The following is a 115,343-nucleotide window of genomic DNA, read 5'->3' as shown; positions in this document are numbered from 1 at the left end:
ACAGCATACGGCTGTTGCAGTACACACAGCTGTTATAGACAGAAAGGGCAGCAGTCAGCACCACGATGTTCAGGGCATTAGCAACAAACGTGTCGCCCAGTTCGTGGAAAATAAGGACAAACGGGCTGGTATCAGCTGTAACGCGCGTCCACGGCATCAGGGAAAGCAGAACCGCCAGCGAACCCACATAGAAAATCAGGATACGGTAGATAACCTGGTTGGTTGCTTTGGGAATGCTTTGCTCCGGGTTATCCGCTTCTGCTGCGGTGATCCCAACCAGCTCCAGCCCACCGAAAGAGAACATGATAATCGCCATCATCATCACCAGACCGGTGAAGCCATGCGGCAGGAAGCCCCCCTGGTTCCACAAGTTGCTGACGCTGGCCTGCGGCCCGCCGTTGCCGCTGAACAGCAGCCAGCCGCCGAAGATGATCATCGCGACGACAGCAATGACTTTAATAATGGCGAACCAGAACTCCATCTCACCAAACACTTTCACGTTGGTCAGGTTAATGGCGTTGATAATCACGAAGAAGGCTGCAGCAGAGGCCCAGGTTGGGATCTCCGGGTACCAGAACTGGATATATTTACCGACTGCAGTCAGCTCAGCCATGGCAACCAGCACGTACAGTACCCAGTAGTTCCAGCCAGAGGCGAAACCCGCGAAACTGCCCCAGTATTTATAAGCAAAGTGGCTAAAGGAGCCTGCTACCGGCTCTTCAACCACCATTTCACCTAACTGACGCATAATCAAAAAGGCGATAAAGCCGGCAATAGCGTAACCCAGAATAATACCCGGTCCTGCAGACTGGATAACGGATGCGCTACCGAGGAATAACCCGGTACCAATCGCGCCACCCAGCGCGATTAGCTGTATATGGCGGTTCTTAAGACCGCGCTTGAGCTGATCGCCATGCTGTTGACTTTCCATCATGAAACCTCGTGTGTGGTTTTACTCTTCATATTTCGAGTACTTATTTTTTGAACTACGCAGTAATGCGTGTGTAAGTTTGCAATTCCGTTTGTTGTATTAATTTGTTTACAGATGCTTTTTATAAAATGTTGCCTTAATACTTTTGTCTTGATCAGAATAATGATATGCGAGCGCGAATGCACCTGCTTTATGCGGGGAAGATGACGAATTGAATAAAAAGAAACCATTTGTAAATGCGAGTTTATCTACCACAAAATTTCCATTTTGAATTTCTATTCATTAATAGTGATTTAAGTATCGATAAATAAGCAGGTGAATCGGTTCAGATGAGATAATTTTTCGTTTCAATTCCGTTAAAACTACCTCGAGGTGGGTAAATTTAACATTTGTGCATAGTTACATGTTTGAAACGTTATTTCTGTAATGTTGTTAAAATATGCCTCCTTTACTGATTTCAATCAAAACCTGTATGGACAGAAGGTGAATACTTTGTTACTTTAGCGTCAAGAACATGAAATTGGTAAGACCAATTGACTCCGGGCAAATGGCTTAAGACAGGAAATCATGGCCTATAGCAAAATCCGCCAACCAAAACTCTCCGATGTGATTGAGCAGCAGCTGGAGTTTTTAATTCTTGAGGGGACACTTCGCCCCGGAGAAAAACTCCCACCGGAACGCGAGCTGGCAAAACAGTTCGACGTCTCCCGCCCCTCCTTACGCGAGGCGATCCAACGCCTTGAAGCGAAGGGGTTACTGCTTCGTCGTCAGGGCGGTGGCACTTTTGTTCAGAGCAGCCTGTGGCAGAGCTTTAGCGACCCACTGGTAGAGCTGCTCTCCGACCATCCTGAATCCCAGTTTGACCTGCTTGAGACGCGCCATGCGCTGGAAGGTATTGCAGCTTATTACGCTGCACTGCGCAGCACGGATGAAGACAAAACGCGTATCCGTGAACTCCACCATGCGATCGAGCTTGCTCAACAGTCCGGCGATCTTGACGGTGAATCTGATGCAGTACTCCAGTATCAAATTGCTGTCACCGAAGCGGCACATAATGTGGTGCTGCTCCATTTGCTAAGGTGTATGGAGCCGATGCTGGCCCAGAACGTTCGGCAAAACTTCGAATTGCTGTATGCGCGTCGTGAAATGCTGCCATTGGTTAGCAGTCACCGTACCCGTATTTTTGAAGCAATTATTGCCGGGAAGCCGGAAGAGGCGCGTGAAGCGTCCCACCGTCACCTGGCGTTTATCGAAGAGATTCTGCTGGACAGAAGCCGTGAGGAAAGCCGTCGTGAACGCGCCTTACGCCGTCTGGAGCAACGAAAGAATTAGTGATTTTTCTGGCAGAACGTTAACCAGAAGATGTTGTAAATCAAGCGCCATATAAAGTGCGCGGCAACTAAACGCAGAACCTGTCTTATTACGCTCTCTGGCGAGAACGTAATGGGACAGGTTCCAGATAACTCAACGTATTAGATAGATAAGGAATACCCCCATGTCAGAACGTTTCCCAAATGACGTGGATCCGATCGAAACTCGCGACTGGCTACAGGCGATCGAATCGGTCATCCGTGAAGAAGGTGTTGAGCGTGCTCAGTATCTGATCGACCAACTGCTTTCAGAAGCCCGCAAAGGCGGCGTGAAAGTAGCGGCAGGTGCAGGGGCCAGCAATTATGTAAACACTATTGCCGTTGAAGATGAACCGGAATACCCGGGCAATCTGGAGCTGGAACGTCGTATTCGTTCTGCTATCCGTTGGAACGCCATCATGACCGTACTGCGCGCGTCTAAAAAGGACCTCGAGCTGGGTGGCCACATGGCATCCTTCCAGTCCTCCGCAACGGTATATGATGTTTGCTTCAACCACTTCTTCCGTGCACGCAACGAGCAAGATGGCGGCGATCTGGTGTACTTCCAGGGCCACATCTCTCCGGGCATCTACGCACGCGCATTCCTGGAAGGTCGTCTGACTGAAGAGCAGATGAACAACTTCCGTCAGGAAGTACATGGCAAAGGCCTGTCTTCCTACCCGCACCCGAAACTGATGCCAGAATTCTGGCAGTTCCCGACCGTATCTATGGGTCTGGGCCCAATCGGTGCTATCTACCAGGCTAAATTCCTGAAATATCTGGAACACCGTGGTCTGAAAGATACCTCTAAACAAACCGTTTACGCCTTCCTGGGCGACGGCGAGATGGATGAGCCAGAATCAAAAGGTGCGATCACCATCGCGACCCGTGAAAAACTGGACAACCTGGTCTTTGTGATCAACTGTAACCTGCAGCGTCTTGACGGCCCGGTAACCGGTAACGGCAAGATTGTTAACGAACTGGAAGGCATCTTCGCGGGCGCTGGCTGGAACGTTATCAAAGTCATGTGGGGCGGTCGTTGGGATGAGCTGCTGCGTAAAGACACCAGCGGTAAACTGATCCAGCTGATGAACGAAACCGTTGACGGCGACTACCAGACCTTCAAATCTAAAGATGGCGCATACGTACGTGAGCACTTCTTCGGTAAATACCCGGAAACCGCAGCACTGGTTGCTGACTGGACTGATGAGCAGATTTGGTCTCTGAACCGCGGTGGTCACGATCCGAAGAAAGTTTACGCTGCACTGAAAAAAGCGCAGGAAACCAAAGGCAGAGCAACTGTAATTCTGGCCCATACCATTAAAGGTTACGGCATGGGTGACACCGCTGAAGGTAAAAACATCGCTCACCAGGTTAAGAAAATGAACATGGACGGCGTGCGTTATATCCGCGACCGTTTCAACGTTCCTGTGACCGATGAGCAGGTTGAAAACCTGTCTTACATCACCTTCCCGGAAGGTTCTGAAGAGCACACTTATCTGCACGCTCAGCGTCAGAAACTGCATGGCTACCTGCCAGCTCGTCAGCCGAACTTCACTGAGAAGCTGGAACTGCCGGCTCTGGAAGACTTCGGTGCGCTGCTGGAAGAGCAGAACAAAGAAATCTCCACCACTATCGCTTTCGTTCGTGCCCTGAACGTGATGCTGAAGAACAAGTCGATCAAAGATCGTCTGGTTCCGATCATCGCTGACGAAGCACGTACTTTCGGTATGGAAGGTCTGTTCCGTCAGATCGGTATCTACAGCCCGAACGGTCAGCAGTACACCCCGCAGGACCGTGAGCAGGTTGCTTACTATAAAGAAGACGAGAAAGGCCAGATCCTGCAGGAAGGTATCAACGAACTGGGTGCTGGCGCATCCTGGCTGGCTGCTGCGACCTCTTACAGCACCAACGATCTGCCGATGATTCCGTTCTACATCTACTACTCCATGTTCGGGTTCCAGCGTATCGGTGACCTGTGCTGGCAGGCAGGCGACCAACAGGCTCGTGGCTTCCTGATTGGTGGTACTTCCGGTCGTACGACGCTGAACGGTGAAGGTCTGCAGCACGAAGATGGTCACAGCCATATTCAGTCTCTGACTATCCCGAACTGTATCTCTTACGATCCGTCTTACGCGTACGAAGTTGCGGTCATCATGCACGATGGTCTGGAGCGTATGTACGGTGAGAAACAAGAGAACGTTTACTACTACATCACCACGCTGAACGAAAACTACCACATGCCGGCAATGCCAGCAGGTGCCGAGGAAGGTATCCGTAAAGGTATCTACAAACTCGAAACCCTCGAAGGTAAGAAAGGTAAAGTTCAGCTGCTGGGCTCCGGTTCTATCCTGCGTCACGTCCGTGAAGCAGCACAAATCCTGGCGAACGACTACGGTGTAGGTTCTGACGTTTACAGCGTAACCTCCTTCACTGAACTGGCGCGTGATGGCCAGGATTGTGAGCGCTGGAACATGCTGCACCCGATGGAAACTCCGCGCGTTCCGTACATCGCTCAGGTGATGAACGACGCTCCGGCAGTAGCATCTACTGACTATATGAAACTGTTTGCCGAACAGGTTCGTACTTATGTACCGGCTGATGATTATCGCGTACTGGGTACCGACGGTTTCGGTCGCTCTGACAGCCGTGAAAACCTGCGTCACCACTTCGAAGTTGATGCTTCCTACGTGGTTGTAGCGGCCCTGGGCGAACTGGCTAAACGTGGCGAAATCGATAAGAAAGTGGTTGCAGACGCAATCACCAAATTCAACATCGATGCAGATAAAGTTAACCCGCGTCTGGCGTAAGAGGTAAAAGAATAATGGCTATCGAAATCAATGTACCGGACATCGGGGCTGATGAAGTTGAAATCACCGAGATCCTGGTCAAAGTGGGCGACAAAGTTGAAGCTGAACAGTCGCTGATCACCGTAGAAGGCGACAAAGCCTCTATGGAAGTTCCGTCTCCTCAGGCTGGTATCGTTAAAGAGATTAAAGTCTCTGTTGGCGATAAAACTGAGACCGGCAAACTGATCATGATTTTCGATTCCGCCGACGGTGCAGCAGCAGCTGCACCTGCTCCGGCAGAAGAGAAGAAAGAAGCGGCTCCGGCAGCAGCACCTGCTGCTGCGGCGGCGAAAGACGTACACGTACCGGACATCGGCGGCGACGAAGTTGAAGTTACCGAGATCATGGTTAAAGTGGGCGACACCGTTGCGGCTGAACAGTCTCTGATCACCGTTGAAGGTGACAAAGCGTCAATGGAAGTTCCGGCACCGTTCGCAGGTACCGTTAAAGAGATCAAAATCAACACTGGCGACAAAGTGTCTACCGGTTCCCTGATTATGGTCTTCGAAGTAGCGGGCGCAGCGCCTGCTGCAGCACCGGCTCAGGCGGCTGCTCCAGCAGCAGCGGCGGCTCCGGCTGCTTCCGGCTCGAAAGAAGTTAACGTACCGGATATCGGCGGTGACGAAGTCGAAGTCACTGAAGTGATGGTTAAAGTGGGCGATAAAATTGCCGCTGAGCAGTCACTGATCACCGTTGAAGGCGATAAAGCGTCAATGGAAGTTCCGGCACCGTTCGCGGGCACCGTGAAAGAAATCAAAATCAGCACCGGTGACAAAGTTAAAACCGGTTCTCTGATTATGGTCTTCGAAGTCGAAGGCGCAGCACCTGCAGCCGCTCCAGCACAAGCAGCAGCTCCGGCTCCGGCCGCAGCACCTGCGCAAGCCGCAGCTCCGGCCGCGAAAGCGGAAGGCAAATCTGAGTTTGCTGAAAACGACGCTTACGTTCATGCAACACCGCTGATTCGTCGCCTGGCGCGCGAATTCGGTGTGAACCTGGCGAAAGTGAAAGGTTCTGGCCGTAAAGGTCGTATCCTGCGTGAAGACGTTCAGGCTTACGTGAAAGACGCTATCAAGCGTGCTGAAGCGGCTCCGGCTGCAGCAGCAGGCGGCGGTATCCCGGGCATGCTGCCTTGGCCGAAAGTGGACTTCAGCAAGTTTGGTGAAATCGAAGAAGTGGAACTGGGCCGTATCCAGAAAATCTCTGGTGCTAACCTGAGCCGTAACTGGGTGATGATCCCACACGTTACTCACTTCGATAAGACCGATATCACCGATCTGGAAGCGTTCCGTAAACAGCAGAACGCCGAAGCTGAAAAACGTAAACTGGACGTGAAATTCACCCCAGTAGTCTTCATCATGAAAGCCGTTGCCGCTGCTCTGGAACAGATGCCGCGCTTCAACAGCTCCCTGTCTGAAGACGGTCAGCGCCTGACCCTGAAGAAATACATCAACATCGGTGTAGCGGTTGATACTCCGAATGGTCTGGTTGTTCCGGTCTTCAAAGACGTGAACAAGAAGAGCATTACCGAGCTGTCTCGTGAACTGACCGTGATCTCCAAGAAAGCGCGTGATGGCAAGCTGACTGCTGGCGAAATGCAGGGCGGTTGCTTCACCATCTCCAGCATCGGTGGCCTGGGTACTACCCACTTCGCGCCGATTGTGAACGCGCCGGAAGTGGCTATCCTCGGTGTCTCCAAGTCCTCTATGGAGCCAGTGTGGAACGGTAAAGAGTTTATGCCGCGTCTGATGATGCCGATTTCGCTCTCCTTCGACCACCGTGTAATTGACGGTGCGGATGGTGCGCGCTTTATCACCATCATCAACAACATGCTGTCTGACATTCGCCGCCTGGTGATGTAAGCGAAAAAGCCGGCCCGACGGCCGGCTTTTTTCTGGTAATCTCATGAAGTCAGTGAGGTTATTGTGCGAAAGACAAATCGGTTGCCGTTTGTTGTTTCAAAATTGTTAACAATTTTGTAAAATACGGGCGGATAGAACGACCCGGTGGACGACGGGTATAAATTAAGAGGTCATGATGAGCACTGAAATCAAAACTCAGGTCGTGGTACTTGGGGCAGGCCCTGCAGGTTACTCTGCTGCCTTCCGTTGCGCAGATTTAGGTCTGGAGACCGTCATCGTAGAACGTTACAGCACCCTCGGTGGTGTTTGTCTGAACGTCGGCTGTATCCCTTCTAAAGCGCTGCTGCACGTAGCAAAAGTTATCGAAGAAGCCAAAGCGCTGGCTGAACACGGTATCGTTTTTGGCGAGCCGAAAACCGATATCGACAAGATTCGTACCTGGAAAGAAAAAGTTATCACTCAACTGACTGGCGGTCTGGCTGGTATGGCCAAAGGCCGTAAAGTGAAAGTGGTTAACGGTCTGGGTAAATTTACCGGGGCGAACACCCTGGAAGTTGAAGGCGAAAACGGCAAAACCGTAATCAACTTCGACAACGCGATCATCGCGGCGGGTTCCCGTCCGATCGAACTGCCGTTCATTCCGCACGAAGATCCGCGCGTGTGGGACTCCACTGACGCGCTGGAACTGAAAACTGTTCCTAAGCGCCTGCTGGTTATGGGCGGCGGTATTATCGGTCTGGAAATGGGTACCGTGTACCATGCACTGGGTTCAGAGATCGACGTGGTTGAAATGTTCGACCAGGTTATCCCAGCTGCCGACAAAGACGTGGTTAAAGTCTTCACCAAGCGCATCAGCAAGAAATTCAACCTGATGCTGGAAACCAAAGTGACCGCCGTTGAAGCGAAAGAAGACGGTATCTACGTTTCCATGGAAGGCAAAAAAGCCCCTGCCGAAGCTCAGCGTTACGATGCTGTGCTGGTAGCTATCGGTCGTGTACCGAACGGTAAAAACCTCGACGCGGGCAAAGCTGGCGTTGAAGTTGATGACCGTGGCTTCATCCGCGTTGACAAACAGTTGCGCACCAACGTGCCGCACATCTTTGCTATCGGCGATATCGTCGGTCAGCCGATGCTGGCGCACAAAGGTGTTCACGAAGGTCACGTTGCCGCTGAAGTTATCGCCGGTAAGAAACACTACTTCGATCCGAAAGTTATTCCATCCATCGCGTACACTGAACCAGAAGTTGCATGGGTTGGCCTGACTGAGAAAGAAGCGAAAGAAAAAGGCATCAGCTACGAAACCGCCACCTTCCCGTGGGCTGCTTCTGGCCGTGCTATCGCTTCTGACTGCGCAGACGGTATGACCAAACTGATTTTCGACAAAGAATCTCACCGTGTGATCGGTGGTGCGATTGTCGGTACCAACGGCGGCGAGCTGCTGGGTGAAATTGGTCTGGCGATCGAAATGGGCTGTGACGCTGAAGACATCGCGCTGACCATCCACGCTCACCCGACTCTGCACGAGTCCGTTGGTCTGGCCGCTGAAGTGTTCGAAGGTAGCATCACCGACCTGCCGAACCCGAAAGCGAAGAAAAAGTAATCTTCCCGCTTTTGTGAAAACGCCTCTTCGGAGGCGTTTTTTTTTTCCGAAAGCTACCAGTTCTGGTAGTCATCTTATTGATATCTCCACTAAAAAAAATTGCGCAACTGCCGATACTTTTTTCGCCATTGTGTGGCTACTGGCCGCGCGGTTAAGAGGCTCTGGACTCTCTATTACACGAAAAAAGGAAAATACATGTCTTTAAAAAAAATCGCGGTTGTTGGCATGATTGTCGCGACAATGACACTGACCGGTTGTGGCGCGATGACCACCGCCGTTAAAAAACGTAACCTTGAAGTGAAAACGCAGATGAGTGAAACCATCTGGCTGGAGCCTTCCAGCGAGAAGACCGTCTACATTCAGGTAAAAAATACCTCTGACAAAGACATGAGTAACCTGCAAACTCTGCTGGCAAATGACCTGTCCGCGAAAGGTTATAAGGTGACCAGCTCACCAGACAGCGCTTATTACTGGGTACAGGCGAACGTATTGAAAGCGGACAAAATGGATCTGCGTGAAGCTCAGGGCTTCCTGAAAACGGGTTATGAAGGTGCCGCGATGGGCGCAGCGTTGGGTGCGGGGATTACCGCCTATAATAGCAACTCCTCTGGTGCGGCGCTGGGTGTTGGTATCGCGGCGGGGCTGATCGGCATGGCTGCGGATGCGATGGTGGAAGACGTAAACTACACCATGGTCACTGACCTGCAGATCTCTGAACGCAGCAAAGCGAAAGTGACAACGGATAACGTTGCGGCGTTGCGTCAAGGGACATCCGGTATCAAGTTGCAAACCAGCAGCGCGCAAGGCGATCGTGCAAAATATCAGACTCGCGTCGTGTCTAATGCTAACAAAGTGAATCTGAAGTTCGAAGAAGCGAAGCCGGTTCTGGAAGCTCAGTTGGCGAAATCTGTCGCTAACATCCTGTAATTTGCTGTGGGTTGCCGGGGGGCGGCTACGCCTTACCCGGCTAACTAATCTTTCGAATTGGTATCAGGGCGCTACGGGCTGCCAGGTTTTATCCGGATGGAATGTGGTTAACGCCTGTGCTTTTTGCTGAGAATCAACGCCGAGATCGGCCTGATAGACTTTATCATCACCGTTAATCATAAAACTCATCACGCCGGTGTGATCATAGCTAACAGGCCAGGCTACCATGGCAAAACCGCTGGTTTTGTCGGGAAGGATACGAAAATGATAGCCGTGATAGCCCGTGCCAGGTTCCTGTGGACTAAAGGCCGGGCCGAGCGGGCTTGGCGCTTCGCCGGGTGAAACAGGCCAGTACAGACCATCCTTTTTCCCTTCAGAACTGACAATCTTTTGCGCGTATTTCTGGTTCATCGCAAAATAGCTCTGCTGGGCGTCAACATAAGCGTGTAACGCCTCGATAGCCGCGAGTTCGTTACGTCCAATCTCACGGGTCAGGATCTCTTCGGCCGCTTCCTTAATATCAAATTGCCAGCCTGAAGCATTTTTGACGACCGGGATTGGCAGTTGCCAGTCGCTATCCCCGACCACCAGATGCGCGGTATTGCCGTCGACAACGGTATTATGGCGAACCTTCCAGTCGCGCAGGAAACGATCAACCGCATCAGGATCGACGCCTTCTGGCGGTAGAAAATCACGCCAGTTTTCCCCGAGCAGGTTGCTCATTGCACTTTCATTTTGCTCACTAATCGCGTTTGCCAGCGCATCGGTCGCCTGTTCTGGTGTGCTGAAGGATTGTTGTGCCATCGCGGCAGCCGAGACCATGAACAACACAATTCCACTGAGTAGTTTATTTTTCATGTCGGTTCCCTTAACGATGACGGAATTCACGGTGTTCAGCACGCCCGCCAGAAGGCTGGCGCGATGGCTGATTACGGGCGACCTGCCGGCTCTGTGCCCCTCGCTGTTGCTGCGCCTGCCAGTTGGCGGAGCGACTGTCGTTCCCGCTCAGCGCATTGGCGCGTGGCTGGCTGGTCCGTTGTTGAAGATTGCGCTGTTGCACATTGCGTTGCTGCGCCGGTTGCGTGACCCGTTTCTCCTGTCGCTGGGCGACTGCCTGACGATTCTCACGTTGCTGTGTGCTTGTCCGTTTCGCGGTTTGCGGTTTGGTATCGTAACCACGGTAGTTATTACGTTGGGAAATTTGCTTCAGCTGTTGGCTGGATGCCTGACGCTGGGCGTCTTTCGTGCCCGTACGCGCCGTCTGCGGGAATATTTTTCCCGTTGATTTTTCCATTTGGCTCATCGCAGCCTGGCGTTGGCTATCACGGTTGACCGGTCTTTGCTGGGTTGAACTTAAACCTGTAGCCGTGTTAGTGGCGTGAAAGCGGTTATTGAGCTGGTTATTTGGGTATGGCACACCCTCACGATAGGCCGGGTTGTGCTGCCAGGTACGGTTGGCGTCTGTCAGTCGTTGTCCACTGATTTTATTAAAGTTATCAACGTTAATATTGATGTTGTTATCACCATTACGGTTATAGCCGCCATGGTTATCCCAGTCATCATTATGATGGTGATCGTCGTCGTCATCCCAGTCGATGTTGCTGAAGATGGCATAGGTTGTGGCAACACCGAGGCTGAAGCCTAAACCATTAACGAAGCTGTTACCAAACTGCTCACCGGGCGTTGGCGGCAGATAGGTTGGCGGATAGGCGGTGTTCGGCCAGGTACCGTAAACCGTATTCGGGTTATAGGTAGGAACGTACACCACCTGCGGATCGGCGGATTCAATTTTGATTACCGTTGGAGCCGGTGGGGCCGTCGATTGAACTGTTACTCTTTCTTGAGTTTGGGTACGAGGAGGAGGCACATTTTTCACACTCGTAGTGACTGTCTGCTGCGGTGTCGATTGCAACGCACCGGTCTGTTGCGCCAGTGCACGCAGGCGTTGAACGGAATCCATAACATCTTTTGGCTGCGCAAGGAAAGCATCGCCCAGACTTTGTACCCACGGCGGATTTTCACCCATCAGCGACATCAACTGAGGAAAGGCGACCAGCGATTTCACGCTGGGATCCCAGGGCTGGCTGGCAACGGCCTGAATGGCGGCATCGCCCTGCATTTTGGGATTGTCTTTTGACCACTGTGCGGCCTGGATGACGTTAGCCGGATAGGTTGAGGCCATCAAAATTTGCGACAGCAGCGAGTCTGGATAGAGTGCGATAGGTGCAACCCACTGATCGATTTGTGCTGCCGAGTAGGTTGGTGCCACGACGGGCGCTGTTTGGTCGGCCGGGGCAGGGGCCGCTATTGGCGCTGGAGCCGGTGCTGACGGTTGCTGTGCAACGGGGGCCGGAGCTGCAGGCTCCGTAGCACGACTTTTAACGAACATCACGCCTGAGGCGGCAAACAGCCCGACACTGCACAAAAGGACAAGCAGATGTGGCTTAAGGGGCAACTTCATAAAATGACTCCAACGAGACAAGCGCTGTGCCGTGAGGCGTTCCTGTTGCCGCGAGTATTATTCACCCGTGTTAGACAGTTTTGACTTTTATTGGGGATTCACCCGGTAGGTCCGGAAAAAGAGTGTGAGGATTTATTACACAATTATATCTGATGGCTGAAAAGTCGCTGGAAAATCCAGCATCTCGCGCTTGAAAATCAACCGTTTCAGGGTGGTTTTAGGTAGCCTGAATTGCGTTCCTCCTTGCCGCTACACCATTCTTAACGATTCAGCCAATTTTTTATGTTGCTTTTTTGTAAACGGATTAACACTTAATGAAAATCCTGTTATTGTGCCTTATGCGGTACCGGGCATTTACCCTACTAACTACTGTCTCACAGGAGCGTGAAGAGAATCGCCCATCTACAAAAGCGCCGCATTATGACAATGAGAGCGAGGAGATATCGTCGTGCTAGAAGAATACCGTAAGCACGTAGCTGAGCGTGCTGCCCAGGGGATTGTGCCAAAACCTTTAGACGCAACCCAAATGGCCGCACTTGTCGAGCTGCTGAAGACCCCGCCTGTGGGCGAAGAAGAATTCCTGTTAGACCTGTTGATCAACCGTGTTCCTCCTGGCGTAGATGAAGCCGCTTATGTTAAAGCTGGTTTTCTCGCTGCCGTCGCGAAAGGCGACACCACCTCCCCGCTGGTTACCCCAGAAAAAGCCATTGAACTGCTGGGCACCATGCAGGGTGGTTACAACATTCATCCGCTGATCGACGCGCTGGATGACGCCAAACTGGCACCGATTGCCGCCAAAGCGCTCTCTTCAACGCTGCTGATGTTCGATAACTTCTACGATGTGGAAGAAAAAGCCAAAGCGGGCAACGAATATGCGAAGCAGGTCATGCAGTCCTGGGCTGATGCCGAATGGTTCCTGAACCGTCCGGCTCTGGCTGAAAAAATCACGGTTACCGTCTTTAAAGTGACCGGTGAAACCAACACCGATGACCTTTCTCCGGCACCGGACGCATGGTCCCGCCCAGATATCCCGCTGCACGCGCTGGCGATGCTGAAAAACGCCCGTGAAGGTATCGAACCGGATCAGCCGGGCGTAGTTGGCCCGATCAAACAGATCGAAGAATTGCAGAAAAAAGGTTACCCGCTGGCTTATGTGGGTGATGTTGTCGGTACCGGTTCTTCGCGTAAATCCGCGACCAACTCCGTGCTGTGGTTCATGGGTGACGACATTCCTCATGTGCCGAACAAGCGCGGCGGCGGCCTGTGCCTCGGCGGCAAAATTGCACCTATCTTCTTCAACACCATGGAAGATGCGGGCGCACTGCCGATTGAAGTGGACGTGTCGAACATGAACATGGGCGACGTGATTGACGTTTACCCGTTCAAAGGCGAAGTACGCAACCACGAAACAGGCGAACTGCTGGCCAGCTTTGAGCTGAAAACCGAAGTCCTGATCGACGAAGTACGTGCCGGTGGTCGTATTCCGCTGATCATCGGTCGTGGCCTGACCACCAAAGCGCGCGAAGCGCTGGGTCTGCCGCACTCAGACGTCTTCCGTCAGGCGAAAGACGTGGCGGAAAGCAGCCGTGGCTTCTCCCTGGCACAGAAAATGGTTGGCCGCGCCTGCGGCGTGAAAGGTATCCGTCCGGGCGCGTACTGCGAACCGAAGATGACCTCCGTGGGATCTCAGGATACCACCGGCCCAATGACCCGTGACGAACTGAAAGACCTGGCATGCCTGGGCTTCTCAGCTGACCTGGTGATGCAGTCCTTCTGTCACACCGCTGCCTATCCGAAGCCGGTGGATGTCAATACGCACCATACGCTGCCAGACTTCATCATGAACCGTGGCGGTGTTTCCCTGCGTCCGGGCGATGGTGTTATCCACTCCTGGCTGAACCGTATGCTGCTGCCGGATACCGTAGGTACCGGTGGTGACTCCCATACCCGTTTCCCTATTGGGATCTCCTTCCCGGCAGGTTCTGGTCTGGTGGCGTTTGCTGCAGCAACCGGCGTGATGCCGCTGGATATGCCGGAATCGGTACTGGTGCGCTTCAAGGGTAAAATGCAGCCGGGTATCACTCTGCGTGACCTGGTTCACGCCATTCCGCTGTACGCGATCAAACAGGGTCTACTGACCGTTGAGAAGAAAGGTAAGAAGAACATCTTCTCTGGCCGCATCCTTGAAATCGAAGGTCTGCCGGATCTCAAAGTGGAGCAGGCGTTCGAACTGACAGATGCTTCCGCAGAGCGTTCTGCTGCGGGCTGTACCATCAAGCTGAACAAAGAGCCGATCGTTGAGTATCTGAACTCTAACATTGTTCTGCTGAAGTGGATGATCGCGGAAGGCTACGGCGACCGTCGTACGCTGGAACGTCGTGTGCAGGGCATGGAAAAATGGCTGGCGGATCCGCAGTTGCTGGAAGCCGACGCTGACGCAGAATACGCGGCGGTGATCGACATTGACCTGGCTGACATCAAAGAACCAATCCTGTGTGCACCGAACGATCCGGACGACGCGCGTCTGCTGTCTGATGTACAGGGTGAGAAGATCGACGAAGTGTTCATCGGCTCCTGTATGACTAACATCGGCCACTTCCGTGCCGCTGGTAAACTGCTGGATGCGCACAAAGGCCAACTGCCGACGCGTCTGTGGGTGGCTCCGCCAACCCGTATGGATGCGGCACAGCTGACCGAGGAAGGTTATTACAGCGTGTTCGGTAAGAGCGGTGCGCGTATCGAAATTCCAGGCTGCTCTCTGTGCATGGGTAACCAGGCGCGTGTTGCCGACGGCGCAACGGTGGTCTCGACCTCTACTCGTAACTTCCCGAACCGTTTAGGTACCGGGGCAAACGTCTACCTGGCTTCTGCGGAGCTGGCGGCGGTTGCGGCGCTGATCGGCAAACTGCCGACGGCGGAAGAGTATCAGACCTATGTGGCGCAGGTGGATAAAACTGCCGTGGATACTTACCGTTATCTGAACTTCGACCAGCTGTCTCAGTATACGGAGAAAGCCGATGGTGTGATTTTCCAGACCGCGGTGTAATGCGCTAACGCGTTTTGTGTAAAAACACATCAATGCCCGGAGAAGTCTGCTTCTCCGGGCATTTTTATTTCTATTCCTTATACCCACTACGCTTTTTTTCTGCCGCGCTGCTGCGATAATTACAGCAAGGCGCGATGCGGTATTGGCGCATTGCCGGGAGTAGAGGAAGACATTATGGATTACGAATTTCTGCGCGATATTACCGGGGTGGTAAAAGTGCGTATGTCCATGGGCCACGAGGTGGTGGGGCACTGGTTTAATGAAGAAGTGAAAGAAAACCTGGCCTTACTTGATGAAGTGGAACAGGCGGCGCGTGCGGTTAAGGGCAGTGAGCGCTCCTGGCAGCGAGCAGGGCATGAATACACGCTCTGGCTGGATGGCGAAGAAGTGATGGTTCGCGCTAATCAGTTGGAGTTCTCTGGAGATGAGATGGAAGAGGGGATGAGCTATTACGACGAAGAAAGTTTTTCGCTTTGTGGTGTAGAGGACTTTCTTCAGGTTGTGGCGGCATACCGCGAATTTGTGCATCAATCCTGAGATATTTCAGATATCAATGAAGCCGGGTGAGACAACCCCGGCTTTTTTTCGCCTGGAATGATTGTTTGATTTTTATTAATCATTCCAAAACTGTGATCTGGCGCGTTTGTGATCTTATTTTGATTAAATATAATCTTTATGATTTTATTTAATCACAACATAACAACAGGCGGGAAGACCATGAACATCAAGAAGGCAATAGAACGCGTACCCGGCGGCATGATGGTTGTGCCGTTGGTTATCGGTGCCATTATCAACACTTTTGCCCCGCAGGCGTTGCAGATCGGTGGATTCACCACTGCTTTATTTAAAAATGGCGCGGCTCCCTTGATTGGCGCGTTCCTGCTCTGTATGGGCGCGGGAATTAGTGTAAAGGCCGCGCCGCAAGCTTTGTTACAAGGCGGCACGATTACGCTGACCAAGTTACTGGTCGCGATTGCGATTGGTCTCGGGGTTGAACACCTGTTTGGCGCGGAAGGCATCTTTGGCTTAAGTGGTGTTGCCATTATTGCGGCAATGAGTAACTCCAATGGTGGGCTTTACGCGGCGTTGGTTGGTGAGTTTGGCAATGAACGCGATGTCGGCGCGATCTCCATTTTGTCTCTGAATGACGGACCTTTCTTTACCATGATAGCGCTGGGCGCGGCGGGTATGGCAAATATTCCTATCATGGCGCTGGTGGCGGTTCTTGTTCCGCTGGTGGTTGGCATGATCCTTGGCAACCTCGACGCCAATATGCGTGACTTCCTGACGAAAGGCGGCCCACTGCTCATTCCTTTCTTTGCGTTTGCCCTTGGAGCCGGTATTAACCTGGAAATGCTGCTGCAAGGCGGTTTGGCGGGCATTCTGCTGGGCGTGCTGACCACCTTTGTGGGCGGCTTCTTTAACATTCGTGCCGATCGTCTGGTTGGCGGGAGTGGTATTGCTGGTGCTGCGGCATCCAGTACGGCGGGGAACGCCGTCGCGACGCCACTGGCCATAGCACAGGCCGATCCCTCGCTGGCAGAGGTTGCCGCTGCGGCAGCGCCGCTGATCGCTGCGTCAGTCATTACAACCGCCATCCTGACGCCAATTCTTACGTCGTGGGTCGCGAAAAAACAGGCGCGTCAGACCGTGCAGGAGAAGAAAGCATGAAAATGATCGTTATCGCCGATGACTTTACGGGCTCTAACGATACCGGCGTACAACTGGCGAAAAAAGGGGCGCGTACCGAAGTAATGCTGACCCCAGCGCAGAAACCGTCACGCCGCGCCGATGTTCTGGTCATCAATACGGAAAGCCGGGCGATGCCAGCAATGCAGGCCGCTACGGCTGTACAACAGGCGTTAGCGCCATGGTGTGGGGACGTAACAACACCGCTGGTATACAAAAAAATTGACTCGACATTCCGTGGCAATGTGGGCGCTGAAGTCACTGCAGCCATGCGTACAGCCGGTCGGACGCTGGCCGTGATTGCGGCGGCGATTCCTGCTGCCGGGCGCACCACGCAGGATGGCTTGTGCCTGGTCCATGGTGTACCGCTGCTGGAAACGGAATTCGCCAGCGATCCAAAAACGCCTATTCACTCTTCGCGTATTGCTGAACTGGTCGCGCTGCAAAGCGATATCCCTGTACATGAGGTGTCGCTGGTGGATGTGCGTCGGGGAAGTTTGAGTGCGCTGCTGAGCGCTTTTGCAAAAGCCGGCGAATGTATGGTGGTGGTGGATGCTGTGGAGGAGCGAGATCTCGCGCTCATTGCACAGGCAGTTTGTGAGCAAAAAAAGATGCCGCTGCTCGTAGGGGCGGCAGGGCTGGCCAATGCATTACCGGCCGGAATGTTTATGCAAGAGAAGCAGGAATTACCGGTGTTGGTTGTGGCTGGCTCAATGAGTGAGGCAACGCGACGTCAGGTGGAAAAAGCAGTATGTCAGGGCCGGGCAAAAGTTGTTGATATCGATGCCGCGCGGTTGGTTGCATCGTCATTTGCACCGGAAATGGACTCTGTTATTAAACAGGCTTGCGCGCAGTTGAGCCAGCAGCAACACACAATCCTGCGTACCAGTCGGTGTGCAGAAGACCGGGACATGATCGACACGCTGTGCTTCAACGTGGGGATGAGTCGCCAGCAGTTGGGAGAACTGCTGAGTCAGCGTCTTGGGGAGACAACGCTGCGCATTATTGAACAAGCACGTATCGGCGGTTTGTTCCTGACCGGAGGCGATATTGCCACGGCGGTCGCCAGTGCGTTGGGTGCTGAAGGGTATCGCATCCACAGTGAGGTTGCCCCCTGTATTCCGTGCGGAACGTTTGTGAATAGCGAGATTGACGACTTGCCGGTAATTACCAAAGCGGGTGGATTCGGTTCTGATACGACCCTTTGCGATGCGCTGTATTTTATTGAGGAGATGTACCGTGGTAACTAAAACAATTGCGATTACGATGGGAGATCCGGCGGGGATTGGTCCGGAAATTATTGTTAAAGCGCTACGCGAAGATGAACTTAATGGTGCACCGCTGGTGGTGGTCGGGTGCCTGAAAACGCTGCAGCGATTGCAGGCTCAGGGGCTGGCTGACGGAGTAACATTTCGCGCAATCGAACAGGTTGCTGATGCCCGATTTACGCCAGATACGATTCATGTGATTGATGAGCCGTTGGCACAACCCGAAGAACTTGTTCCCGGAAAAGTACAGGCCCAGGCGGGCGATCTGGCCTATCGCTGTGTGAAACGGGCGACTGAACTGGCGATGAAGGGGGATGTGCATGCCATCGCGACCGCGCCGTTGAACAAAGAGGCGCTGCATCTCGGCGGACACAATTATCCGGGACATACCGAACTGCTGGCAACGCTGACCGAAAGCCGTGACTACGCGATGGTGCTGTACACCGATAAGCTGAAAGTTATCCATGTTTCGACGCATATCGCACTGCGCAAATTCCTTGATACGCTCAATGGGCAACGTGTCGAAACGGTGATTGGTATCGCGGATACCTTCCTGAAGCGCGTAGGCTTTGCACATCCGCGTATTGCCGTTGCGGGGGTGAATCCACATGCCGGAGAGAATGGCTTGTTTGGCGATGAGGAAATTCGTATTGTCGGACCCGCGATTGAGAATATGAAAGCGAAAGGGATGGATGTTTACGGTCCGTGCCCGCCGGATACCGTGTTTTTACAGGCTTATGAAGGTCAATATGACATGGTGGTGGCGATGTACCACGATCAGGGGCATATCCCGCTGAAATTGCTTGGTTTCTATGACGGTGTAAATATCACAGCAGGTTTGCCGTTTATTCGTACCTCTGCCGATCACGGTACGGCATTTGATATCGCCTGGACGGGAAAAGCAAAATCTGAGAGCATGGCCGTATCGATCAAACTGGCAATGCAACTGGCGTAATTTACTGTTATGAAAGGGCAACATCGTCTGGATAAGATTGTGGCGTATTTGAAAAATCATACGCTGGTTACCGTGGAACAGTTGGTTGACGCGGTTGACGCCTCTCCAGCAACGATCAGGCGCGATCTCATCAAACTGGATGAGCAGGGCGTGATCAGCCGCAGCCACGGCGGTGTTGCGTTACGGCGCTTTGAAGCGGCGCAGCCGACCACGAACGAAAAGCAACTGCGATCGCCTGCTGAGAAACGGGCGATTGCGCGTTTTGCCGCCTCAATGGTGCGTGCGGGCGATGCCGTGGTGCTTGATGCCGGTACCACAATGCTGGAGCTGGCAAAATGTCTGACGCATTTGCCGCTGCGAGTGATTACCGTTGATCTGCACATTGCCCTGTTTTTGTCAGAATTCCGTCAGATAGAGGTGACGATTGTCGGTGGGCGCATCGATGACAGCAGCCAGTCCTGTATTGGTGAGTTTGGCCGGAAAATGTTGCGTAGTGTCTATCCCGATATCGCTTTTATGAGTTGTAACACCTGGAGTATGGAAAAGGGTGTAACCACGCCAACGGAAGACAAAGCGGGATTAAAGCAGGAAATTATTGCGAATGCCCAACGGAAGGTATTACTGGCGGATAGCAGTAAGTATGGTGCACATTCGTTATTTAACGTCGCGCCGCTTAGTTGCTTTACCGATGTTGTTACCGATGTGAATCTACCGCCAAACGCGCAGACTGAATTAAAAGCGCAATCCGTTGCCCTGACGCTGGTACAGCCAGAGTAACGGCTCTCTCAATACTGATTGCGCCGGAGATTATTTAACGTAGGCCAACAGGCTCAGAGAATCACGCGCCAGTGCTTTGCATTTCTTTGCCGTGGGGATGCCGATACCGCTGAGATCGCGGTAGCTGTCTTCACCCAGCGCTTTCATATTGAAGGTGTCGTAATTACTCAGGTCCCACTGGTTTTGCTGGGCAAAAAAGACCAGTGCGCGGCGGATCTGCCCATTAGGCAAATTCTGGTATCCACAGTCATTTTTCAGAAAAACAAAAACTGCCGTTAAATCGGCCATATCTTCGGCTTCGGACTCGCTAAGCGCGTAGCTGTTTGCGCATACGGCCATCAGGCTGCCGAACAAAACTGTTCTGAAAAACGTCTTCATTGCTTCTACCACTGCATCACGGAATTTAAACGTTAGCATACTGCGAGCGAAGCGACGACCTTTATTATTAGCCGTTCACTTGACCTTCCCGTAAGGGGAAGGCTTATGCTTAAAAGATAGCCTGCTTAAGCTGCTGAATATAAGGAAGTGAGAATGCAACGTCGTGACTTTTTAAAGTACTCCGTGGCGCTGGGCGTCGCGTCATCGTTACCTTTGTGGAGCCGGAGCGTATTTGCCGCCGACCGTCCCGCCTTACCCATTCCTGATCTGTTAACCGCCGATGCTTCGAATCGCATCCAGCTGATCGTGCAAGCCGGGCAGTCAAACTTTGCCGGTAAGACGGCCACGACCTGGGGATATAACGGCAATCTGCTCGGACCTGCGGTCAAGCTGAACAAAGGGCAATCGGTGAACGTGGATATCCATAACCAGCTTGCCGAAGAGACGACGTTGCACTGGCACGGGCTGGAAATCCCTGGTGAAGTCGACGGTGGGCCGCAAGGCATAATCCCGGCGGGCGGGAAACGTTCAGTGACCTTCACGCCGGATCAGCGCGCGGCAACCTGCTGGTTCCACCCTCATCAGCATGGAAAGACCGGTCATCAGGTAGCGATGGGGCTGGCCGGACTGGTGCTGATTGAAGACGAAGAGATTCGCAAGCTGATGCTGCCTAAGCAGTGGGGAATTGATGATGTGCCGGTAATTATTCAGGACAAACAGTTCTCTGCTGATGGGCAGGTTGATTATCAACTGGACATCATGACCGCCGCAGTCGGCTGGTTTGGCGATACGCTGCTGACCAACGGGGCGATTTATCCTCAGCATGCCGCACCGCGCGGCTGGCTGCGCCTGCGTCTGTTGAATGGTTGTAACGCGCGCTCGCTGAACATTGCGGCCAGCGACAATCGTCCTTTGTACGTCATTGCCAGCGACGGTGGACTGTTGGCGGAACCGGTAAAAGTGACCGAGCTTCCTATGCTGATGGGCGAGCGCTTTGAAGTGCTGGTGGATGTCAGTGACGGCAAAGCTTTTGATCTGGTCACTCTGCCGGTCAGCCAGATGGGGATGGCAATTGCGCCATTTGATAAGCCGCACCCGGTGATGCGCGTTCAGCCGCTGCTGATTACCGCTTCCGGCACGCTGCCGGATACGCTGACATCCATGCCATCGCTGCCGTCACTGGAAGGTCTGACGGTGCGCAAGCTGCAGCTGTCGATGGATCCGATGCTCGATATGATGGGCATGCAAATGCTGATGAAGAAATTCGGCGGTCAGGCCATGGCGGGTATGGATCATGGAAAGATGATGGGCCATATGAATAATGACAATATGGACCACGGCAATATGAATCATGGCAATATGAACCACGGTGAGATGGGGAATATGCAGCATGGCAACATGGGCAACATGAAGCATGGCGGATCGTTTGATTTCCATAATGCCAACCGGATTAATGGTCAGGCGTTTGATATGAATAAACCGATGTTTGCCGCGGCAAAAGGGCAGCATGAACGCTGGGTGATTTCTGGTCAGGGCGACATGATGCTGCATCCGTTCCACATTCACGGCACGCAGTTCCGCATTCTGTCTGAGAATGGCAAAGCGCCTGCCGCACACCGTGCGGGATGGAAGGACACGGTGCGGGTAGAAGGCGGCGTGAGCGAGGTATTGGTTAAGTTTGACCATGACGCGCCAAAAGAGCATGCCTATATGGCGCACTGCCATCTGTTAGAGCATGAAGATACCGGGATGATGCTCGGCTTCACCGTCTAAAAAAATCGCGCTGTGCTTATCCGGCCTACAGAAATCTCTCGTAAGCCGGATGAGACACAGTCTCTTTACAGCGTTTCATCGCACGACTCCCTCCTCCTGCTAATTCTGCTATTGCACATAAAGTAATCGCCTTTAGAGCCGATAATCATTGGGTACCCAATGTGAGTTCAATGGATGAAATACTATGATTAAAAATGTGCGCGTTATTACCGGCATTCTTCTGGTTCTCGCCATTTTCTGTTTGCTACAGGCCGTGACAGGAAGTTTTTTTTATTCTGCAGTAAGCAATGATCGCCATAATTTCCAGAACTCAGGCACCCTGAATGCCCAACAGGAAAATCTGAGTGATAGCGTCAATACGCTGATTAAAACCCGGGTAACGGTAACCCGCGTAGCAATTCGTTTCTTAAAGAACCAACGCGATCCGGCCTCACTGGCGGCAATTGATACTTTGCTAAAAACGGCGAGTGAGTCGATGAAGAAAGCTGAGGGATACTTCGCACATTATCAGTCATTGCCGCAGGTGTCGGGGCAGAATCCGCAAATTGCATCTGAAATGGAAAAACAGTATCGGCAGATGCACGACGTGATGGCGTTATCGATAGAGTATCTGCGCGCGAATAACTATCAGGCCTATGGCGATCTTGATGCTCAGAAGGCGCAAGATGAAATGGAAGCCAGCTATGACCAGTGGCGTAACGAAAATAACGCGTTGCTTCAGCACGCGGCGGCGGAGAATCAGCACAGCTTTACCCGCATGCAATGGACATTAGGGGCAATTGTCGTCGCTGTGCTCATCGTTCTGGGCATGATCTGGAGTGGGTTGCAGCATATGCTGCTTAAACCCCTGGCGCAGATTATGGAGCATATCCGCATTATTACCCGTGGTGATTTGACCCATCAACTCGACGTCCAGGGACGTAATGAAATGGGGCGTTTGGCTACGGGGTTAGATGAAATGCGACAGTCGCTGATTTCGACAGTCACGTCGGTGCGTAACAGCTCAGAAACGATTCATAGCGGTGCAGCGGAAATCTCGTCAGGTAACAACGATCTGTCTTCGCGTACCGAGCAGCAGGCTGCTTCACTTGAAGAGACTGCCGCCAGCATGGAACAGCTTACTGCAACCGTGAAGCAAAATACGGACAATGCGAAACAGGCGACTCAACTGGCTAAGAATGCGTCTGATACTGCCGCGCGTGGTGGACGGGTTGTTGATACTGTCGTGCACACTATGAGTGAAATTGCCGGTAGTTCACAGCAAATTGCGCAGATCACCAGCGTCATCGACAGTATTGCTTTCCAGACCAATATCCTGGCGCTCAACGCGGCGGTTGAGGCAGCCAGAGCAGGAGAGCAGGGACGAGGATTTGCTGTTGTAGCGGGTGAAGTCCGTACTCTGGCAAGCCGTAGCGCTCAGGCAGCCAAAGAGATCAAAGCGTTGATTGATAACTCAACTCACAGCGTGGGGATGGGATCTCAGCAGGTGTCGGACGCGGGTAAAACGATGAAAGAGATTGTCGCTGCGGTCACCCGCGTGACGGACATCATGGGGGAAATCGCCTCAGCCTCAGAGGAACAGAGTCGGGGGATTGAGCAGGTGAGTCTCGCGGTCTCGCAGATGGACAGTGTCACACAACAAAACGCCGCGCTGGTAGAAGAGTCTGCCGCCGCCGCCGCTTCGTTGGAACAACAAGCTGAACAGTTACGCCTGGCCGTGGCAGCATTTCGCATCACTCGCGATACCTCCAACAGTGAGCATCGGAAACCGCCTAAGGATGCTCCGCAAGCAACCTCTGCAGGGAGTACGACACAAGACCCGCATTGGGAAACGTTTTAGCCGCATGCTGTCGTGCGAACCTGGTTTTGATTAATAAGCATACAAAAAACGACGCAAACGGGTTCTCCTGTGAACTATCAGAGGAACCCGCTCTCTTTACTGGTATACTTCATCAACTGAATTGTTTGTATGCTGTCGCAAGTTTTGTGGTTAGAGCGGGTCGCCGTCTGTCAGTCGGTGTATCAACGTAAGCGCTTTCTTTCGATCTGCATGATGTGTCAACTGATAAAAATCAGTGAGTTATAGGGTTTATGAAACATACTGTTGAAGTGATGATCCCGGAAGCGGAGATCAAAGCGCGTATTGCTGAACTGGGGCGCCAGATTAACGAACGTTACAAAGACAGCGGCAGCGATATGGTGCTGGTTGGTCTGTTACGTGGCTCATTTATGTTTATGGCGGATCTGTGCCGTGAAGTGCATGTCTCCCACGAAGTCGATTTCATGACGGCATCCAGCTATGGCAGCGGAATGTCTACTACGCGTGATGTTAAGATCCTGAAAGACCTGGATGAAGACATTCGTGGCAAAGACGTGCTGATTGTCGAAGACATCATCGACTCCGGCAATACGCTGTCCAAAGTGCGTGAAATTCTGAGCCTGCGCGAGCCGAAATCCCTGGCTATCTGCACGTTGCTGGACAAACCTTCTCGTCGTGAAGTGAATGTTCCGGTCGAGTTTATCGGATTCTCTATTCCAGATGAGTTTGTGGTCGGTTACGGCATTGACTATGCCCAGCGTTATCGCCATCTGCCGTATGTTGGCAAAGTGGTGCTGCTGGACGAGTAATTAGCGGGAGCGCCTGATGGCGCTTCGCTTATCAGACCTACGGCGTAGGTTTGTAGGCCGGGTAAGGCGTCTCCGCCTCCCGGCAATGTCACATTATTTATGGTTGCTGTGTTTCTGACTCAGGTTAGACAACCCCTGGCGATAGCGCTGCTCCAGCGTTTCGCGGCTGGTGGCGGTGACGTCGAGATCGCGCAATAGACCGTCATGAATACCGTAAGCCCAGCCGTGAATGGTAACTTTCTGACCGCGCTTCCAGGCTGAACGCATAATGGTTGAGTGGCCGAGGTTGTAGACCTGCTCCATGACATTCAGTTCGCATAGGGTGTCCATGCGACGTTCCTGCGGCATTTCGCCCAGCAGTGAGCTGTGTTTGAACCAGATATCGCGGATGTGCAGTAACCAGTTATCAATCAGCCCTTGTTCTTTATTTTCAATCGCCGCCTGGACGCCGCCGCATCCGTAGTGGCCGCATATAATAATATGTTCCACTTCCAGCACATCCACCGCATACTGAACGACTGAGAGACAGTTCAGGTCAGTGTGAATAACCAGATTGGCAACATTGCGGTGAACAAATAATTCGCCCGGTTCAAGACCGGTTAATCGTTCAGCGGGAACGCGGCTATCGGAACATCCAATCCATAGAAAACGCGGATTCTGTGCATGCGTCAGCGTTTCAAAAAATCCGGGATCCTCTTCTACCAGCATCTTTGACCATAGTGCATTGTTGCTGATGAGTGTATCTATGTCTTTCATGGAGTTGTACGACCCGAAGCCAGATAAATTCGATGGGCTAATATAGGGTAACTCCAGCATTAATTAAACTATATATAAAATGTCAGAACGTAAGGTAAGTAAAAAACCATGACCATTGCTCTGGAACTTCAACAACTTAAAAAAACCTATCCCGGTGGCGTTCAAGCGTTACGCGGGATAGATTTGCAAGTCGAAGCGGGTGATTTTTATGCGCTTTTGGGACCGAATGGCGCAGGAAAGTCCACCACCATTGGAATAATCAGCTCGCTAGTGAACAAAACCTCCGGGCGGGTGAGCGTCTTCGGATACGATCTCGAAAAAGATACGGTTAACGCGAAACGCCAGCTTGGTCTGGTACCGCAGGAGTTTAACTTTAACCCGTTTGAAACCGTGCAGCAGATCGTGGTTAACCAGGCGGGTTACTACGGCGTTGAGCATAAAGAGGCGGTCAAACGCAGCGAATTATATTTAAAGCAGCTCGATTTATGGGAAAAACGTAACGAGCGTGCGCGCATGCTTTCCGGCGGGATGAAACGCCGTCTGATGATTGCTCGTGCTCTGATGCACGAACCAAAATTACTCATCCTGGATGAACCAACGGCGGGTGTTGATATTGAACTGCGTCGTTCAATGTGGGGCTTTTTAAAGGATTTAAACGACAAAGGCACCACCATTATTCTGACCACTCACTACCTCGAAGAAGCAGAAATGCTGTGTCGCAATATCGGCATTATTCAGCACGGCGAGTTGGTGGAAAACACCTCGATGAAGGGGCTGCTCTCCAAGCTGAAATCCGAGACCTTTATCCTCGATCTGGCGCCGAAAAGCCCGCTGCCGAAACTGGACGGTTATCAGTACCGGCTGGTCGACACTTCCACGCTGGAAGTGGAGGTGCTGCGTGAACAGGGGGTTAACAGCGTCTTCTCTCAGCTGAGCGCGCAGGGCATTCAGGTATTGAGTATGCGTAACAAAGCGAACCGACTGGAAGAACTGTTTGTTTCTCTGGTTCATGAAAAACAAGGAGATCGCGCATGATGCAGCTTTATTGGGTGGCGCTGAAAAGCATCTGGGCGAAAGAGATCCACCGCTTTATGCGTATCTGGGTTCAGACTCTGGTTCCCCCCGTCATCACCATGACGCTCTATTTTATTATCTTTGGTAACCTAATCGGCTCGCGTATCGGCGAAATGCATGGTTTTAGCTACATGCAGTTTATCGTGCCAGGGCTGATTATGATGGCGGTGATCACCAACTCGTACGCGAACGTGGCATCGTCATTCTTCAGCGCTAAGTTTCAACGCAATATTGAAGAGCTGCTGGTTGCCCCGGTACCAACGCACGTGATCATCGCCGGTTTCGTTGGCGGCGGCGTGGCACGTGGCTTGTGTGTAGGCATTCTGGTAACGGCTATTTCACTGTTCTTCGTGCCTTTCCAGGTGCATTCCTGGGTCTTTGTGGCGCTTACGCTGATGTTAACGGCGGTACTGTTCTCGCTGGCCGGTTTGCTGAACGCTGTCTTTGCTAAAACCTTTGACGATATCAGCCTGATCCCAACCTTCGTACTGACACCACTGACCTATCTGGGTGGCGTGTTCTATTCGCTAACGCTGCTGCCACCGTTCTGGCAGGGGCTGTCGCATCTGAACCCGATTGTCTACATGATTAGCGGTTTCCGCTACGGCTTTCTGGGGATTCATGATGTTCCGCTGGCCACCACGTTTGGTGTGCTGGTGGTGTTTATCGCTGCGTTTTATTTGCTGTGCTGGTACCTGATTCAGCGCGGACGCGGCCTGCGCAGCTAATTCTTTCTTCCTCTCCTTGCCTGGGAGAGGAAGACTTTTGATGCTTGTCACCATTATGGATTTATCACACTGATAAACTACTTGCCTGCTAAGGAGGTAGGCAATGTTAGGTTGGGTAATTACCTGTCATGACGATAAGGCACAGGATATGCTGCATCGTCTGGAGAAAAAGTACGGCCCGTTGGCCCAATGTCAGGCGGTAAGTTTTTGGCGTGGACTCAGCTCGAATATGCTAAGCCGCATGATGTGCCATGCTCTGCATGCTACAGATTCAGGTGAGGGTGTGGTATTTCTGACGGATATGGCTGGGGCTGCGCCTTACCGTGTAGCGTCGTTAATGAGTCATAAACACCCCCAGTGTGAAGTGATTTCAGGTATCAGCTATCCATTGCTTGAGCGAATGATTTCGTCACGGGAATCGCTGAGCAGTTCTGCGTTTCGGGATTGCATCGTCGCACTTGGAGGCCCCGAAGTCTCCAGCCTCTGGCATCAACAACAAAAAAATCCCCCCTTCGTATTGAAGCATGATTTGTATGAGTATTAATCATTGGTATTGATGATGCTTTTGCTACAATAGCCGAGGTTACTCGCCTCGGTTATCTCATATGGTTATGCGCGTTCTGCTTGTTTTATTGCTCCTGTTTTCTGGCAGCGTCGCTGCGGCTTTGCCTGCTCGTTATATGCAAACCACCGAAGCCGCCGCCGTATGGGCGCAGATTGGCAATAAGATGGTGACGGTTGGGAATATTCGCGCCGGGCAGATCCTCGCTGTTGAGCCTATTGCGGCAGACTATTACGAATTTTCCTTTGGTTTTGGCACCGGGTTTATTGATAAGGGACACCTGGAGCCCGTTCAGGGGCGGCAGAAAGTCGATGATGGTCTGGGCGATCTCAATAAACCGCTCAGTAACCAAAGTCTGATAACCTGGAAAGATACATCGGTTTATAACGCTCCGGATGTCGGTAGCGCCCCGTTTGGCGTGCTGGCGGATAATCTGCGTTATCCGATTATCAGCAAGCTTAAAGACCGACTCAACCAGACCTGGTACCAGATTCGCATTGGTGGCCGACTGGCCTATGTTAGCGCGCTGGATGCGCAGGAAGACAACGGTATCCCTGTGTTAACCTACCATCATATTTTGCGCGATGAAGAGAATACCCGCTTTCGCCATACCTCCACCACAACCTCCGTTCGCGCTTTCAGCAACCAGATGGCCTGGCTTCAGGATCGCGGCTACACCACGTTGACGATGTATCAACTGGAAGGCTACGTGCAGAATAAAATGAATCTCCCGGCGCGGGCGGTGGTGCTGACTTTTGATGATGGTCTCAAGTCAGTGAGCCGTTATGCTTACCCCATTTTGAAGCAGCACGGCATGAAGGCCACGGCGTTTATCATCTCCTCACGCATCAAGCGCCACCCGCAGAAGTGGGATCCGAAATCGCTGCAGTTTATGAGTCTCTCTGAACTGAACGAGATCCGGGACGTGTTCGACTTCCAGTCGCATACCCATTTTTTGCATCGGGTTGATGCGAATCGCCGGCCGATCCTACTGAGTCGCAGCTATCATAATATTCTGTTCGATTTCGCCCGTTCGCGCCGGGCATTGTCCCAGTTTAATCCTCACGTTCTGTATCTTTCGTATCCGTTTGGGGGTTATAACGCCACGGCGGTAAAAGCAGCAGGCGACGCGGGATTCCACATGGCGGTCACCACGGTGAGAGGGAAGGTTAAGCCGGGAGATAATCAGTTTTTATTGAAAAGGCTTTATATTTTAAGGACGGATTCGCTGGAGACGATGTCGCGGCTGATAGTTAATCAACCGCAGGGGTAATGGCAGGTTGTTCAACGGGAAATGATGGAACAAGTTTATATCTAATACAATCATCGGAAACGACTAAACTGTTTCTGCTGGCCTGTTTAAAGCCACTGGCATTTTTAGTATAACCTACGACTCATTACTGCCGGGGCATTTAATGTCGTAAATTCAGCTGTGAATATATTACCGACTCACGAGAGTAGCAAATGCAATGCTCCGCCACTGTATTTAGATGAGGTATTGCTATAGCCGTTCTTGAAACGGCATTCAAGTGCAGAGCATATCGTTTCAAAATATAACACACAAGTGTTAACCATCAATCCTGTTTATATATGTCCTTCATGTTTTTTGAACATATTCTTCCTTTCCAGGCATTTCTATTCATAGGTGACATTGACAGTGGCCTGACTGGTCACCAGACCCGCAGAAACAACTCCTGTGTTTTGATAGCGGGCACTAAATGAGTATTCACCTGGCCAGGTACTCTGAGCATCAAGCAATAAATTTGAACTGCCATCGGCATTGAGCACGTTGGTTTTTAAATCTTTGGAAAAAACGACAACCCCAACATTTTCAGCTGCGCCAGCTGTGGCATTGTTTTTAAATACCTGGTACTGGTTGTCGCTGAACCCTGACTTTGGCGTAAATGTAAACTTCAGTTGTTTGACACTATTATTATTTTCAGAACAACTGTTAACCATGATGCTAAATGGTGTACCGGGTTCATTATCAGTAGGGGTTAAACGATCGCTATTATCACTGTTGTAAAACCAACTGCGCTTGACGGTCGGCAAATAAATTTCGCCATCATTTTGTAGGCTAATTTCACAGGTCGAGTTGATAATATTGGCTGTCAGGTTTGCATTGATGCCTGAGCTTGCCTGGCTTACGCCAGGCAATAATCCGCCAGCCAGTCCGATGAGCAACACAAGACCGGGCTGGCACAGAGTAAACGGTGATTGTTGCATGATAAATCCTGTCTTACGGATAAGCGATAGTGAATGTGACCGGCGCGCTCGCAGCACCTGTACCGACATCTGCGATCGTGTTGCCTTTACCGATCACGATACGTGAATTCATCGGAAACTCGCCTACACCACCAGCGATGGTCACTTCCTGTGGGGCTGGTGGGGTTTTGCACTTAAGCATTACGCCTGAATCGACCTGACCAGACCACACTTCAAATCCCGTCGCTAAACCAGCGCCGTATGAATCACCGTCAAAACTCGTGCCTGAGCACTTTCCGCCAGTGGTTGACGCGGCGGCGACCGTGGCTTTTTCCACGCCAGAGCAATCGCTGAAGGTGATTTTTAGCGGTTCAACGCGGGTTTTATTGACCAGGTCTGACTTATAGACATCGCCAAACGCAATTTCAGAGGCCGGTGTCCCCGCTCCGTTCACCAGTTTTGCTGTACAGGTGCCGGATACGACTTTACTCTCAAACGTCATTTTAAGGCTGGAGGTTCCCGTAATGGCTGCATTTGCCATTCCTGCAAAGAAGAGCGCAGAAACGGAAAGTGCGATATAAGTCATATTAATTTTCATAGTAGAGCTCCGTCTTCTTGCTCAAATTATTCGTAAGTAAATTCAAAAGTGCCAGCAGCCGAGAAATCACCTATGGTCATTTTTCCAGCACTGGTTTCGCTAAGAGTGGCAATTAACGGCACTTCTTTATTGGTAATTTCAGCAGCAGACCAAACAAGACGTTCGCTGTCAGTGGTTGAGTTAATTTTAAAGGGCGAATTCGGTGCTGACGCCCGAGCAATAGTCACAGCGGCCCAGTTGGCGCCACCATTAGCTACAGTTATTTGGTTTACCAGCCCTGTTAGCAGTGAAGCCGCTGGTGTACCTTTAACGGTGGTTTTCAGCGATCTCAGTGAGGAAGGGCACTCAACGATTTCAATTTTAAAATTCGCCGTTGCGGTGCCAGCCTTAACCGCATCCAGACGTACCTGGCCGTTGCTGTCACCGATTTTCAGCGTTTGTTCAGTATCGGAACCCGTACCACCGACCAGCTTCATGTTACAGGTGGTTTCCAACAAATTAGCCGTAAAGGTCACATTAAGGTCAGTGGCGTTTGCCGTCCCTAACGATGTCAGTGTTGTCAAAGCAATGACAGACATGCTGAAGAGGTTTTTTTTCATATAAACTCTCATTTATTTTCCCTAAAAATTACATTTGGCACACTTGGTTGCTCAGGACTGTTGTGAGCCCTGCCTTTGTGGTATTTCCTGAAATGTTATAGTGAACGGTACATTCACTATTGTTTTCATTTCCCCATACCACGCGAAGAACACCTTGATCTTCAATTCCGCGTACATAAGCCTGTCCGGCTTGTCCTACAGTACCGACGGATTCATTTTTCTCATTCATGACATCTGCGCCTAAAGGAATAAAACCTTTATCGCTACGCTGAAGTTCTAATACTAAAGAGCGTGACTCATCGGTCTCGAAATTAATGAGTACAACGGATCCGCTGCGAGGTACGGTAGTCTCTGTGGTATTTTTCACTTCTACGTCTTTTTCCAGTGAACTAATATCCAGAGAGACTCTATTTTCACGATAGGCAGACATATACGGTAAAATTCCGTAGCCTGAGTCGCCAATTTTACCGTTACCATATCCCACGCCTGCACCCGTAGCCCCGCTGGCTTTAACGAGTGCGATGGAGTCATTATCACCAATACTGCCTGGTGCAAACGCAATACCACCGGAATGCAATACCATGCCGCCACTATAGGTTGCGGAATATTGCTTACTATTATCGTCAGAAAATGAAGCTGATACGCCTAATGGGCCGTAGCCGCTATTCCAGGATGTAAATCCACTGAGTTGGTTTGTATCACCATAATTACCGCTATTAGACGCAGTGCTGATGGAATAACTGACCTCATTGTCTTTTGTATTGCCACTGGCAGAACTGTTAAAGCTGGTACCGCCTTTAAGATCGGAACGTAATCCCATATTAATATTAGAGAAGCCACCGCTATGAGTACTGTCTTTGGCGAAAACGCTTAACGGAATGCTCAGATTTACATAAATGCTGTCATCTTTTTTCCCGTCCTGATCGTAAGAGCGTTGAACAGAAATACTGTAGCTACCGTAAGTAAAACTATTGTTGTATCCGATGTTGTAGTCGGAATTTGACCCTACCCCGTTCCAGTAATCCTGCCATGTCCCATTGATAAACAGGGATCCGAGATCGTTTTCACCTGCTTTGAGCGGTTGGTTGATACTGAGCTGAATCTGGTTTTTGGTGCGCTGATAGTCGTCATACAGTGCATTATTTGATTCATAGCTACGGTTGGCGTATTTCTGCTGCTTAACACTGTCTTGCAGTTGTGCAGCGTCATTCAAACTTAGGTAATCCTCTGTAGAGAAACGATAAGCCGCTACGTTAAAGGAGGTGTTCGTTTGTTCAATCTGTTTACTGTACGTTAATCGATAACTTTTACCGGTGAGCGTATCCAGGCCCTCGATATCGGCATGCGATTGTGTGATATCAAACGCAAATGCACCCAGGGTGGTATTCATCGCCAGGCCCGCGATGCCTGCGTAGAAGTCCATATCGCTGTACTGCACGCCAGCATAGCCTGTGAAGGTATTGTTTATACCGTAGTAGAGCGTGCCGTAACCTATTTTGGGCCTTTCAGCGAGTGAGTCGTTATTTAATTCACCCACGCCAAAGTCCCAGCGTGCTGAGCCAGGGCGCAGCATCTGAGTGACGGAAGAGAATGGAACGGTAAACGTACGTTTACTTCCGTCAGATTCTTCGACCGTGACGATAAGATCGTTACCATAACCTGTTGTGCTCAGGTCATTAATTTCAAAAGGTCCCGGTGGTACAGATGTTTCGTAGATTTTATTGCCGCTCTGCACAACAGAGACTTTGGCGTTACTGTTCGCCGTACCACGGATAACCGGTGCATAACCGGTCGAGCCTGTTGGCAGCATACGGTCGTCATTGTATATACGTGCTCCGCGAAGGCTCAACGAATCGAAAGCTTCGCCACGCGTATAGGAGTCACCGATGACAAACTGTCCTGTAAGGGCGGTGATATCGCGTTGCAGATAAATATCCTGGCTGGAGTATTTACTGCCGTTATCCTTGTCCCATGCCAGGTTGCCCCGTGAACGCAGACGCCATGCTCCCATATTGAGCCCGTAACGCAGGCCCATATAAGCACTTTCAGATGTCGTACCGTTACCTTCGCTATGCCAGCCGTTGATGTCATAAGACACCAGCGCGGCTGGGATACCATCTTCCCACAGCGAAGGATCGACGTAACCTTCAGGGCGCTTGAGGATATAGATTTGCGGAAAAATGAGATCTAAGATCTGTTTGCCACTGTCGTAATTCGTCGTTGCACCTGAAAAAGATGTTTTAATATCAATGCATGTTTCATTATCTTCGTTGTCCACAGAGTCATCGAGTTCACTGAGATCAATACCGCTTTGTGTTAACAACAGCTTCGTTATGCAAGGTGTCGCGCGTGGCGTTCCGTTATCTTTAAATGTTATATCCGTTGTTGATTTTAACTTATTGTTAAGACTGATCTTGGTACGATATGTCCCTGGAGCAACAGGGTTGCCACGTGCAAAACGGCTAACGTCAATATTTGTACCGCCATTCAGTAAAAACTGATCGTTAAACTCGACCGCTTCTTCACTTTCAGTCGTGTTTTCAACGGGGACTTTATTTTCTGCATATGCATGCAACGATAATGTCGCATTAATGGCAATGCAGAGTAGAGAGCGTCGAAACAACATGGCAGTTCCATTTAATCATAGCGGACAGAAGCTATCCGCGGAGTGAAGGCTATAATGTTTTATTAATTAATAAGAACTATTTCACTATGGCTTCATGTTTATCAACACCGCCGCTATCGTTAATCGTTTCAAACAGCACGTTCCCAGAGGCCGTTGACGATAATCCTTTGATGGTCATGGCTATATCGCTAAACGGCAGAATTGATTTATGTTCAACCTCAAAGGATTTTTGCGTGGTTTTCAGTTTTACAGCGGAGATAGCGACATTATACGGTGACGCATTATGTGCAATAAGTTGCACATTATTTCCCTCTGTCTTCTGAGTCCAGGTGACATTATCTGCGGCATCGAGAGGAGAACCTTTTAATCCTTCTGGACGGAAGAAGAATTTAATACGTGTACGGAATGCCAACTGAAGTAGGTTGAGGCTTTCACCGTCTTTTGCTTTTGATTTTGGCGGGATTTCTAATACGTTAAACCAAAAGAGTGATTCACGATCCTGTGGCAGCGGTTTACCCATGTAGGTAATACGCACAGACTGCCCTTTTTTCGGATCGATGCGTGATACTGGTGGGGTGATCACAAAGGGTAATTTAAGTTCCTGAGGGTCAACGTCTTCACGACCGTCATCTAACCATGTTTGAACCAAAAGAGGTTTATTACCTCGGTTGTCGAGATCGACGATGACATCTTTAGAAGACTGAGGATAAATAATTCGTGTACCAGAAATAACAATATCAGCGCTTGCCTGAAAGGTGACCAGACATGGTATTAAAAATAATGCCGTTTTTAATCCTTTAAATACAGATTTATTATACATTTTCCACTTCCTGTTGGAATGATATTGATAATCCCCCAGTCAGGCTGGGGGATTCATTACTTTAATGAAATACGAAAGTATTATTCGTAAATCATAGTGAAGGCAACTTGTGCCTGCACGGTACCAGCAGATACTGGGCTATTTGTTGCATCCCATTTTTGACCCTGGGTATAAGCCACTTTGTAGTACAGGTTGCCTGTACCGGCGCCATCGATGGTTACTTTCTGAGTGTTGTTGGTTTGGTCAATTTTGATCTGATCGGTAGCAGAGTTACCATCGTTGCTCAGCACCAGGTTAACGTTCTGAGCAGCGCCTTCAGCATTTGATGGTGGAATCAGCAGACCGGAGTCAGAAGAAGTAGTACCTGCCCATGACTTGAACTGTGCAGATGCCTTTTTAATTGTATCTGGGTCACAGCCGGTCAGAGACAGGTTGAATTTCTTCTCACCCAGGGTGCTGGATGCGCCCAGCGCATTTGCAAAGTCTTTTACGAAAACGGTATCCAGAGTAACGTCGAAGTCGTTACCGCTCTGGTCGATTTTCTGATCCAGAGAAACCTGGCAGGTGTTATTGGAAACCATACCGTGGAAAGTAATAGTACCTGTATCAGGGGTTGCAGCAATTGCAGAACCTGCACTCAGAGCCATTGCTACCGCAGCAGCCATACTTATTTTTTTTAAAGACATTTTAATATCCATATTTTGAATACAATAATGTGCAAATATATCGTTAAATATATCTGCTTAGGTTGAAATGTTATTTCGAATGTGAGTTTATTATCGTTGTTTTGAAAACTAAATAGCTCGGGGGTGATTAAATCTACAGATGGTATTAAGAGTTTCTTAAATCAATTACATATGAAATATGGGGGTGTGATTATATAGGTAATTGATATTTGAGTTGGTAATATAATTTGTGAGGAGGAGCTCATTCACTATAATGATAGTTAAGTGAATGAGCTATATATATTCAGGCAACCTGTACCGGAATAGCTTTCGCGGTGCGCTTCATCTCGTTGTCGCCTTCAAAATAGGCCACTTTCGGACGCCAGGTGCGGGCTTCTTCGTCAGACATGGTGACGAAGCTGGCGATAATGACAATATCGCCAACATCAGCGCAATGCGCCGCTGCTCCGTTCACCGAGATTATTCTGGAGCCGCGTTCAGCCGCAATTGCATAGGTTGAGAAACGTTTACCGTTGGTTACGTTCCAGATATCAATAGCTTCGTTTTCCAGAATACCTGAGGCATCGAGGAAATCCTGGTCGATGGCGCAGGAGCCTTCGTAATGCAGGTCCGCCTGCGTGACTTTTACGCGGTGGAGCTTGCCTTGCAGCATGGTGCGAATCATAACTTCTATACCCTGTCGTTTACCTTGGCTAAGCAGACGAAACTAGCCTGCTTTGAGAAATTCTCAGGCAGTATTGCCCGATTTTTAACCCCTGTCTACTGGGCTAATGTAACGCTTTGATTATCGATCAGACGCGCCTGACCCAGCCAGGCGGCAGCCAGAATCACCGCGCGTTTGCTGGTTTCCGTCAGCTCCAGCAGCGTGTCGGCATCACGAATCTGAATATCGTCGGCGCGGAAGCCTTTTTCATTCAGCTCCTGCTCGGCAATAGCAATAATCTCCTGCAACTCACGATTACCCGCAATCAGTTTTTCTGCGATGCTATTCATCACTTTGTGCAGACCCGGCGCAATTTTACGCTGTTCTGCGGTCAGATAACCGTTACGTGAGCTAAGCGCCAGGCCGTCTTTGGCGCGAATAATCGGCACGCCAACGATCTCAATGTCATAACCCATATCCGCCACCATTTTGCGGATCAGCGCCAACTGTTGGAAATCTTTCTCGCCGAAGCAGGCGAGGTCAGGCTGGATAAGGTTGAACAGCTTGCTGACGATAGTGGAAACGCCACGGAAATGGCCCGGACGGCTGGCACCTTCCAGCATGGTGGAGAGACCGGGAACCTCAACAAAAGTCTGGCCTTCCAGACCCTGTGGATAGATTTCCTCAACGGCTGGTGCAAAAACATAATCGACTTTGCGCTTGTTCAGCTTTTCACAATCTTCCTGCAGTGTGCGCGGATAACGCACCAGATCGTCCGGTCGGTCAAACTGCATCGGGTTGACGAAAATGCTGGCGATTACCACATCAGCCCGGGCTTTTGCCTCATCGACCAGCTTCATATGGCCGTCGTGCAGATTTCCCATGGTGGGAACCAGTGCGATGCGTTTACCTTCCTGACGCAGACGACGAATATGCTGGCGCAGCAGCGGCAGGGTTTCAATAATTAACACAACAAGACTCCTTAAATACGATGCCTGATGGCGCTTCGCTTATCAGGCCTACGCGTGAAGATGTAGGCCGGATAAGGCGCGTAGCGTCACCATCCGGCGTAATGGCGTGCTGGCGGATAAATTAATGGAAGCTGTGTTCTTCGCCCGGGTAAACGCCGGACTCCACTTCAGTCATATACTGCCGCACTGCGGCGCGCATGTCGTCTGCTTCATTGAGGAAATTCTTCGCAAATTTCGGGATATGACCACCGGTAATGCCAAACGCATCGTGCATGACGAGAATTTGCCCGTCTGTGACGTTACCTGCGCCAATACCGATAACCGGAATAGACAGTGCTTCAGTGACGCGCTTCGCCAACTCAACCGGCACGCACTCCAGCACCAACAGCTGAGCGCCAGCGGCTTCTAAGGCCAGCGCGTCATCCAGCAGCACTTGTCCGGCATCGCCGCGGCCCTGAATTTTATAGCCGCCAAACACGTTCACCGACTGCGGGGTTAACCCCAGATGGCCGCAAACCGGTACGGCGCGTTCGGTGAGCATTTTCACCGTATCAACCAGCCACGCGCCGCCTTCAATTTTGACCATGTTGGCGCCCGCACGCATAACCACCGCGGCGTTTTCAAACGCCTGTTCCGGCGTGGCGTACGTCATAAATGGGAGATCGGAAAGCAGTAGACAGTTAGGAGCGCCACGGCGGACGGCACGGGTATGATAAGCGATATCTTCAACGGTCACAGGAAGCGTGGAATCATGTCCCTGAACGGTCATGCCCAGCGAGTCGCCGACCAGCATCACATTGATGCCTTCGTCGGCGAACAGTTTGGCAAAGCTGTAGTCGTAGGCGGTAATGGTGGCGAAGCGTTTCTTTTCCTGCTTGTATTTCTGCAGCAAGGCGATGGTGGTTGGTTTCATCATAACCCCTGTTGGTCATAGATTGTATGAATGCAATAGGCGCATTGTAGGGGAAGGGGGGCGGGAACGTTAGCCCTTTGTGGGGAAATCCCACAAAGGGGGGGGATGAACAATTATCAAGGGTAGTCGATGGTAAAGATACCGTTGGCCTTAAAGTTACCAGAGCCGATTTTCTGATTGCTGTCGCGCTTAAGCGTGGCGAGGAAATTCAGCGTATGGGTTTGTACCTTGCCGTTTTCGCTGGCCCCATAGATGTTGTCATCCCCGGAGGTGTTGCGCTGATCGTTATATACCGAGGTGGATTCATTCGGAATCATCAACGTTTGCGGGCTGTAGTTATTGGCTGCGCCGCGAATTTCCAGCCCCACGCCGGTGGCATGGTTGAGGGTGAGCATGTTGCCGAGCAGGGTGGTATCGGTTGCGACGGTGGTGGACGCGAGCGTGACGTTAATATTGCGCAGCCCCTTACAGCCTGCCAGCTTGATCGCAAACGGCACGGCGGTTGCACCATTGATGATATCGTTCGGGCTGTAGCTGCCTAAATTAACGGTGGTGCCGCTGACGCTGCTGCCGCTGGCGACCGGCTGGGTGGTACAGGTGGGTTCGGCGACGGTGACGGCGCTGATATCGAAGGTCACATTCTGGTAATAACCGGTAATTCCTGCGCCAGGGTTTTCATTCCAGATACGCACATGATAATTGCCCGTTTTGAGCAGACTGATTGTTGAACTGCTGGGGGTATAGGTTTGATCGGTATAAAATGTAATTGCCGCATAAAACCCTAATCCACCCCACGTGTAGTAATTTGTTGAGTTTGGGTTCTTATCCGGTCCATTAGGCCCACCACAGCCATCAGCGTCTGATAGCGTCAACGCGTTATGCATTACCCCACTTCGGATGGATAATGGGTTAGAGATAGCGTCAACTTTATGTGTATATGCACTGAAACTGCGTAGCGCCAGAGAGAAGTAGAGCCCGGTAATATTCGTCTTGAAAATTTCTACTCCGCCATAGCTTCCCGCAGAAACGAGACCCGATTCCAGAGATAACGGGTTGCCGGTGCCCTGTGCGGAAACGTTACAAAAAAGGCTATCGTCCTCAGTGCTGGAGCCGTGGTTGGCGTTCCAGTTTATCGTCACGTTAGCGGGGGCCAGTTCTGTGGTACGGCTAAAATAGACGGTGCGCCCGGTGGGGTAAATGAATTTCTTCGTACCATCCCTTGTTGGCCCTCCGTACATCCAGTTCTCTTGATGCTCGCCTAATACATAAGTTTGCGTCTGGGCGAAACACTCGGCAGAAATTAACATCAGAGCTGACAGTAGGGCGGGGGAAATAATGGAAAGCGTTGTCTGCCATCCTTTATGCTTACGATATTGCCCTGGTGTATTCCTTCTCATAATCATTATCCTTTTATTATTCGTAATACACCGACACCAGTACGCTGGACTTTACCGGGCCGCTAACGATGGACTGGCCGGACTGTATTTTCTGCATCCGGGCGTAAAACGAATAGCGGCTGTCAGCGTAGTTGGCGGCGGTAACGTCGAAGCTGCTACGTGGCGTACCGTCGGTGTTCATCACGTTGTATACGTTGTTGGCGTCGTTAACTGAGAAAATCACCACCCCGACGTTTTTCGCACCAGTGGTGTCATCATTGGCGAAAATTTGCGTCGAGCCTGTGGCGAAGCTGCCAGACAGCGGCGAAAAAAAGACGGTGAGCTTTGAGGGGGCTTTGCCGCTGACCGGCATACACTCTTTTACGTGCACGTAGAAGGTGCTGCCGCCCTGGTAAGGGTCTTCTGCCGTCACGCCGTTGGCAAAATAGTCGATGCCCTTGGTGCCGAGGCTGACCAGCCCGTTGTTGTCGACCGAGATCTGACAACTGGTGTTGACGACGTTGGCTTTGATTTCGACGTCGGTATCGGCCTGGCTCAGGGGCACCATAAGCCATAAGCCATAAGCCGCAGCGCTGCACAATAATTTACTCATCACAATTTACTCATAAGAAATAGTGAACAGGCCCTGAGTCGAGAATGAGCCAGTGTGTAAATCGGTGATCGTACTGCCCGAGGCCAGCACGATACGGGCACTGAGGGGCCAGACGATGGTGGTGGTATCGCTGGCTTCGACCAGATCGATAAGCTGTTGCGCCGGGCTGGCGCAACGCAGCTGTTTGCTGCCACTGGCTTCAGGGGGGGCGCCCGCCCAGATTTCCGCCGCAACACCTGCGGCGTCATCGCTGCCGTTGAGCGCGTTGCGAAACCCGTTACCACCGCCGGAGGCACCGTCGCAGCCGGTTTTGGCTGTCAGGGTGACGGTAGCCTGTTTTTTGGCAAGCCCGACGCAGTCACTGAACACCAGTGAAAAGGCGCGCGATTTACTCTTATTAACGATCTGCGGAATATAGACGTCACCCATATCCACAACCGCATTTGCCGTGCCGCTTTCGTCGTGCAGGGTGGCCAGGCAGGTTGAGGGCGTAATGGTGGTGGAAACCGTTAATTCCAGCGAGTTTACGCCCGCCAGGGCCGGGGAAATGTTGAGGAGCACCGCCAGTGCGGTACACAGCGGTAACAGATATCGCATCAGTCCAGCCTCTCTGCTATTCATAGGTAAACGTAAAGGTTGCTTTGGCCTGAAAGTCGCCGGGCGTTGGGGTCAGCGAGGTGCTGGCGCGGCGGAAAAAAGCGCTCAGATCCATTCCGTCAGCGATTTGACTTTGGCTCCAGGTAATATTTTGTGCGCCGTTGAGCTTAAAGCGGCTGTTTTCGTCGCCGCCCTTCGGTTTAAAGCCCAGACCAACATTTTCCGCATTATTGCTGTTCAGCGCGTTTTGCAACATATACTCGCTGCCAGTCAGCGTGGTGCCTTGTACTGTCATCGTCAGAGAGGTGATTTCGTTGTTACACTCTTTCGGCTGCAGTTTGAAGCTGCCCTCAGTACTGGCGGTAACGTTAAGCAGCTCCGCGATACCGATATTCGGAATGGTGAGTTGATACTGTGTACCGCTGCCGCTGAGTGTTGCGTTGCTGAGGCTGGAGATGTTCATTACGCAGGTTGTCTCTTCAATTACTGCGGTGAAATCCAGACTTAAACCTTGAGTGGAAGCAAAGCCTGGCGGTGCCAGCAGCGCAATAACGAGCGTTGACGGGGTGACTACGCGGTGTGTTTTCATTCTTTATCCTCGTAATCTATTGCATTTTGCAGGGCACAGCGCTCAGGACGATGGTTTTCCCGAGCAGTTTTTCGTTGCCTGAGTCGACCTGATAGTGCAAACGACAGCGCTGCGTTTGGTTCTGCTGGATCCAGCGTACTTCGAGATCGCCACTTTCAACGATTCCGCGTACAAAAGCCTGGCTACCCTGACCTACTGTACCTAACAGGTTATTGTTCAGGTCGTAGACTTCTGCCGTGAACGGCACGGGCTGGCGATCGCTTCGTAACAGATTGATAATCGCAGATTTTCCCTGGTCAGTTTCGAACTTGCTGACGACTACCGCGCCGCGCCGCGGGATCACGGTGGCGCTAGTATTCTTCAATTCGACGTCGTTATTCAGATCATCAATGTCGAGCGAGACAATATTTTCCCGGTACGGTGTGAGTGAACTGCCGATGCCGTAGCCAAAGCGGTCAATGGTGCTGTTACCATAGTCAATGCGAGCCCCCTGCGCACCGGGCGCGTCGATCACGACCAGCGCATCGCTGTCGCCAAAGCTTTGATTACTGAAGGTTAAGCCGCCGCTATGCAGCACAAAGCCGCCGTCAGTGTTTAAGGAGTACTGGCGTGAGCTATCGTTGCTGGCTGACGCCGAGGCGGCGATATTGCCGTAGCTGGAGTCGTAGCTGATGAAGGAGCTGATGGTAGAGAGGTCTTTATCCTCTTTTTCCATGTTATATGCAGTACTGACGCTATAGCTCCAGCGGTTGTCTGCGCTGTAGCCGCTGGCACTGGTGTTGAACTGGTTGCCGCCGTTGAAATCGCTGTTGATGCTGCTATTCAGAGTGCGGAAGCCGCCGCTATCGCGATCGGTGCCCAGTAGTTTATCCAACGGAATCGTTACGCTCAGGTAGACTGAATCGTCGCGTTTATTGTCTTCGTCGTAGGTGCGCTGCAGGTTTACGCTATAAGTAGCCCAGCCGATACTGTTGCTGTAGCCTGCGGAAAAACTGCTGCGTGAATCATTGGTTACCCAGTAGTCAGCCCAACTGCCAGTCAGATAGAGTGAGCCGTAGTTGATATTATCGCTTTTCAGGCTCTGGTTCAGGCTGATGGTGAACTGATTTTTCATGCGCGAAAAGTTATTCATGCTGCGAGCGTTATTGCTGGTGTTGTACTCGGCATCGTCAATAATGCTCAGCGCATCGCTTAGCCCCAGATAATCCTGGGTGGAATAGCGATAGGCCGCGATGTTCAATGAAGTATCCGTGGGCACGAAAAATTTGTTCCACGATACGCGGTAGCTCTGCCCACGGTAGGTTTTGTCGTCGGGGATCTCGGCCTGTGATTGGGTTACGTCAAAAGAGACGGCGCCGAGGAGGGTGTTCATGCCCACGCCCAGCAGTCCGGCTAAATAACCATTGTCAGTGGCCTGAATGCCGCTAAAACCGGTAAAGGTGCTGTTAAAGCCGTAGTAAAACGTCCCCTGTGCGAGGCCGGGTTCATCATGCAGGCTATCGTCATTTACCTGGCCCACGCTAATATCCCAGCTGCCGACGCCAGGATGCATCATCTGCACCAGCGACGAGAAGGCCTGGCTAAAGGTATGTTTCGAGCCGTCGGCCTCGGTGATGGTGACCTCTAAGTCGGCGCCATAACCAGACGGTGACAGATCGTCAATGGCAAACGGCCCCGGTGGAACTGTGGTCTCGTAAATTTTGTAGCCGTTTTGCGTAATGGTGACTTTGGCGTTGCTTTTGGCAACACCACGGATAGTTGGCGCGTAGCTGGCAAGCTGCGGCGGCAGCATCTGTGATTCGCTGTACAGACGAACGCCGCGCAAGTTGACGGTATCGAAACTCTCACCGCTGGTGCCGGACTCGCCAATCACCAGTTGAGAGCGCAGGGCGGCGATATCCCGCTGAATATAACGATTTTGAAATTCAGTTTCGCTGCTGCCGTCTTTCTGCCATGAGTAGTTGCCCTGCGCGCGAAAATGCCATGCACCAAGGTTGATGCCGCCGTTAAAGCCCGCATACACGCTATCTTCGGTACCGTAGTCATTTTCGTTTTTCCAGGCACTGAGATTGTATGACAGCATGGCTGCTGGAATACCATTGTCCCACAATGATGGGTCAACGAAATTGGCAAAACCTTTCTGTACCCACATTTGTGGGACGCCGATATCCAGACGCTGATCCCCTCCGTCATAATGCACTGTCGACAGCGGAATTGTCTTCGTCAGGTCGAGGCAGTTGTCGATGCTCTCTTCTCTTTTTTTCCACACGGCTTCTGCTGGGATCTCATCCGGTAGGCGGATGTGCAGTTGACTGAGCATTTTGGGGGTAATACAGATCCTGGTAGCGCGTTTATCTCCAGTTTCAATAAACTCAACTTTCAGTGAGTTCACCAATTCGTTATTGACGTAGGCACTGGCATCATAGATACCCTGTGAAATGATGTTACCGTCAGAATAACGGCTAAGATCGACGCTGCTCGATCCCGGTCCCATCAAAAAGGAACTGTCAAATTCCAGTTTTTCGTTTTCAGCCCATGCATCGATGCTGCCAGAAAATGCAACAAACATAACAAACCGTGCAAGGAACGTTACTTTTAATTTATTTGACGGCTGTTTCATTGACGTATCCAGAAATATAATTACAGATATTAAATCTCCACCTTCCCATTAATAGGACCACCAAAGTCGCTGATTGCAATATAATCGATAGTGGCTTTTCCGGGACTGCCGTTTAATCCGGCTACACTAAGTTCAGATTCGCTTTTAGGGGCGATCATTGAATTTTTAATATTGTATTTCTTTCCGCCTACGATGGCGCTTATGCTGTTAAATGAGACGAAATATCCTGTGGGGTTAATGACATGCACGACGGCCTGACCATTTTTATTGCGTAATTGCCATTGCAGCTTTTTCGGCGCGTCAGAAGCTATATCAGTAAGACCTGAAGGACGATAAAACATTTTTATTCGGGTACGGAATGCCAGTTGTAAGATATTTTTATCTTTAGAGCCCGCCTCGTTGATTTTGGGTGGAACTTCCAGAACGTTAAACCAATAAATACTTTCGCGATCTTTTGGCAAAGAGATGCTATTGGTATATGTTAATTTCACCGTTTGCCCGCGACCAGGTTCGATACGTGCAACGGGAGGTGTGGCATTAAACGGAACATTGATCGTGCTGGGATCGGCATTTTGCTCACCGTCATCCAGCCAGGTTTGTACTAGCGCCGGGCTGGAGCCTTTATTTTCCAGACGAATAGTCACATCTTTTTGGGACTCTTTATAGACAATGCGCGTACCGGAAAGAACAATATCTGCCTGTGCCGGGAAAATAACCGCGAAACTCAATACGGCAGAGAATAATGAAAAGAGAGAGCGAGACGTCCTGGTCATCGTAGTTCCTTTATGGTCGTGAGTAAGAGGGAGTAATCTTTAGCCGAGAAGTTACTCCCTTAAATATTTAATTTATTACTCGTAAGTGATTGTATAAGCGGCGTTTGATTTCACGTAACCAGAAGTCACTGGCACTGCATTTGACTCTTTGACATAGGAAACGACGAAGTTAAATTTCGCGATGCCGGTTGTCATTGTTGCGGTCTGAATATCGCTAGGATCGTTGATTTTGACCTGGTCGTACGTCAGGTTTGCACCAGAGTTATCAACCTGGTGGATAGCCAGGTTAACACCTGTTGCCGGACTGGTGATGGAGTCATCGTTGTTCAGCGTGCCGTTGTTATTGCTGAAAAAGGTAGATGCCATGCTCAGCTTTGCACTCTTGTTTGCTGAAGTAGCACCACAGTCGACGGTGATATAGAAAGGTTCCGGCTGCACACCAGGCGCTGTCGCTGAAACACCAGCTGTAATATCGGCAGAAACTGCGGTATTAAGTTGTATCTGACCATCCTGACTGCCACCGTTTACGTGTGGCGTACAAGTGTTATCACTAACCAGACCGGCAAAATTCAGCTGACCACCATCTAGTGCGGCAAATGCTGAAGACGATGCTGCAGACAGCACCAGGGATAAAGCAATTAACTTTAATTTCATGTTGAAATATCCTTGTTAAAAAATGTCATTACAGACAAATATATTTTATCCGTGTATTTGATTATGTAAATGTTCTACGGGTGAATGTTTTTTGTGAGACATATCTGTTTTGTGAATTTTATTTCGCGTCAAGTTATCAATGTCAAATTTATTGTTTATGTGGCGCTTTTAACTATATGTATTCATTGGATAATTGTGTATTAAGATATTCTTAAATATTATTTAGTTATTGTTTTTTTGTTTTGATGCAATTTAAATATACTTTTATTTTATTGGTTGCGTGTTGTCTATTATTTATGGTTTCGTTAGAATTTGTATATTGACAATTAAGGAAAACTAAATCGTTATTATTGTTGCCATTTTTTCTTTGTTTTTTTGAGAGGAATACATTTGGGAGATTGAATTATGTTTTTTGAATGTTGGGGGGGCTGTGTTGATTGTCAGCTATAAGTTAAAGTATAGGCGTAGTTGATTGTACATATCCTGCCTTAACTGCTGACTGTTTGACACGGGAGGATATGAAGTTAAATTTTGTGATGCCGGTTGTCATTGCCGCTTTCTGTACATCGCTGGCGTCATTGATTTTTACCAGAGCGTAGGTCGGGCTTACATCTGGCTAATCGACCTGATGGTGTGCCTTTTTATGAACAGCGTATTTCAGCAGCGTGAATAGTGTTACCAGCGGGTAGGGCGAGCCGGAAGGCGTGTCAGGTACTCAGTCAACGACTTGCCATCATCAGGAAAATGCAGCTCTGGCGCAATTTCAAATAATGGCCACAACATAAAGCCACGATTTTTCATATCGTAGTGCGGCACGGTTAAACGTTCCGTGTTAATCACCTCATCGCCGAACAACATAATATCCAGATCCAGCGTGCGCGGTCCCCAGCGTTCAGCTTTGCGCACCCGGCCCTGTTGCAGTTCAATTCGCTGGGTATGATCCAGCAACGCTTCGGGGGCGAGAGCGGTATCCAGAGCCACGGCGGCGTTCAGATAGTCGGGCTGATCCTGTGGACCCAACGGGGGGGTACGATAAAACGAAGAAACCGCAACGATACAGCTGTCAGGGATTTCGCCGATCGCTTGCACGGCAGCATTCACCTGCTCCAGGGGAGAAGCTAAATTACTGCCGATGGCGATATAAACGACGGTCACGCGCTACCTTCGCGACGCGGCGCACGCTTACGCGGGCGGCGATGGCGACGGCGTACGTCAGGCTCTTCATCCAGTTCGTTCAGCATGCCTTTTTGTTCCGGCGGCGCGGAAACCTGGAATTCACCCCACCATTTCGCCAGTCGTTGCAGTTCAGCGTTGTGTTCTACTTCGGCACGCAGTGCTAACAGGTCATAAGCTGCGCGGAACTTTGGATGTTCCATCAGCTTCCAGGCGCGTTTACCCTGACGACGGGACATACGTAATTGCAACTGCCAGATATCGCGGGTTAGCGAGGTCAGACGTTTCGGGATCGCCAGCGAGCGGCAGGCTTCGTCCAGCACGTCGTTCATTGCCAGCGCGAAAGCGTCGTAGTAGGCCAAACCGCTTTCTTGCGCAATTTTCTGCGCGGCTTCCAGTAACGGATACCAGAACATCGCGGCAAACAAGAACGCCGGGTTAACGCGCATATCATTGTTAATGCGGTTATCGGTATTCTTCAGCACCTGAGCGATAATGCGTTCCATCGGGCTGTCACCGTCTTCGGTGAAGTAGCGTGTAATGGTTGGGAACAGCGGCTGGAACAGGCTGTACTCACGCAGTTTTTTATAGGTTTCATACCCATAGCCCGCCTGTAACAGCTTAAGTGCTTCTTCAAACAGGCGTGCAGGAGGAATGTCGTTCAGCAGCGTTGCCAGACGCGGGATCGGCTCTGCGGTTTCCGGGCTGATACGCATGTCGAGCTTGGCGGCAAAGCGCACGGCGCGCAGCATACGCACGGGATCTTCGCGATAGCGCGTTTCCGGATTACCGATCAGGCGAATGATGCCCTCTTCGAGGTCCTGCATACCGCCGACGTAATCACGCACGGTGAAATCGGCCACGCTGTAATACAGGCTGTTTATCGTGAAATCGCGACGTTGGGCATCTTCTTCAATGGAGCCGAAGATGTTGTCGCGCAGCAACATACCGTTTTGCCCGCGTTGCGACGTGGTACGATCGGCTTCGCTGCCTTCATGATGGCCGCGGAACGTCGCCACTTCGATAATTTCTGGACCGAACATGACATGAGCCAGACGGAAACGGCGACCGACCAGGCGACAGTTACGAAACAGTTTACGCACCTGATCCGGCGTTGCGTTAGTAGTGACATCAAAATCTTTCGGCTTTTTGCCCAGCAAAAGATCGCGTACACCACCGCCAACCAGCCATGCCTCGTATCCGGCCTTATTGAGCCTGTACATTACCTTCAGGGCATTTTCACTGATATCTTTGCGGGAGATAGAGTGCTGCTCACGCGGAATTACCGTCATATGTGGACGGGCGACGGCGAGCTCAGCCTCGCGCTCCTCGCGGCTTAGCACCTTGCGGCAAAAATTAGCGACTCGGGTAAAAATAGTGCACCTCGGTAGTGTCAAACTTCAATCAGAACAAGTGTTGCTGTGTAAAAATAGCGGCTAATCATAGCTCAGCGTGGCGCATTTGAGAATGCCGGATTTAAGATCGCTGATTCTGGCACTGTTGTCAGACGCCAGTTCTCAACGGCAAACTCCAGGATCTGGTCCACACGCATCTCCTGCCACGGGATATCGGCACGCTGGCCGAGAAAGCGTAGCGCGGCAATAATCACCGGGCGCGGATCGCCTTGTGGTAGCGCAGGTGCATGATTTTGTTTTGAAAGTTTAGCGCCTTGTTCGTTGAGCGCCAGCGGAAGATGAATATAGTCAGGCGCTTGCCAGCCAAACTGCTGATACAAAGAGATTTGCCGCACCGTGGGTTCGATGAGATCGGCGCCGCGAACAATCTCAGTTACGCCCTGAAAGTGGTCATCAACTACGACGGCGAGGTTATAGGCAAACAGCCCGTCGCGGCGGTGGATGATAAAATCTTCACCAGCAAGTTGCGGGTCAGCCTGAATCACACCGCGTAGCCGGTCAGTAAACTGCATCACGGGATGGCGTTGTTTAATACGGACGGCCGCCTGTTCTGGCCCGAGGCGTAACTCACGGCAGTGACCGTCGTAAATACCGCCGACGCTTTGAATACGCGCTCGCGTACAGGTGCAGTAATAGCTCAGATCCTGCTGATGCAGCCAGGTAAGCGCCTCGCGGTAGGCTTCGTGGCGTTGGGATTGCCATAAAATATCGCCATCCCAGTGCAGGCCGTAATGTTCCAGCTGACGCAGGATCGTATCTGCGGCACCGGGAACTTCACGAGGGGGATCAATATCTTCAATGCGTACTCGCCAGATTCCGCGACGGGCACGAGCCTGCAGGTAACTGCCGAGGGCGGCAATCAGTGAACCGAAGTGCAGTTCGCCGGAGGGGGAAGGGGCGAAGCGGCCAATATAGTGTGAATCGCTCATTTTACGGACTGACAAATAATAAGGCGGGAGAAACTCCCGCCTTTAGTAAACGTGGTAAAAATGACCGGAATTAACCTGCCATCTGTTTTTCGCGGATTTCTGCCAGCGTTTTGCAGTCGATACACAGATCGGCTGTCGGACGCGCTTCCAGACGGCGAATACCAATTTCTACGCCGCACGATTCGCAGTAGCCGAAATCTTCGTCTTCTACCTTCTTCAGCGTCTTCTCGATCTTTTTGATCAGTTTGCGCTCACGGTCACGGTTACGCAGCTCAAGGCTGAATTCTTCTTCCTGCGCGGCGCGGTCCACCGGATCAGGGAAGTTAGCCGCTTCGTCTTGCATATGAGATACGGTGCGATCAACTTCATCCCTAAGTTGATTACGCCATGCCTCAAGAATACGCCTGAAGTGCGACAGCTGGGCTTCGTTCATATACTCTTCGCCCGGTTTCTCCTGGTACGGCTCCACCCCAGCGATGGCGAGAATACTCAGGGACGATGTTTTACGGTTTTGCCCTTCTTGCATGTTGCTTCTCCTTAACACGCACTATCGATCCCCATGTTCGGGGGAAAAATCAGGTCGCTATAAATAGCAGATGCTTTTCCGGATAGCAATTATCTAAACGTAACACTTGACAACCCTGTGAGGAAAAGCGTATTTGCCCACGCGCCCAGAATACTAATTAACCAAATGTTTACACCATTACAAGGTAATGGGCAACGGCTCTTTAAGAGTCATGCCATGGGCAGAAAGTTCCGCTTTATAAACCAGAATTTCTACCCCCTTAAGCTGTGCTTCAACTAATAATTGCGCATATTTTGCATCGATATGGTGCGCGGGTGAAAACCGTGTAATAGCTGAATGCAGCACGGCGAAAAATATCACTGCCCGCTTGCCTTCAGCCGCTACGCTCATCAATTCCCGAAGATGCTTCTGACCTCGTTCAGTGATGGCATCGGGAAAATAACCCTGCTCTTTTTCCGCCAACGTGACTGATTTCACTTCAATATAGCAGTCAGGTCGGGAATCTGCCTGTAACAAAAAGTCGATACGGCTCCCTTCGGCGCCGTATTTTACTTCACTTTTCAATACGCTGTAGCCTGAAACTTCTGAAATTAGCGACTGCTGAATCGCCTCTTTCGTTAATCTATTGGCCCACAGCGTGTTAACACAAATAAATGCCCCGGATTGGGTTTGCGTTAATTCCCAGGTATGTGGATATTTCCGTTTAGTATTTTCTGATGTCGAATACCAGACGGTATCACCCGGGGTGGCGCATCCGGTCATCGCGCCAGTATTTGGGCAGTGTAACGTTAACGTTGAGCCATCCGGTGTGATCACATCCGCTAAAAAACGCTTGTAGCGCTGGATGAGCGTTGCAGGTTGTAAAGGTGGAGAAAATTGCATAAACAGTCCCTTTAATTATTCAGTCAGCGTCCAGCGTTGCAGCTGCGTATAACGCGTGCGTCCTCGTGCGAATGAAGAGGAGTAAAGTGCGAACTCCGTGACCGGAAATGACCAGCCAAAGCCCGGTGGGGGGATGGGAACCGCGTGTCCGGCATCGCGCAGCAGCGTGATGTGTGGGTGAAACGGCTGCGGGCTTTGATAACACCCGCTGCGTGCGGCCTGCGCCCGCAGCATATTCGCCAGTTGTAACAGTCCGCGCGGTGGCTGACGCATCCCCAGCCACACGACCCGCGAACGCAGCCATTGCCCGGCATCATCCAGTTTGAGCGTAAAACCTGGCTGGCGAATGCGTCCGGCTAGTTGCGACAACGCCTGTTGCTTCTCTGCGCTGACATCACCTAAAAAGGCCAGCGTCAGATGCAGATTCTCGGCGGCGACGGGACGGCCTGCTTCAGGAGGGAACTGCGCGGCTCGCCAGTGGATTAACTGTTCCCGAACCCCGCCTGGCAATTCAATCGCAAAGAACAGCCTTTTTGGCTCAGACATTATGGATACTCGGTTATGAATTAACGCGATGCTACAATGCAGCGCGAAGAATGTTAACCCTCTGGAGCTATTTGTGACGTCGTTGCCCGTTGCCGCCGTAGTGCCTGAACTGCTTACCGCCCTTGATGCCTCGACTCAGGTGCTGCTGACCGCGCCGACCGGTGCCGGGAAATCGACCTGGCTGCCGTTGCGACTGCTTGAACATGGTGGCATCAAGGGGCGGATTATTCTGCTGGAGCCGCGTCGTCTGGCGGCACGCAACGTGGCGCAGCGGTTGGCGGAGTTGCTGAACGAAAAGCCCGGTGAGACCGTGGGTTATCGCATGCGCGCGCAAAGCTGCGTGGGGTCGCAGACCCGGCTGGAAGTGGTGACGGAAGGCGTCCTGACGCGCATGATCCAACGCGATCCCGAACTCACTGGCGTCGGGTTAGTGATCCTCGATGAATTTCACGAACGGAGCTTGCAGGCCGACCTGGCACTGGCGCTGTTGCTGGATGTACAGCAAGGTCTTCGTGACGATCTGAAACTATTGATCATGTCCGCAACGCTCGATAACGGGCGCTTGCAGCAGTTATTGCCCGATGCGCCCATGATTATCTCTGAAGGCCGTACATTCCCGGTCGAGCGACGGTATCAGCCGCTGGCGGCACATCTGCGTTTTGACGAAGCGGTGGCGATAGCCACGGCGGAGCTACTGCGCCATGAAAGCGGGTCGCTGCTGCTGTTTTTACCGGGCGTTGGGGAAATCCTGCGCGTGCAGGAACAACTGGTAACGCGTGTGGGTGGCGATGTTGTGCTATGTCCGTTGTACGGCGCGTTGACGCTGGCTGAGCAGCGTCAGGCGATTTTTCCCGCGCCGCAAGGTAAGCGCAAAGTGGTGCTGGCGACCAATATTGCCGAAACCAGCTTAACGATTGAAGGCATCCGGCTGGTGGTGGACTGCGCCCAGGAGCGCGTGGCGCGCTATGACGCGCGTACCGGTTTAACGCGGTTGATTACCCAGCGCATTAGCCAGGCATCTATGACACAGCGAGCCGGGCGAGCCGGGCGTCTGGAGCCAGGTATCTGCCTACATTTGCTTGCCAAAGAGCAGGCGGAAAGAGCGGCGGCGCAGGGAGAGCCTGAGATATTACAGAGCGATCTGTCCGGACTACTGATGGAGCTGCTGCAATGGGGATGTACCGATCCTGAGCAACTGAACTGGCTGGATACGCCGCCCGCTATCAACCTGCAGGCGGCAAAACGGCTGTTGCAGATGCTGGGGGCGCTTGAGGGCGACAGGCTCAGTGCCCGTGGGCAGAAAATGGCGGCTTTGGGTAATGATCCCCGTTTAGCGGCTATGCTGGTTAGCACCAAAAATGACGATGAAGCGGCATCGGCCGCAAAACTGGCCGCAATTCTGGAAGAGCCGCCGCGCGGGGGCAGCACCGATTTAGCTGTGGCGTTTTCACGAAATCAGCCCGCCTGGCAGCAGCGCAGTCAACAATTATTGAAACGGCTTAACGTACGCAGCGGGCAGCCCGACATCGCGTTGCTCCCTTTGTTGCTGGCGCAAGCGTTCGCCGATCGGATCGCCCGTCGACGTGGACAAGAAGGGCGCTATCAACTGGCCAACGGTATGGGCGCGATGCTGGATGCTGATGACGCCCTGGGGCGCCATGAGTGGCTGATAGCGCCGCTGTTACTGCAGGGTAGCGCATCGCCAGATGCGCGTATTTTGTTAGCGTTGCCGCTGGATATTGAAGCGTTGATGCAGACGTGTCCTGAACTGCTGCAACAGTCCGACACCATCGAATGGGATGAAGCCCAGGGAACGTTAAAAGCACTGCGTCGGTCGCGTATCGGCCAGTTGACGGTAAAAGTACAGCCGCTGGCCAAGCCCTCGGAAGAAGAGTTGCATCAGGCGATGCTGAATGGTATTCGCGATAAAGGGCTAAGTGTGCTCAACTGGACGCCGGAGGCCGAGCAGTTTCGGCTGCGTTTGCAATGTGCGGCAAACTGGTTACCGGAGTACGACTGGCCTGCGGTAGATGAGGATTCTCTGCTGAAGACGCTGGAGCTCTGGCTGTTGCCGCACATGAGCGGTGTGCACTCTTTACGCGCGTTAAAAGCACTCAATGTGGGTCAGGCATTGCGCGGTTTGCTGGACTGGTCAATGCTGCAACGTCTGGATAGTGAACTGCCAGCGCATTACACTGTGCCAACGGGAAGCCGGATTGCCATTCGCTATCATGAGGATAATCCTCCTGTATTGGCCGTTCGGATGCAGGAAATGTTTGGTGAAGCAAACACCCCGACTATCGCCCAGGGACGCGTGCCGCTGGTACTGGAGCTGTTGTCTCCGGCCCAAAGACCGCTACAGGTGACGAGCGATCTAAGCGCGTTCTGGCAGGGATCGTACCGCGAGGTGCAAAAAGAGATGAAAGGGCGTTATCCCAAACATGTCTGGCCGGACGATCCGGCGAATACCGCGCCAACGCGGCGCACCAAAAAGTATTCATAGCTGTATGCGTGGTTGCCTGATGGCGCTGCGCTTATCAGGGCGAACGTAGGCCGGATAAGGCGTTTTACGCCGCCATCCGGCATAAATACAGCTGAAAATTGAGAGATTTCTTCTTCTGTCGCAGGACGGAAGAACAGAGAATCGGGCCTTTGCGCCTGAATGTTGCGGAGAAAAAGCATGGCGGGGAATGACCGCGAGCCAATTGGACGTAAAGGGAAACCCTCACGTCCGGTGAAACAAAAGGTGAGCCGTCGTCAACTCAGAGATGAAGAGTATGACGACGATTATGATGATGATGACTATGAGGATGAAGAACCGATGCCGCGTAAGGGTAAAGGCAAAGGGCGTAAGCCTCGTGGTAAACGCGGCTGGTTCTGGCTGCTGGTAAAACTGTCGATTGTTTTTTTGGTGCTGATCGCCATTTACGGCGTCTATCTGGACCAAAAAATCCGTAGCCGTATCGACGGTAAAGTCTGGCAGCTTCCGGCGGCAGTATATGGCCGCATGGTTAACCTTGAGCCAGAAATGCCCATCGGCAAGAACGAGATGGTGAAGCTGCTAGAGGCCACGCAGTATCGTCAGGTCTCGAAGATGACGCGTCCGGGCGAATTCACCGTACAGGCGAAGAGCATTGAGATGATTCGTCGTCCGTTTGACTTCCCGGACAGTAAAGAAGGGCAGGTGCGCGCACGTCTGACCTTTGATGGCGATCATCTGGACACTATCGAGAATATGGATAACAACCGCCAGTTCGGTTTCTTCCGTCTCGATCCACGCCTGATTACCATGCTCTCTTCACCTAACGGCGAGCAGCGCCTGTTTGTCCCGCGCAGTGGATTTCCGGATCTGCTGGTAGATACGCTGCTGGCAACCGAAGACCGTCACTTCTATGAGCATGATGGCGTCAGCCTCTACTCGATTGGTCGTGCGGTGCTGGCCAACCTGACGGCCGGTCGCACGGTGCAGGGGGCGAGTACGCTGACTCAGCAACTGGTGAAGAACCTGTTCCTGTCCAGCGAACGTTCTTACTGGCGTAAGGCCAACGAAGCCTACATGGCGCTGCTGATGGATGCGCGTTACAGCAAAGATCGCATTCTTGAGCTGTACATGAACGAAGTCTATCTCGGTCAAAGCGGCGATAATGAAATTCGCGGCTTCCCGCTGGCGAGCCTCTATTATTTCGGTCGTCCGGTGGAAGAACTGAGTCTCGACCAGCAGGCGTTGCTGGTGGGGATGGTTAAAGGGGCGTCAATCTATAACCCATGGCGTAATCCGAAGCTGGCGCTGGAGCGTCGTAACCTCGTGCTGCGTTTGCTGCAACAGCAGCAGATCATCGATCAGGATCTGTATGACATGCTGAGCGCGCGTCCGTTAGGCGTACAGCCGCGTGGTGGAGTAATCTCGCCACAGCCAGCCTTTATGCAGATGGTGCGTCAGGAGCTTCAGGCGAAGCTGGGCGATAAAGTTAAAGATCTCTCCGGCGTGAAAATTTTCACCACCTTTGATTCCGTGGCGCAGGACGCTGCGGAAAAAGCGGCGGTGGAAGGCATTCCGGTGCTGAAGAAACAGCGTAAGCTGAGCGATCTGGAAACCGCGATTGTGGTGGTTGACCGATTCAGTGGCGAAGTTCGCGCCATGGTTGGCGGGGCAGAGCCGCAGTTCGCGGGCTATAACCGTGCGATGCAGGCGCGTCGTTCGATTGGTTCTCTGGCGAAGCCGGCGACCTATCTGACTGCGCTCAGCCAGCCGAAGCTTTACCGCCTGAATACCTGGATTGCCGATGCGCCGATTGCGCTACGTCAGCCGAACGGTCAGGTCTGGTCGCCACAGAACGATGATCGTCGCTATAGCGAAAGCGGAAAAGTGATGCTGGTGGATGCGTTAACCCGCTCCATGAACGTACCGACGGTAAATCTGGGGATGGCGCTGGGCTTGCCTGCCGTGACTGATACCTGGTTGAAGCTGGGCGCGCCGAAAGATCAGCTTAACCCGGTTCCGGCCATGCTGCTCGGGGCGTTGAACCTGACGCCAATCGAAGTAGCACAGGCGTTCCAGACTATCGCCAGCGGCGGGAACCGTGCGCCGTTGTCGGCGCTGCGTTCGGTGATTGCCGAAGATGGTACCGTGCTGTACCAGAGCTTCCCGCAGGCTGAGCGTGCCGTTCCGGCGCAGGCGGCGTATATGACGCTGTGGACCATGCAGCAGGTGGTTCAGCGTGGTACGGGTCGTCAGCTTGGCGCGAAATATCCTGGCTTGCATCTGGCAGGGAAAACCGGGACCACCAACAACAACGTGGATACCTGGTTTGCCGGGATCGACGGCAGCCAGGTGACCATCACCTGGGTGGGCCGCGATAACAACCAGCCAACCAAGCTGTACGGTGCCAGCGGCGCGATGTCGATTTATCAGCGTTATCTGGCTAACCAGACGCCAACACCGCTGGTGCTGACGCCACCGGAGGATGTGGTGGATATGGGCGTAGACTACGACGGTAACTTCGTTTGTAGCGGCGGGATGCGCACGCTTCCGGTATGGACCACCGATCCTGATTCGCTGTGTCAGCAGGGTGAAATGCTGCAGCAGTCGGGGAATCCGTTCGATCAATCTTCTCAACAGCCGCAGCAGCAGCCTCAACAGCAGCAACCGCCGCAGCAAGAGAAGAAAGACAGCGATGGCGTGGCTGGTTGGATAAAAGATATGTTTGGCGGTAACTGATTTTTTAGCTGTCCTCCCCCGCATCGGTGCCTGCTGATGTGGGGGAATTCTCCCTCTTGTTGTATTCGCATTTCGGTCTGTATAGCAAGCTCAGGATAGGGTGAACAGTGATGGTGTTTCCTGCCTATATTTTCCGTTTAATCATAAATTCAATATATTATTTTTTTGTATATATCATCGGTTGGTTGATTTTATTCTATTTTTTTTCTGCGTTTTTTTATTATCTGCCCGTATGCCTATGTGGGTAATATTGTTTTTATGAATATATTCATGCTGGCTAAAATCACCATTAAGAAAATATTATTTCCATAAATTGTTCTGCTAAAACAAGATGTTGTGTGTTGTTTCTTTAGTTTTGGTGAATGTGTTGATTAGCTTTTATTCATCATGGTACGTAGAATAGATGACACAAGGGAATGTTTTAAACTGAATGAGTTGATAAAGATATATTATATCTATGATGTTGTTGGATTTATATTCCAGCACTTCTCCAGCCATTGTCTATTTCCCCTCTGTGTTAACTTTTCTCTTCATTGATTTTTGTGAACATATGTAAGGAATACGTTATGTGCAAAAAAATTATCATCTCGTTGCTTGTCAGTAGTGCAATGGCAACTGTAGCAACATCTGCTTTTGCCGTTGATACCGGGACGGTAACGTTTAATGGGAAAATTCTTCCCGATAGTTGCGTGGTTGATGTAAATGGTACAGCGACAAACGGTACTGTGACGTTTAACAACCTTTCTCAAACTGCGTTTGGCGAAGATAAAAAAGTCGGCGACACGCAATCTTTTGCGATTACGCTGACAGAATGTGATGCTGCGGTTGCCAACCTCAATATCAAATTTGATGGGACGCGTATTGCCGGATACGACGATGAAGTTTTGCAGGCGACAGGGACTGCGCAGAACCTCGGGGTACGTATGCTTCCTGAAGGGAGCAGCAACTACGTGAAATTTGATGGCTCAGATCCTGAAGCGGCACTGAATAAGACTAACGGCGAGAGCGTGGTTTTTAATTATAAAGCTGAGGTTATCCAGGTTGGTAGCACTTTACCAACTACCGGTGATTATACCGCACAAGCGACCTATACTCTGCTTTATCGTTAATCATCATAAACCTGGCCCAGGCAGGGCCAGTATTTCAATGGAATGGAAAGATGAAACGACTTATCACAGCATTAATACTTATATTAACCTCGGGATTAAATTCGGTTCAAGCTGGCGTAGTAGTGGGTGGCACACGAATTATATATCCGGCTAACCAATCTGAAGTACAGATTGCTTTAAAAAATAAAGATAATGATAAACGTTATCTGGTGCAGAGTTGGGTCAGTAATATTGATGACAGCAAAGCGCCATTTATTATGACACCGCCAATTTACAAATTGGACGAAAACCGCCAGACGCTGCTACACGTGGTTTATACCGGAAATAAATCGGCGCTGCCTCAGGATCGTGAGTCATTATTTATGGCGAACATCAAATCTGTTGCAGCGATCCCAGAAGAATTGCATGACAAGAACACGTTACAATTTGCCATTAAAACTAAATTAAAACTGTTTTATCGCCCGGCCTCATTGACAGAAGACGAGGCAAAAATGGCCTGGCAATCGTTGCAATTTAGCCGCCATCAAAATCAACTGGTGGTGAAAAACCCCACACCCTTCTATGTCACCTTCGGACAGATCTCTGTGGCGGGAAAAGCGATTAAACCGGCTACAAACCAGTCCTCTCCGACGGCATTAACGATGATGGTTGCTCCATTTGGTGAGCAGCGTTTTCCGCTGCCATCGGCAGTAAAAGGCAACGTTGTCTGGACCGCAATTAATGATTTTGGCTCAGAAACCGAACAGCGTAAACAGTCGCTGTAAATCAGCTATCGATGAGTTATGGGGTGACATTTATGCCTTCACATCGTACTGCCCGGCTTTTTGCTCTCAATACGCTGACATTCGCTATATTGACTGCGAGTGGTTCCGTTTGTGCTGATGATTATTTCAATCTCAGTGTACTTGAAACGGGAACCCCACTTGAGAATACCGGGGCGCTTGAAGCTTTTTTACAGCATAATGGTTTATCCCCCGGGCGTTATTTAACGTCGATTGTTTGGGATCAGGATCGCATTGATAAACGAAATTTAAATTACCTCCTTTCAAAAGATAACAGCAAACTGATTCCGCAATTTACCAAAGCGGAGCTGCGCGAACTGGGCGTTAAAGTTGATACGGTTCCGGCATTAAATAATGTTAACGAAGATACGTTGCTGGGTGATATTAGCGAATATATCGCGGATGGACGCTATGACTTCAATCCGGAAACACAGGTGCTGCAATTACGTATTCCGCAGATCTACCGCGACCGCAAAATTTCGGGCGAAAGCAATCCCACTTTCTGGGATGACGGCATTCCGGCTCTGTGGACCAGTTACTATATTTCGGGATCGCACCAACAATCCAGAGGTCAAAATAATGTTTCGAACTGGGCAAGTTTGAATTCAGGGATGAATATCGGCCCCTGGCGTTTGCGTAACACCAGCAATTGGGGGAGTGATAATGGTTGGCAATCTATTAATACGACGCTTGGACGCGATGTCAAAGCATTGCGTAGCCAGCTTCAGATAGGGCAAACCTACACTAACGGCGAACTGTTCGATAGCGTGCAGATGACGGGCGTTAAGCTGGAGACCGATACCAGTATGCAGCCCAGTGGATTACAGGGCTTTGCCCCGGTCGTTCGTGGGATTGCTAATAGCGATGCCAAAGTCACCATTAAGCAAAACGGTTACACCATCTACCAGACCAACGTCTCGCCTGGCCCGTTTGAAATTCGTGATTTAACGCAGGTGACGGCAGGAGCGGATCTGGAAGTCACCGTGACGGAGGCCGACGGTACAGAGCGCAGCTTTATTCAGGCCAGCTCCTCGGTGCCGATTATGCAACGTGAAGGCGTGCTGAAGTACAGCCTGGCAGCCGGGAAATATCGCGATGTTGATAACGGCGAGGAGCCGGAATTCAGCCAGGCTACGGCAATTTATGGCTTACCTTTCGGAATTACCGCTTACGGCGGTCTGCAGGGCGCGTCGATGTATCGTGCCGGACTGGTCGGCATCGGAGCTGATTTACGCGATTTTGGTTCGCTGTCGATGGATCTGACGGCGGCGAGAACCGCGTTTGACGACGAACGCGCGGATGCGAATGGCCAGTCGTGGCGCGCGCAGTACGCAAAAGATTTTCCGTTAACCAATACCACGGTCACGCTGGCCAGCTATCGTTATTCCACCTCCGGGTTTTATACCTTTCAGGAGGCTCTCGATCAGCGTAATAACAGCTACGACGATGACAGCATCTATAGCTATCGCGATAGCTATAACCGTCGCAGCCGCCTGCAACTTAATCTTTCTCAGTCGTTACAGAGCTGGGGATCGGTATACGCCAACGCTTATCAGCAAGATTACTGGGGAATGGAAGGCCATGAACGAAGCGTGAGTCTCGGTTACAGCAGCAGTTGGCAGGGCGTTAACTGGTCGCTGAATTACAGCCTGACAAAAACGCCATCAACCACTAACGATCAGCAGTTTTCTATCTCAATGAATGTCCCTCTTTCGCGTTGGCTGGCTAATGCCTGGGGAACATATACTCTGACAAGTTCAAAAAATGATAATAGTGCACATCAGGTTGGCGTCAGTGGAACGTTACTGGAAGATAACAATTTAAATTATAACCTTCAGCAAACCTACACCGATAACGATGTCGGTTATGGTGCCTATCTCTCTTCCCGGTATCGGACATCGGTTGGCGAGTTCAGCGCCAATTACAGTTATCAAAAAGACAGTAAACAGTGGGGCTATGGCACCCAGGGTTCCGTTGTTGCGCATTCGCAGGGAATAACGCTTGGACAATCCATTCAGGATGCTTTTGCCATTGTGCACATTACCGATGGCGATAATGTAAAAATACAAAATTCCCGGGGGGTTTACACCGATTATTGGGGCAATGCCATTGTGCCAACTTTAACCAATTATCGCCGTAATACTATTACTGTGAATACTCAGGGACGTGATGATATTGATATTCAGGATGCTTCTCTGGATGTGGTTCCGACAAAAGGGGCCGTCCTGAAGGCTGACTTCACGGCGCGTTCAGGTAAGCGTGCATTACTTACCTTAAAACATGGTCAGAGCGTGGTTCCTTTTGGTGCTCTGTTAAGTATGGACGGTACGACATCGATCGTGGGTGACGACGGTGAAGTGTATGTCACTGGGCTAAAAGGAACACAGCGCATTGAGGCGCAATGGGGAAATACCGCACAGACGAAATGTACGGGCAGCGTAAGCGTGCTTGAGAACATGGGTACGGGAATTCTCTCAGCTACGGTTAATTGCCAATAATGGAAGATGGCTTATGAATACGGAAATTGTCAGATATGAGTAAAAGGAACAAAAACATTTTCAGGGCTATGTTGATCATATTGATTTTAGCTGGATCGGCAGCACCTGTTTATGCCGCCACATGTACCGGAAATTACCCGGAAAATGGCGCAATGACCTTTCAGCTACCGGCAAGCATCACTGTGGAGCCTGACGTATCAGTTGGTACGGTTATTTATGAGGGAAGCATTGAGAGCGGCCAAATCGATATGGATTGCCAGGATACTGGCAACAAATACAAAGGTTACGCAGTGTTAACGGATGCCGATGCCCGCAATGGAGTGCTGGAAGGCGTTTATCAGACTAGCGTTCCAGGTATAGGTATCCGCATGGCTGAAGCGGAAGAACGAACACCTACCTTTACCTCTGAGGATATCGTCACACCCATGCATTTTTATAGCTATGGAGCAAGCGGATGGAACAGTATTCATACAAAGTACCATGCGTCAATGCAGTTGGTTGTGACGGGCGACGTCGAGGATGGTTATCTTGATACCTCCCGGCTGACAGCGCAAGAGAAGTGGGGTAATGATGTGATAGCTCAGATATTGGTATCTCCCACCAGCATTCATATCCAGACTAATACCTGTAACCTGGAGGATAAAAATATCTACGTGCCGCTGAAGACGATTAATGTCGATAACTTTGACAGTCAATTTTCAGAAGTACTCACCGATAACAGTTTCAAAATCGAGATTTCTGATTGTCGGGCAGGTACCCAAATCGATTATAAGTTCAACAGTGCTGGTTCGACAGGCGTTACGGATGGCAATATTTTGGCTATCGCCAGTGGAGACAGCTCTGCCAGCGGTGTCGGTATCCAGATTCTGGACACGAACAATAATGTGCTGAGTTTTGATCAAACCTATACCGCTGTGAGCAGCACTAGCGCTAACGAAGTGGCAGAAATTCCGCTGAAGGCACGCTATGCCAAAACCGGCAATGTCAAAGCCGGGAAAGTGGACGCCGTCGCGACTTTTGAGGTCTTTTACCGCTAACGCCTTGCGACCCGCTGCGGCGGGTTGGCAGCGCTCTAACATTCCAGCCTAATTTATTAACCCTTTCTTTTCATCTGGTTATTTCTTAACCCCTCAGTTTTAGTAGGGGCGCGTATTGCTTGCTATCTCGCCAGAGTTTCGAATATTATGCTGCCGTTATAATAATAATTCTCGTTTACGTTATCATTCACTTTCATCAGAGAAATACCAATGGCGCGTCTTAAAACTGCTCAGCCAAGTTCATCACTGCGTAAAATCGCAGTAGTGGTAGCCACAGCGGTTAGCGGCATGTCTGTCTATGCACAGGCGGCGGTTGACCCGAAAGAAGAAACCATCACCGTAACTGCAGCTCCTGCTCCGCAGGAAAGCGCATGGGGGCCTGCGGCAACCATCGCCGCACGACAGTCTGCTACGGCGACCAAAACCGACACTCCAATTCAAAAAGTTCCTCAGTCTATTTCTGTGGTCACCGCCGAAGAGATGGCGTTGCATCAGCCAAAATCGGTCAAAGAGGCGCTTAGCTACACCCCGGGCGTTGCCGTGGGTACGCGTGGTGCGTCCAATACCTATGACTACTTGATTATTCGCGGATTTGCCGCCGACGGCCAAAGTCAGAATAACTATCTGAATGGCCTGAAGATGCAGGGCAACTTCTACAACGATGCGGTCATAGACCCTTATATGCTGGAGCGTGCCGAAGTGATGCGCGGTCCGGTTTCCGTTCTATACGGAAAGAGCAACCCGGGTGGGTTGTTGAATATGGTCAGCAAACGCCCGACCACAGAGCCGTTAAAAGAAATTCAGTTCAAGATGGGCACTGACAGCCTGTTCCAGACAGGTTTTGATTTCAGCGATGCGCTGGATGATGACGGTGTATACTCTTACCGCTTAACTGGCCTGGCGCGTTCCGCGAATGCGCAGCAGCAGGGCGCAGAAGAACAACGCTATGCCATCGCGCCATCTTTCTCATGGCGTCCGGACGATAAGACAAACTTCACCTTCCTCTCCTACTTCCAGAACGAGCCGGAAACCGGTTATTACGGCTGGTTGCCGAAAGAAGGGACGGTGACTGAGTTGCCGAATGGCAAGCGTCTGCCTACCGATTTCAACGAAGGGGCGAACAACAATACCTATTCTCGTAACGAGAAGATGGTGGGCTACAGCTTCGATCACGAATTTAACGACACCTTTACCGTGCGTCAGAACCTGCGTTACGCGCAAAATAAAGTCTCGCAGAACAGCGTGTATGGCTACGGTATGTGCTCCGATCCGCTCTATACCAAGGATCCGGCTAACAGCCCTTGTGCCAGCGTTCCTCAGGCCGACTGGGATCATACGCTGACGCGTCAGTATGTTATCGATAATGAGAAATTGCAGAACTTCTCCGTCGATACTCAGCTGCAAAGCAAGTTCGCGACAGCCGACGTAGACCACACGCTGCTGACTGGCGTTGACTTTATGCGTATGCGTAATGATATCAACTCCTGGTTTGGCTATGCGGGTTCTGTTGCGCCGTCCGATATCTATAACCTCGACCGCAGCGACTTCGATTTTGGCTCACACCCAGGCCCTTCAGGTCCTTACAAAGTGCTGAACAAACAGAAGCAGACTGGCTTGTATGTTCAGGATCAGGCGCAATGGGATAAGGTGCTGGTTACTCTGGGCGGTCGTTACGACTGGGCTAAACAGGACTCTCTGAACCGTGTTTCTGGCGTAACGGATTCCCGCGATGATAAGCAATTCACCTGGCGCGGTGGGGTTAACTATCTGTTCGACAACGGCGTAACCCCGTATTTCAGCTACAGCGAGTCGTTTGAACCGGCTTCTCAGACGGGTGCAAGCGGTAATATCTTTGCGCCGTCCAAAGGTAAGCAGTACGAAGCTGGCGTGAAGTACGTGCCGAACGATCGTCCCATCGTGATCACCGGTGCTGTCTATCAGTTGACCAAAACCAACAATCTGATGGCCGATCCGAACGGATCGTTCTGGTCAGTTGAAGGCGGTGAAATTCGTTCTCGCGGAGTGGAAATTGAAGCGAAAGCGGCGCTGTCTGCCAGCGTCAACGTAGTGGGTTCTTATACCTACACCGACGCGGAATACACCACCGACACCAACTACAAGGGCAATACGCCTGCGCAGGTGCCAAAACACATGGCATCATTGTGGGGCGATTACACCCTTTATGACGGCGCGCTTTCTGGGCTGACGTTGGGTACTGGCGTTCGTTATACTGGTTCCAGTTATGGCGATCCGGCAAACTCCTTTAAAGTGGGGAGCTATACGCTGGTGGATGCGTTAGTACGTTACGATCTGGCGCGCGTCGGCATGGCGGGCTCCAACGTGGCGCTGCATGTGAACAACCTGTTTGACCGTGAATACGTCGCCAGCTGCTTCAATACCTATGGCTGCTTCTGGGGCGCAGAACGTCAGGTCGTTGCAACCGCAACCTTCCGTTTCTAATTTCTATTGGGCACGCTTTGCGTGCCCGTTTTACAAGTTGGCTGCTATGCAGGAAAACAGATCCCATCCCGACACTACTTTTGCGTTGCGTAATGTCTCCTTTCGTGTGCCTGGCCGCACGCTTTTGCATCCTCTCTCATTAACTTTTCCTGTGGGTAAAGTGACCGGCCTTATCGGCCACAACGGTTCCGGAAAATCGACGTTATTGAAAATGCTGGGACGTCATCAGCCGCCGTCAGAAGGTGAAATCCTGCTCGACGAACAGCCGCTGGAGAACTGGAGCAGTAAAGCGTTTGCCCGCAAGGTCGCCTATCTGCCGCAGCAGTTGCCGCAGGCCGAAGGGATGACTGTGCGCGAACTGGTGGCGATTGGCCGCTATCCGTGGCACGGAGCGCTGGGACGTTTTGGCGTTGCCGACAGAGAGAAAGTAGAAGAGGCGATTTCGCTGGTTGGCTTAAAACCGCTGGCGCACCGTTTGGTTGATAGTCTGTCCGGCGGAGAACGCCAGCGCGCGTGGATTGCCATGCTGGTAGCGCAGGACAGCCGCTGTCTGCTGCTTGATGAACCGACTTCCGCGCTGGATATCGCTCATCAGGTTGACGTACTGGCACTGGTGCATCGCTTAAGTCAGCAGCGCGGGCTGACGGTGATTGCGGTGCTGCATGATATCAACATGGCGGCCCGCTACTGTGATTACTTAGTTGCGCTGCGCGGTGGTGAAATGATTGCACAAGGGACGCCTGCTGAACTGATGCGCAGTGAAACTCTGGAACAGATTTACGGTATCCCGATGGGCATTTTGCCGCATCCGGCCGGTGCCGCACCCGTGAGTTTTGTCTATTAATGATTGAATTACATCATATTACCCGTCGGCGGCTGCTTGCGGCGATGGCGCTGTCGCCGCTGCTGTGGCGGATGAATACGGCACACGCTGCGGCGGTTGATACGCAGCGCATTGTGGCGCTGGAATGGCTACCGGTAGAGCTATTGCTGGCGCTGGGTATTACGCCGTATGGCATTGCCGATATCCCTAACTACAAGCTGTGGGTCAGTGAGCCCCCGTTGCCGGATTCTGTGATTGATGTCGGGCTACGTACGGAGCCCAATCTCGAACTGTTGACCGAAATGAAACCCTCGTTTTTGCTGTGGTCGGCAGGCTATGGTCCTTCCCCTGAAAAGCTGGCGCGGATTGCGCCTGGCCGGGGATTTAACTTCAGTGACGGTAAAAAGCCGCTGGCCGTTGCGCGACAATCGCTGCAGGAAATGGCGCAATTGTTCAATCTGCAAGCCTCTGCTGAACGCCATCTGACCGAGTACGATCGTTTTATCGCCAGCCTGAAACCGCGCTTCATTCAACGCGGCGCACGCCCTGTACTTCTCACTTCCTTGCTTGATTCGCGACATATGCTGGTGTTTGGCCCAAACAGCCTGTTTCAGGACGTGCTGGATGATTATGGGATCCCCAACGCCTGGCAGGGCGAGACAAACTTTTGGGGCAGCACTGCCGTGAGTATTGACCGTCTGGCTGCTTATAAGGATGTCGATGTGCTGTGTTTTGACCACGGCAACGATAAAGAGATGGCTGCGCTGATGTCTACGCCATTATGGCAGGCGATGCCGTTTGTCCGCAGCGGACGTTTTCAGCGTGTGCCTGCCGTCTGGTTCTATGGCGCCACGCTCTCGGCGATGCATTTTGCTCGCATTCTGGATAATGCGCTGGGAGGCAAAGCGTGAGTAAACGAATTGCGCTATTCCCGACCCTTCTTCTGGTGGTTCTGTTTGTCGCTGCCTGTTGGCTGACCTGGGTAAACTTCTCTGTTGCGCTACCGCGCAGTCAGTGGCAACAGGCTATCTGGTCACCGGATATCAATGCTATTGAGCAGATGGTTTTCCACTACAGTCTGCTGCCGAGGCTGGCGATTTCGCTGTTGGTCGGTGCCGGGCTGGGGCTGGTCGGTGTCTTGTTTCAGCAGGTGCTGCGTAACCCACTGGCAGAACCCACTACGTTAGGTGTCGCAACCGGGGCGCAGTTGGGCATTACGGTTACCACGCTGTGGGCTATTCCCGGTGCGCTGACCACGCAATTTGCGGCGCTGGCGGGAGCATGTGTTGTTGGGGCACTGGTGTTTGGCGTTGCCTGGGGCAAACGTCTTTCTCCGGTGACGTTAATCCTTGCCGGGCTGGTGGTCAGCCTGTACTGCGGGGCAATTAACCAGTTGATGGTTATCTTCCATCACGATCAACTGCAAAGCATGTTTTTATGGAGCAGCGGTACGCTAACGCAGACCGACTGGAGCGGCGTACAGCGTCTGTGGCCGCAACTGCTGGGCGGTGTGATGCTGACGCTGTTGTTATTACGCCCAATGACGCTGATGGGACTGGATGACGGTGTGGCGCGTAACCTCGGTCTGGCGCTGTCGCTGGCACGTCTGGCGGCGTTATCGCTGGCCATTGTTATCAGCGCCTTACTGGTTAACGCGGTTGGGATTATCGGCTTTATTGGCCTGTTTGCACCGCTGTTGGCGAAAATGCTCGGCGCGCGTCGTCTGCTGGCGCGTCTGATGTTGGCCCCGCTGATTGGTGCGTTGATCCTCTGGCTCTCCGACCAAATCATTCTGTGGCTGACCCGCGTATGGATGGAAGTTTCCACTGGTTCGGTGACGGCGCTGATTGGCGCGCCATTGCTGCTGTGGCTGTTGCCGCGCCTTAGAAGTATGAGCGCGCCGGATATGAATGCCAGTAACCGCATCGCTGCTGAGCGGCAGAATGTACTGATGTTTGCCCTGGCGGGCGGGGCGATATTGCTGCTTACCGTTATTGTGGCGCTCGCGTTTGGCCGCGATGCGCACGGCTGGACATGGGCCAGCGGCGCGATGCTGGATGAGCTCATGCCCTGGCGCTGGCCGCGTGTTCTGGCAGCGCTGATTGCCGGGGTAATGTTAGCGGTAGCTGGCTGTATTATTCAGCGTCTGACCGGAAATCCAATGGCCAGTCCGGAAGTATTAGGAATTAGCTCCGGGGCGGCATTTGGCGTGGTGCTAATGTTATTTCTGGTCCCCGGCAATGCCTTTGGCTGGCTGCTGCCGGCCGGGAGCCTCGGTGCGGCAGCCACCTTGCTTATCATTATGATTGCCGCCGGGCGCGGGGGCTTTTCACCGCACCGCATGTTGCTGGCAGGGATGGCGCTCAGCACGGCGTTTACAATGCTGCTGATGATGCTGCAGGCCAGCGGCGATCCGCGTATGGCGGGGGTGCTAACCTGGATCTCCGGCTCAACTTATAACGCGAGTGGCGAACAGGTGCTGCGCACCGGGATTGTAATGGTCATCCTGCTGGCGATGACGCCGCTGTGCCGCCGTTGGCTGACAATTTTACCGCTTGGCGGCGATACGGCGCGGGCTGTCGGTATGGCTATTACGCCATCACGCGTGGGGTTACTGCTGCTGGCGGCAGGGCTGACGGCGACAGCCACCATGACCATTGGACCGTTGAGCTTTGTCGGGCTGATGGCGCCGCACATTGCCCGGATGATGGGTTTTCGTCGGGCGATGCCGCATATGCTGATTTCAGCGCTGGCGGGTGGCGTGTTGCTGGTCTTTGCTGACTGGTGCGGCAGGATGGTGTTGTTTCCGTATCAGATCCCGGCGGGATTACTGTCGACGTTTATTGGCGCGCCGTACTTTATCTATCTGCTACGTAAGCAGAGCCGGTAAGTTATGCCGCCATCCGGCCTACGGCGTAGAATGTAGGCCGGGTAAGCGTAAGCGCCACCCGGCAATTCATCCTTTACAGTTTCGCAAACACCCGGCGCGCGGCGTCGATGGTGTTATTGATATCTTCTTCACTGTGCGCCACGGACATAAAGCCTGCTTCGAACGCGGACGGCGCCAGATAAATTCCTTCATCCAGCATCATGTGGAAGAAACGCTTGAAGCGTTCAACGTCGCATGCCATCACATCCTGATAGCAGGTTACGGTTTCTGCATCGGTGAAGAATATCCCGAACATCCCGCCTACATGATTAACTACCAGCGGAATATTCGCTTCTTCAGCAGCTTCCAGCAGACCTTCCGCCAGACGCGTCGTCAGTTCGTTCAGCGTTTCATGAATACCCGGCTGGGCGACTTCGGTCAGACAGGCATAACCTGCCGCCATCGCGATTGGGTTACCGGAAAGCGTCCCCGCCTGGTAAACCGGTCCAGTCGGCGCCAGTGCGTCCATCACATCGCGACGGCCTCCGAATGCGCCAACGGGCATTCCGCCACCGATGATTTTGCCAAGACAAGTCAGATCCGGCACGACGCCGTAATAATCCTGTGCGCCGGCCAGCGCCACGCGGAAGCCGGTCATCACTTCATCGATGATCAACAGCGCGCCAAACTCATCGCATAGCGCACGCAGGCCCGGCAGGAATTCCGGCAGCGGTGGGATGCAGTTCATGTTGCCTGCGACCGGCTCAACAATGATGCAGGCGATCTCCTGCGGATATTGTTCAAATGCCGCACGTACTGAAGCGAGATCGTTATAGGTGCAGGTCAGGGTGTGTTTCGCGAAATCAGCCGGAACGCCCGGGGAGTTCGGCTGACCCAGCGTTAACGCGCCGGAACCCGCTTTGACCAGCAGACAGTCAGCATGACCGTGGTAGCAGCCTTCAAATTTGATGATCTTATCGCGACCGGTGAAACCGCGCGCCAGACGGATTGCGCTCATAGTCGCTTCCGTGCCGGAGTTCACCATGCGCACCATGTCCATGGTCGGCACGAGTTCAGTGACCAGCTCCGCCATTTTCACTTCCATTTCGGTCGGTGCGCCAAAGCTTAAACCGCGCTCCGCAGCTTCAATCACCGCATTACGGATTGCCGGGTGATTATGGCCCAGCACCATCGGTCCCCAGGAACCGACGTAGTCAACATAGGCTTTACCATCGACATCGTACAGATGCGCGCCGTCGGCTTTTTCGATAAACAGCGGAGTACCACCCACGCCAGTAAAGGCGCGAACGGGGGAGTTAACGCCGCCAGGGATAAGTTCGCGTGCTGCGCTGTAGAGATTTTCAGACTTACTCATGGATGGGGTCCTGGTTCGTAGAAAAAGTAAATGCCCGCTATTCTAGTTATTCAGAGAAGGTTATGAAAGTTTTACGCATTTGAAACAATACGATTTGCATGGGATTTTCGTGAAATGTGCGAGTAGAATGCCGATTCCGTATTTGTATTACCAATTAATGATCATCTGATGAAGACAGACACTCCCTCTTTTGAAGCACAACAAATTGTGCGTTTACGCCGCAGGGATCAAATCCGTCGACTCCTGGAACGAGACAAAACGCCGTTGGCGATCCTGTTGATGGCTGCCGTAGTGGGTACAGTGACAGGGCTTGTTGGCGTGGCATTTGAGAAAGCGGTGACCTGGGTGCAGAATCAGCGCATTGGCGCGCTGGCTCAGGTTGCGGACCATGCCATTCTGCTATGGCCGCTGGCATTTATTCTCTCTGCGTTGCTGGCGATGGTTGGCTACTTTCTGGTGCGTAAATTTGCGCCGGAAGCCGGTGGTTCGGGGATCCCAGAGATTGAAGGCGCGCTGGAAGAGCTGCGGCCTGTGCGCTGGTGGCGCGTACTGCCGGTGAAATTTTTCGGCGGTATGGGCACGCTGGGTGCCGGTATGGTGCTCGGGCGAGAAGGACCGACCGTGCAGATCGGTGGTAACCTCGGGCGCATGGTGCTGGATATTTTCCGCATGCGTAGCGCAGAAGCGCGACATACCTTATTGGCTACCGGTGCGGCAGCGGGCCTTTCGGCGGCGTTTAACGCCCCTCTGGCGGGGATCCTGTTCATTATTGAAGAGATGCGCCCGCAGTTTCGCTATAACCTTGTCTCGATCAAAGCCGTGTTTACCGGCGTCATCATGTCGAGCATTGTGTTTCGTGTTTTCAACGGCGAGGCACCGCTTATTGAAGTTGGGAAGCTCTCCAATGCGCCGGTGAACACGCTGTGGTTGTATCTGGTCCTGGGGATTATTTTTGGCTGTGTCGGACCGTTGTTCAACACCATGGTGTTGCGGACTCAGGATATGTTCCAGCGTTTCCACGGAGGCGATCTCAAAAAATGGGTGCTGATGGGCGGTGCGATCGGCGGTCTGTGCGGGATCCTTGGCTTAATTACACCTGAAGCGGCTGGAGGCGGGTTTAACCTGATACCTATCGCTGCGGCAGGGAATTTCAGCGTTGGTTTACTGCTGTTTATCTTTATTGCCCGCGTCATTACCACGCTGCTGTGCTTCTCGTCCGGCGCGCCCGGCGGGATATTTGCCCCGATGCTGGCATTAGGCACGTTGCTTGGCACCGCGTTCGGTATGGCGGCAGCGGCCTCTTTTCCGCATTATCATCTGGAGGCCGGGACCTTCGCCATCGCCGGAATGGGAGCATTGTTGGCGGCCTCGGTGCGCGCGCCGTTAACGGGCATTATACTGGTACTGGAAATGACCGATAACTATCAGCTCATTTTGCCAATGATTATTACCTGTCTTGGCGCAACACTATTAGCCCAATTTATGGGCGGAAAGCCGCTATACTCGACTATCCTTGCCCGTACGCTGGCAAAACAGGAAGCGGAGCAGGCGGCTAAAAGCCAGGGTACAGCCGCTGGCGAGAATACTTGAACGAAATACCAGGGTATTAGATAATGGCCTTAACCATTGGGTTATAATTTGCCCAATTGCCAATGTCGTTTGGAGCAAAATATGAGTGATGACGTAGCGCTGCCACTGCAATTTACTGAAGCAGCAGCCAATAAAGTAAAAAGCCTGATCGCTGACGAAGATAACCCGAATCTGAAATTACGTGTGTATATCACCGGCGGTGGTTGCAGCGGTTTCCAGTACGGTTTCACCTTTGACGATCAGGTGAACGATGGTGATATGACCATTGAGAAGCAAGGTGTTGGTCTGGTGGTTGACCCGATGAGCCTGCAATATCTGGTGGGCGGCGCGGTTGACTATACCGAAGGTCTGGAAGGTTCCCGCTTCGTTGTGACTAACCCGAATGCGAAAAGCACCTGCGGGTGTGGTTCTTCTTTCAGCATCTGATTGCTGTCTGTAATACCAGTGGTCTGATGGTGTAGGCCCGGTAAGAGTAGCGCCACCGGGCAATGTGCCGGATGGCGGCGTAAACGCCTTATCCGGCCTACATATTCTGCATCATCATGTCAACGTCCGTTATCATCCAGCGCAAACGTCGGTAATTTCAAATGCCAGCGAATGGCGGCAAGCCGAATCAGCAGGGTGACAATCATCCCCATCATACTGGCGTTTTCCAGTGAAACATCAAAGGTATAAAACGCCGTCGCATGCACGATCCCGCCGATAATACAGGCTGTGGCGTAGATCTCGGTGCGCAAAATCATCGGGACTTCACGTGCTAATACATCGCGAATGATCCCACCGCCGACGCCGGTAATTACCCCCATACAAATCGCCACCAAAGGGCCTGTTCCTGCGAGAAAGGCCTTGTTGACGCCAATACCCACGAACACCGCCAGGCCAACGGCATCCAGCACCGGAAGGATCCATTTCGGCAGGCGTCTTGGCTGCCGTACCAACAGGATCGTCAGCATGCTGGTGATCATCGCCACGACCAGATCGGTTGGATCTTTAACCCAAAAAACCGGTCCATTATCCAGCGCCATATCGCGGATCGTACCACCACCGACGGCGGTAACCACGCCGAGGACCAGGACGCCAAACGGATCCATACGTAATTTCCCGGCCAGTAATACGCCAGAGATTGCAAATACCGCGGTGCCGACAATATCAAGCCAATAGACGAGCATTTTTAAATCCTCACAACAGACCTGGTGGGGGCAGGCGCTAATTTATCTGTGAAAGCGCATTACAGAGTTGTTTTGCGGCGAGGATAATACGCGGGCTCGCGCGTTCGAACCAGTCACTATTAAGTGTAATAACGGGTATTTTTAGCTGGTTTCCCCAGTATTTCTCAATTTTCAGAGTTTCGCCCGGACCGCCGGTTGCAACAATAGCCTGGGGAGCTCGTGCCAGGACCTGCTCACGGCTAACCTGCGGCCAGGGAACCCGACTACCGGCAAAGATGTTTTCTCCGCCGCATACCTTAAGAACTTCGTGCTGAATAGAACCTTTTCCACTGGTAAACAGAGGATTGGCACCAAACTGGAGAAACACGCGTTTTTTCGGTTTGTTGGCATACTGAGATTTAAGTAAAGCATAGTCATCAAGCATGGTTTGCGCCGCCTGTTTAGCTTGTTCAGGCTTGGGGCTCCACGCAGCCAACTGGCGTAGCGCATCGGCAACCTGCTCAATGGTAACGGCGTCCACCCAGATGACCTTAATTCCCAGGGAGGTCAGTTGATTCACCTGCCGCTCAGCATTTCCCCCGCGCCAGGCGACGACTAAATCAGGTTTCAGCGCCACAATACGCTCAAGATTCATACCTTGCCATGTTGAGACCTCTTCAATATTTTTGGCTTCTGGCGGGTAGTTTGAGTAGCTGCTGACGCCAACTGGGGTAATGCCTGCGGCAAAAGCGAGTTCGGTATTGGCAGGAGAAAGCGTTACAACACGCGGTGCGGCGTAAAGGAACGCCGGGAGAGTGAAAAGCAGGGCGACCAGCGCCCTGGAGAATAATTTAGCCATGCGCCAGTTTCTGCACCAGCGTTTCAACCATCAGACTTGACTGCTTCGCGGCAACCACCAGGAATTCGTCAAAGCTGAGATGGGACTGCTGATCGGCAACGTCAGAGATAGCGCGAACCACGACAAATGGCACCTTAAAGTTGTGGCAAACGTGCGCAATTGCGGTCGCTTCCATCTCAACGGCAATCGCCTGCGGGAAGTTATGCTTAATTTTAGCCAGCCCCACGGAACCATTAATGAATGCATCGCCGCTGACGATAAGTCCGCGAACAGCGTTCAGATTGAGTTCGGCGATGCAAGATTCTGCGGCTGCAATCAACGCAGGATCGGCTTTAAAACCAGCCGGGCAACCCGGTAGCTGACCAAATTCATAACCAAAGGCAGTGACGTCGGCGTCGTGATAGCGCGCTTCATCAGAAACTACGATATCGCCGACTTTCAGCGTAGAGGCCAGGCCGCCCGCGGAACCCGTATTAATGATGGCGTCCGGCTTGCAGCGTTCAAGCAGCAGCGTAGCGCCGAGCGCCGCAGCTACTTTACCGATACCTGATTTCAGAAGCGCAACCTCAGTACCGTTCAGTTGGCCGGTGTAAATTTCACAACCGCCGAGCGTGATGGTCTGACGGTTTTCGATTTTGTCACGCAGCAGCGTAACTTCTTCTTCCATTGCACCAATGATGCCGATTTTCATAGATTTACTCGCGATAAGCCAGATTTGAGGGCATAGTCTATCATGCGCTTAAGGGGTAGCGCATTTCTCAGGCGGGAGAGGATATGGTACAGATCGATTTCCGAAAAAAAATAAACTGGCATCGCCGTTACCGTTCGCCGCAGGGCGTGAAGACGGAGCATGAGATCCTGCGAATTTTTGAAAGCGATCGTGGACGTATTATCAATTCTCCGGCTATTCGCCGGCTGCAGCAAAAAACCCAGGTCTTTCCGCTGGAGCGTAACGCGGCGGTGCGTACACGTCTGACGCACTCGATGGAAGTGCAGCAGGTTGGGCGCTATATCGCGAAAGAGATCCTCAGTCGGCTGAAAGAGCTAAAGCTGCTGGAGCAGTATGGTCTGGAGGAACTGACGGGACCGTTTGAGAGTATTGTCGAAATGTCGTGCCTGATGCATGACATTGGTAATCCTCCGTTTGGCCATTTTGGGGAAGCGGCGATTAATGACTGGTTTCGCCAGCGGTTGTATCCCGCCGACGCGGAAAGTCAGCCCCTGAGTGATGACCGCTGCCAGGTGACGGCATTACGTTTGCGTGAAGGTGAAGAGTCGCTGAATGATATTCGCCGCAAGGTGCGCCAGGACTTGTGTCATTTTGAAGGCAATGCGCAGGGTATTCGTCTGGTGCATACTTTGATGCGTATGAACCTTACCTGGGCGCAGGTTGGCGGTATTTTAAAATATACCCGTCCGGCATGGTGGCGCGGCAGTGCACCCGAGACGCACAACTATTTAATGAAGAAGCCTGGTTATTACCTTTCCGAGGAACCGTATATTGAGCGGTTACGTAAAGAATTATCATTAGCACCTTACAGTCGTTTTCCATTAACCTGGATTATGGAAGCTGCCGATGATATCTCATATTGCGTGGCCGACCTGGAAGATGCCGTTGAGAAAAGAATCTTTAGCGTCGAGCAACTTTACCATCATCTGCATGAAGCGTGGGGGCATCACGAAAAAGGCTCTCTGTTTAGTCAGGTTGTTGAAAACGCCTGGGAAAAATCACGTTCAAATACATTAAGCCGCAGCACCGAAGATCAGTTCTTTATGTATTTACGCGTCAATACGCTGAATAAACTGGTTCCGTATGCGGCCCAGCGGTTTATTGATAATTTGCCGCAGATTTATGAAGGCAGCTTTAATCATGCGCTGTTAGAAGATGCCAGTAGCTTCAGCCAGTTACTGGGCGTTTATAAGAATGTGGCGGTAAAACATGTGTTTAGCCATCCGGATGTTGAGCAACTGGAATTACAGGGTTATCGGGTGATCAGCGGGTTGCTGGAGATCTATCAACCGTTATTGAAAATGTCTCAGTCAGATTTTACTGAACTGGTCGACAATGAAAGAGTAAAACGTTTTCCTATCGAGTCCCGTTTATTTCAGAAGTTGTCTACCCGCCATCGTCTTGCGTATGTTGAGGCGGTTAGTAAAATATCGACGGAGTGCGCTGAGTATTCGGTTCTGGAATATTATTATCGCTGCCGGTTGATCCAGGATTATATCAGCGGGATGACAGATTTGTATGCCTGGGATGAATATCGTCGCTTGATGGCCGTAGAACAATAAATACTCATTTGTAAAGACGGCCAATAAAATTTTACTTTTTCCTTAAACTCAATTCTGGAACTTAGCGTTATAAAACGAATCTGACGTATACAGCAATTTTGCGTTACCTGTTAATCGAGAACGAAACACATGAAAAAAACCACATTAGCAATGAGTGCACTGGCTCTGAGTTTAGGTTTGGCGTTGTCCCCCCTGTCTGCAACTGCGGCTGAGACGTCGTCTTCAGCAATGACCGCCCAACAGATGCCAAGCCTGGCCCCGATGCTCGAAAAAGTGATGCCATCGGTGGTAAGTATTAACGTCGAGGGGAGCACGACGGTGAATACGCCGCGTATGCCGCGTAATTTCCAGCAGTTCTTTGGTGATAATTCACCGTTCTGCCAGGACGGATCTCCGTTCCAGAGTTCACCGTTCTGCCAGGGCGGCGCACCGGGCGCTGGTAACGGCGGCGGCCAGCAGCAGAAATTTATGGCGCTGGGTTCCGGCGTAATTATTGATGCTGCGAAAGGGTATGTCGTGACCAACAACCACGTGGTGGATAACGCTACGGTAATTAAGGTTCAGTTGAGCGATGGCCGTAAATTTGACGCGAAGATCGTGGGCAAAGATCCACGCTCCGATATCGCGCTGATCCAAATTCAGGATCCGAAAAACCTGACGGCGATTAAGCTGGCAGACTCCGACGCGCTGCGCGTGGGTGATTACACCGTAGCAATCGGTAACCCGTTTGGCCTCGGTGAGACCGTGACCTCCGGCATCGTTTCTGCTCTGGGCCGTAGCGGCCTGAATGCGGAGAACTATGAAAACTTTATTCAGACGGATGCTGCGATCAACCGGGGTAACTCCGGTGGCGCGCTGGTCAATCTGAACGGTGAGCTGATCGGCATTAACACCGCGATCCTCGCGCCGGACGGCGGTAACATCGGTATCGGTTTTGCAATCCCAAGCAACATGGTGAAAAACCTGACTTCGCAGATGGTTGAGTTTGGTCAGGTTAAACGTGGTGAGCTGGGTATTATGGGGACCGAACTGAGCTCTGAGCTGGCGAAAGCGATGAAAGTTGACGCTCAGCGTGGCGCATTCGTCAGCCAGGTAATGCCGAACTCTTCCGCAGCGAAAGCCGGTATTAAAGCCGGGGATGTGATTACCTCCCTGAACGGCAAACCTATCAGCAGCTTCGCCGCTCTGCGTGCGCAGGTGGGGACGATGCCGGTCGGCAGCAAAATCACCCTGGGTCTGCTGCGTGACGGTAAGCCGGTCACCGTGAACCTGGAATTGCAGCAGAGCAGCCAGACTCAGGTTGATTCCAGCTCTATCTTCAAAGGCATTGAAGGTGCCGATATGAGCAACAAAGGCCAGGATAAAGGTGTCGTGGTAAGTGACGTGAAACCGAATTCTCCGGCTGCACAGATCGGCCTGAAGAAAGGGGATGTGATTATCGGTGCGAATCAGCAGCCGGTGAAAAATATCGCCGAACTGCGCAAAATCCTCGACAGCAAACCCGCTGTACTGGCGCTGAACATTCAGCGTGGCGACAGCTCCATCTATCTGTTGATGCAGTAATCTCCCTCAACCCCTTCCTGTACAGGAAGGGGTTCTTTTTGTGATACCTCCCACAACTCCATATTTCTCCCTTCCGCTTTGTGCATTTGCACAATGTCGCCGCTTATTATCTTCCCTATGCTTGAGCTCTGCTCACAGGAGGGGTTTATGGCTGGCTGGCATCTTGATACCAAAATGGCGCAGGATATCGTGGCGCGAACCATGCGCATCATTGATACCAATATCAACGTAATGGATGCCCGTGGGCGGATCATTGGCAGTGGCGATCGCGAACGCATTGGTGAATTGCACGAAGGTGCGCTGCTGGTGCTTTCGCAGGGCCGGGTGGTGGACATTGACGATGCAGTGGCGAGGCATTTGCACGGCGTGCGTCAGGGGATAAACCTGCCGTTGCGTCTGGAAGGCGAAATCGTTGGCGTTATCGGGCTTACCGGTGAACCGGAACATCTACGTAAATACGGCGAGCTGGTGTGCATGACAGCCGAAATGATGCTGGAGCAGTCGCGCCTGATGCATCTGTTAGCGCAGGATAGCCGCCTGCGTGAAGAACTGGTGATGAATCTGATTCAGGCGGAAGAGAATACCCCGGCGCTGATGGAGTGGGCGCAACGTTTAGGCATTGATTTGAACCAGCCGCGCGTGGTGGCAGTGGTAGAGGTTGATAGTGGCCAGCTTGGCGTTGACAGCGCGATGGCGGAGCTACAACAATTGCAGAACGCCTTGACTACGCCTGAACGTAATAATCTGATTGCGATTGTTTCCCTGACCGAGATGGTGGTGCTGAAACCGGCGCTCAATCAGTTTGGTCGCTGGGACGCGGAAGATCACCGCAAGCGTGTTGAGCAGCTCATTGCTCGCATGAAAGAGAACGGACAGCTGCGTTTTCGCGTGTCGCTGGGCAACTATTTTACCGGGCCAGGCAGTATTGCCCGTTCGTATCGTACGGCGCGCACGACCATGATGGTCGGCAAGCAACGGATGCCGGAAAGCCGTAGCTATTTCTACCAGGATTTGATGCTGCCAGTTCTGCTGGACAGCCTGCGCGGCGGCTGGCAGGCCAACGAGCTGGCGCGTCCGCTGGTACGGCTGAAAGCAATGGATAACAACGGCTTACTGCGTCGAACATTAGCGGCGTGGTTTCGGCATAACGTTCAGCCGCTGGCGACCTCAAAAGCGTTATTTATCCACCGTAATACGCTGGAATATCGCCTGAACCGAATTTCAGAGCTGACCGGGCTGGATTTAGGGAATTTTGACGACCGACTGCTGCTGTATGTCGCGCTACAACTGGATGAGCAGCATTAATTCCTTGCCTGTTGGCGCTACGCTTATCAGGTAAAATGCCGGGTGGCGGCTTCGCCTTACCCGGCCTACGAACACATTCACTCGCGGTTATTTACGCGTTAGTTTTTCCAGATCGGCTTCAATTTCGCTGATCTTGTTGGTCACGACGCTTTCCAGATGACGTAAATCATCAAGGATCTTGCGTTTAAGATCGACTTCGCTGCGATCGCGCTGGCAGATCTGATCCAGTTCGTCGATCACATAGCGCAGGTTGGGACTGATCTCCTGCACTTCTTTGTAACCCTGGCCGACGCCATCGGCGACAACCGTTTTACGCTGACGGGGATATTTGAACTTCACGCTCTTGGCAAAAAACTCGCCTTTATCCTTCTGGAAATAGATTTTCAGGATATCGTTGTTGGCTTCTTGCCGCAGGCTGTAACGATCGATTTCTTCAGGATTAGTAATGCCCAGACTTTTCAGATTGTCATACATAGCGGTACCCTTAAGCTCACCATAACCATTGAATAATTAACGAAAAGCCTTGTTTATGCCACTCGCAGATGTAAAAAAAGCGGGCTAAGCCCGCTTTTTCAAATCACTGTTAGTCGATGGTGCGTAACAGTTCGTTGATTCCTACTTTGCCACGCGTTTTGGCATCGACTTTCTTCACAATCACCGCGCAGTACAGGCTGTATTTGCCATCTTTCGACGGCAGGTTGCCGGAGACAACCACAGAGCCCGCCGGAACGCGGCCATAATGCACTTCGCCGGTTTCACGATCGTAAATACGGGTGCTCTGACCAATGTACACGCCCATAGAGATAACAGAGCCTTCTTCGACGATCACGCCTTCAACCACTTCAGAACGTGCGCCGATGAAGCAGTTGTCTTCGATGATGGTCGGGTTAGCCTGTAACGGCTCCAGTACGCCACCGATGCCAACGCCGCCGGACAGGTGAACGTTTTTACCAATTTGCGCGCAGGAACCCACGGTCGCCCAGGTATCAACCATCGTACCTTCATCCACATAAGCGCCGATGTTCACGTAAGACGGCATCAGCACGGTGTTACGGGCGATAAACGCACCCTGGCGTACGGCCGCTGGCGGAACCACGCGGAAACCTTCTTTCTGGAAGCGTGCTTCGTCGTAGTTGGCGAATTTCATCGGCACTTTATCGAAGTAACGGCTTTCCGCACCCTCGATAACCTGATTATCGTTAATACGGAAAGAGAGCAGGACCGCCTTTTTCAGCCACTGATGCGTGACCCACTGACCCTCAATCTTTTCTGCGACGCGCAGTGCACCGGAATCCAGTAAAGCAATAACCTGATTCACCGCTTCGCGGGTTACGGTATCTACATTTGCCGGAGTAATGTCGGCACGGCGCTCGAAAGCGGACTCAATAACGTTCTGTAACTGCTGCATTGTTAAACTCTTTCCATAATAAATAAAAACATCACCCTTTATCGTTTGGATTGAGGGCCTCTGTCAACCGTTGATGCACTTCCTGCTGCAGCTCATTATTAAGGGCGCGCCGGTCGGCGGTGGCGATTATGAATAAATCTTCTACTCGCTCGCCAATGGTTGTAATTCGGGCGCCATGCAGCGAAATTCCCAGATCGGCAAAAATCTGCCCGACCCGCGCCAGCAGTCCAGGCTGGTCGAGAGCGATAAGCTCAAGGAATGATTTTCGGTCGGTGTGGGTCGGCAGGAAAGTAACCTCGGTATCGACGGTAAAGTGGCGTAATTTTGCCGGCTGACGACGTGGTTGCGGTGGCTGCCAGCTGCGCTGCGTGATGGCCTGTTCCAGTCCAAAACGGATCGCTTCGTGTCTGTCTGAAGACAGCGGGCTGCCGTCCGGTTCCAGCACGATGAACGTATCCATCGCCATCCCATCGCGGGTAGTGAAAATCTGCGCATCGTGGACGCTTAGATTGCGCCTGTCCAGTTCGGCGCAGACGGCGGCAAACAGGTAAGGGCGATCGGGGCTCCAGATGAAAATTTCCGTTCCACCGCGTGTGGCCTGCGGGCTGAGCAGGATTAGCGGCTTACTGAGATCGTGCTGCAGCAGATGACGCGCATGCCAGGCCAGTTGATTTGGGCTGTGGCGCACGAAATAGTTGGCGCGACAGCGCGACCAGATGTGGTGCAGCGCTTCTTCATCAATGTTGTCCATACGCAGTAGCGCCAGTGCCTGAAGCTGATGATGGCGAACGCGTTCGCGCATATCTGGCGTGTTTTGCATCCCTCGACGTAGCTGTTTTTCCGTCGCAAAGTACAGCTCGCGCAGCAGACTTTGCTTCCAGCTATTCCACAGCGTTTCGTTAGTAGCGCAAATATCCGCGACGGTCAGGCACACTAAAAAGCGCAGACGATGTTCCGTTTGTACTTCTTCAGCGAATTGCTTGATCACTTCCGGATCCTGAATATCACGGCGCTGAGCGGTCACCGACATCAGCAAATGCTGACGCACCAGCCAGACGATCAGTTGCGTTTCACGCGAGTTCAGACCGTGCAGCTCGGCGAATTTGAGCACGTCCTGGGCGCCGAGAACCGAGTGATCGCCGCCGCGACCTTTGGCGATATCGTGGAACAGCGCGGCAATCAGAATTAGCTCCGGCTGTCGCAAGCGCGGCCACAGATCCACGCACAGCGGATGGCGCGGACGGGTCTCTTCGTTAGCAAAACTCTCCAGCTTGAGCATCACACGGATAGTGTGCTCATCCACCGTATAGGCATGAAACAGGTCAAACTGCATTTGGCCGACAATGTGCGACCATTGCGGCATATAGGCCCACAAAACGCTGTGCCGATGCATCGGCAGCAGGCCGCGACTCACCGCGCCCGGATGGCGCAACATACTGAGAAACAGCGAACGCGCTTCCGGAATGTAGCAGAGTGGCTGGGTTAAATGACGGCGGGCATGACGCAAATGGCGCAGCGTGGTGGAGTAAATCCCGCTGATCGCGCTGTTACGTACCATGATGTAGAACATCCGCAATATCGCTTCGGGTTTACGGATAAACAGGTCGTCGTTGCGCAGATCGATCAATGTGCCGCGCAGTTGAAAGTCGTCATCAATCGGGCGCGGTTTTTCATCGGCTGGCAGGGCGAGGATCGCTTCGTCGAACAGTTGCAACAGCATATGGTTCAGTTCGCTGACCCGTCGCGTGACCCGGAAATAGTCTTTCATCATCCGCTCGATCGGCTCGTTGCCTTCGCCGCCGTAGTTTAGCCGTTGCGCCACGCTGAGTTGGCGGTCAAACAGCAGGCGGTTGTCGTAACGACTAACGACCAGATGCAGGGCGAAGCGAATCCGCCACAGGATATGCAAACATTCATTCAGTTCGGCGCGTTCTGCCAGCGTCAAAAAGCCGAAGCCGACCATTTCGTCCAGCGAGGTGGCGCCAAAATGGCGACGGGCCACCCATTGCAGAGTATGGATATCGCGCAGGCCGCCGGGACTGCTTTTGATATCCGGCTCCAGGTTGTAGCTGGTGCCGTGATAACGCTGGTGGCGCTGATTTTGCTCTTCCACTTTGGCGGCGTAAAATTTATCGGACGGCCAGAAACCTTCGCTAAAAATATGCTTTTGCAGCTCAAGAAATAACGCCACATCGCCGATAAGCAGGCGTGTTTCAATCAGGTTAGTGGCGACGGTTAAATCTGACAATCCTTCCAGCAGACACTCTTCCAGCGTACGCACGCTGTGCCCAACCTCCAGCCTCACGTCCCATAGCAGCGTTAACAGCTCACCGACTTTTTCTGCCTGCGAATCAGGTAGCTTTTTACGACTGAGGATCAGCAGGTCAATATCGGAGAGCGGATGCAGTTCGCCGCGCCCGTAGCCGCCAACGGCAACCAGCGCCAGGTCGGCAATTTGACCGAAACCGGCTTCAATCCACAGGCGCTGAAGCAACTGATCAATAAATTCGGTGCGGGCCTCAATGAGCTGTTCTGCGGAAATTCCACTGTCAAACGCTTCGCCTAACCAGCTCTGGAAGGTGTCGATATGCGCTTTAATACCGGTGCAGTTGAGGTCGTGTTGTGGCCATGTCCCTGGGTTTTGTGGCTGGCCAGGCAGGGTGGGGAGGGCAGTATTTGCGTGCTGTTCAGGAAGAGTATTCATTATGCGCCACCCATTAAAAAGCCGGATGATGGCGTGAACGCCTTACCCGGCCTACTAAGTAGTACAATTTGTAGGCCTGATAAGATGCGAATGCATCGCCATCAGGCAAAACATTATTCGCCGTGTGTGATGATCGCCGGGATGGTGTCATCCTTGCGTAACGTCAGAATCTCACAGCCGTTTTCCGTCACTACAATAGTATGCTCGTACTGTGCAGACAAGCTCCGGTCTTTGGTTTTCACCGTCCAGCCGTCTTTCATGGTGCGGATGCGGTAATCACCGGCATTCAGCATCGGTTCTACGGTGAACGTCATGCCCGGCTGCAGTACCACACCGCCGTCGTCTGCATCGTAGTGCAGAACCTGCGGCTCTTCATGGAAGCCGCGACCGATACCGTGACCGCAGTATTCACGAACGACAGAGAAACCTTCACCTTCCGCGTATTTCTGAATTGCAGCGCCCAGCGTGCGCAGGCGAATGCCCGGTTTCACCATCCGCAGCGCCAGATACAGACTTTCCTGCGTGACGCGGCACAGACGCTCGCCCAGAATAGTAGGTTTGCCGACGATAAACATTTTCGAGGTGTCGCCGTGGTACTCGTCTTTAATCACAGTCACATCGATGTTGACGATATCGCCGTCTTTCAGAAGTTTGGCGTCGTCCGGGATCCCGTGGCACACCACTTCATTAATAGAGATACACACGGACTTCGGATAGCCGTGGTAACCCAGGCAGGCGGAAATGGCCTGCTGCTCATTCACGATATAGTCATTACAGATACGATCCAGTTCGCCGGTGCTGACGCCCGGTTTAACAAACGGTTCGATCATTTCCAGTACATCAGCGGCCAGGCGGCCAGCGACGCGCATTTTTTCGATTTCTTCAGGGGTCTTGATTGAGATAGCCATGAATTCTGTCCATCAGTGCCGATGATATCGGCAATAATTGTTTAAGTGCTGCCAATGGTATCAGTCCCGCATACGTGCTGCCAAATTGAGAATCATTAACAGCACACAGTGCCAACAATTATTGGTGTCTATGGCGTATTTGTGGTATAAAGCGCGCCGGACTTCCGATCCATTCGAAGACTACACACGATGGACGGGAGCGACAAATCTCACTTTGTGTAACAACACACACGTATCGGCACATATTCCGGGGTGCCCTTTGGGGTCGGTAATATGGGATGCGTGGAGGCTTAACCCCAACTTTTATATATAGAGGTTTTAATCATGGCAACTGTTTCCATGCGCGACATGCTCAAGGCTGGTGTTCACTTCGGTCACCAGACCCGTTACTGGAACCCGAAAATGAAGCCGTTCATCTTCGGTGCGCGTAACAAAGTTCACATCATCAACCTTGAGAAAACTGTACCGATGTTCAACGAAGCTCTGGCTGAACTGAACAAGATCTCTGCTCGTAAAGGTAAAATCCTTTTCGTTGGTACTAAACGCGCTGCAAGCGAAGCGGTGAAAGAAGCTGCTAACAGCTGCGACCAGTTCTTCGTGAACCATCGCTGGCTGGGCGGTATGCTGACTAACTGGAAAACCGTTCGTCAGTCCATCAAACGTCTGAAAGATCTGGAAACTCAGTCTCAGGACGGTACTTTCGAAAAGCTGACCAAGAAAGAAGCGCTGATGCGTACTCGTGAGCTTGAGAAACTGGAAAACAGCCTGGGCGGTATCAAAGACATGGGCGGTCTGCCGGACGCTCTGTTCGTAATCGATGCTGACCACGAGCACATTGCTATCAAAGAAGCAAACAACCTGGGTATCCCAGTATTTGCTATCGTTGATACCAACTCTGATCCGGATGGTGTTGACTTCGTTATCCCGGGTAACGACGACGCAATCCGTGCTGTGACCCTGTACCTGGGCGCTGTAGCTACTACCGTTCGTGAAGGCCGTTCTCAGGATCTGGCTTCCCAGGCGGAAGAAAGCTTCGTAGAAGCTGAATAATAAGGCACGCTCGTTAGAGCCCTTATAGACCAGGTAGTATCACGTTTGGTTAGGGGGCCTGTATATGGCCCCCTTTTTCACTTTTAAATCTGTGCGGTTTCATGCCGGGCAGATCAAATCTTCCGAGGATTTTAGAATGGCTGAAATTACCGCATCCCTGGTAAAAGAGCTGCGTGAGCGTACTGGCGCAGGCATGATGGATTGCAAAAAAGCACTGACTGAAGCTAATGGCGACATCGAGCTGGCAATCGAAAACATGCGTAAGTCCGGTGCAATCAAAGCGGCGAAAAAAGCAGGCAACGTTGCTGCTGACGGCGTAATCAAAACCAAAATCGACGGCAATATCGCTTTCATTCTGGAAGTTAACTGCCAGACTGACTTCGTTGCTAAAGATGCTGGTTTCCAGGCATTTGCTGACAAAGTACTGGACGCTGCCGTTGCTGGCAAAATCACTGACGTTGAAGTTCTGAAAGCACAGTTCGAAGAAGAACGTGTTGCTCTGGTTGCTAAAATCGGTGAGAACATCAACATCCGTCGCGTTGCTTCCCTGGAAGGCGAAGTTCTGGGTAACTACCAGCATGGTGCTCGTATCGGTGTTCTGGTTGCTGCAACTGGCGCTGACGAAGAACTGGTTAAACAGCTGGCAATGCACGTTGCTGCAAGCAAACCAGAATTCGTTAAGCCGGAAGACGTTTCCGCTGAAGTGGTAGAAAAAGAATACCAGGTTCAGCTGGACATCGCTATGCAGTCTGGCAAGCCGAAAGAAATCGCAGAGAAAATGGTTGAAGGCCGCATGAAGAAATTCACCGGCGAAGTTTCTCTGACCGGTCAGCCTTTCGTCATGGAACCGAGCAAATCTGTTGGTCAGCTGCTGAAAGAGCATAACGCTGACGTAACAGGCTTCATCCGCTTTGAAGTGGGTGAAGGCATCGAGAAAGTTGAGACTGACTTTGCAGCAGAAGTTGCTGCGATGTCCAAGCAGTCTTAATTTTGAAAGGAGCCGCCTGAGGGCGGCTTCTTTTTGTGTCTGGCTTGTAAATTCAGCGAACCGCTATAGTGGTCCTGCTGAAAAGCGACATACAATGTCGCTGGAATTAACTCATCTCATTCGTTGACAGTCTCAGGAAAGAAACATGGCTACCAATGCAAAACCCGTCTACAAACGTATTCTGCTTAAGTTAAGTGGCGAAGCTCTGCAAGGTTCGGAAGGCTTCGGTATTGATGCAAGCATCCTTGACCGCATGGCTCAGGAAATCAAAGAGCTGGTTGAGCTGGGTATTCAGGTTGGCGTAGTGATTGGTGGTGGTAACCTGTTCCGTGGCGCTGGTCTGGCGAAAGCAGGGATGAACCGCGTTGTGGGCGACCACATGGGCATGTTAGCCACCGTAATGAACGGTCTGGCGATGCGCGATGCGCTTCACCGCGCCTATGTGAACGCTCGCTTGATGTCCGCAATTCCTCTGAACGGCGTGTGTGATAACTACAGTTGGGCTGAAGCTATCAGCCTGCTGCGTAACAACCGCGTTGTTATTTTGTCTGCGGGTACCGGCAATCCGTTCTTCACCACCGATTCAGCAGCCTGCCTGCGTGGTATTGAAATTGAAGCGGATGTGGTACTGAAAGCCACCAAAGTCGATGGCGTATTTACTGCCGACCCGGCTAAAGATCCGACGGCGACCATGTACGAACAGTTGACCTACACTGAAGTACTGGATAAAGAGCTGAAAGTCATGGATCTGGCTGCGTTCACGCTGGCTCGTGACCACAAATTACCGATTCGTGTCTTTAACATGAACAAACCAGGTGCACTGCGCCGTGTTGTTATGGGTGAAAAAGAAGGCACGTTAATCACGGAATAATTCCCGTTGCGGCTAAATGCAGGTAATATTCCGCTTTAATGTCGCGGGATACGTCCCTCAAAATTAATCAAGACTATACTTGTCACATCTTGCGCGGCGGGTATGGTCTGACTGAAACAAGCTTTCAAGGATTCGTAACGTGATCAACGATATCAGAAAAGATGCTGAAGTACGCATGGACAAATGCGTCGAAGCGTTCAAAAACCAAATCAGCAAAATTCGCACGGGTCGTGCTTCTCCTAGCCTGCTGGATGGTATTGTCGTGGAATATTACGGCACACCGACTCCGCTGCGCCAACTGGCAAGCGTAACGGTTGAAGATTCCCGTACCCTGAAAATCAACGTGTTTGACCGTTCTATGGGGCCAGCCGTTGAGAAAGCCATCATGGCTTCCGACCTCGGTCTGAATCCAAGCTCTGCGGGTTCCGACATCCGCGTTCCGCTGCCGCCGCTGACTGAAGAACGTCGTAAAGATCTGACCAAGATCGTGCGTGGCGAAGCTGAAGGCGCGCGTGTTGCGGTACGTAATGTACGCCGCGATGCAAACGACAAAGTGAAAGCGTTGTTGAAAGAAAAAGAGATCAGCGAAGATGACGATCGCCGTTCTCAGGACGACGTACAGAAACTGACTGACGCTGCAATCAAGAAAGTTGATGCGGCGCTGGCAGAGAAAGAAGCGGAACTGATGCAGTTCTGATTCGCCTGTACGCTAAAAACGCCGCTTAGAAGGCCTGAGAAGGCTGGATGGCGGCGTTTTGCTTTTTTCTGTCTATATACCTTAAAGGGTAAAATTCTTCTGGATGTCTCATGAAGCAATTAACCATCCTGGGATCAACCGGTTCCATTGGTTGCAGTACGCTGGATGTAGTACGCCATAACCCGGAAAAATTTCGTGTTACTGCGTTGGTGGCGGGTAAAAATGTCGCCCGCATGGTAGAGCAATGCCTGGAGTTTTCTCCTCGCTATGCGGTAATGGACGATGAAAAAAGCGCTGCGTTGGTAAAAGCAGCTCTGCTGGAGCAGGGCAGTCGCACTGAGGTCATGAGCGGTCAGCAGGCTGCCTGTGATATGGCTGCGCTGGATGATGTTGATCAGGTCATGGCGGCAATTGTCGGCGCAGCGGGCTTATTGCCAACGCTGGCGGCAATTCGTGCGAGCAAAAGTATTTTACTGGCGAACAAAGAGTCTCTGGTGACCTGCGGTCGTCTGTTTATGGACGACGTGAAACGCCACAAAGCGCAGCTTTTGCCGGTAGATAGCGAGCATAACGCGATTTTTCAGAGTTTACCGCAACCTATCCAACACAATCTGGGATACGCTGACCTTGAGCAAAACGGCGTTATGTCAGTTCTGCTTACCGGGTCTGGTGGCCCATTCCGTGAAACGCCATTGCGCGATCTGGTCTCTATGACCCCCGATCAGGCATGTCGTCATCCGAATTGGTCGATGGGACGAAAAATCTCTGTCGATTCCGCCACCATGATGAACAAAGGTCTGGAATACATTGAAGCGCGTTGGTTATTTAATGCCAGTGCAAGCCAGATGGAAGTGCTGATTCACCCGCAGTCGGTTATTCATTCGATGGTCCGTTATCAGGATGGTAGTGTTCTGGCGCAGTTGGGTGAACCGGACATGCGTACACCTATTGCCCATACCATGGCATGGCCAGAACGAGTGACGTCCGGTGTTAAGCCTGTCGATTTTTGCAAACTCAGTGCGCTGACGTTTTCAGCACCTGATTACCAGCGTTATCCGTGCCTGAAGCTGGCGATGGACGCGTTTGAGCAAGGGCAGGCGGCGACGACTGCACTTAATGCCGCGAATGAAATTACGGTTGCCGCGTTTCTGGCGCAGCAGATCCGATTTACCGATATTGCTGACCTGAATTTATCCGTGCTGGATAAGATGGATTTGCAGGAGCCGCAGAGCGTTGATGACGTGCTGAAGGTTGATGCCATCGCGCGGGACGTCGCCAGAAAAGAAGTGATGCGACTCTCAAGCTGATGATAATCCCTCTACGGAGAATCGTGCTATTTGTTAGCGTTGGGCTTCAGTGATATAGTCTGCGCCACCCGATCGCGGGTATTTGCTTTTTTTCGGTCGGGTAAGCCGTGGTTTGACACGGCTTTTTTGTGGATGGGCTTCAGTATTCCTGAGTACCGTAAATCCTTTCAGGGACTAATAACGCGTTATGTTGTCTGCAACTAAACCATTAAGCGAAAATTTGCCAGCACATGGTTGTCGCCATGTCGCAATTATCATGGATGGCAATGGCCGCTGGGCGAAAAAGCAAGGGAAGATTCGCGCCTTTGGGCATAAGGCCGGAGCAAAATCCGTCCGCCGGGCTGTCTCTTTTGCTGCCAATAACGGTATTGATGCGTTAACGCTGTATGCCTTTAGCAGTGAGAACTGGAACCGACCTGCGCAGGAAGTGAGCGCGTTAATGGAACTGTTTGTGTGGGCACTTGATAGTGAAGTGAAAAACCTGCACCGCCATAACGTACGTCTGCGTATTATCGGGGATATCAGTCGATTTAACTCTCGTTTGCAAGAACGGATTCGCAAATCAGAAGCGATTACTGCCCAGAATACCGGGTTGACGCTGAATATTGCAGCGAATTACGGTGGACGGTGGGATATAGTCCAGGGTGTCAGGCAACTGGCACAACAGGTGCAGGATGGTCTGCTGCGTCCAGAGCAAATCGATGAAGAGATGCTTGGGCAGCAAATTTGTATGCATGAACTGGCTCCTGTGGATTTAGTGATAAGGACTGGGGGAGAGCATCGAATTAGTAATTTTCTGTTGTGGCAAATTGCCTATGCCGAACTTTACTTTACGGATGTTCTCTGGCCCGATTTCGATGAACAAGACTTTGAAGGTGCGCTGCATGCCTTTGCTAATCGTGAGCGTCGTTTCGGCGGCACCGAGCCCGGTGATGAAAAAGCCTGATGGGGGTCGCTTTTGCTGAAGTATCGCCTGATTTCTGCTTTTGTTTTAATACCCGTTGTCATCGCGGCGCTGTTTTTGCTGCCGCCGGTGGGGTTCGCCATTGTCACGCTGGTCGTTTGTATGCTGGCCGCCTGGGAATGGGGACAGTTAAGCGGTTTTACCACGCGTACACAGCGAGTCTGGCTGGCGGTTTTGTGCGGGCTATTGCTGGCGCTAATGCTGTTCTTACTGCCGGAATACCATCGCAATATTCATCAGCCGCTGGTTGAAGTATCGCTGTGGGCGTCGCTGGGCTGGTGGGCCGTGGCGCTGTTGCTGGTATTGTTTTATCCCGGCTCTGCGTCGGTCTGGCGTAATTCCAAAACATTACGCATAATTTTCGGCGTGTTAACCATTGTTCCGTTCTTTTGGGGAATGCTGGCGCTACGTGCATGGCACTATGATGAGAATCATTATAGTGGCGCGCTATGGCTGCTGTATGTCATGATCCTCGTTTGGGGAGCGGACTCGGGTGCGTATATGTTTGGTAAGCTGTTTGGCAAACATAAGCTGGCACCGAAGGTTTCTCCTGGTAAAACCTGGCAGGGTTTTATTGGCGGACTCGCCACTGCGGCCGTAATCTCATGGGGTTATGGCATGTGGGCGAATCTTGAAGTTGCGCCTGTCACCTTGCTCATTTGCTCCATTGTTGCAGCCCTGGCCTCCGTGCTGGGTGACCTGACCGAGAGTATGTTTAAGCGTGAAGCAGGTATTAAGGACAGTGGTCACTTAATTCCAGGACACGGCGGTATTCTGGACCGTATTGATAGCCTGACGGCTGCGGTACCGGTCTTTGCCTGCCTGTTGTTACTGGTATTCAGGACGCTCTAACGGATGGTCTTATGCTGAGTATTCTCTGGAATCTGGCTGCATTCATTGTCGCACTTGGTGTGCTTATCACCGTGCATGAATTTGGTCATTTCTGGGTTGCGCGGCGCTGCGGAGTCCGCGTCGAACGCTTTTCCATTGGTTTTGGAAAAGCGCTTTGGCGGCGTACCGATAAATTAGGTACGGAATACGTTATCGCCCTGATTCCCCTCGGCGGTTACGTCAAAATGCTGGATGAGCGCGCTGAACCAGTCGCACCGGAGTTGCGCCATTACGCCTTCAACAATAAAACGGTTGGACAACGCGCAGCCATCATCGCCGCAGGTCCGATTGCAAACTTCCTTTTTGCTATTTTCGCTTACTGGCTGGTGTTTATCATCGGTGTCCCTGGCGTTCGTCCGGTTGTTGGTGAAATAACACCCAACTCGATTGCCGCGCAGGCGCAAATTCAGCCGGGTACGGAACTAAAAGCGGTTGATGGTATCGAAACCCCTGATTGGGATGCCGTGAGATTGCAACTGGTAGCCAAAATTGGCGATGAGCATACGACTCTCAGCGTAGCGCAGTTTGGCAGTAACCAGCGTCAGGACAAAACGCTGGATTTACGTCAGTGGGCATTTGAGCCAGACAAAGAGGATCCCGTCTCCAGTTTAGGGATTCGTCCGCGCGGTCCGCAGATTGAACCGGTGCTGTCAGAAGTGCAGGTTAACTCCGCTGCAAGTAAGGCAGGTTTGCAAGCAGGCGACAGGATCGTTAAAGTCAATGGTCAGCCGCTGACGCAATGGATGACGTTTGTGACGCTGGTGCGCGATAATCCGGATAAGCCGTTAGCGCTAGATATTGAAAGACAAGGAAGTTCCTTGTCTTTAACGTTAACCCCAGATTCAAAACAGGTTAACGGGAAGGCAGAAGGTTTTGCGGGCGTGGTGCCTAAAGTTATTCCTCTGCCTGATGAGTATAAGACTGTACGCCAGTATGGGCCATTCAGCGCCGTCCTCGAAGCCTCGGATAAAACGTGGCAGTTGATGAAGCTGACGGTCAGTATGCTGGGAAAATTGATTACCGGTGATGTAAAACTGAACAACCTCAGTGGGCCGATTTCTATCGCCCAGGGGGCTGGGATGTCAGCGGAATTCGGGATTATTTATTACCTGATGTTCCTTGCGCTTATCAGCGTGAACTTAGGGATAATCAACCTGTTTCCGTTGCCCGTTCTTGACGGGGGGCATCTGCTGTTCCTGGCGATTGAAAAGCTGAAGGGCGGTCCGGTATCCGAGCGGGTTCAAGACTTTAGTTATCGCATTGGCTCTATCTTGCTGGTGTTGTTAATGGGGCTTGCACTTTTCAATGATTTCTCTCGGTTGTAAGAGAGTGTTAGGAAGAACGCATAATAACGATGGCGATGAAAAAGTTGCTCATAGCGTCGCTGCTGTTTAGCAGCGCCACCGTATACGGTGCTGAAGGGTTCGTAGTGAAGGACATTCATTTCGAAGGCCTACAGCGAGTCGCCGTTGGTGCGGCTCTCCTCAGTATGCCGGTGCGCACAGGCGACACGGTTAATGATGAAGACATCAGTAATACCATTCGTGCTCTGTTCGCCACCGGTAACTTTGAGGATGTCCGCGTCCTGCGCGATGGTGATACCCTTCTGGTTCAGGTAAAAGAGCGTCCGACGATTGCCAGCATCACTTTCTCCGGTAATAAATCGGTGAAAGATGACATGCTCAAGCAAAACCTCGAGGCGTCTGGTGTGCGTGTTGGCGAGTCTCTGGATCGCACCACGCTTGCCGATATCGAAAAAGGCCTGGAAGATTTCTACTATAGCGTCGGTAAGTACAGCGCCAGTGTGAAAGCGGTGGTGACGCCGTTGCCGCGTAACCGCGTTGACCTCAAACTGGTCTTCCAGGAAGGTGTTTCGGCGAAGATCCAACAGATCAATATCGTCGGCAACCATGCCTTCACGACTGACGAACTTATCTCTCACTTCCAGTTACGTGACGAAGTGCCGTGGTGGAACGTGGTGGGCGATCGCAAATACCAGAAACAGAAACTGGCGGGCGACCTTGAAACCCTGCGCAGTTACTATCTGGATCGCGGTTATGCCCGCTTCAATATCGATTCCACTCAGGTCAGCCTGACGCCGGATAAAAAAGGTATCTACATCACCGTTAACATCACAGAAGGCGAGCAGTACAAGCTTTCTGGTGTTCAGGTGAGCGGTAACCTGGCCGGGCACTCCGCCGAAATTGAGACCCTGACGAAGATCGAGCCAGGTGAACTCTATAACGGCACCAAAGTGACCAAAATGGAAGATGATATCAAGAAGCTCCTGGGTCGCTATGGCTATGCCTATCCGCGCGTACAGTCGCAGCCTGAAATCAACGACGCTGACAAAACCGTTAAATTACGCGTAAACGTGGATGCGGGTAACCGTTTCTATGTGCGTAAGATTCGTTTTGAAGGTAACGACACCTCTAAAGATTCCGTTCTGCGTCGCGAAATGCGTCAGATGGAAGGTGCATGGTTGGGCAGCGATCTGGTCGACCAGGGTAAAGAGCGTCTGAACCGTCTGGGTTACTTTGAAACAGTTGATACCGATACTCAGCGTGTTCCGGGCAGACCGGATCAGGTTGATGTAGTCTACAAGGTCAAAGAGCGTAACACCGGTAGCTTTAACTTCGGCGTCGGTTACGGTACCGAGAGCGGCGTGAGCTTCCAGGCTGGCGTTCAGCAAGATAACTGGTTAGGTACCGGTTATTCTGTTGGCATCAACGGCACCAAAAACGACTACCAGACCTATACTGAGTTGTCTGTGACTAACCCGTACTTCACCGTTGATGGTGTGAGCCTGGGTGGCCGTGTCTTCTATAACGACTTTGAAGCGAATGATGCGGATCTGTCCGACTATACCAACAAAAGTTATGGTACAGACGTAACGCTTGGCTTCCCGGTAAACGAATACAACACGTTGCGTGCCGGCCTAGGTTATGTACATAACAAACTGTCCAACATGCAGCCGCAGGTTGCGATGGATCGTTATCTAGAGTCAATGGGCGAGACCAATACCAACAGCTTTGCCGCTGATGACTTCACCTTTAACTACGGTTGGACGTACAACAAACTGGACCGTGGGTATTTCCCAACGGACGGTACACGCGTCAACCTGAACGGTAAAGTGACCATTCCGGGTTCTGATAACGAATACTACAAAGTGTCGATGGATACCGCGACCTATGTGCCGATCGATGACGATCACAAGTGGGTGGTTTTAGGACGTACGAAGGTAGGCTATGGCGACGGTATTGGCAGCAAAGAAATGCCGTTCTATGAGAACTTCTATGCAGGTGGTTCCAGCACCGTGCGTGGCTTCCAGTCGAATACTATCGGTCCAAAAGCAGTCTACAAAAACGGTGCTTACGCCAGTGGTTCTGATAATAGTGACTACGAAGAGTGTTCCAACGCGGACGGTAAGGACTGTAAATCGGATGACGCAGTGGGCGGTAACGCCATGGCTGTCGCCAGCCTGGAGTTTATTACCCCAACGCCGTTCATTAGCGACAAGTATGCCAACTCGGTTCGTACCTCGTTCTTCTGGGATATGGGTACCGTTTGGGATACTAACTGGCAGGATAGCGCTCAAACACGTGCTATAGGTGTGCCGGACTACAGTGATCCAAGTAATATCCGTATGTCAGCGGGTATCGCTTTACAATGGATGTCCCCATTGGGGCCGTTGGTTTTCTCCTACGCCCAGCCGTTCAAGAAGTACGATGGAGACAAAGCGGAACAGTTCCAGTTTAACATTGGTAAAACCTGGTAATTGTTCTTCGCAAAGGAATGTAGTGGTAGTGTAGCGATGACTTTAGGCGATCTTGCATGGGATCGCCTGGCCACGCAAAGAACTGCACCTTCGGGTGCAAATGGGATGGTAAGGAGTTAATTGTGAAAAAGTGGTTATTAGCTGCAGGTCTCGGTTTAGCGATGGCAACGTCCGCACAAGCGGCTGACAAAATTGCAATCGTCAACATGGGTAGCCTGTTCCAACAGGTTGCACAGAAGACAGGCGTTTCTGCTACGCTGGAAAACGAGTTCAAAGGCCGTGCCAGCGAACTGCAGCGTATGGAATCCGATCTGCAATCTAAGATGCAGCGTCTGCAATCAATGAAAGCAGGTAGCGATCGTACCAAGCTGGAAAAAGACGTTATGGCTCAGCGCCAGACTTTCTCTCAGAAAGCTCAGGCTTTTGAGCAGGATCGTGCGCGTCGCTCCAACGAAGAACGTGGCAAACTGGTTACTCGTATCCAGACTGCTGTGAAATCTGTTGCCAGCAGCCAGAGCATCGATCTGGTCGTTGACGCAAACACCGTTGCATACAACAGCAGCGATGTAAAAGACATCACCGCTGACGTACTGAAACAGGTTAAATAAGTAATGCCTTCAATTCGACTGGCTGATTTAGCAGAGCAGTTGGATGCAGAATTACACGGTGATGGCGATATCGTCATCACCGGCGTAGCGTCCATGCAATCTGCGCAAACTGGCAATATCACGTTCATGGTGAATCCTAAGTACCGTGAACACTTAGGCGTATGCCAGGCTTCTGCCGTAGTAATGACGCAGGACGATCTTCCTTTTGCTAAAAGTGCCGCGTTGGTAGTGAAGAATCCCTACCTGACCTATGCACGTATGGCGCAAATTTTAGATACCACGCCTCAGCCTGCACAGAACATTGCACCGAGTGCAGTGATCGATGCAACGGCGAAGCTGGGTAATAATGTCTCTGTGGGCGCAAATGCGGTCATTGAGTCTGGCGTAGAACTGGGTGATAACGTCGTTATCGGCGCAGGCTGCTTCGTCGGAAAAAATACTAAAATCGGTGCAGGTTCACGCTTGTGGGCGAATGTGACGATTTACCACGACATTCAGATCGGTGAGAATTGCCTGATCCAGTCAAGCACTGTCGTTGGATCTGATGGATTTGGTTACGCGAACGATCGCGGTAACTGGGTAAAGATCCCGCAGCTTGGTCGCGTGATTATCGGCGATCGCGTCGAGATCGGCGCTTGTACCACCATTGACCGTGGTGCTCTGGACGATACTGTGATCGGCAATGGTGTTATCATTGATAACCAGTGCCAGATTGCGCATAACGTTGTGATTGGCGACAATACGGCAGTAGCCGGTGGCGTCATTATGGCGGGAAGCCTGAAGATTGGCCGTTACTGCATGATTGGCGGCGCCAGCGTGATCAATGGGCATATGGAAATATGCGACAAAGTCACGGTGACTGGCATGGGTATGGTGATGCGTCCTATCACCGAACCTGGCGTCTATTCCTCAGGCATTCCGCTACAACCCAATAAGGTATGGCGTAAAACAGCTGCACTGGTGATGAATATTGATGATATGAGCAAGCGCCTCAAAGCGATTGAGCGCAAGGTTAATCAACAAGACTAAAGCACCGTTTTTGCATGTCTGACTTTTCGGCCTGTCCCATTCATACGATTGCGACAGGCCGTGTTATTATTGCCTTTTAGTATATTTTGACAGGAAGAGTATTTTGACTACTAACACTCATACTCTGCATATTGAAGAGATTTTAGAACTTCTGCCGCACCGTTTTCCGTTTCTGCTGGTTGATCGCGTGCTGGATTTTGAAGAAGGTCGTTTTCTGCGCGCAGTGAAAAATGTATCCGTTAACGAGCCTTTCTTTCAGGGCCACTTCCCGGGTAAACCTATTTTCCCTGGCGTATTGATTCTGGAAGCGATGGCACAGGCTACCGGTATCCTTGCGTTTAAAAGCGTAGGAAAACTGGAACCAGGCGAACTGTATTATTTCGCGGGTATTGACGAAGCACGCTTTAAGCGTCCTGTCGTGCCTGGCGATCAGATGATCATGGAAGTGACTTTCGAGAAAACGCGCCGTGGCCTGACCCGTTTTAAAGGGGTTGCGCTGGTCGACGGTAAAGTTGTGTGCGAAGCAACGATGATGTGTGCCCGTAGCCGGGAGGCCTGATACGTGATTGATAAATCCGCCTTTATTCACCCGACCGCCATTGTAGAAGAGGGCGCCAGCATTGGTGTCAATGCTCACATTGGCCCATTTTGTATTGTTGGACCCCATGTTGAAATTGGTGAGGGTACCGTACTGAAGTCTCACGTTGTCGTGAATGGCCATACAAAAATTGGTCGCGATAACGAGATCTATCAGTTTGCCTCCATCGGTGAAGTTAACCAGGATCTTAAATATGCTGGCGAACCGACCCGTGTGGAAATTGGCGATCGCAACCGCATCCGCGAAAGCGTCACCATTCATCGTGGCACAGTGCAGGGCGGTGGAGTGACGAAGGTGGGCAGCGATAACTTACTGATGATTAATGCGCACGTCGCGCATGATTGTACGGTAGGAAACCGCTGTATTCTGGCGAATAACGCCACGCTTGCCGGACATGTTTCGCTGGATGATTTTGTTATCATCGGCGGCATGACTGCGGTGCATCAGTTCTGCATCATCGGTGCTCATGTGATGGTTGGTGGCTGTTCTGGTGTAGCCCAGGACGTGCCTCCGTACGTTATCGCCCAGGGCAACCACGCGACGCCGTTTGGCGTCAATATCGAAGGTCTGAAGCGTCGTGGATTCACCCGCGAAGCGATTACCGCGATTCGTAACGCCTACAAAGCGTTGTACCGTAGTGGTAAAACGCTGGAAGAAGTGAAACCAGAAATCGCGGAACTGGCGAAACAGTACCCCGAAGTTCAGGCTTTCAGCGACTTCTTTGAGCGCTCAACGCGTGGCCTGATTCGTTAATGACTGAACAGCGTCCTTTAACGATTGCCCTCGTCGCCGGAGAAACCTCCGGCGATATTCTTGGTGCAGGGTTAATCCGTGCACTCAAGGCTCGCGTTCCCAATGCGCGTTTTGTTGGTGTGGCGGGTCCGCTGATGCAGGCCGAAGGCTGTGAAGCCTGGTACGAAATGGAAGAGCTGGCGGTCATGGGCATTGTTGAAGTGCTCGGACGTCTGCGCCGTTTACTGCATATTCGTGCCGACCTCACTCGCCGATTCACCGACTTAAAGCCGGATGTTTTCGTTGGCATTGATGCACCTGATTTCAACATTACCCTCGAAGGGAACTTGAAAAAACAGGGCATTAAAACCATTCATTATGTCAGTCCGTCCGTCTGGGCGTGGCGACAGAAACGCGTTTTCAAAATAGGCAGATCCACCAACATGGTGCTGGCCTTTCTGCCTTTCGAAAAAGCGTTTTATGACAAATTTAACGTCCCGTGCCGCTTTATAGGTCATACCATGGCGGATGCCATGCCGTTGGACCCGGATAAAAACGCGGCACGTGATATTCTGGGCATTCCTCATGACGCACACTGCCTGGCGCTACTGCCAGGAAGCCGTGGTGCAGAAGTGGAGATGCTCAGCGCCGATTTTCTGAAAACGGCGCAGCTATTACGCCAGCATTATCCGGATCTCGAAGTGGTGGTGCCGTTGGTGAATGCCAAACGTCGCGAGCAGTTTGAACGCATTAAAGCGGAAGTTGCACCGGAGCTTTCCGTACATCTGCTCAATGGTATGGGACGTGAAGCAATGGTGGCCAGCGACGCCGCACTGCTGGCTTCAGGTACCGCCGCGCTGGAATGTATGCTGGCAAAATGCCCGATGGTGGTTGGCTACCGTATGAAACCCTTCACCTTCTGGCTGGCGAAGCGTCTGGTGAAGACTGATTACGTTTCGCTACCTAACCTGTTGGCGGGAAGAGAACTGGTTAAAGAGCTGTTGCAGGAAGAGTGTGAACCGCAGGCGCTGTCGCAAGCGCTGTTGCCGTTGCTGGCGAAGGGTAAAACCAGCCATGCGATGCACGACACATTCCGTGAACTGCACCAGCAGATCCGTTGCAATGCTGATGAGCAGGCAGCGGATGCGGTCCTGGAGTTAGCGCAATGATTGAATTTGTGTATCCGCATACGCATTTAGTGGCGGGTGTGGATGAAGTCGGACGCGGCCCTTTGGTCGGCGCGGTCGTCACTGCTGCCGTCATTCTGGATCCGGCTCGCCCTATTATCGGTCTTAACGACTCAAAAAAACTGTCAGAAAAACGTCGCCTGGCGCTGTTTGATGAAATTAAAGAAAAGGCGTTAAGCTGGAGCCTGGGTCGGGCGGAACCGCATGAAATCGACGAACTGAACATTTTGCATGCTACCATGCTGGCCATGCAGCGTGCGGTTGCGGGTCTGCATATTGTGCCCGAATACGTGCTGATTGACGGCAATCGTTGCCCGGCATTACCGGTACCGTCGATGGCGGTGGTCAAAGGTGATAGCCGCGTGGCGGAGATTAGCGCCGCATCGATTCTGGCAAAAGTGACCCGTGACGCTGAAATGGCGGCGCTGGATACGGTTTTTCCACAGTATGGTTTTGCACAGCACAAAGGTTATCCAACCGCATTTCATCTGGAAAAATTGGCACTGCATGGTGCGACTGAGCACCATCGCCGCAGCTTTGGCCCCGTCAAACGCGCACTGGGACTCTCGTCCTGATTCTTGTGTCGAAGGAATCTGAAGATGTCTGAACCACGTTTCGTCCACCTACGGGTGCACAGCGACTACTCCATGATCGATGGGCTGGCGAAAACCGGACCGCTGGTAAAAAAGGCGGCCGCGTTAGGCATGCCTGCGCTGGCGATCACCGATTTTACCAACCTGTGTGGTCTGGTGAAGTTTTACGGAGCGGGCCATGGCGCGGGTATCAAGCCGATAGTTGGCGCAGATTTTCATGTCCGCAGTGAGCTGTTGGGCGATGAACTCACGCAGCTTACCGTGCTGGCCGCAAATAATACCGGCTATCAGAACCTGACGTTGTTGATTTCGAAAGCCTATCAGCGCGGCTATGGCGCAGAAGGACCGGTTATCGACCGGGACTGGTTGGTCGAGTTAAAAGAAGGCTTGATTTTGCTCTCTGGCGGTCGCATGGGCGATGTCGGACGAAGTCTGCTGCGCGGCAATAACGCACTGGTTGACGAGTGCGTGGCGTTTTACGAAGAACATTTTCCCAATTGCTATTTCCTCGAACTGATTCGCACCGGCAGGCAAGATGAAGAAAATTATCTGCACGCAGCCGTAGCACTGGCCGAAACGCGTGGCCTACCGGTGGTGGCGACTAACGATGTCCGCTTCCTTGAAACCGGAGATTTCGATGCGCATGAAATCCGCGTAGCGATCCACGACGGCTTTACCCTTGATGACCCGAAACGCCCGCGTAACTATTCGCCGCAGCAGTACATGCGCAGCGAAGATGAGATGTGCGAGCTGTTCTCCGATATTCCGGAAGCACTGCAAAACACCGTCGAGATAGCTAAACGCTGCAACGTGACGGTGCGTCTGGGCGAATATTTCCTGCCGCAGTTCCCGACCGGCGATATGACCACCGAAGATTTCCTTGTGGCGAAATCACGCGAAGGGCTGGAAGAACGTCTCGAATTTTTGTTCCCTGACCCTGAAGTTCGTGCGCAGAAGCGCCCACCTTACGATGAACGTCTGGAAGTTGAACTTAAAGTTATCAACCAGATGGGATTCCCGGGCTACTTCCTGATCGTTATGGAATTTATCCAGTGGTCGAAAGATAACGGCGTACCGGTAGGCCCGGGACGTGGTTCCGGTGCTGGCTCACTTGTTGCCTATGCGCTGAAAATTACCGATCTCGACCCGCTGGAATTTGACCTGCTGTTCGAACGTTTCCTTAACCCGGAACGTGTCTCAATGCCCGACTTCGACGTTGACTTCTGTATGGAGAAACGCGACCAGGTCATCGAGCACGTGGCGGAAATGTACGGTCGTGATGCGGTTTCGCAGATTATTACCTTCGGTACGATGGCTGCAAAAGCGGTTATCCGCGACGTGGGCCGCGTACTGGGGCATCCGTACGGCTTCGTTGACCGTATTTCGAAGCTGGTGCCGCCCGATCCGGGCATGACGCTGGCAAAAGCCTTTGAAGCCGAACCCCAACTGCCGGAAATTTATGAGGCAGATGAAGAGGTTAAAGCGCTGATCGATATGGCGCGTAAGCTGGAAGGCGTCACGCGTAACGCCGGTAAGCACGCCGGTGGTGTGGTTATCGCACCGACCAAAATTACTGATTTTGCTCCGCTGTACTGCGATGAACAGGGGCTGCACCCGGTTACTCAGTTTGATAAGAACGATGTGGAATATGCCGGTCTTGTGAAGTTCGACTTCCTCGGCCTGCGTACGCTCACCATCATCAACTGGGCGCTGGAAATGATCAACGCGCGCCGTGAAAAGAACGGTGAGCCACCGCTGGATATTGCGGCTATCCCGCTGGATGACAAGAAAAGCTTCGATATGCTGCAACGCTCGGAGACCACGGCGGTCTTCCAGCTTGAATCCCGCGGCATGAAAGACCTCATCAAACGTCTGCAGCCTGACTGCTTCGAAGATATGATCGCACTGGTGGCTCTGTTCCGCCCTGGCCCGCTACAGTCGGGGATGGTAGATAACTTTATCGACCGTAAGCATGGTCGCGAAGAGATTTCCTATCCGGATGTACAATGGCAGCATGAGTGTCTGAAACCGGTACTGGAGCCGACCTACGGCATTATCCTGTATCAGGAACAGGTTATGCAGATTGCCCAGGAGTTGTCCGGGTATACCCTTGGCGGCGCGGATATGCTGCGTCGTGCGATGGGTAAGAAAAAGCCGGAAGAAATGGCCAAGCAGCGCGGCACCTTTGAAGAAGGGGCGAAAAAGCGCGGCGTAGACGGCGAACTGGCGATGAAAATCTTTGACCTGGTGGAGAAATTCGCCGGTTACGGATTTAACAAATCGCACTCCGCTGCCTATGCGCTGGTTTCTTACCAGACTCTGTGGCTGAAGGCGCATTATCCTGCCGAGTTTATGGCGGCGGTAATGACCGCCGATATGGATAACACCGAGAAAGTCGTCGGACTGGTGGATGAATGCTGGCGCATGGGGCTCAAAATCCTGCCGCCGGATATCAACTCCGGGCTTTACCATTTTCACGTGAATGATGATGGCGAGATTGTTTATGGCATCGGCGCGATAAAAGGCGTGGGTGAAGGGCCAATTGAAGCTATTATTGAGGCGCGTAACGAAGGCGGCTACTTCCGTGAGCTGTTTGATCTCTGCGCGCGCACGGATATCAAAAAACTTAACCGCCGGGTGCTGGAAAAGCTAATCATGTCCGGGGCGTTTGATCGCCTTGGCCCGCATCGTGCAGCGTTGATGAATTCGCTCAACGACGCACTAAAAGCCGCCGATCAGCATGCAAAAGCCGAAGCTATTGGTCAGGCCGATATGTTTGGCGTGCTGGCGGAAGAACCGGAGCAAATTGAACAATCCTATGCCAGCTGCCAACCGTGGCCGGAGCAGGTGGTATTAGACGGTGAGCGTGAAACGTTGGGGCTTTATCTGACGGGACACCCCATCAACCAGTATTTAAAAGAAATTGAGCGCTATGTCGGAGGCTACAGGCTGAAAGACATGCATCCGACAGAACGTGGTAAAGTCACCACGGCTGCGGGGCTCGTCATTGCTGCGCGGGTAATGGTCACCAAGCGCGGCAATCGTATCGGCATCTGTACACTGGATGACCGTTCCGGACGTCTGGAGGTTATGTTGTTTACCGATGCTCTGGATAAATACCAGCAATTGCTGGAAAAAGACCGCATACTTATCGTCAGCGGACAGGTCAGCTTTGATGACTTCAGTGGCGGGCTTAAAATGATGGCCCGTGAAGTCATGGATATTGACGAAGCCCGGGAAAAATATGCTCGCGGGCTTGCTATCTCGCTGACGGACAGGCAAATTGATGACCAGCTTTTAAACCGACTCCGTCAGTCTCTGGAACCCCACCGCTCGGGGACAATTCCAGTACATCTCTACTATCAGAGGGCGGATGCACGTGCGCGGTTGCGTTTTGGCGCGACGTGGCGTGTCTCTCCGAGCGATCGTTTGCTAAACGATCTCCGTGGCCTTATTGGTTCGGAGCAGGTGGAACTGGAGTTTGACTAATACAGGAATACTATGAGTCTGAATTTCCTTGATTTTGAACAGCCGATTGCAGAGCTGGAAGCAAAAATCGATTCTTTGACTGCGGTTAGCCGTCAGGATGAGAAACTGGATATTAACATCGATGAAGAAGTGCATCGTCTGCGTGAAAAAAGCGTAGAACTGACGCGTAAAATCTTCGCCGATCTTGGCGCATGGCAGGTAGCCCAACTGGCGCGCCATCCACAGCGTCCGTACACCCTGGATTATGTCCGCCTGGCGTTTGATGAATTTGATGAGCTGGCGGGCGATCGAGCCTATGCGGATGATAAAGCTATTGTCGGCGGTATCGCGCGTCTGGATGGCCGTCCGGTGATGATCATTGGTCATCAGAAAGGCCGTGAGACCAAAGAAAAGATTCGCCGTAATTTCGGCATGCCAGCGCCGGAAGGCTATCGCAAAGCGCTGCGCCTGATGGAAATGGCCGAGCGCTTCAACATGCCGATCATTACCTTCATCGACACCCCAGGGGCTTACCCGGGCGTGGGCGCGGAAGAACGTGGTCAGTCAGAAGCGATTGCGCGCAACCTGCGTGAAATGTCGCGTCTGAGCGTACCGGTAATCTGCACCGTTATCGGTGAAGGTGGTTCCGGCGGCGCGCTGGCGATCGGCGTAGGCGATAAAGTGAATATGCTGCAATACAGCACCTATTCCGTTATCTCCCCGGAAGGTTGTGCTTCCATTCTGTGGAAAAGCGCCGACAAAGCGCCGCTGGCCGCAGAAGCAATGGGAATTATCGCGCCGCGTCTGAAAGAGCTGAAGCTGATTGACTCTATCATCCCGGAACCGCTGGGCGGCGCGCACCGCAACCCTGAAGTAATGGCTGCGTCCCTGAAGGCACAGCTGCTGGCCGATCTCGCCGATCTCGACGTGTTAAGCAAAGATGATCTGAAAAACCGTCGTTACCAGCGTCTGATGAGCTACGGTTACGCGTAAACTGCATTAATTCTGAAAAGGGCCACAATGCTGTGGCCCTTTTTTTTACCTGTGGTTTGGCCAGGCTATGATTAACTAAGGTTTTTCCAGGAGGAACGCATGAATATCATTGCCATCATGGGACCGCATGGCGTCTTTTATAAAGATGAGCCCATCAAGGAACTTGAACGTGCGCTGCAGCAGCAGGGGTTTCAGATTATCTGGCCGCAGAATAGCGTCGATCTGCTGAAGTTTATCGAACATAACCCGCGAATTTGCGGCGTCATTTTTGACTGGGATGAATACAGTCTGGAACTGTGCAGCGACATCAACCAGCTCAACGAGTATCTCCCGCTCTACGCCTTTATTAATACCCATTCGACGATGGATGTCAGTGCGCACGACCTGCGCATGGCGCTGTGGTTTTTTGAGTATGCGCTGGGTCAGTCTGAAGACATTGCCACCCGTATCCGCCAGTACACCAGCGAATACCTCGATAACATCACGCCTCCTTTTACCAAAGCGCTGTTTACCTATGTGAAGGAAGGGAAGTATACCTTCTGCACGCCTGGGCACATGGCGGGAACGGCGTACCAGAAAAGTCCGGTCGGCTGCCTGTTCTATGATTTCTTTGGCGGCAATACGCTGAAAGCCGACGTGTCCATTTCCGTAACCGAACTGGGCTCATTGCTTGATCATACCGGTCCGCACCTGGAAGCGGAGGAGTATATCGCGCGTACTTTTGGTGCAGAGCAGAGCTATATGGTGACCAACGGCACCTCGACATCGAACAAGATTGTCGGTATGTATGCTGCACCTGCAGGCAGTACGCTCCTGATTGACCGCAACTGCCATAAGTCACTGGCGCATTTGCTGATGATGAGTGATGTGGTGCCAATCTGGCTGAAGCCTACGCGTAACGCGCTGGGGATCCTCGGCGGCATACCCCGTCGGGAATTTACTCACGCAAGCATTGAACGCAAAGTTGAGGAAACCAATCAGGCGCAATGGCCGGTCCACGCGGTGATCACCAACTCCACCTATGATGGCCTGTTGTATAACACCAACTGGATCAAACAAACGCTGGATGTGCCCTCCATCCATTTTGATTCAGCCTGGGTGCCGTATACCCATTTTCATCCGATCTATCAGGGGAAAAGCGGGATGAGCGGCGAACGGGTACCGGGAAAGGTGATTTTTGAAACCCAGTCTACCCACAAGATGCTGGCGGCGTTGTCACAGGCTTCGCTGATCCACATTAAGGGCGACTATGATGAAGACACGTTCAACGAAGCCTTTATGATGCACACCTCTACGTCTCCGAGCTATCCGATAGTGGCGTCGATAGAAACGGCGGCGGCAATGCTGCGTGGCAATTCAGGCAAGCGGTTAATCAATCGTTCGGTGGAACGGGCGCTGCATTTCCGTAAAGAAGTGCAACGTCTGCGTGAAGAGTCGGATGGTTGGTTCTTTGATATCTGGCAGCCGGAAAAGGTAGATGAAGCAGAGTGCTGGCCGGTAGCGCCAGGTGAAGACTGGCACGGATTTGTTGATGCTGATGCCGACCACATGTTCCTTGACCCGGTGAAGGTCACGATTTTGACGCCGGGAATGGATGAACAGGGAAATATGAGCGAAGAGGGGATCCCCGCGGCGCTGGTGGCGAAATTCCTTGATGAACGCGGCGTCGTAGTCGAGAAGACGGGACCGTATAACCTGTTGTTCCTGTTCAGCATTGGTATTGATAAAACCCGGGCGATGGGGCTGCTACGTGGCCTGACGGAATTTAAGCGCTCGTACGATCTGAATTTACGTGTGAAAAATATGCTGCCGGATCTATATGCTGAAGGTCCCGATTTCTATCGCAATATGCGTATTCAGGATCTGGCGCAAGGGATCCATCAGTTGATCCGCCAGCATGATCTCTCCGGGTTGATGCTGCGGGCATTTGATACCTTGCCGGAAATGAAAATGACGCCGCACCAGGCCTGGCAGCGGCAGATCAAAGGTGAGGTCGAAACGGTAGCACTTGATCAACTGGTGGGGCGCGTTTCTGCTAATATGATCCTGCCTTATCCTCCCGGCGTGCCGCTTTTGATGCCCGGGGAAATGATCACTGCCAAAAGCCGGGCTGTCCTCGATTTTCTTCTGATGCTGTGCTCGGTAGGGCAGCGCTACCCTGGATTTGAAACCGATATCCATGGCGCTAAACTGGGCGAGGATGGCCTGTATCGCGTGAGAGTCTTAAAAATGGCATAACGACTTGCCTGACCCCAAGACGTTCGAGTAACGTTCTGACAGAAAAATGAAAGAGGCGATGACGCTATGCTGGGATTAAAACAGGTTCACCATATTGCCATTATTGCGACAGACTACGCGGCGAGTAAGGCATTTTACTGCGATGTGCTTGGCTTTACACTGATGAGCGAAGCCTATCGGGAAGAGAGAGACTCGTGGAAAGGCGATCTGGCATTGAACGGCCAGTATGTGATTGAGCTTTTTTCTTTCCCGTTTCCACCTTGCCGTCCGAGCCGACCGGAAGCCTGTGGTTTGCGTCATCTGGCGTTCAGCGTAGATGACGTGGAAAAGGCGATAATTCATCTGGAAAGCCATGATGTGAAATGCGAGCCGGTACGAATCGATCCGTTTACCGGCAAACGTTTTACGTTTTTTAACGATCCGGACGGATTACCCCTCGAACTGTACGAGCTGTAAGGCTTGTCATTGTGGCGTTAGCCCGGTAACGTGCCGGGCAATGCCATTGTAAGTAACCATCATGACGACACTCACGCTGAACACTTCGCTGCTGAATTCTCAATCGATTCTGGTCGCCTTTAGCGGCGGGCTGGATTCCACCGTATTGCTGCATCAGTTGGTGCAGTGGCGAGCGCTGCATCCTGATGTTGCTTTACGCGCAATCCACATTCATCACGGATTAAGCCCACACGCAGACAGTTGGGTACAGCACTGTGAGTCGGTATGCGCGCAGTGGCAGGTGTCGCTGGTGGTTGAGCGGGTACACCTTGAGGATGATGGTCTGGGCATCGAAGCCCAGGCGCGACGCGCGCGCTATCAGGCGTTTGCGCAGACCTTACTACCGGGCGAGGTGCTGATGACCGCACAGCATCTCGATGACCAGTGTGAAACGTTTCTGCTGGCGCTTAAACGCGGCAGTGGTCCTGCCGGACTTTCCGCCATGGGGGAAAGCTCTCCGTTTGCCGGAACCCAGCTGATTCGACCGCTGCTGGCGCAAACGCGAGAGGCGCTTGAAGCATGGGCACGGCAGCATGAATTATGCTGGATTGAAGATGAAAGTAATCAGGATGATACCTACGATCGCAATTTCCTCAGATTGCGCGTTACCCCATTGCTCCAACAGCGCTGGCCGCACTTCGCGCAAGCCGTTGCCCGCAGCGCTGCGCTGTGCGCTGAGCAGGAGAGTTTATTGGATGAACTGCTGGCCAGCGATTTAGCCGATTGCATCACATCCCGCGGAACACTGTTACTGACGCCATTAATGATGATGAGCGGCGTGCGTCGTGCCGCGCTGCTTCGTCGCTGGCTGGCGGGGTTAAATGCGCCGATGCCTTCCCGTGATGGGCTGGAACGTATCTGGCAGGAAGTGGCGCTGGCGCGGGAAGACGCGTCACCAAGTTTTCGCCTCGGGGAGTTCGAGGTCCGTCGTTATCAGTCACAGCTGTGGTGGGTGAAGTCAGTCGATGGGCAAAGCGAAACTATTATCCCGTGGTTAGAGTGGAAAACACCGTTGACGCTGCCTGCCGGATTGGGTTCGGTTCAGTTAATCTCTGCGGGTGATTTGCGCTTGCCGCAAGCGGATGAAGTCGTCAGTATCCGTTTTAAAGCGCCAGGGTTATTGCATATTGTCGGGCGTAACGGCGGACGGAAATTAAAAAAAATCTGGCAGGAGCAGGGGATCCCGCCCTGGCGACGAGATACCACACCGCTGCTGTTTTACGGCGAAACGTTGATTGCGGCTGCGGGTGTTTTCGTGACGCGTGAGGGGACGGCGGAAGGTGAAGAAGGCGTAAGTCTGGTATGGCATGCCTGATGGCGCTGCGCTTATCAGGCCTACGTTTCCATGGAAAGTAGGCCGGATAAGGCGAAAAAAAGTTAAGATTCGCTGACCACCACGGTACCGATCTGCGGGTGACTGAAGCTGGCAATTTTGTCGAGACGAAGCTCCCGGGTTTCACCTGCGACATCTGCGACGAGATACTCCACGTTTTTGCGTGAAACCAGGTCGTTCGCTTTCGCCTGCAAAACTTCGCCATCTTTTAGCGCCAGCGTCAGTAACAAATGGTGCTGGCAGGCGAGTTCAAGATTGTCGTAATCATCGCAGTTGATGGGTTGATACGTTTCATTCATTGACATAATCGCTCACCAGTAAGTTCGCGGCAGCATACGCCGCTTTTTCCCTGACCGACTCTGGAAGGGCGCTGTCTGCCGCCACTTCATTAAGCACCTTCAATACGCAACCCAGCGCATCCGGGATATACCCTAAGTCTCCGCTGGCGATTTCCGCGTACCGCTTGCGTATTAACTCACAATATTTTTCCACATGCCCTCCTGTCAGCACTCTGACTTAACCGTGGATGCAAGTCTAAGCCTACGAAGATAAACTCTGTTTAGCAAGGTGACTATACCATACTCATTCAAGCAATATCAGCGCCTTGATAGAGGAGCAGTTAGCAGCCTTTTGCCGCAGTTTTCGCTACAATGTGCGCCTGATTCGAAAGGAGTTCTCTCATGGCGCTTAAAGCGACAATTTATAAAGCCGTCGTCAACGTAGCGGATCTTGACCGCAACCAGTTCCTTGACGCGGCCTTGACGCTGGCGCGTCACCCCTCTGAAACCCAGGAGCGCATGATGTTGCGCCTGCTGGCCTGGATCAAATATGCCGATGAACGGCTGCAATTCACGCGTGGTCTGAGTGCGGAAGACGAGCCTGAAGCATGGCTGCGTAACGACCATCTGGGTATCGATCTCTGGATTGAGCTGGGTCTGCCGGATGAGCGCCGTATTAAAAAAGCCTGTACCCAGTCTGGAGAGGTTGCCCTGTTTGCTTACAACAGCCGTGCGGCTCAGATCTGGTGGCAGCAAAATCAGAACAAGTGCGCGCAGTTTAAAAATCTGACCGTGTGGTATCTGGATGATGAACAACTGGCGCAACTGAGTGATTTTGCAGGTCGTACAATGGCGCTGCAGGCAACTATCCAGGACGGTGCTATCTGGCTGTCTGACTCTCAGAACAATCTGGAAATTCATCTGACCGCGTGGCAGCCGCGTTCATGATTGTTATCTCCCGAAACGTCTCTATCCCTGATAATGAGCTGGAAATCACGGCGATTCGGGCGCAGGGCGCGGGCGGTCAGCACGTTAACAAGACCTCGACGGCTATCCATTTGCGCTTTGACATTCGGGCCTCTGGCCTGCCAGAGTATTACAAGGAACGTTTGCTTGCCGCCAGCCATCATCTGATTAGCGGTGATGGCGTTATTATCATTAAGGCGCAGGAATACCGTAGCCAGGAACTTAATCGGGAAGCGGCAATCTCCCGGCTGGTAGCGGTGATAAAAGAATTAACCGCAGTGCAAAAAAGCCGACAGGCAACTCGCCCTACACGCGCCTCGAAAGAGCGCAGGTTGTCATCGAAGGCGCAAAAATCCACAGTGAAAGCACTGCGTGGGAGAGTTCGTCGAACGCAAGACTGACGAGCGGGAATAAAAATTTATAAGGAATTGATAGTGAAAACAGCAATATTGTCCGTAGTCGCTGCATGCACGCTTTTTTCCTTGATCGGCTGTAATAACCGTACTGAAGTTGAAGTACTACAGCCGACGCGGGCGGCAGAATTAAAACCGATGCAGCAAAGCTGGCGTGGCATCTTACCTTGCGCGGACTGTGAAGGGATTGAAACCTCTCTGTTTCTGGAAAAAGACGGTACATGGGTGATGAACGAACGTTATCAGGGCGTGCGGGATGAACCGTCTTCGTTTGCCTCTTATGGCACATGGGCGCGCACTGCCGACAAGCTGGTGCTGACCGACAGCAAAGGTGAAAAGTCGTACTACCGGGCTAAAGGCGAGGCGCTGGAAATGCTCGATCGTGAAGGTAACCCGATTGAGTCACAGTTTAACTACACGCTCCAGCCAGTTTCCGCCAGCTTACCGGTGACGCCAATGCCGATGCGAGGCATGTATTTCTATATGGCTGACGCGGCAATCTTTACCGACTGCGCAACGGGTAAACGGATGCCGGTGGCGAATAATGCTCAGCTTGAACGTGACTATTTAGCTGCGCGTGCAGAAAACGGACAGTCCGTATTGCTGACGCTTGAGGCGCATTTCACGCTGGAGTCAAACCCGGATACGGGTGAGAAAGTGAAAACGTTGATGGCGGATAAAGACGCGAAATTTATCCCCGGTAAAGCGTGTAATTAATCGATAGAAAAAAGGCCCTGATAATCAGGGCCTTTTTGTTGGTATTAGCCTTTAATGGCTTTGACCAGGAAGTCGACGATGTCGCCGGTTTTAATCAGCTCTTTCTCGCCGTTACGACGGTATTTGTATTCGATATCGTCGTTGTCGAGGTTACGGTCGCCCAGCACGATAGTGTGTGGAATACCGATCAGTTCCATATCGGCAAACATCACGCCCGGACGCTCTTTACGGTCGTCCATCAGCACTTCAATGCCCTGAGCGCGCAGCTCAGCGTACAGTTTTTCAGCCAGTTCCTGCACGCGGTAGGACTTGTGCATGTTCATCGGCAAAATCGCGACCTGGAACGGGGCAATGGCGTCTGGCCATACGATGCCGCGATCGTCATAGTTCTGTTCGATAGCAGCAGCAACCACGCGAGTGACCCCGATACCGTAGCAACCCATGGTCAGGATCTGGTTACGACCATCTTCGCCCTGTACGGCGGCTTTCATCGCTTCAGAGTACTTGGTACCCAACTGGAAGATGTGGCCGACTTCGATACCGCGTTTGATCATCAGCGTACCTTTGCCGTCCGGGCTCGGGTCGCCGGCGACCACGTTACGGATGTCTGCAACTTCCGGGGTGACTACGTCGCGATCCCAGTTGATACCGAAATAGTGTTTACCGTCGATGTTGGCACCGGCAGCGAAATCGCTCATTACTGCAACGGTACGGTCGATAACCACCGGAATCGGCATATTCACCGGACCGAGCGAGCCTGGACCTGCTTTTACCAACGCACGAATTTCTTCTTCGGTGGCAAAGGTCAGCGGGCTGGCAACCTGCGGCAGTTTTTCCGCTTTGACTTCGTTCAGCTCGTGATCGCCACGAACCAGCAGGGCGACCAGCGGGTAGCTGCTGCCTTCAACCGCTTTCACCAGCAGGGTTTTCACGGTTTTTTCGATAGGCAGGTTGAACTGCTCAACTAGTTCGGCGATGGTTTTGGCGTTCGGAGTATCAACCAGCGTCATTTCCTGAGTTGCTGCTGCGCGCGGCTCTTTCGGCGCAACGGCTTCGGCGAATTCGATGTTCGCCGCATAATCGGAGGAGTCGGAGAAGATCACATCGTCTTCGCCGCTCTGTGCCAGGACCTGGAATTCGTGAGAGGCGCTGCCGCCAATAGAACCGGTATCCGCTTGTACTGCACGGAAATCCAGCCCCATACGGCTGAAAATTTTGCTGTACGCAGCGTACATCGCATCGTAGGTTTCCTGCAGGGATTCCTGAGAGGTGTGGAAAGAGTAGGCATCTTTCATCAGGAATTCGCGGGAACGCATCACGCCGAAGCGCGGACGGACTTCGTCACGGAATTTGGTCTGGATCTGATAGAAGTTCAGCGGCAGCTGTTTGTAAGAGCTCAGCTCGTTACGGATCAGGTCGGTGATCACTTCTTCATGCGTTGGGCCGAGGACGAACGAACGATCGCCACGGTCAGCAATACGCAGCAGTTCCGGGCCGTATTGTTCCCAACGGCCACTCTCTTCCCACAGTTCAGAAGGCTGAACGACCGGCATCAACACCTCGATCGCACCGGCGTTGTTCATCTCTTCACGCACGATATTTTCGACTTTTTTCAGGACGCGCACGCCGGTCGGCAGCCAGGTATATAACCCGGAGGCCAGCTTGCGGATCATCCCGGCGCGCAGCATCAGCTGGTGGCTGATGACTTCGGCGTCGGCAGGTGTCTCCTTCAGAGTGGAGAGCAGATATTGGCTAGTACGCATGTTGTTACGGTTCCAGTTGAACGATCGAACAGGCTCAAAACGAGCCTGGCACAAAACAAAAGTGGTTTAGTTTACCAGCGAGAAAGGGATGTCAAAAGAGTACGCGACGCAAATTAGCGGGCCTCCAGAGCAAAGACCTCAAATCCTGACGGTGTGACGCGCCAGCGGACGTTAAAGTCCAGCAGCCAGACGGCGTAGGTTTTGCCTTCTTCCTCATTTTTACGGTAGGCAGGACGCGGATCCTGCGCCAGCACTTCGGTAATAAACTGACGAAGACGCGGGTAACGTTGTTCGAGCTTCAGTAGCTGCTCAGCGAGATCTTCACTGAACGTCACCTCGACGCTGGCCTGAGGTGCGTCCTGGGCATAGCTGGCACGAGCATCAGGCAGCGATTCGGCAAACGGCAGATACGGCTTAATATCCACTACTGGCGTTCCGTCAACAAGGTCCAGTCCACCGAGTTCGAGGATTACGTGCTCTTTATGGCAGCGGATGCCCCGCAGCTCAACCAACGACATGCCAACAGGGTTAGGACGAAACGTTGAACGTGTGGCAAAGACACCCATTCTGGCGTTGCCACCAAGACGGGGAGGGCGCACGGTCGGACGCCATCCACCTTCCATTGTCTGGTGAAAAACAAAAATCACCCACAAATGACTGAAGGCTTCCAGGCCGCGAATAGCATCGGCCTGGTTATAAGGTGCGAGCAAATGCAGTTCACCGCAGGCGCTTTTCACCAGACCTGGCTGGCGTGGAACGGCGAACTTTTCTTTATATGGTGAGCGGATAACGCCTATTTGCTCGAACTGAAAATGGCTCATTTCGCCGAAATGTTCAGTGCAGAACCGATGCAAACCGCCTGACGATAGCAACCCGGCGTTCCACTGGTCACTTCGCAACTGTGCAGCAATACCGCATTAGCTTTCATTTTTGATGCGTTAATCTGCATGCGTTTGCGCGCGGTTGGAATGCTCGGAGGGGAATCCTGGTTGGATGCCTGGCAGGATTCACCGCTAACTTCGCCAAGATCGCGGAACGGCTTGCCTACTAAATCTTCAGCGTTAGTAATGATTCTTACCGGCGTCGCGCGCGGTGCTTTCGGTTTTTCCGGCTCCGCTTTCGGCGGGGTTGCGGTGCTTTGAACGGGTTCAACAGGGGATCTGCTTAACATAGAACAGCCGCTCAGCAAGAGTGCTACTAAACAGATCGGTAAAGCACGCATAATATTTCCTCAATGAATGATCTAAACGTCAGATATTGAATCAGGTGCTTGCATAAATGACAAGACGGGCAAGCGCCCGTCCTGATGATATTACATATTCTGTAAACAGCCTAAAATTACCAGCCCTTAACAGCACCGCCGTTGAAGACTTTGTTTGCTGCTTCGTACACTTCATCAGACTGGTATGCCTGAACGAATTTCTTCACGTTCTCAGCATCTTTGTTGTCTTCACGAGTCACGATCAGGTTTACGTACGGAGAATCTTTATCTTCAACAAAGATACCGTCTTTTGCCGGGGTCAGGCCGATCTGGCTGGCGTAGGTGGTGTTGATGACCGCCAGTGCGATTTGAGCATCGTCCAGAGAACGCGGCAGCTGCGGCGCTTCCAGTTCAACCAGCTTCAGGTTTTTCGGGTTTTCAATCACGTCCAGCGCGGTCGGCAGCAGGCCAACACCGTCTTTCAGCTTGATTAAGCCCACTTTTTGCAGCAGCAGCAAGGAACGGCCAAGGTTAGTCGGGTCGTTTGGAATCGCGACCTGTGAACCGTCCTGCAGCTCATCCAGTGATTTGATTTTTTTGGAATAGCCCGCAATCGGGTAAACAAAAGTATTGCCTACAGCAACCAGCTTGTAACCGCGATCTTTGATCTGCTGATCCAGGTACGGTTTGTGCTGGAAGGCGTTAGCATCGATATCGCCTTTGCTCAGCGCTTCGTTAGGCAGAACGTAATCGTTAAACGTGACCAGCTCAACGTCCAGACCGTATTTTTCTTTAGCTACTTTCTGCGCGACTTCTGCAACCTGCTGCTCTGCGCCAACAATAACGCCCACTTTGATGTGATTAGGATCTTTTTCATCCTGACCGCAACCCACAAGTGCCAGAGAACCGATCAGGGCTCCAACTGCCGCAAAGGTTTTGAATTTGAACGCCATGCTTATTTCCTTTTCTTAATGAGTTTTTAGTGTTGTGTGCAACGTTATTTGTGCGTGACAGCCCGGACGATGCGATCGCCGGATAACTGAATTAAATAAACCAGAACGACGAGCAATACCAGCACTGTATTCATTACGGTAGCGTTGTAGCCAATGTAACCGTACTGATAGCCAATCTGCCCAAGACCACCGGCACCAACGGCGCCACCCATCGCGGAGTAACCAACCAGCGTGATAAGGGTGATGGTGGCCGCATTGACCAGTCCTGGCAGCGCTTCTGGCAGTAATACCTTACGTACAATTTGCAGCGGCGTGGCGCCCATCGCACGAGAGGCTTCTATTAGCCCGGTCGGGATTTCGAGCAGCGCGTTTTCCATCATACGGGCGATAAACGGTGCGGCGCCGACGGTCAGCGGGACGATAGCGGCCTGCAGTCCGATAGAGGTGCCTACGATCATGCGGGTGAACGGAATCATCCACACCAATAAGATGATGAACGGGATGGAACGGAAAATGTTCACCAGCGCAGAGAGCGTACGGTAGAGCTTCGCGTTCTCAATGATTTGCCCCGGACGCGTTACGTACAGCAACACGCCAACCGGCAGACCGATTACAAAACCAAAAAAACCGGACACAAAGGTCATTGCCAGCGTTTCCCATACGCCGCGAACCAGCAGCCACATCATCGGCTCAGACATAACCCAGTACCTCTACTTTTACATGGTGTTCCTGCAACCAGTTGATGGCTGCTTGTGTATCTTCCTGTGTGCCGTGCATTTCAGTCAGCATGATGCCGAATTTCACACCGCCGGCGTAATCCATCTGCGCGCTAATAATGTTGTTATTAACGTTAAAGCGACGGGCCGTCTCAGAAAGTAGCGGCGCATCGACCGAATGACCGGTGAATTCCATGCGCAGCATTGGCACACTGTCTGCTTCTGGCTCGGCTTTTAACCGTTCCAGGTAATCTTCCGGGATATCCAGGTGCAGCGTGGACTGAATAAATTTCTGTGCCAGCGGCGTTTTCGGGTGTGAGAACACTTCGCTGACGGTGTCTTGCTCAATCAGTTCACCATTACTGATGACTGCCACGCAGTCACAAATACGTTTTACAACGTCCATCTCGTGGGTAATCAGCAGAATGGTAAGTCCCAGACGACGGTTAATGTCTTTCAATAATTCCAGAATCGAGCGGGTCGTTGCCGGATCGAGTGCGCTGGTGGCTTCATCACACAGCAGCACTTTGGGATTGCTTGCCAGCGCACGGGCGATCGCCACGCGCTGTTTTTGTCCACCGGAAAGATTGGCCGGGTAGCTATCGTGCTTGTCACCAAGACCAACCAAATCCAACAGTTCTGTTACACGGCGTTTGATCTCTTCTTTTGGCGTGTTATCCAGTTCCAGCGGCAGCGCGACGTTGCCAAACACGGTGCGGGAAGAGAGCAGGTTAAAGTGTTGGAAAATCATGCCGATTTGACGGCGAGCTTTGGTCAGCTCTGACTCAGAAAGCGTCGTGAGTTCCTGACCGCCGACCTGAACGCTGCCTTCGGTTGGGCGTTCAAGTAAGTTAACGCAGCGGATGAGCGTACTTTTACCGGCACCGGAGGCGCCAATAACGCCATAAATCTGCCCGGCAGGAACATGCAGGCTGACGTTATTTAACGCCTGAATGGTGCGAGTCCCCTGCTGGAACACTTTGGTGATATTCGAAAGTTTAATCATTGGTTATTTATTATCGTAATTAAGTTAGCCGTGGCATTTTCGTCTGTCAGGTACGGTCGAAGCCGTCAACAAGATGGATGTTAAGGCATCCAGACGTCTAAATCAATCAGGCTTTGCGCGATGAGCACTTTCTTGCCCGCTGAAACATGCGATACTAGAGCCACATGCCTTATTCAGGAGCTATAAAAGGTGGCAAAGTCTGTACCCGCAATTTTTCTCGACCGTGACGGTACCATTAATGTGGACCACGGTTATGTACATGAGATCGATGAGTTTGAGTTTATCGACGGCGTTATTGATGCCATGCGTGAACTTAAAAAGATGGGTTACGCGCTCATTATTGTGACGAACCAGTCTGGTATCGCGCGTGGTAAATTTACTGAGGCGCAGTTTGAAACGTTGACCGAATGGATGGACTGGTCGCTGGCCGATCGCGATGTTGAGCTGGATGGCATCTACTACTGCCCGCATCACCCACAGGGTACCGTGGAAGAGTATCGTCAGGTCTGCGACTGTCGTAAACCGCATCCTGGCATGTTTATCTCCGCCCGAGACTTCTTGCACATCGATATGGCCGCTTCTTATATGGTAGGCGACAAAATTGAAGATATGCAGGCGGCAGCAGCTGCGAATGTTGGCACGAAGGTATTGGTGCGAACAGGCAAACCCGTCACACCGGAAGCAGAAAATGCGGCAGATTTGGTCATAAATAGTCTGGCAGACCTGCCAATGGCGATAAAAAAGCAGCAAAAGTAAGCGTTATGGGCAAAAGGTGAGCGGTTGAAACAAAAATGCATTTTTCCGCTTGTCTTCCTGAGTCGACTCCCTATAATGCGCCTCCATCGACACGGCGGATGTGAATCACTTCACACAAACAGCCGGTTCGGTTGAAGAGAAAAACCTGAAAATGAGGGTTGACTCTGAAAGAGGAAAGCGTAATATACGCCACCTCGCGACAGAGCGCTAAAGCGCGTCGCAACTGCTCTTTAACAATTTATCAGACAATCTGTGTGGGCACTCGAAGATACGGATTCTTAACGTCGCAAGACGAAAAATGAATACCAAGTCTCTGAGTGAACATACGTAATTCATTACGAAGTTTAATTCACGAGCATCAAACTTAAATTGAAGAGTTTGATCATGGCTCAGATTGAACGCTGGCGGCAGGCCTAACACATGCAAGTCGAACGGTAGCACA

Annotated in this window: 100 protein-coding genes, 1 rRNA gene and 1 pseudogene (2 of these 102 running past the window's edge); 59 read left to right on the top strand and 43 right to left on the bottom strand. The window is 51.9% G+C overall.

Features of this window, described 5'->3' with window-relative positions; translation table 11 throughout:
- On the bottom strand, positions 1 to 934 hold the 5' portion of the coding sequence (gene aroP, locus OGX66_RS17735) for an aromatic amino acid transporter AroP (protein WP_085951556.1). It extends 440 nt beyond the left edge of the window; 934 of the gene's 1,374 nt are visible here — the first part of the coding sequence; its start codon is at positions 932 to 934; its stop codon lies off the left edge, out of view.
- Positions 935 to 1,498: 564 nt separating this feature from the next.
- Between aroP and pdhR the strand changes: the two genes are divergently transcribed.
- The 5 genes from pdhR (at position 1,499) to traT (ending at position 9,515) form a co-directional block, all read left to right on the top strand.
- Positions 1,499 to 2,263, top strand: coding sequence for a pyruvate dehydrogenase complex transcriptional repressor PdhR (pdhR, locus tag OGX66_RS17730; RefSeq protein WP_003018699.1), 765 nt, complete (start codon positions 1,499 to 1,501; stop codon positions 2,261 to 2,263).
- A gap of 163 nt (positions 2,264 to 2,426) precedes the next feature.
- Complete coding sequence (gene aceE, locus OGX66_RS17725; protein WP_003845758.1) at positions 2,427 to 5,090, top strand: pyruvate dehydrogenase (acetyl-transferring), homodimeric type; 2,664 nt, start codon at positions 2,427 to 2,429, stop codon at positions 5,088 to 5,090.
- Positions 5,091 to 5,104: 14 nt separating this feature from the next.
- Positions 5,105 to 6,988 (top strand): pyruvate dehydrogenase complex dihydrolipoyllysine-residue acetyltransferase, encoded by a 1,884-nt coding sequence (gene aceF, locus OGX66_RS17720; RefSeq protein ID WP_049002743.1) that lies wholly within the window; start codon positions 5,105 to 5,107, stop codon positions 6,986 to 6,988.
- 175 nt (positions 6,989 to 7,163) lie between these two features.
- Positions 7,164 to 8,588: a dihydrolipoyl dehydrogenase gene (gene lpdA, locus OGX66_RS17715; RefSeq protein WP_003018686.1), complete on the top strand. Its 1,425-nt coding sequence runs from the start codon at positions 7,164 to 7,166 to the stop codon at positions 8,586 to 8,588.
- A 195-nt stretch (positions 8,589 to 8,783) separates the two neighbouring features.
- Positions 8,784 to 9,515, top strand: coding sequence for a complement resistance protein TraT (gene traT, locus OGX66_RS17710; protein WP_003837465.1), 732 nt, complete (start codon positions 8,784 to 8,786; stop codon positions 9,513 to 9,515).
- Between the two features lie 63 nt (positions 9,516 to 9,578).
- Here traT and OGX66_RS17705 read toward each other — a convergent pair whose 3' ends face one another.
- Together OGX66_RS17705 and OGX66_RS17700 are read right to left on the bottom strand one after the other, a co-directional pair.
- Complete coding sequence (locus OGX66_RS17705) at positions 9,579 to 10,373, bottom strand: DUF2950 family protein (RefSeq protein ID WP_061549279.1); 795 nt, start codon at positions 10,371 to 10,373, stop codon at positions 9,579 to 9,581.
- A 10-nt stretch (positions 10,374 to 10,383) separates the two neighbouring features.
- Complete coding sequence (locus OGX66_RS17700) at positions 10,384 to 11,976, bottom strand: DUF3300 domain-containing protein (RefSeq protein WP_171862049.1); 1,593 nt, start codon at positions 11,974 to 11,976, stop codon at positions 10,384 to 10,386.
- Positions 11,977 to 12,424: 448 nt separating this feature from the next.
- On the opposite strand from OGX66_RS17700, the gene acnB reads away from it, so the two are divergent.
- From acnB to OGX66_RS17670, 6 genes are all read left to right on the top strand, one after another.
- Complete coding sequence (gene acnB, locus OGX66_RS17695; protein ID WP_003829483.1) at positions 12,425 to 15,022, top strand: bifunctional aconitate hydratase 2/2-methylisocitrate dehydratase; 2,598 nt, start codon at positions 12,425 to 12,427, stop codon at positions 15,020 to 15,022.
- A gap of 174 nt (positions 15,023 to 15,196) precedes the next feature.
- The gene (gene yacL, locus OGX66_RS17690; protein WP_020996227.1) at positions 15,197 to 15,559 is read left to right on the top strand and encodes a protein YacL; all 363 of its coding nucleotides are present in this window, start codon (positions 15,197 to 15,199) and stop codon (positions 15,557 to 15,559) included.
- Positions 15,560 to 15,739: 180 nt separating this feature from the next.
- On the top strand, positions 15,740 to 16,693 hold the full coding sequence (locus OGX66_RS17685) for a 2-keto-3-deoxygluconate permease 1 (protein WP_032937563.1): 954 nt from the start codon (positions 15,740 to 15,742) through the stop codon (positions 16,691 to 16,693).
- On the top strand, positions 16,690 to 17,961 hold the full coding sequence (gene dtnK / locus OGX66_RS17680) for a D-threonate kinase (protein WP_204529142.1): 1,272 nt from the start codon (positions 16,690 to 16,692) through the stop codon (positions 17,959 to 17,961). Before OGX66_RS17685 ends, dtnK begins: the two co-directional genes overlap by 4 nt.
- Positions 17,951 to 18,934: a D-threonate 4-phosphate dehydrogenase gene (locus tag OGX66_RS17675; RefSeq protein WP_032937567.1), complete on the top strand. Its 984-nt coding sequence runs from the start codon at positions 17,951 to 17,953 to the stop codon at positions 18,932 to 18,934. Before dtnK ends, OGX66_RS17675 begins: the two co-directional genes overlap by 11 nt.
- 9 nt (positions 18,935 to 18,943) lie before the next feature.
- Entirely contained in the window at positions 18,944 to 19,711 is a 768-nt protein-coding gene (locus OGX66_RS17670; protein ID WP_008786221.1) for a DeoR/GlpR family DNA-binding transcription regulator, read from the top strand.
- 30 nt (positions 19,712 to 19,741) lie between these two features.
- Here the strand turns inward: OGX66_RS17670 and OGX66_RS17665 are convergent, their stop codons facing one another.
- Complete coding sequence (locus OGX66_RS17665) at positions 19,742 to 20,089, bottom strand: YacC family pilotin-like protein (RefSeq protein ID WP_003018667.1); 348 nt, start codon at positions 20,087 to 20,089, stop codon at positions 19,742 to 19,744.
- A 153-nt stretch (positions 20,090 to 20,242) separates the two neighbouring features.
- Here OGX66_RS17665 and cueO point away from each other — a divergent pair, with 153 nt between their 5' ends.
- From cueO to hpt, 3 genes are all read left to right on the top strand, one after another.
- Positions 20,243 to 21,862: a multicopper oxidase CueO gene (gene cueO / locus OGX66_RS17660; RefSeq protein ID WP_065945013.1), complete on the top strand. Its 1,620-nt coding sequence runs from the start codon at positions 20,243 to 20,245 to the stop codon at positions 21,860 to 21,862.
- Between the two features lie 184 nt (positions 21,863 to 22,046).
- The gene (gene tcp / locus OGX66_RS17655; protein ID WP_003018660.1) at positions 22,047 to 23,702 is read left to right on the top strand and encodes a methyl-accepting chemotaxis citrate transducer; all 1,656 of its coding nucleotides are present in this window, start codon (positions 22,047 to 22,049) and stop codon (positions 23,700 to 23,702) included.
- Between the two features lie 251 nt (positions 23,703 to 23,953).
- The gene (hpt, locus tag OGX66_RS17650; RefSeq protein WP_003018658.1) at positions 23,954 to 24,490 is read left to right on the top strand and encodes a hypoxanthine phosphoribosyltransferase; all 537 of its coding nucleotides are present in this window, start codon (positions 23,954 to 23,956) and stop codon (positions 24,488 to 24,490) included.
- 93 nt (positions 24,491 to 24,583) lie between these two features.
- Here hpt and can read toward each other — a convergent pair whose 3' ends face one another.
- Positions 24,584 to 25,246 carry a carbonate dehydratase gene (can, locus tag OGX66_RS17645; protein ID WP_003018654.1) on the bottom strand — a complete coding sequence of 221 codons (663 nt, stop codon included), beginning with the start codon at positions 25,244 to 25,246 and terminating at the stop codon, positions 24,584 to 24,586.
- Between the two features lie 108 nt (positions 25,247 to 25,354).
- Between can and OGX66_RS17640 the strand changes: the two genes are divergently transcribed.
- From OGX66_RS17640 to OGX66_RS17625, 4 genes are all read left to right on the top strand, one after another.
- On the top strand, positions 25,355 to 26,281 hold the full coding sequence (locus tag OGX66_RS17640) for an ABC transporter ATP-binding protein (protein WP_003837480.1): 927 nt from the start codon (positions 25,355 to 25,357) through the stop codon (positions 26,279 to 26,281).
- Complete coding sequence (locus OGX66_RS17635; RefSeq protein WP_088902735.1) at positions 26,278 to 27,048, top strand: ABC transporter permease; 771 nt, start codon at positions 26,278 to 26,280, stop codon at positions 27,046 to 27,048. The genes OGX66_RS17640 and OGX66_RS17635 overlap by 4 nt, the downstream gene beginning before the upstream one ends.
- Before the next feature lie 103 nt (positions 27,049 to 27,151).
- Positions 27,152 to 27,592, top strand: coding sequence for a PTS sugar transporter subunit IIA (locus OGX66_RS17630; protein WP_003837482.1), 441 nt, complete (start codon positions 27,152 to 27,154; stop codon positions 27,590 to 27,592).
- Positions 27,593 to 27,653: 61 nt separating this feature from the next.
- On the top strand, positions 27,654 to 28,883 hold the full coding sequence (locus OGX66_RS17625; protein ID WP_003837485.1) for a polysaccharide deacetylase family protein: 1,230 nt from the start codon (positions 27,654 to 27,656) through the stop codon (positions 28,881 to 28,883).
- Between the two features lie 362 nt (positions 28,884 to 29,245).
- Here the strand turns inward: OGX66_RS17625 and OGX66_RS17620 are convergent, their stop codons facing one another.
- The 22 genes from OGX66_RS17620 to thpR form a co-directional block, all read right to left on the bottom strand.
- On the bottom strand, positions 29,246 to 29,836 hold the full coding sequence (locus OGX66_RS17620) for a fimbrial-like protein (protein WP_044712914.1): 591 nt from the start codon (positions 29,834 to 29,836) through the stop codon (positions 29,246 to 29,248).
- Positions 29,837 to 29,849: 13 nt separating this feature from the next.
- The gene (locus OGX66_RS17615) at positions 29,850 to 30,413 is read right to left on the bottom strand and encodes a fimbrial protein (RefSeq protein ID WP_044712912.1); all 564 of its coding nucleotides are present in this window, start codon (positions 30,411 to 30,413) and stop codon (positions 29,850 to 29,852) included.
- Positions 30,414 to 30,439: 26 nt separating this feature from the next.
- Positions 30,440 to 31,012 (bottom strand): fimbrial protein, encoded by a 573-nt coding sequence (locus OGX66_RS17610; RefSeq protein WP_044712909.1) that lies wholly within the window; start codon positions 31,010 to 31,012, stop codon positions 30,440 to 30,442.
- 28 nt (positions 31,013 to 31,040) lie between these two features.
- Positions 31,041 to 33,638, bottom strand: coding sequence for an outer membrane usher protein (locus tag OGX66_RS17605; RefSeq protein ID WP_049002736.1), 2,598 nt, complete (start codon positions 33,636 to 33,638; stop codon positions 31,041 to 31,043).
- Positions 33,639 to 33,714: 76 nt separating this feature from the next.
- Positions 33,715 to 34,458: a fimbrial chaperone gene (locus OGX66_RS17600; RefSeq protein WP_072211982.1), complete on the bottom strand. Its 744-nt coding sequence runs from the start codon at positions 34,456 to 34,458 to the stop codon at positions 33,715 to 33,717.
- Between the two features lie 80 nt (positions 34,459 to 34,538).
- A complete protein-coding gene (locus tag OGX66_RS17595; RefSeq protein ID WP_044712908.1) occupies positions 34,539 to 35,144 on the bottom strand; it encodes a fimbrial protein in 606 nt (201 codons plus the stop codon).
- Positions 35,145 to 35,427: 283 nt separating this feature from the next.
- A complete protein-coding gene (gene panD, locus OGX66_RS17590) occupies positions 35,428 to 35,808 on the bottom strand; it encodes an aspartate 1-decarboxylase (protein WP_003018640.1) in 381 nt (126 codons plus the stop codon).
- Positions 35,809 to 35,903: 95 nt separating this feature from the next.
- Complete coding sequence (gene panC / locus OGX66_RS17585; protein WP_003018638.1) at positions 35,904 to 36,758, bottom strand: pantoate--beta-alanine ligase; 855 nt, start codon at positions 36,756 to 36,758, stop codon at positions 35,904 to 35,906.
- Positions 36,759 to 36,879: 121 nt separating this feature from the next.
- Positions 36,880 to 37,671: a 3-methyl-2-oxobutanoate hydroxymethyltransferase gene (gene panB, locus OGX66_RS17580; protein WP_270927909.1), complete on the bottom strand. Its 792-nt coding sequence runs from the start codon at positions 37,669 to 37,671 to the stop codon at positions 36,880 to 36,882.
- Between the two features lie 116 nt (positions 37,672 to 37,787).
- Positions 37,788 to 39,068, bottom strand: coding sequence for a fimbrial protein (locus tag OGX66_RS17575; protein ID WP_160319814.1), 1,281 nt, complete (start codon positions 39,066 to 39,068; stop codon positions 37,788 to 37,790).
- Positions 39,069 to 39,084: 16 nt separating this feature from the next.
- Entirely contained in the window at positions 39,085 to 39,660 is a 576-nt protein-coding gene (locus OGX66_RS17570; RefSeq protein WP_057102225.1) for a fimbrial-like protein, read from the bottom strand.
- Between the two features lie 6 nt (positions 39,661 to 39,666).
- Positions 39,667 to 40,257 (bottom strand): fimbrial protein, encoded by a 591-nt coding sequence (locus OGX66_RS17565; protein ID WP_226807876.1) that lies wholly within the window; start codon positions 40,255 to 40,257, stop codon positions 39,667 to 39,669.
- A gap of 16 nt (positions 40,258 to 40,273) precedes the next feature.
- Positions 40,274 to 40,846, bottom strand: coding sequence for a fimbrial protein (locus OGX66_RS17560; RefSeq protein WP_044712900.1), 573 nt, complete (start codon positions 40,844 to 40,846; stop codon positions 40,274 to 40,276).
- Positions 40,847 to 40,862: 16 nt separating this feature from the next.
- On the bottom strand, positions 40,863 to 43,466 hold the full coding sequence (locus tag OGX66_RS17555; protein WP_061549287.1) for an outer membrane usher protein: 2,604 nt from the start codon (positions 43,464 to 43,466) through the stop codon (positions 40,863 to 40,865).
- Between the two features lie 29 nt (positions 43,467 to 43,495).
- The gene (locus OGX66_RS17550; protein ID WP_044712899.1) at positions 43,496 to 44,239 is read right to left on the bottom strand and encodes a fimbrial chaperone; all 744 of its coding nucleotides are present in this window, start codon (positions 44,237 to 44,239) and stop codon (positions 43,496 to 43,498) included.
- A 75-nt stretch (positions 44,240 to 44,314) separates the two neighbouring features.
- On the bottom strand, positions 44,315 to 44,893 hold the full coding sequence (locus OGX66_RS17545; RefSeq protein ID WP_044712898.1) for a fimbrial protein: 579 nt from the start codon (positions 44,891 to 44,893) through the stop codon (positions 44,315 to 44,317).
- Positions 44,894 to 45,568: 675 nt separating this feature from the next.
- Positions 45,569 to 46,048: a 2-amino-4-hydroxy-6-hydroxymethyldihydropteridine diphosphokinase gene (gene folK / locus OGX66_RS17540; RefSeq protein WP_044712897.1), complete on the bottom strand. Its 480-nt coding sequence runs from the start codon at positions 46,046 to 46,048 to the stop codon at positions 45,569 to 45,571.
- A complete protein-coding gene (pcnB, locus tag OGX66_RS17535) occupies positions 46,045 to 47,442 on the bottom strand; it encodes a polynucleotide adenylyltransferase PcnB (RefSeq protein WP_203237415.1) in 1,398 nt (465 codons plus the stop codon). Before pcnB ends, folK begins: the two co-directional genes overlap by 4 nt.
- A 71-nt stretch (positions 47,443 to 47,513) precedes the next feature.
- On the bottom strand, positions 47,514 to 48,410 hold the full coding sequence (gene gluQRS / locus OGX66_RS17530) for a tRNA glutamyl-Q(34) synthetase GluQRS (protein ID WP_003837490.1): 897 nt from the start codon (positions 48,408 to 48,410) through the stop codon (positions 47,514 to 47,516).
- Positions 48,411 to 48,480: 70 nt separating this feature from the next.
- On the bottom strand, positions 48,481 to 48,936 hold the full coding sequence (gene dksA, locus OGX66_RS17525) for an RNA polymerase-binding protein DksA (RefSeq protein ID WP_003018625.1): 456 nt from the start codon (positions 48,934 to 48,936) through the stop codon (positions 48,481 to 48,483).
- 177 nt (positions 48,937 to 49,113) lie between these two features.
- Positions 49,114 to 49,818, bottom strand: a complete 705-nt coding sequence (gene sfsA, locus OGX66_RS17520) for a DNA/RNA nuclease SfsA (protein WP_003837495.1) — start codon at positions 49,816 to 49,818, stop codon at positions 49,114 to 49,116.
- A 15-nt stretch (positions 49,819 to 49,833) separates the two neighbouring features.
- Positions 49,834 to 50,364: an RNA 2',3'-cyclic phosphodiesterase gene (thpR, locus tag OGX66_RS17515; protein ID WP_016149571.1), complete on the bottom strand. Its 531-nt coding sequence runs from the start codon at positions 50,362 to 50,364 to the stop codon at positions 49,834 to 49,836.
- Positions 50,365 to 50,437: 73 nt separating this feature from the next.
- On the opposite strand from thpR, the gene hrpB reads away from it, so the two are divergent.
- The 10 genes from hrpB to fhuB all read left to right on the top strand — a co-directional run bounded on the left by hrpB (position 50,438) and on the right by fhuB (position 67,181).
- Positions 50,438 to 52,867, top strand: a complete 2,430-nt coding sequence (hrpB, locus tag OGX66_RS17510; RefSeq protein WP_182318614.1) for an ATP-dependent helicase HrpB — start codon at positions 50,438 to 50,440, stop codon at positions 52,865 to 52,867.
- 177 nt (positions 52,868 to 53,044) lie between these two features.
- The gene (mrcB, locus tag OGX66_RS17505) at positions 53,045 to 55,582 is read left to right on the top strand and encodes a bifunctional glycosyl transferase/transpeptidase (protein ID WP_003837501.1); all 2,538 of its coding nucleotides are present in this window, start codon (positions 53,045 to 53,047) and stop codon (positions 55,580 to 55,582) included.
- Between the two features lie 566 nt (positions 55,583 to 56,148).
- Positions 56,149 to 56,691, top strand: coding sequence for a fimbrial protein (locus OGX66_RS17500; RefSeq protein ID WP_003837506.1), 543 nt, complete (start codon positions 56,149 to 56,151; stop codon positions 56,689 to 56,691).
- A gap of 50 nt (positions 56,692 to 56,741) precedes the next feature.
- Positions 56,742 to 57,455 carry a fimbrial biogenesis chaperone gene (locus OGX66_RS17495; protein WP_165488874.1) on the top strand — a complete coding sequence of 238 codons (714 nt, stop codon included), beginning with the start codon at positions 56,742 to 56,744 and terminating at the stop codon, positions 57,453 to 57,455.
- Positions 57,456 to 57,487: 32 nt separating this feature from the next.
- Entirely contained in the window at positions 57,488 to 59,971 is a 2,484-nt protein-coding gene (locus OGX66_RS17490) for a fimbria/pilus outer membrane usher protein (protein ID WP_270927837.1), read from the top strand.
- A 35-nt stretch (positions 59,972 to 60,006) separates the two neighbouring features.
- Positions 60,007 to 61,008, top strand: a complete 1,002-nt coding sequence (locus OGX66_RS17485) for a fimbrial protein (protein ID WP_226796418.1) — start codon at positions 60,007 to 60,009, stop codon at positions 61,006 to 61,008.
- Positions 61,009 to 61,218: 210 nt separating this feature from the next.
- Positions 61,219 to 63,468 carry a ferrichrome porin FhuA gene (gene fhuA / locus OGX66_RS17480; RefSeq protein WP_044714923.1) on the top strand — a complete coding sequence of 750 codons (2,250 nt, stop codon included), beginning with the start codon at positions 61,219 to 61,221 and terminating at the stop codon, positions 63,466 to 63,468.
- Positions 63,469 to 63,514: 46 nt separating this feature from the next.
- Positions 63,515 to 64,312, top strand: coding sequence for a Fe3+-hydroxamate ABC transporter ATP-binding protein FhuC (fhuC, locus tag OGX66_RS17475; protein WP_003845793.1), 798 nt, complete (start codon positions 63,515 to 63,517; stop codon positions 64,310 to 64,312).
- Entirely contained in the window at positions 64,312 to 65,202 is an 891-nt protein-coding gene (gene fhuD, locus OGX66_RS17470) for a Fe(3+)-hydroxamate ABC transporter substrate-binding protein FhuD (RefSeq protein WP_003837517.1), read from the top strand. Before fhuC ends, fhuD begins: the two co-directional genes overlap by 1 nt.
- Complete coding sequence (gene fhuB / locus OGX66_RS17465; protein WP_044714925.1) at positions 65,199 to 67,181, top strand: Fe(3+)-hydroxamate ABC transporter permease FhuB; 1,983 nt, start codon at positions 65,199 to 65,201, stop codon at positions 67,179 to 67,181. Before fhuD ends, fhuB begins: the two co-directional genes overlap by 4 nt.
- Before the next feature lie 73 nt (positions 67,182 to 67,254).
- On the opposite strand, the gene hemL is transcribed toward fhuB, so the two are convergent.
- Entirely contained in the window at positions 67,255 to 68,535 is a 1,281-nt protein-coding gene (hemL, locus tag OGX66_RS17460; RefSeq protein ID WP_088902720.1) for a glutamate-1-semialdehyde 2,1-aminomutase, read from the bottom strand.
- A gap of 168 nt (positions 68,536 to 68,703) precedes the next feature.
- On the opposite strand from hemL, the gene clcA reads away from it, so the two are divergent.
- The 3 genes and pseudogenes from clcA to erpA all read left to right on the top strand — a co-directional run bounded on the left by clcA (position 68,704) and on the right by erpA (position 70,551).
- Entirely contained in the window at positions 68,704 to 70,125 is a 1,422-nt protein-coding gene (gene clcA, locus OGX66_RS17455) for a H(+)/Cl(-) exchange transporter ClcA (RefSeq protein WP_088902719.1), read from the top strand.
- 23 nt (positions 70,126 to 70,148) lie between these two features.
- Positions 70,149 to 70,214 (top strand): annotated as a pseudogene (yadW, locus tag OGX66_RS17450) (small protein YadW).
- The gene (gene erpA, locus OGX66_RS17445; protein WP_003018581.1) at positions 70,207 to 70,551 is read left to right on the top strand and encodes an iron-sulfur cluster insertion protein ErpA; all 345 of its coding nucleotides are present in this window, start codon (positions 70,207 to 70,209) and stop codon (positions 70,549 to 70,551) included. The pseudogene yadW and the gene erpA overlap by 8 nt, the downstream one beginning before the upstream one ends.
- Positions 70,552 to 70,670: 119 nt before the next feature.
- Here the strand turns inward: erpA and OGX66_RS17440 are convergent, their stop codons facing one another.
- From OGX66_RS17440 to mtnN, 3 genes are read right to left on the bottom strand one after another with little or no spacing between them, the layout of a single operon-like run.
- Entirely contained in the window at positions 70,671 to 71,294 is a 624-nt protein-coding gene (locus OGX66_RS17440; RefSeq protein ID WP_003018578.1) for a TRIC cation channel family protein, read from the bottom strand.
- A gap of 37 nt (positions 71,295 to 71,331) precedes the next feature.
- A complete protein-coding gene (btuF, locus tag OGX66_RS17435; protein WP_286511993.1) occupies positions 71,332 to 72,132 on the bottom strand; it encodes a vitamin B12 ABC transporter substrate-binding protein BtuF in 801 nt (266 codons plus the stop codon).
- A complete protein-coding gene (gene mtnN / locus OGX66_RS17430) occupies positions 72,125 to 72,823 on the bottom strand; it encodes a 5'-methylthioadenosine/S-adenosylhomocysteine nucleosidase (protein WP_003018572.1) in 699 nt (232 codons plus the stop codon). The genes btuF and mtnN overlap by 8 nt, the downstream gene beginning before the upstream one ends.
- Positions 72,824 to 72,906: 83 nt before the next feature.
- Between mtnN and dgt the strand changes: the two genes are divergently transcribed.
- From dgt to cdaR, 3 genes are all read left to right on the top strand, one after another.
- Positions 72,907 to 74,424: a dGTPase gene (gene dgt, locus OGX66_RS17425; RefSeq protein WP_172750511.1), complete on the top strand. Its 1,518-nt coding sequence runs from the start codon at positions 72,907 to 72,909 to the stop codon at positions 74,422 to 74,424.
- Positions 74,425 to 74,553: 129 nt separating this feature from the next.
- Entirely contained in the window at positions 74,554 to 75,987 is a 1,434-nt protein-coding gene (gene degP, locus OGX66_RS17420; protein WP_003018567.1) for a serine endoprotease DegP, read from the top strand.
- A 147-nt stretch (positions 75,988 to 76,134) separates the two neighbouring features.
- Entirely contained in the window at positions 76,135 to 77,292 is a 1,158-nt protein-coding gene (cdaR, locus tag OGX66_RS17415; RefSeq protein ID WP_003018564.1) for a DNA-binding transcriptional regulator CdaR, read from the top strand.
- Between the two features lie 87 nt (positions 77,293 to 77,379).
- On the opposite strand, the gene OGX66_RS17410 is transcribed toward cdaR, so the two are convergent.
- The 4 genes from OGX66_RS17410 to map all read right to left on the bottom strand — a co-directional run bounded on the left by OGX66_RS17410 (position 77,380) and on the right by map (position 82,312).
- Positions 77,380 to 77,766 carry a DUF3461 family protein gene (locus OGX66_RS17410; RefSeq protein ID WP_003018562.1) on the bottom strand — a complete coding sequence of 129 codons (387 nt, stop codon included), beginning with the start codon at positions 77,764 to 77,766 and terminating at the stop codon, positions 77,380 to 77,382.
- A 109-nt stretch (positions 77,767 to 77,875) separates the two neighbouring features.
- Positions 77,876 to 78,700 carry a 2,3,4,5-tetrahydropyridine-2,6-dicarboxylate N-succinyltransferase gene (dapD, locus tag OGX66_RS17405; RefSeq protein ID WP_003837532.1) on the bottom strand — a complete coding sequence of 275 codons (825 nt, stop codon included), beginning with the start codon at positions 78,698 to 78,700 and terminating at the stop codon, positions 77,876 to 77,878.
- 31 nt (positions 78,701 to 78,731) lie between these two features.
- Positions 78,732 to 81,404, bottom strand: a complete 2,673-nt coding sequence (glnD, locus tag OGX66_RS17400) for a bifunctional uridylyltransferase/uridylyl-removing protein GlnD (RefSeq protein ID WP_003837534.1) — start codon at positions 81,402 to 81,404, stop codon at positions 78,732 to 78,734.
- Positions 81,405 to 81,517: 113 nt separating this feature from the next.
- Positions 81,518 to 82,312, bottom strand: a complete 795-nt coding sequence (map, locus tag OGX66_RS17395) for a type I methionyl aminopeptidase (protein WP_003018555.1) — start codon at positions 82,310 to 82,312, stop codon at positions 81,518 to 81,520.
- 324 nt (positions 82,313 to 82,636) lie between these two features.
- On the opposite strand from map, the gene rpsB reads away from it, so the two are divergent.
- The 20 genes from rpsB to tilS all read left to right on the top strand — a co-directional run bounded on the left by rpsB (position 82,637) and on the right by tilS (position 106,114).
- Positions 82,637 to 83,362, top strand: a complete 726-nt coding sequence (gene rpsB, locus OGX66_RS17390) for a 30S ribosomal protein S2 (RefSeq protein WP_003018553.1) — start codon at positions 82,637 to 82,639, stop codon at positions 83,360 to 83,362.
- A 136-nt stretch (positions 83,363 to 83,498) separates the two neighbouring features.
- Positions 83,499 to 84,350, top strand: a complete 852-nt coding sequence (gene tsf, locus OGX66_RS17385; RefSeq protein ID WP_003018551.1) for a translation elongation factor Ts — start codon at positions 83,499 to 83,501, stop codon at positions 84,348 to 84,350.
- A gap of 145 nt (positions 84,351 to 84,495) precedes the next feature.
- The gene (gene pyrH / locus OGX66_RS17380) at positions 84,496 to 85,221 is read left to right on the top strand and encodes a UMP kinase (RefSeq protein ID WP_003018549.1); all 726 of its coding nucleotides are present in this window, start codon (positions 84,496 to 84,498) and stop codon (positions 85,219 to 85,221) included.
- A gap of 139 nt (positions 85,222 to 85,360) precedes the next feature.
- Positions 85,361 to 85,918, top strand: a complete 558-nt coding sequence (frr, locus tag OGX66_RS17375) for a ribosome recycling factor (protein WP_003018547.1) — start codon at positions 85,361 to 85,363, stop codon at positions 85,916 to 85,918.
- A 110-nt stretch (positions 85,919 to 86,028) separates the two neighbouring features.
- A complete protein-coding gene (ispC, locus tag OGX66_RS17370; protein ID WP_048233869.1) occupies positions 86,029 to 87,225 on the top strand; it encodes a 1-deoxy-D-xylulose-5-phosphate reductoisomerase in 1,197 nt (398 codons plus the stop codon).
- A gap of 187 nt (positions 87,226 to 87,412) precedes the next feature.
- Positions 87,413 to 88,171: a (2E,6E)-farnesyl-diphosphate-specific ditrans,polycis-undecaprenyl-diphosphate synthase gene (gene ispU / locus OGX66_RS17365; protein ID WP_003018543.1), complete on the top strand. Its 759-nt coding sequence runs from the start codon at positions 87,413 to 87,415 to the stop codon at positions 88,169 to 88,171.
- A 12-nt stretch (positions 88,172 to 88,183) separates the two neighbouring features.
- Positions 88,184 to 89,041 carry a phosphatidate cytidylyltransferase gene (gene cdsA / locus OGX66_RS17360; RefSeq protein ID WP_006686786.1) on the top strand — a complete coding sequence of 286 codons (858 nt, stop codon included), beginning with the start codon at positions 88,184 to 88,186 and terminating at the stop codon, positions 89,039 to 89,041.
- Between the two features lie 11 nt (positions 89,042 to 89,052).
- Positions 89,053 to 90,405, top strand: coding sequence for a sigma E protease regulator RseP (rseP, locus tag OGX66_RS17355; RefSeq protein WP_044714937.1), 1,353 nt, complete (start codon positions 89,053 to 89,055; stop codon positions 90,403 to 90,405).
- Between the two features lie 29 nt (positions 90,406 to 90,434).
- The gene (gene bamA, locus OGX66_RS17350) at positions 90,435 to 92,858 is read left to right on the top strand and encodes an outer membrane protein assembly factor BamA (protein WP_003018536.1); all 2,424 of its coding nucleotides are present in this window, start codon (positions 90,435 to 90,437) and stop codon (positions 92,856 to 92,858) included.
- Positions 92,859 to 92,980: 122 nt separating this feature from the next.
- Positions 92,981 to 93,466, top strand: coding sequence for a molecular chaperone Skp (gene skp, locus OGX66_RS17345; RefSeq protein ID WP_003018533.1), 486 nt, complete (start codon positions 92,981 to 92,983; stop codon positions 93,464 to 93,466).
- A 3-nt stretch (positions 93,467 to 93,469) separates the two neighbouring features.
- On the top strand, positions 93,470 to 94,495 hold the full coding sequence (lpxD, locus tag OGX66_RS17340; RefSeq protein ID WP_003018531.1) for a UDP-3-O-(3-hydroxymyristoyl)glucosamine N-acyltransferase: 1,026 nt from the start codon (positions 93,470 to 93,472) through the stop codon (positions 94,493 to 94,495).
- 103 nt (positions 94,496 to 94,598) lie between these two features.
- Positions 94,599 to 95,054: a 3-hydroxyacyl-ACP dehydratase FabZ gene (gene fabZ, locus OGX66_RS17335; protein WP_003018528.1), complete on the top strand. Its 456-nt coding sequence runs from the start codon at positions 94,599 to 94,601 to the stop codon at positions 95,052 to 95,054.
- Positions 95,055 to 95,057: 3 nt separating this feature from the next.
- Positions 95,058 to 95,846 carry an acyl-ACP--UDP-N-acetylglucosamine O-acyltransferase gene (gene lpxA, locus OGX66_RS17330; RefSeq protein ID WP_138828205.1) on the top strand — a complete coding sequence of 263 codons (789 nt, stop codon included), beginning with the start codon at positions 95,058 to 95,060 and terminating at the stop codon, positions 95,844 to 95,846.
- Complete coding sequence (gene lpxB, locus OGX66_RS17325; protein ID WP_003018522.1) at positions 95,846 to 96,994, top strand: lipid-A-disaccharide synthase; 1,149 nt, start codon at positions 95,846 to 95,848, stop codon at positions 96,992 to 96,994. Before lpxA ends, lpxB begins: the two co-directional genes overlap by 1 nt.
- The gene (rnhB, locus tag OGX66_RS17320; protein ID WP_003845817.1) at positions 96,991 to 97,587 is read left to right on the top strand and encodes a ribonuclease HII; all 597 of its coding nucleotides are present in this window, start codon (positions 96,991 to 96,993) and stop codon (positions 97,585 to 97,587) included. The genes lpxB and rnhB overlap by 4 nt, the downstream gene beginning before the upstream one ends.
- Before the next feature lie 24 nt (positions 97,588 to 97,611).
- Positions 97,612 to 101,094, top strand: coding sequence for a DNA polymerase III subunit alpha (dnaE, locus tag OGX66_RS17315; RefSeq protein ID WP_003018516.1), 3,483 nt, complete (start codon positions 97,612 to 97,614; stop codon positions 101,092 to 101,094).
- Positions 101,095 to 101,106: 12 nt separating this feature from the next.
- Positions 101,107 to 102,066 (top strand): acetyl-CoA carboxylase carboxyl transferase subunit alpha, encoded by a 960-nt coding sequence (gene accA, locus OGX66_RS17310; protein WP_003018513.1) that lies wholly within the window; start codon positions 101,107 to 101,109, stop codon positions 102,064 to 102,066.
- 99 nt (positions 102,067 to 102,165) lie between these two features.
- Positions 102,166 to 104,304 (top strand): lysine decarboxylase LdcC, encoded by a 2,139-nt coding sequence (gene ldcC / locus OGX66_RS17305; RefSeq protein WP_270927881.1) that lies wholly within the window; start codon positions 102,166 to 102,168, stop codon positions 104,302 to 104,304.
- A 66-nt stretch (positions 104,305 to 104,370) separates the two neighbouring features.
- Complete coding sequence (locus tag OGX66_RS17300) at positions 104,371 to 104,760, top strand: VOC family protein (RefSeq protein ID WP_003018507.1); 390 nt, start codon at positions 104,371 to 104,373, stop codon at positions 104,758 to 104,760.
- A gap of 61 nt (positions 104,761 to 104,821) precedes the next feature.
- Positions 104,822 to 106,114 (top strand): tRNA lysidine(34) synthetase TilS, encoded by a 1,293-nt coding sequence (gene tilS, locus OGX66_RS17295; protein WP_088902714.1) that lies wholly within the window; start codon positions 104,822 to 104,824, stop codon positions 106,112 to 106,114.
- A 62-nt stretch (positions 106,115 to 106,176) separates the two neighbouring features.
- On the opposite strand, the gene rof is transcribed toward tilS, so the two are convergent.
- Positions 106,177 to 106,437, bottom strand: a complete 261-nt coding sequence (gene rof / locus OGX66_RS17290) for a Rho-binding antiterminator (RefSeq protein ID WP_003018503.1) — start codon at positions 106,435 to 106,437, stop codon at positions 106,177 to 106,179.
- Positions 106,424 to 106,624: a YaeP family protein gene (locus tag OGX66_RS17285; protein WP_003018499.1), complete on the bottom strand. Its 201-nt coding sequence runs from the start codon at positions 106,622 to 106,624 to the stop codon at positions 106,424 to 106,426. Before OGX66_RS17285 ends, rof begins: the two co-directional genes overlap by 14 nt.
- Before the next feature lie 188 nt (positions 106,625 to 106,812).
- Between OGX66_RS17285 and OGX66_RS17280 the strand changes: the two genes are divergently transcribed.
- From OGX66_RS17280 to nlpE, 3 genes are read left to right on the top strand one after another with little or no spacing between them, the layout of a single operon-like run.
- Positions 106,813 to 107,358 (top strand): YaeQ family protein, encoded by a 546-nt coding sequence (locus tag OGX66_RS17280; protein WP_003018497.1) that lies wholly within the window; start codon positions 106,813 to 106,815, stop codon positions 107,356 to 107,358.
- Positions 107,355 to 107,777 (top strand): alternative ribosome rescue aminoacyl-tRNA hydrolase ArfB, encoded by a 423-nt coding sequence (gene arfB, locus OGX66_RS17275; protein WP_003018489.1) that lies wholly within the window; start codon positions 107,355 to 107,357, stop codon positions 107,775 to 107,777. The genes OGX66_RS17280 and arfB overlap by 4 nt, the downstream gene beginning before the upstream one ends.
- 30 nt (positions 107,778 to 107,807) lie before the next feature.
- On the top strand, positions 107,808 to 108,506 hold the full coding sequence (gene nlpE, locus OGX66_RS17270; RefSeq protein WP_085951559.1) for an envelope stress response activation lipoprotein NlpE: 699 nt from the start codon (positions 107,808 to 107,810) through the stop codon (positions 108,504 to 108,506).
- Between the two features lie 44 nt (positions 108,507 to 108,550).
- Here the strand turns inward: nlpE and proS are convergent, their stop codons facing one another.
- The 6 genes from proS to metN all read right to left on the bottom strand — a co-directional run bounded on the left by proS (position 108,551) and on the right by metN (position 114,145).
- Positions 108,551 to 110,269 (bottom strand): proline--tRNA ligase, encoded by a 1,719-nt coding sequence (gene proS / locus OGX66_RS17265; protein WP_016149584.1) that lies wholly within the window; start codon positions 110,267 to 110,269, stop codon positions 108,551 to 108,553.
- Between the two features lie 113 nt (positions 110,270 to 110,382).
- On the bottom strand, positions 110,383 to 111,090 hold the full coding sequence (tsaA, locus tag OGX66_RS17260) for a tRNA (N6-threonylcarbamoyladenosine(37)-N6)-methyltransferase TrmO (RefSeq protein ID WP_044714949.1): 708 nt from the start codon (positions 111,088 to 111,090) through the stop codon (positions 110,383 to 110,385).
- Entirely contained in the window at positions 111,087 to 111,491 is a 405-nt protein-coding gene (gene rcsF, locus OGX66_RS17255) for an envelope stress sensor lipoprotein RcsF (protein ID WP_003018477.1), read from the bottom strand. Before rcsF ends, tsaA begins: the two co-directional genes overlap by 4 nt.
- Positions 111,492 to 111,607: 116 nt before the next feature.
- The gene (metQ, locus tag OGX66_RS17250; RefSeq protein ID WP_003018474.1) at positions 111,608 to 112,423 is read right to left on the bottom strand and encodes a methionine ABC transporter substrate-binding lipoprotein MetQ; all 816 of its coding nucleotides are present in this window, start codon (positions 112,421 to 112,423) and stop codon (positions 111,608 to 111,610) included.
- 44 nt (positions 112,424 to 112,467) lie between these two features.
- A complete protein-coding gene (locus OGX66_RS17245; RefSeq protein ID WP_286511987.1) occupies positions 112,468 to 113,121 on the bottom strand; it encodes a methionine ABC transporter permease MetI in 654 nt (217 codons plus the stop codon).
- Complete coding sequence (gene metN, locus OGX66_RS17240) at positions 113,114 to 114,145, bottom strand: methionine ABC transporter ATP-binding protein MetN (RefSeq protein ID WP_003018468.1); 1,032 nt, start codon at positions 114,143 to 114,145, stop codon at positions 113,114 to 113,116. The genes OGX66_RS17245 and metN overlap by 8 nt, the downstream gene beginning before the upstream one ends.
- A 189-nt stretch (positions 114,146 to 114,334) precedes the next feature.
- Here metN and gmhB point away from each other — a divergent pair, with 189 nt between their 5' ends.
- Both gmhB and OGX66_RS17230 read left to right on the top strand, forming a co-directional pair.
- The gene (gene gmhB / locus OGX66_RS17235; RefSeq protein WP_003829138.1) at positions 114,335 to 114,901 is read left to right on the top strand and encodes a D-glycero-beta-D-manno-heptose 1,7-bisphosphate 7-phosphatase; all 567 of its coding nucleotides are present in this window, start codon (positions 114,335 to 114,337) and stop codon (positions 114,899 to 114,901) included.
- 366 nt (positions 114,902 to 115,267) lie between these two features.
- Positions 115,268 to 115,343: ribosomal RNA gene (locus OGX66_RS17230) — 16S ribosomal RNA — on the top strand (it continues 1,500 nt past the right edge of the window).

Source organism: Citrobacter sp. Cf072 (assembly GCF_030334485.1).
GTDB lineage: Bacteria > Pseudomonadota > Gammaproteobacteria > Enterobacterales > Enterobacteriaceae > Citrobacter > Citrobacter freundii.
The sequence above is the reverse complement of the archived record's forward strand: the minus strand, read 5'-3'. Positions and strand labels throughout refer to the sequence as shown.

What these genes read in the sequence shown, in the direction of transcription:
- pdhR (WP_003018699.1), top strand. Translation starts at nt 1,499, where the DNA reads ATGGCCTATAGCAAAATCCGCCAACCAAAACTCTCCGATGTGATTGAG.
- aceE (WP_003845758.1), top strand. Translation starts at nt 2,427, where the DNA reads ATGTCAGAACGTTTCCCAAATGACGTGGATCCGATCGAAACTCGCGAC.
- aceF (WP_049002743.1), top strand. Translation starts at nt 5,105, where the DNA reads ATGGCTATCGAAATCAATGTACCGGACATCGGGGCTGATGAAGTTGAA.
- lpdA (WP_003018686.1), top strand. Translation starts at nt 7,164, where the DNA reads ATGAGCACTGAAATCAAAACTCAGGTCGTGGTACTTGGGGCAGGCCCT.
- traT (WP_003837465.1), top strand. Translation starts at nt 8,784, where the DNA reads ATGTCTTTAAAAAAAATCGCGGTTGTTGGCATGATTGTCGCGACAATG.
- OGX66_RS17705 (WP_061549279.1), bottom strand. Translation starts at nt 10,373, where the DNA reads ATGAAAAATAAACTACTCAGTGGAATTGTGTTGTTCATGGTCTCGGCT.
- OGX66_RS17700 (WP_171862049.1), bottom strand. Translation starts at nt 11,976, where the DNA reads ATGAAGTTGCCCCTTAAGCCACATCTGCTTGTCCTTTTGTGCAGTGTC.
- yacL (WP_020996227.1), top strand. Translation starts at nt 15,197, where the DNA reads ATGGATTACGAATTTCTGCGCGATATTACCGGGGTGGTAAAAGTGCGT.
- OGX66_RS17685 (WP_032937563.1), top strand. Translation starts at nt 15,740, where the DNA reads ATGAACATCAAGAAGGCAATAGAACGCGTACCCGGCGGCATGATGGTT.
- dtnK (WP_204529142.1), top strand. Translation starts at nt 16,690, where the DNA reads ATGAAAATGATCGTTATCGCCGATGACTTTACGGGCTCTAACGATACC.
- OGX66_RS17670 (WP_008786221.1), top strand. Translation starts at nt 18,944, where the DNA reads ATGAAAGGGCAACATCGTCTGGATAAGATTGTGGCGTATTTGAAAAAT.
- OGX66_RS17665 (WP_003018667.1), bottom strand. Translation starts at nt 20,089, where the DNA reads ATGAAGACGTTTTTCAGAACAGTTTTGTTCGGCAGCCTGATGGCCGTA.
- cueO (WP_065945013.1), top strand. Translation starts at nt 20,243, where the DNA reads ATGCAACGTCGTGACTTTTTAAAGTACTCCGTGGCGCTGGGCGTCGCG.
- tcp (WP_003018660.1), top strand. Translation starts at nt 22,047, where the DNA reads ATGATTAAAAATGTGCGCGTTATTACCGGCATTCTTCTGGTTCTCGCC.
- hpt (WP_003018658.1), top strand. Translation starts at nt 23,954, where the DNA reads ATGAAACATACTGTTGAAGTGATGATCCCGGAAGCGGAGATCAAAGCG.
- can (WP_003018654.1), bottom strand. Translation starts at nt 25,246, where the DNA reads ATGAAAGACATAGATACACTCATCAGCAACAATGCACTATGGTCAAAG.
- OGX66_RS17640 (WP_003837480.1), top strand. Translation starts at nt 25,355, where the DNA reads ATGACCATTGCTCTGGAACTTCAACAACTTAAAAAAACCTATCCCGGT.
- OGX66_RS17635 (WP_088902735.1), top strand. Translation starts at nt 26,278, where the DNA reads ATGATGCAGCTTTATTGGGTGGCGCTGAAAAGCATCTGGGCGAAAGAG.
- OGX66_RS17630 (WP_003837482.1), top strand. Translation starts at nt 27,152, where the DNA reads ATGTTAGGTTGGGTAATTACCTGTCATGACGATAAGGCACAGGATATG.
- OGX66_RS17625 (WP_003837485.1), top strand. Translation starts at nt 27,654, where the DNA reads ATGGTTATGCGCGTTCTGCTTGTTTTATTGCTCCTGTTTTCTGGCAGC.
- OGX66_RS17620 (WP_044712914.1), bottom strand. Translation starts at nt 29,836, where the DNA reads ATGCAACAATCACCGTTTACTCTGTGCCAGCCCGGTCTTGTGTTGCTC.
- OGX66_RS17615 (WP_044712912.1), bottom strand. Translation starts at nt 30,413, where the DNA reads ATGAAAATTAATATGACTTATATCGCACTTTCCGTTTCTGCGCTCTTC.
- OGX66_RS17610 (WP_044712909.1), bottom strand. Translation starts at nt 31,012, where the DNA reads ATGAAAAAAAACCTCTTCAGCATGTCTGTCATTGCTTTGACAACACTG.
- OGX66_RS17605 (WP_049002736.1), bottom strand. Translation starts at nt 33,638, where the DNA reads ATGTTGTTTCGACGCTCTCTACTCTGCATTGCCATTAATGCGACATTA.
- OGX66_RS17600 (WP_072211982.1), bottom strand. Translation starts at nt 34,458, where the DNA reads ATGTATAATAAATCTGTATTTAAAGGATTAAAAACGGCATTATTTTTA.
- OGX66_RS17595 (WP_044712908.1), bottom strand. Translation starts at nt 35,144, where the DNA reads ATGTCTTTAAAAAAAATAAGTATGGCTGCTGCGGTAGCAATGGCTCTG.
- panD (WP_003018640.1), bottom strand. Translation starts at nt 35,808, where the DNA reads ATGATTCGCACCATGCTGCAAGGCAAGCTCCACCGCGTAAAAGTCACG.
- panB (WP_270927909.1), bottom strand. Translation starts at nt 37,671, where the DNA reads ATGAAACCAACCACCATCGCCTTGCTGCAGAAATACAAGCAGGAAAAG.
- OGX66_RS17575 (WP_160319814.1), bottom strand. Translation starts at nt 39,068, where the DNA reads ATGAGAAGGAATACACCAGGGCAATATCGTAAGCATAAAGGATGGCAG.
- OGX66_RS17570 (WP_057102225.1), bottom strand. Translation starts at nt 39,660, where the DNA reads ATGAGTAAATTATTGTGCAGCGCTGCGGCTTATGGCTTATGGCTTATG.
- OGX66_RS17565 (WP_226807876.1), bottom strand. Translation starts at nt 40,257, where the DNA reads ATGCGATATCTGTTACCGCTGTGTACCGCACTGGCGGTGCTCCTCAAC.
- OGX66_RS17560 (WP_044712900.1), bottom strand. Translation starts at nt 40,846, where the DNA reads ATGAAAACACACCGCGTAGTCACCCCGTCAACGCTCGTTATTGCGCTG.
- OGX66_RS17555 (WP_061549287.1), bottom strand. Translation starts at nt 43,466, where the DNA reads ATGAAACAGCCGTCAAATAAATTAAAAGTAACGTTCCTTGCACGGTTT.
- OGX66_RS17550 (WP_044712899.1), bottom strand. Translation starts at nt 44,239, where the DNA reads ATGACCAGGACGTCTCGCTCTCTCTTTTCATTATTCTCTGCCGTATTG.
- OGX66_RS17545 (WP_044712898.1), bottom strand. Translation starts at nt 44,893, where the DNA reads ATGAAATTAAAGTTAATTGCTTTATCCCTGGTGCTGTCTGCAGCATCG.
- gluQRS (WP_003837490.1), bottom strand. Translation starts at nt 48,410, where the DNA reads ATGAGCGATTCACACTATATTGGCCGCTTCGCCCCTTCCCCCTCCGGC.
- dksA (WP_003018625.1), bottom strand. Translation starts at nt 48,936, where the DNA reads ATGCAAGAAGGGCAAAACCGTAAAACATCGTCCCTGAGTATTCTCGCC.
- sfsA (WP_003837495.1), bottom strand. Translation starts at nt 49,818, where the DNA reads ATGCAATTTTCTCCACCTTTACAACCTGCAACGCTCATCCAGCGCTAC.
- thpR (WP_016149571.1), bottom strand. Translation starts at nt 50,364, where the DNA reads ATGTCTGAGCCAAAAAGGCTGTTCTTTGCGATTGAATTGCCAGGCGGG.
- mrcB (WP_003837501.1), top strand. Translation starts at nt 53,045, where the DNA reads ATGGCGGGGAATGACCGCGAGCCAATTGGACGTAAAGGGAAACCCTCA.
- OGX66_RS17500 (WP_003837506.1), top strand. Translation starts at nt 56,149, where the DNA reads ATGTGCAAAAAAATTATCATCTCGTTGCTTGTCAGTAGTGCAATGGCA.
- OGX66_RS17495 (WP_165488874.1), top strand. Translation starts at nt 56,742, where the DNA reads ATGAAACGACTTATCACAGCATTAATACTTATATTAACCTCGGGATTA.
- OGX66_RS17490 (WP_270927837.1), top strand. Translation starts at nt 57,488, where the DNA reads ATGCCTTCACATCGTACTGCCCGGCTTTTTGCTCTCAATACGCTGACA.
- OGX66_RS17485 (WP_226796418.1), top strand. Translation starts at nt 60,007, where the DNA reads ATGAGTAAAAGGAACAAAAACATTTTCAGGGCTATGTTGATCATATTG.
- fhuA (WP_044714923.1), top strand. Translation starts at nt 61,219, where the DNA reads ATGGCGCGTCTTAAAACTGCTCAGCCAAGTTCATCACTGCGTAAAATC.
- fhuC (WP_003845793.1), top strand. Translation starts at nt 63,515, where the DNA reads ATGCAGGAAAACAGATCCCATCCCGACACTACTTTTGCGTTGCGTAAT.
- fhuD (WP_003837517.1), top strand. Translation starts at nt 64,312, where the DNA reads ATGATTGAATTACATCATATTACCCGTCGGCGGCTGCTTGCGGCGATG.
- hemL (WP_088902720.1), bottom strand. Translation starts at nt 68,535, where the DNA reads ATGAGTAAGTCTGAAAATCTCTACAGCGCAGCACGCGAACTTATCCCT.
- clcA (WP_088902719.1), top strand. Translation starts at nt 68,704, where the DNA reads ATGAAGACAGACACTCCCTCTTTTGAAGCACAACAAATTGTGCGTTTA.
- erpA (WP_003018581.1), top strand. Translation starts at nt 70,207, where the DNA reads ATGAGTGATGACGTAGCGCTGCCACTGCAATTTACTGAAGCAGCAGCC.
- OGX66_RS17440 (WP_003018578.1), bottom strand. Translation starts at nt 71,294, where the DNA reads ATGCTCGTCTATTGGCTTGATATTGTCGGCACCGCGGTATTTGCAATC.
- btuF (WP_286511993.1), bottom strand. Translation starts at nt 72,132, where the DNA reads ATGGCTAAATTATTCTCCAGGGCGCTGGTCGCCCTGCTTTTCACTCTC.
- mtnN (WP_003018572.1), bottom strand. Translation starts at nt 72,823, where the DNA reads ATGAAAATCGGCATCATTGGTGCAATGGAAGAAGAAGTTACGCTGCTG.
- dgt (WP_172750511.1), top strand. Translation starts at nt 72,907, where the DNA reads ATGGTACAGATCGATTTCCGAAAAAAAATAAACTGGCATCGCCGTTAC.
- degP (WP_003018567.1), top strand. Translation starts at nt 74,554, where the DNA reads ATGAAAAAAACCACATTAGCAATGAGTGCACTGGCTCTGAGTTTAGGT.
- cdaR (WP_003018564.1), top strand. Translation starts at nt 76,135, where the DNA reads ATGGCTGGCTGGCATCTTGATACCAAAATGGCGCAGGATATCGTGGCG.
- OGX66_RS17410 (WP_003018562.1), bottom strand. Translation starts at nt 77,766, where the DNA reads ATGTATGACAATCTGAAAAGTCTGGGCATTACTAATCCTGAAGAAATC.
- dapD (WP_003837532.1), bottom strand. Translation starts at nt 78,700, where the DNA reads ATGCAGCAGTTACAGAACGTTATTGAGTCCGCTTTCGAGCGCCGTGCC.
- glnD (WP_003837534.1), bottom strand. Translation starts at nt 81,404, where the DNA reads ATGAATACTCTTCCTGAACAGCACGCAAATACTGCCCTCCCCACCCTG.
- map (WP_003018555.1), bottom strand. Translation starts at nt 82,312, where the DNA reads ATGGCTATCTCAATCAAGACCCCTGAAGAAATCGAAAAAATGCGCGTC.
- rpsB (WP_003018553.1), top strand. Translation starts at nt 82,637, where the DNA reads ATGGCAACTGTTTCCATGCGCGACATGCTCAAGGCTGGTGTTCACTTC.
- tsf (WP_003018551.1), top strand. Translation starts at nt 83,499, where the DNA reads ATGGCTGAAATTACCGCATCCCTGGTAAAAGAGCTGCGTGAGCGTACT.
- pyrH (WP_003018549.1), top strand. Translation starts at nt 84,496, where the DNA reads ATGGCTACCAATGCAAAACCCGTCTACAAACGTATTCTGCTTAAGTTA.
- ispC (WP_048233869.1), top strand. Translation starts at nt 86,029, where the DNA reads ATGAAGCAATTAACCATCCTGGGATCAACCGGTTCCATTGGTTGCAGT.
- ispU (WP_003018543.1), top strand. Translation starts at nt 87,413, where the DNA reads ATGTTGTCTGCAACTAAACCATTAAGCGAAAATTTGCCAGCACATGGT.
- rseP (WP_044714937.1), top strand. Translation starts at nt 89,053, where the DNA reads ATGCTGAGTATTCTCTGGAATCTGGCTGCATTCATTGTCGCACTTGGT.
- bamA (WP_003018536.1), top strand. Translation starts at nt 90,435, where the DNA reads ATGGCGATGAAAAAGTTGCTCATAGCGTCGCTGCTGTTTAGCAGCGCC.
- lpxD (WP_003018531.1), top strand. Translation starts at nt 93,470, where the DNA reads ATGCCTTCAATTCGACTGGCTGATTTAGCAGAGCAGTTGGATGCAGAA.
- lpxB (WP_003018522.1), top strand. Translation starts at nt 95,846, where the DNA reads ATGACTGAACAGCGTCCTTTAACGATTGCCCTCGTCGCCGGAGAAACC.
- rnhB (WP_003845817.1), top strand. Translation starts at nt 96,991, where the DNA reads ATGATTGAATTTGTGTATCCGCATACGCATTTAGTGGCGGGTGTGGAT.
- dnaE (WP_003018516.1), top strand. Translation starts at nt 97,612, where the DNA reads ATGTCTGAACCACGTTTCGTCCACCTACGGGTGCACAGCGACTACTCC.
- accA (WP_003018513.1), top strand. Translation starts at nt 101,107, where the DNA reads ATGAGTCTGAATTTCCTTGATTTTGAACAGCCGATTGCAGAGCTGGAA.
- ldcC (WP_270927881.1), top strand. Translation starts at nt 102,166, where the DNA reads ATGAATATCATTGCCATCATGGGACCGCATGGCGTCTTTTATAAAGAT.
- OGX66_RS17300 (WP_003018507.1), top strand. Translation starts at nt 104,371, where the DNA reads ATGCTGGGATTAAAACAGGTTCACCATATTGCCATTATTGCGACAGAC.
- tilS (WP_088902714.1), top strand. Translation starts at nt 104,822, where the DNA reads ATGACGACACTCACGCTGAACACTTCGCTGCTGAATTCTCAATCGATT.
- rof (WP_003018503.1), bottom strand. Translation starts at nt 106,437, where the DNA reads ATGTCAATGAATGAAACGTATCAACCCATCAACTGCGATGATTACGAC.
- OGX66_RS17280 (WP_003018497.1), top strand. Translation starts at nt 106,813, where the DNA reads ATGGCGCTTAAAGCGACAATTTATAAAGCCGTCGTCAACGTAGCGGAT.
- arfB (WP_003018489.1), top strand. Translation starts at nt 107,355, where the DNA reads ATGATTGTTATCTCCCGAAACGTCTCTATCCCTGATAATGAGCTGGAA.
- proS (WP_016149584.1), bottom strand. Translation starts at nt 110,269, where the DNA reads ATGCGTACTAGCCAATATCTGCTCTCCACTCTGAAGGAGACACCTGCC.
- tsaA (WP_044714949.1), bottom strand. Translation starts at nt 111,090, where the DNA reads ATGAGCCATTTTCAGTTCGAGCAAATAGGCGTTATCCGCTCACCATAT.
- rcsF (WP_003018477.1), bottom strand. Translation starts at nt 111,491, where the DNA reads ATGCGTGCTTTACCGATCTGTTTAGTAGCACTCTTGCTGAGCGGCTGT.
- metQ (WP_003018474.1), bottom strand. Translation starts at nt 112,423, where the DNA reads ATGGCGTTCAAATTCAAAACCTTTGCGGCAGTTGGAGCCCTGATCGGT.
- OGX66_RS17245 (WP_286511987.1), bottom strand. Translation starts at nt 113,121, where the DNA reads ATGTCTGAGCCGATGATGTGGCTGCTGGTTCGCGGCGTATGGGAAACG.
- metN (WP_003018468.1), bottom strand. Translation starts at nt 114,145, where the DNA reads ATGATTAAACTTTCGAATATCACCAAAGTGTTCCAGCAGGGGACTCGC.